Genomic DNA, 115343 nt, shown 5'->3' with positions numbered 1-115343 from the left:
GCGATGCAGCAGCTGGTCCATGTGGGACGGTTCGATCCGCTGGATAGCCTCCTCTTTGCTGATAATCCCTTCCTCCACCAGATCCACAGCTATTTTTACAGCCGCCTGCCCCGTTCTTTTGCCGCTGCGCGTCTGTAGCAGATACAAATTGCCTTTTTCAATCGTAAATTCGATATCCTGCATATCCCGGTAATGACACTCCAGCAATGAGGCCAGCTCTTCCAGATGATCATAGACTAGCGGCAGCTCTTCCAAAAGTTGTGGAATAGGGTTAGGCGTTCTTATTCCTGCCACGACGTCCTCTCCCTGAGCATTTACCATATACTCACCGTACAGTTCCTTCACACCTGTGGAGGGATTGCGGGTGAAGAGCACTCCGGTTCCGCTATCGTTGCCGAGATTGCCAAACACCATGGCCTGAATGCTCACTGCTGTTCCTTGTTCATCTGGAATGCCGAAAGCCTTCCGGTAAACCTTGGCACGCATATTGTTCCAACTGCGGAATACAGCCTCCACCGCCAGTTGCAGTTGCTGATACACATCCTGTGGAAACGGCTGTCCACTCCGCTCTGCGACAAGATCTTTATAATTTGCGATCAGTTCCTTCCATTCTCCTGCGCTAACCTCTTGGTCACTGACACGCCCGTTGGTTTGCTTGCTCTGCTCCTGAAGCTGATTAAAATGGATGGAGTCTATCCCTAGCACGACCTCGCCGAACATTTGAATAAATCTGCGGTAACAGTCATAGGCGAAGGTTTCATTTCTCGACTGTTCTGCCAATCCACGCACGGTTTCATCATTCAGACCCAGATTCAGAATCGTATCCATCATACCGGGCATTGAGGTTACCGAGCCTGAACGGACAGATACCAGCAAAGGCCGCTCCGTATCTCCGAATATAGCCGACTGCGCTTCCTCAATGTCGTGCAGGGCGATTACGATCTCCCCCAATAAGCCCTCCGGAAGCTTGCCGCCTGAAGCAAAGTAGGCTCGGCACGCCTCGGTGGTCACCGTGAAGCCGGGAGGGATCGGGAGACCCAGTGTCGTCATTTCCGCGAGATTAGCGCCTTTTCCTCCTAGTAGCGCTTTCATCCCCAACTTACCTTCGTTAAATGAGTACACTCTTTTCAGCATTAAATTCATTCCCTCCACTTATCGAGATACATGCCTGAATTAATCTATATGTCTATTTAAAGTTGTAACACAAATCAGGAGGAAATTTCAATATATATGACGTAATATATACCTATAACATTCATTTATGATGTTTTAATTAATGAATAAACTTATTTATAAAACACTTTAATTCGGAATTAGACGTATATCGGGATAGAATGACACGACTTAAAAAAACAAAAAGGACATCTGTTTAGACGTCCCTTTGCTCAGCTCAGATTTTATTTTTCTACATCTCTGTTAGCATCTTTTCAAAAATATTATAGCCGTTCGTTTCGCCTATATACGTATAACCGCATTGTCTGTAAAACTCGCTAAGCTTGTCATTGCCCGCAATACAGTCTAAACGGATTCGATCCTTGCCTGTGAAGTGGATGCCTTGTCCAATCCATTGCATCAGCTCACGGCCTAGCCCTTTCCCAGTGCTATCGCGATCCACAACCAAACGATGCAGATATACTGAGGTTCCTCCTTCAGAATCCGTTTCGTCTAGTCCCCACAACTTACGGTCCCATGCACTGGGCTGCTGCTGCAAGATCACTGCGCCTGCCAGGCTATGATCCTCTGATGCTCGGAAAATAACCACTTCTCCGCGTGCAATAGCGCCGCCCAAGTTGTGATCATCTTTTCCTTTTAGTAAGCGTCCCCATTGTGTGGAGCCTTTGCTGTGCAGCCATCTGGCCGTCTTTAAAATTAACTCCTGAACCTCAGCCTGATCTTCAGTGCTTGCCTGAAAAGCCATTAATTCTGGTGTGACGGATGATTTGACAATAGTCATTGATGTCATGCTGCACCTCAACTCTCAAATTTTCCTTATGTATAAAATATAGCATAAAAAATGAGCGTCTGACTTCACCTGTTCTTTTTTGCAACAGCGGTTCCTTCCGCTTGCCAGACATGATTCTTTTTGCTCCTGCTCGTCATCCATACCAGCATACACTTGGTCTTCTAGTAGCTTCCCATATCGCCCATACCCTTCACAGAATTTTAGAGGCTCTCTATAAGGAAATTTCAAATAGTTCCAAAATAATTCAAAATTTTATTATATTCGCCAAAAAAAGAAAATTGATTCTACAAATTGGTTGTTATATTGATTTTGAGAACTCCTACCTTATATGTACGTATTTGAACAAGGGGAGGAAATTTTGATGGGTGCTATCGAAGATTACCGACGCGAGCTTTATAGAATTGCTTGGAGAATGCAGTATCATACAAAACGCAATCGGAAACGTGAAATTTCTTTAGAATCCAAGCCTAATCTCTTTCAAACCTCGTTTTCGGAAGAGTCTGATAACAAAATAATGATGCAATCATATATTAATAGACTAAGGTCTGAGGTAGGCAAAAAGGTCATCTATGAAATTTACATAAACGATAAAACGGAAGGCCAAGTTGCCAAGGAACTACATATTACACAACAGGCGGTGAACAAATGGAAAAAGAAGGCACTTCACGATTTATGTCAGATGATGAGTTTATGAAATTAGTAGAACTTGCCCAAACCAAATCCGATGTAGAGGCTATGAATGCAATTTTTCAATATTTCGATCCAGATATTAAACGATTAAGTAAATTTATCCGTATGCCAAAAGAAGATGCCATCCAGAGTATGAAAACCGAACTTCTTGAGTTTATCATGAAAAAATAAGAGTCCTTGGCGATAAGCTGCTTCCGGTTACTCTACTGGAGGCAGCTTATTTAGCTTTTGCTGTGGTTGAGGTCTGTTGTAAAATAAATCCAACACACTCCTCAACTCTTATTTTTCCTTGCCCATATTTCGGATATTATATTGGATAAACCAGCGGGGTATTCCAATATATATTCTAAGGGGCTCAGAAGGGGAATTTCTTTATCCAGAAAAAAATGCATGTTCAGGTTGTGTAGTTACAGCCCCCAACTCCTACATATGTGTAGGGGATAATCGGAGCAAAGCACATGAATAAGAGAAGATTCATGTCTTCGTAATTTTCACGATTTGGTTGTAATTCACAGCCTTAAATCACCTACATAAGTGAATGAGAATTGAAGACTGATATCAAATAAATGTGGAGCCATTTAGATGTCAGCGACTCCATCAATTCCTCACAAAAAATCAGGAGGTTGATATATTATGGCAAGATCACGAGAGTATGCAGCAACAGTAACGGCAAGTCCGTATCAATTACTAAAAATGAGTGAAGCACAACGTGTCGCATTAGAGAGCGGTAATTTCAGAGGTGGTTCTGCCAACACAGCTGCAATCGTAGCAGGGCTGACAGGAATAACAGCTACGGTTCTGGGGCTGGTCTTCGTTGCAAGTACACCAGTAGGGGTAGCAATGGGAATTGCTTCCCTCGCCTCTACGCTATTTGCCTCAGGCACGGGTTCGACAGTCGAAAATGTCATTAGCGACGGTATTGCGGGCATTGATAAAATCAACACTCAAATTGCCCTTTACGGTGGAAGATACGATCTTTATCAGATTAAATTCCCGTTCCTTGAGTACACTCTACAAGACGGTACCGTTATCCGTTTTATTTCGGGTAATGGCGTTGTGCAAAAAGCACACTCCGGAAATGGATGGGAAGTTTTCTAAGACTGATTCCTAAATAACTGAGAAAAAGGTCGGTTGAGTTTGACAACCGACCTTTTTTCATACAAACTAACTACTCCTTCTGGAAAAGTTTATCGATTGAATTTTTGAACGAGTGGTAGTCGAATTCGTTTGTTATCATATATTCCTGCCTATAATTTTTTTCCTGATTAAAGATAGATACTAACTTATTATTCTTAAATGTAATTTCATACTTCAATGTTGAATCCTGATTGCTTTTCGGGCGGATGATAATAGTATAGTAAAAAGGAACTTTATCCCCGTTATTCATTCCGCTTGTTTTTTTAAGCTCAATGCCAGATAATTGATCCAAAATTGCTTTAACTCCACTCTTTTCCATCACATGCACGTTATAATCGACTGGTTCATTAGTAATTTTAGTGTGCGTTCTTATAATCTGAAGATAGACATTATCCATATCGACCTGATCCAACACAGCTTTTTGAATAGAGGTATTTAAATTCAAAAAATAATAAGTGCCATAAATGCCCCATGCTAGTACTAAAACAATAACAACTGCAATCTTAATAGTTCGATTCTTCATCAATTCACTTCCTTATTTTTTAGTATGATTTCTTTAAAAAGTATAAAATGAGAAAATAGGATTCTCCGATTAAAAAAAGCAACTTATGCATCCATGTTTCTTGTGACATAAATAAAAATAGAACAATTTCGACTGAAATCATAACCATAATCACTTCTACAATCGTATCGGTTACATTACTGGTCCTATGATTATTCTGGTATTTTTCGTACAACGTCCGGCCAATCAAACGGATAGCGTATATACCCATCAACCAGTCATAAATATAATGGGTGGATTATTATATACAATTCACACTGTTAATGTAGCCAAGAAAATTATTAAAATAAGGAAATTTGGATTCTTTAGCATGTTCTCTCCTCTCACTGTATTTACAATTATTATACAATAACTACATACATATTCCATACTCTGGTATTTAGATTGTCTAGGTTTTTTGGGGCTTGTTTTACTTGTTAATATCGGCATTGGTTTGCGGCATAAAGATTTTAAATATTTCCCTTACCTTGTATGACACTTACTCTATCGCCAAAAAGGAAAAAATTATAATGAATATACTAAGGACTTTCGTGATATATTCACAAGAACAAATGTTCTATATTGAGAGGGGGTACAGCATGATTGACTACTCAAAACTTCCCCATCACGAGGTCGCCTGTATTTATTGCCAGTCTTTTATGCTTCCATTGAAGCTGTAGACAGAGGGCTCGGCCCACTTACTACCCTCTTAGCAGTTGTAGGCGATAAAAATCGCCCCGGCTCCGTAATTCTTGTGGCTTCTCCAGCTTTAAAAAACAATTCGGTATCCGGACAGGAAACCGACTATATGAAATCCCTCCCGATCCGCGTATCCAGATGGTAAATGCTCAGATGGGACTGTACCTGGACACATCTATGACTGTTACTAAATTACTAAACCAGTACGTACCGACTGAAGCTATTTCTACATATTCCGTTGATGAGAGTTGGATTACCTTAGATGCCACAGCACACCTACACGGGACAACACTCGAAGCAGTTCAACGTATCCAGAAAGATATTCTTATGCAGCTTAGATTACCGTCCGCAGCTGGAATCGGTCCGAACAAGCTCCTTGCAAAATTGGAGTTGGACAATTACTCCAAGAAAACAGGGATCGCAGAATGCACGTACCAGGATATTCCCCACCTGCTGTGGCCGCCGCTGGTGAAAGACATATGGGGGATTGAAAGAAAGATGAAGAAAAGGATTAATTCAACAGGGATTTATCAGCAAGAATATACAATTCGCTTAGCCCTTCTACAGAGCTACTCAATTTGTCTAAATGTAAAAAGCGACCTTCTATGGTCGCTTTTATATATTCGGCGTTACTCCCTTGTTTTATGCAGTACAGACCTTTGTACTATTCTTTTTTTAAGTCACTCCGTATGTACGAAATAGGAATCTTTTTTATCAGTCTTCCACATGGGTGATGTGGTACATTTTAAGGTTAATATAGGAAGACCATCGTTGCTGGAGAAACCTAGTTTATAAGTTTGATGGTAGTGATTCCCTAAAATATCTCTAAACGAAACGACTAGATTGAAGTTTTTATACACTATGTTTCGAACCGGCAATATCAATAACACCTTCATAGCTTCAGCAGCGGTAAACTTTGGACTCGCTTATTTTCACTATTCGTCTTCCGATTTTCTCTAAGTGTTTCGTTAAAAATAAATATGGTCACCGATCCGCTGAGGAATGCCCCGAACATACTTCCATAAAATCCAATCCAGTTGCTTGGTGGCAGTGGCTTTATCCAATTCGGTAGATCTATTGATAAGATCCCGTAAACAGCCATAGCTAAAGAAACACTTAAAGCTAGTAACAAGATAACCATCCATCGAATTAAAGAAAAACACTCTCCCTTTCCAATGGATTGTCTCAATTTTTTTGAAAAATGATGTTTTAACATAATTACCTCTTTCTAACATAAATTTTTAAATATATCTTACTGGAATGTACAATTAGATGCTACTTTAATATCATACCATTCAGAGAGACAGCCCCTGCCTCTCTTTTTGATCTCAGCAAATCAAATTGTGTAAATTTAGCCTATTAGCAAAGGCAAAATTAAAGATATATTGGTATTATTGGATCAAATAACGGAGGTGGACAGGGTGAAAACCACGGGAATCATTAGACCCTTGGATAGTTTGGGTCGTATCGTAATCCTTTAAAAGTATCCTGACTCTTCACAAAATTTTTATGCCGATTGGCGTAAAAATATCTAATTCTAAATAATAACCAATGAAAGACGGTATTTATAATGGATGAAATCATATCAGTTAAAGATCTCACCTACCTGTTGTCCGATCATCATACAATGGACAAAAATGTGGAGCTGCTACATCTCAAATTTACACAGCATGTATGGGACGAAATACTTCTTCTGTCTGATTACCTAAACGACACGGCACAAGTTATATACCAACAGCTGCAAGATGCTCGCTTTTTTTTAATGAACCTTTTGAATTAAGCCTAGAAAAGAAAAAATATATATCATTTTATACATAAATATACCTACATAACCAGCACTGCTGGATTCAATGAAGAATCTTTTCTTTCACTCTTCACAACTAAACGTGAGATTGATACCTACTGTTGATCCGCATGGTTGACCCACTATAATCAACATCAACTATAGTAACTTCCTGAATGGTCAAGTCAATTTTTCGTTTTTACGCCCTCTGCTAACCATCCCATGATATATCCCCCTGCAACCACCAGTTTTTCTGAGCCAGATGGATGATACACCCCACTTTTCCAACAAAAAAAGAACCAACACAAGCCGATATAATCGCCCGGGTTCTTCACGGAATTTTAGGGGTTTCTGCACGGCAATTTCAGATAATTCCAAAATAATTCAAAATTTTATTATATTCGCTAAAAAAAGAAAATTGATTCTATAAATTGGTTGTTATATTGATTTTGAGAACTCCTACCTTATATGTACGTATATGAACATAAGGGAGGAAATTTCCGATGGGTGCTATCGAAGATTACCGACGCGAGCTTTATAGAATTGCTTGGAGAATGCAGTATCGTACAAAACGAAATCGGAAACGTGAAATTTCTTTAGAATCCAAGCCTAATCTCTTTCAAACCTCGTTTTCGGAAGAATATGATAACAAAATAATGATGAAATCATACATTAATAGACTAAGGTCTGAGGTAGGCAAAAAGGTCATCTATGAAATTTACATAAACGATAAAAAGGAAGGCCAAGTTGCCAAGGAACTACATATTACACAACAGGCGGTGAACAAATGGAAAAAGAAGGTGCTTCACGATTTATGTCAGATGATGAGTTTATGAAATTAGTAGAACTTGCCCAAACCAAATCCGATGTAGAGGCTATGAATGCAATTTTCCAATATTTCGATCCAGATATTAAACGATTAAGTAAATTTATCCTTATGCCAAAAGAGGATGCCATCCAGAGTATGAAAACCGAACTTCTTGAGTTTATCATGAAAAAATAAGAGTCCTTAGCGATAAGCTGCTTCCAGTTACTCTACCGGAGGCAGCTTATTTAGTTTTTGCTGTGGTCGAGTTGGAATATACTCCTCAACTCTTCTCACATCTTGAGCATAATTTTAAATTATACAGGATAATCCAAAGGTTTATCCCAGGATCTATTCTAGCTAGAGGGGCTATTCAAATTTAGAGAGGGATTTTCTCGATCTAGAAAAAGTTCATATTCAGGTTGTGTAGTTACAGTCCCCAACTCCTATATAAGTGTAGGGGATAATCGAGCAAAGTACATGAATTGAAAAAATTTTATGTATTCGCATTTTTCACGATTGGTTGTAATTCACAGCCTTAAATCACCTACATAAGTGAGAGGGAATTGAAGACTAACATCAAAGAATGTGGAGCCATTTAGATGTTAGCGACTCCATCAAATCCACTCTCAACTAAACTAATGGAGGCGTTTAACAATGGGTTATCACATTATTGCTAATTTTCCATCTAATCGAGATTACAAAGGAACACTGAAAGTTTATAATGATAGTGGCAGTTTGGTATTTGGACCTGTAGAAGCTTTAGGCCGTGGATCAAATGATGCAAAAAACGGTCAGGATCATACGAACTGGAGACTTAAATATGCAGACATTCCTACGGGTGTCGCGAAAACAATTGTTTATGCTAAAGGTGATTCTGACTACTCTTATGGTCCTTATAAGCGTGTGTGGCTGAATCAAGCGGTAAGTGGAAACTTCCTGACTGCTACAAATAATGGCCGCGACGAAATTATGATTCATGGCGGAGACCCTGCTAAGAGCACATCTTTAACATGGTATCCTTTGCGTCCAACATACGGTTGCATTAGACTTACTAACAGCGATCAAAGAGCACTAATTCAAGTTCTTGAGCAAAACGGTAGTTCTGGTAAGATCACAATAAGCGAAAGCTAAAAAATTAAGAGCGGAGGTAAAACTCCGCCCTTTTTTGTATTAATTTGATTTGTATTTATCAAGTTTGAACCATTGTTGAAATTCTCTCTGGCTAATTTTTTTAACAGGTTTCACTTTTTTGCTGTCCATTGAGTATCTGTATAATTTCTTTTGGTCAGATGGATACTCACTTATATAGTCTAAATTTTTCCCATTTTTATGCCATAAAATCAGACTTGTGCTGATGTAATCCGTTTCCCTAGGAAGATATATAAAGGCATCCTTATTTGTGTTATATATAGCTATGGAGCTGCTTGATGTATCACCGTACGAAAAGGCAATTTGATCTTCTTTAGGTGACCAGTTATAAGCAGTAATTGATTCTATATTTTTTTTGCCTTTAGCCTTTAAAAGATCATTTACAATGGTAGATTTTCCGGTTTTAAGATTGATCAGTAGTAACGTATCTCCTGCACTCCGCTGTGCCTGTATAGCCAACCATGTATTAGAAGGAGATAATACTGCGCTCGATATATCACGCAGTTTATCATTATATCCATCTGTTTTAATGGTATAACTCTTTTCTCCTTTTTTGATCGTTATTGATGTAATAACACTTTTCTCAGAACTTGGTGCATTTTCTAGCTCAATTTTTTTTGCCACTAACGAAATGTTGTTCTCCTTCCAAATCAACTGATTTGGGGTCTCGCTCTTTTTAAACTTAGTTATGGACTGATACACAGATGGATTTACAGCATTAACTGAACTTTGAACATACGTATTAGGGCGTAATGTACTATTAGCATTGGCAATAGAAAAACCACTTACACTTCCCACAAGCACTACACTCGACAGGAAAGCAGTAGCGTATTTTAATCTTAGATTTTTCATTTTAATTGCTCCTTTGTAAAAAAATTATTGTTCTACAGGTCTTGATCCAAGGTTTTCCTAAAACTATATCTATATACATAGACGTGAAAATCGTGAATTTGTTTCTTGTTTATTGAAAATAATTACATAACAATTGGAAAACGTTAAGGCAAGGGTGATACTTTCGCCCGCTCTAGCAGACCATCCCAAGTCAAACATTCCGCCATAAGGTTGGACGACATTGGGGCTGGCAAGCGCGCTTTCACGGGATTACAGACATACCGACTCCATGCGTAAAGAAAAAAGCTGAGCAACCGCCCAGCCTTACCGTTACTTATCTAGTTTAGTAAAATCCATATCCACAATCACAATCTGTTTAACACAATCAGGAAAAGCACATTGACTCCCTGACTTCAAATAAAGTTCTCTAAGTACACCAGTTATCGGCTGTAGCCTTTTCACCTTGGACATTTTCCACTTCTGTTGATTTTGCAGAACGAGCCCTACAAAGTCAACTTTTAATCTGTGCAGCAGGTACAATTCGGTATAATCCTGAAGTCTCGCCAGCCGCGGGACGTAATTCCTGGATGAACCAGCCTAACGACAGCACTCCCTCCAGCCGATCATACTCAGCCTTCGTCAGTTCGGATGTAACAGCTTCGCTTCCTTCCTCCAGTGACAGCTCAGGCTCCCGCCCGAACGCAACGGCAATCCACGAACGGATGCCCCGGATCGTATTGTACTTGATCTGATATCCGTCCGTTACCGCGCTGACAAACACTTCCGGCTCTTTGGACGCCAGCCCGGTGACAAGCTCTGTATAATCAAAATCGGATGGTCCGTCCGTTGGCAGCTCATTTTGCTGCACCCGACGGATTAATTCGTCTTGGGACCAGCCTAAAGAGCGTAATGATTCCAGCAAGAGTGCGTCCCATTGGGAAATACGTACTCTTTTCGTCAATTCAGTCATCGTTTTTTACCTCCTTTGGGTCATGCACATCGTACAACCGCTCTTAACCCTAACGGTTAACCGGGTATGCTACATAATGGCCGGGACTGATTTCTCTCAGCTCGGTTGCACTGTTGTTATCCTTGTCCCATACTAATGAGCCGTCTGGTTGGGCCAAGCCCCCCTCCAGTCCCTCCCGCTCTCCGACTGCTCTCGGATCAGGCACAGGGATGGAGGACAGCAGCGCCTGCGTATAAGGGTGAGCGGGCTGCTCATACAACTCATCTGCATCAGCTACTTCTACCAGTCGCCCATGGTACATCACACCGATTCGGTCTGAAATATGCCGCACCATCGACAAGTCATGGGCGATGAACAGGTACGTCAGCCCGAACTCCTGCTGGAGATCCTCCAGCGTGTTAATGACCTGCGCCTGGATGGACACATCGAGTGCCGAAATCGGCTCGTCACAGACGATGAACTCGGGGTTCACGGAGAGAGCACGAGCGATGGAAATCCGCTGGCGCTGCCCGCCGCTGAACTCGTGCGAGTAGCGATACAGATGTTCCCGCTTCAGCCCTACCTTTTCAAGCAAAGCCACTACAGCATCCTTACGCTCACTCCCCTGATGCAATCTGTGAATATCCATCGGCTCACCGATCAGGTCAAGCACGTTCATACCCGGATTAAGAGAGGAATATGGGTCCTGAAAAATGCTCTGAATGCGCCGACGCAGCGGCTTGAGCTGTTTGTCGTTCAGCTTGGAAATATCCTGACCGTCAAAGCGTACCATACCTTCTGTATAATCGTATAACCGTGTCAGACAGCGTCCAACCGTTGATTTCCCACTACCTGACTCACCGACCAGTCCGAACGTCTCACCACGCTTGATTTGAAAGCTCACGCCATCCACCGCCTTGAGCACCTCAGAGCTACGCCCTAACAAATCCTTTGCGGTCACAAAATGCTTCTTAAGCTGGTGTACCTCTACCAAGGGCTGATGCTCACCCAATACATCGTTTGCTTCACTCACCGTTATTCCCCCCTTCCGCTTGCCCCGCTTCGGGCGTCTCGTAGACTCCAGCAGGCACTGCGTCCGGCTCGTTCAACCAGCAGGCTGCTCGCTGATCCGGGCGCAGCTCCACCATCGGCGGCCGCTCCACACAGCGGGCAAACGCATGCGGGCACCGTTCCATGAACGGACAGCCCGATGGCGGGTTCAGCAGGTCTGGCGGCGTGCCCTCAATCGGCACCAGCCGCTCGCGGAAGCCGTTCGTGCGCTGGGGCACAGAACGCAGCAGGCCCTGCGTATACGGGTGGCCCGGACGATAAAAGATATCGTCCACGCGCCCCTCCTCCATCACCATACCGCCGTACATGACGATGACACGGCTACACACCTGGGCGACGACGCCCAGATCATGGGTGATCAGAGCAATCGACATGTCGGATTGCTGCTTCAGCGTCTTGAGCAGCTCCAAGATTTGCGCCTGAATCGTCACGTCCAGCGCTGTAGTCGGCTCATCTGCAATCAGCAGCTCCGGGCTGCACGAGAGCGCCATGGCAATCATCACCCGCTGGCGCATCCCGCCACTGAATTGATGCGGGTATTGGTTCATTCGGCGCTCCGGCTCGGTAATGCCTACTTGTCGCAGCAGTTCTACAGCTGCTTGCGTAGCCGCTTCCTTGCTCAGTCTTCGATGTCTGCGGATCACCTCAACCAGGTGATAGCCAACCTTTTTGACCGGATTCAGTGAGGTCATCGGGTCCTGAAAGACCATCGCAATCTGGTTTCCGCGTATTTTGCGCCATTGCTTTTCCGTCAGAGCGGTCAGACTTTGTCCCCGATAACGGATATCGCCGCTCAGCCGCTTGCCCGGCGGGGCGATCATCGACATGATCGCTTTCGCTGTAACACTTTTGCCGCTGCCGGATTCTCCTACGATTCCTACCGTTTCTCCAGCATCAATATGAAAACTAACCCCTCGAACTGCCTGATTTTCCCCTTCACGAGTGAAAAAGGAGACCTCCAGCTGTTCGACGGACAGTAGATGTTCCGTCATTGTGTTTCGCTCCTTCCTGTCGCTCCTGGAGCCATTTGTAATGGATCTGTGCTATGAATCATCGTTTTACTAATTTGGGTTCAAAGCCTACACGCAACACATCTCCCAAAACATTAAAGCTCAACACAGTCAGTAAAATAAGTAGACCTGGGAATAATGCCATATATGGGGCCTGTGCAATATATCCTTGGGCATTATTCAGCATACTGCCCCACGTAGCGTTCGGTAGCTGAACACCAAAGCCGAGGAAGCTCAGTGACGATTCCATCATAATCGCTGAAGCGATATTGTTCGTCGCCCCTACGATAATTACCGGAATCAGATTCGGTACGATGTGCTTCATAATAATACCAAACGTACTTTGTCCCGAAGCTTTGGCGTATAGTACATACTCCCGTTCGCGCAACGTCATTGTCTCTGCACGAACCACCCGGGCAATGTTCATCCACATGAGCAGGGCGATAATGACAATGATATTGCCGACGCCCGGCTTCAAAAACACACTCAGCAGCAAAATAACCAAGAAAGACGGAATCGACATGATCAGCTCCAAAACCCGCATAAGCAGATTGTCGATCCATCCTCCAAAATATCCGCTCACAATACCTACCACTGCACCGATACTGGTCGCAATAATCATGGACGCGAAGCCTACCAGCAATGATACACGTCCACCGTACAGTGCTCTTGTAAAATAGTCCCGCCCATAATCATCCGTCCCAAACCAGTGTGCCGCTCCCGGCGGTTGGAGACGCTCTAGCACGTTCAACTTATTTGGGTCCTGCGGCGATAAAAATGCGAAAATCGCCCCCAGCGAGAATACGATCAATAGTATGAGGGCGACGGCGCCCATTTTGCTCGTCATCAGCTCGATCCCGATGTTGCGCCATTTGCTCCGATTCATGAATTCACCTCGTTGATTTAATTCTCGGGTCCGCAATGCTGTATAAGATATCTGCAAGCAGATTACCCAGGATCAGCAGCAGAGCGGAAAATAAAGTAATCCCCATGATGACGGGATAATCCATCCCTTTCACCGCCGTCATACCCAGCGAGCCAATGCCCGGCCAGGAAAATACCGTCTCCGTCACAATGGCTCCAGCCACCAGGTCCGCAACCGACATTCCGAGCAGTGTAATGATGGGCAATAGCACATGCTTGAGCACATGTCGAAACAAAACCAGTCTTTTTCCAGACCCGAACGCGTATTGAATCTGCACATACTCTTCCTTGAGCTGCGTAATCGTGCTGGAACGGATGTACCTCACATACACAGACAGAAAGCCGAAAGCCAGTACAAAACATGGTAAAATTCCATGCTTAATCACATCCAGCACCGAGTCCGTACCGATGGTACGCATCCCTGTACTCGGAAGCCAGTGCAGATAAATCGCAAACAAATAAATAAGTAAAATACCGAGCCAAAACAGCGGAACAGATATCCCGATGTACGACATCAGATTAATGAGCTTGTCGATCCAGCGATTCCGATTAGCCGCAGCCGTCAAACCGAGTGGAATTGCAATCAGCACAGCCAGTATGATAGATGCGCCCATTAACCCGGCTGTAGCCGGTAGACGATCGAGAATCTGATCCAGCACAGGCTGGTGATTAATTAGCGAGTAGCCGAGATCACCCGTTAGGCTCTTTTTAAGCCATAATATGTACTGCACATAAGCGGGCTGGTCCAGCCCCAAGCTATGCCTCATTCGTTCAATGTCTTCCAGATGCATATTCGGTGTAACAAAAGAGAGAACCGGATCACCTGGAGCCAGCTTGATCAAGCCGAAGCAGACGATGGACACAAAAAATAGCATCGGTATAACTTGCAGCAACCTTCTGGCGATGAGTTGTCTCATACGTTTCCCTTCCCCTTGCTGTTTTCGAAAAAAATAAGCTGGTTAGCCCAGCTTATTTTTGAAAACCCTGTCTTATTTGTGATAAATTTTGGACAAATCCTCGAAAATCACGACCGGCTTCAACACAGCCTGATCAATACCGCCATACTGCTTGTCGAAGGCTACAATAGTCTTGGTGTAAGCAATCGGGTAGATGACAGCATCCTCAGCCAGCAGCTCCTGTACCTTTTTATAAATTTCTCCACGTTTAGTCGTATCCGACTCACCCGCGCCCTCTTCCAGCAGCTTATCCACTTCTTTATTTGAATAATGCGAATAATTGGAGGACGATCCGGTGCTATACAAAATACGATACGCGTCAGGGTCATACCCCATGATATAGCCGCTGATCGCCAGATCGAAGTCCTTGGCATTCGTATCGACGAACTTTTGTGACCATGCTGAGGAATCCATGCTGTTCACGTCCAGCTGAACGCCTATGTCCTTTAACTTCTGCTGGATATAGAGCGCTTGTGCTTCCTGTACCTTGTTGCCGCCCGGAATGATAATGCGCAGTTTCAGTCCTTCAGCTCCAGCCGATTTCAGCAGCTCCTTCGCCTTGTTCACATCATTATTGAAAAATGCAACGTCGTTCGTGTGATACAGTACATCCTGTGTCAGAGCAGATTTCGCAGTATCTGCATAATCCTTGGAACCATAGGAGACTTGAATCAATTCATCCTGATTCAATGCATAAGAAAGCGCCTGACGCACTTCTTTTTTGTTCAACTGCTTCGTATCACTGTTTTCATTAAACATCAGATAAGCCAAGCGACCTTCGCTGTAAGGGAAAATGTCAAACTTATCTGTTGCTTTAATGGTCTCTACATTTTGCGGATCGAGATAGTTTACATTGATCTCACCATTTTGAAGGGCCAAATTCGCAGCATTCGAATCTTTAACAATCCGGTATGTTACTGAATCCAGATGCGGCTTGCCGCCAACATAGTTATCGAACCGTTCGAGTGTAACGTACTCACCAGTTTTGTACTCTTTAAATTTGAAAGGACCTGATCCAATCGGAGAGTCGTTTTTCGTGCTTTTCTCAATATCCGCTTCATTCTCGAAAATGTGCTTCGGAATCGGGGATACCTGTACCAGTGCTGCCTCAAAAGCAGGAGCTGGCTGAGGAAGCTTGAAATCGACCGTTGTATCATCAACCTTGCTCGCCTGTACCGGTTTGCCATTAACCATAAAATTACTTCTCAAAAAGCTGTGCTGCTTCTCGTCCAAAATTTTGTTAATGGTGAAAACGACATCGTCAGCTGTCAGCTTCTCGCCATCATGCCAAGTCAGATCTTTTTTCAGTTTTAGTGTATAAGTCAGCTTGTCTGCTGAAGGAGTCAGACTGTCTGCCAAATAAAATGTCTTTTTGCCATTGTTCACTTGAAACAATGGTGCGAATATCGCCTGGTCTATCGTCAGACTTACCCGATCACCCGCATAGTTTGGATTCAGCACCACCGGATCAGCTTGTACGCCAATGATCAGGCTGCCGCCATCTTTAGGCTGTCCGTTATCAGCTGTTGTGGTAGCTGTACCAGGCGTATTCCCATTCGTCTCAGACGTAGATCCAGAATTCCCGCCGGAGCATGCACTTACAACCAACATTAATACAATTAATACCAATACACCAGTCAAATTACGACGCATCGCTCTAGCCCCCGTGTCCTCTTAGTATGTAATAAATTTATTATAAATCGGAATAGTCGGATTTACAATCGATCAAAAACTGTTTATTCCCCTTGTCATTAGCATTCCAGACATTATGTGATCGAATCTAGAAAAAAACACCCGGTAAGGGTGTCTTCAGAGTATCCACAAACTGATCAGTGCCAGGATGGCAGGCAGGCCTTGCTTTAATAAAATAGACTTATTAGCAGTTAATGCACCATACAACGCAGCCACTACCACACAAATGACAAAGAATAATTGGATTTGCCGCCCGATCACAGTATCTGGATAGAACAAGCCCCACACCAATCCGGCTGCCAAAAAGCCGTTGTACAGCCCCTGATTTGCAGCCAGGGATTTGCTTGCTTCTGCCAGCTCCTTCGAGGTGCCGAACGTACGCATCGCCCGCGGAGTCGTCCACAGAAACATTTCCAATATTAGAATGTACACATGCTCCAGAGCTACAATTCCGACCAATATTGAACTAAGTAAGCTCAAGTATATTCCTCTTTTCCACATAAAGTTACTATGAGGTGATTTTTAGATCTATCCTCGAAAAGTATAGTTCATCTTCCAAAAACAGTAAAGAGACCGAGCCTAAGGCCCGGCCTCATTTCTACATGAAGCCTTACATCGTTCTTGCAAAATCCAACAAAGATTTGGACATGCTGTTGATCTCGTCCGTAGACGCATTCACTTGCTGCGTTAGCGCGGCTTGTGTCTGTGTCAGCGTAGACATGTTACCGATATTGTGCAAAATCCGCTCGATGAGTGTCTTCATTTCGTCCAGACTGGTCTCGATATTTCCGGTTGCATCAGCACTGTGAATGGCGAGTTTTCTCACTTCATCTGCGACTACCGCAAAACCCCGCCCCTGCTCGCCCGCACGCGATGCTTCAATGGCAGCATTCAGACCCAGCAGATTTGTTTGATTCGCAATCTCTTTAATGAAGTTGGAAATATTTTGGGTTTCTTCTGCACTGACTTTGGCTTGATTCGCTGCCTCTGTCGATTGCTCCTGAGCTGTTGCCAGCTCCTGCGCCTGGTTACTAACCGAGTTAACGCCGTTCACCATTTCCGTAATGGAATCGGAGAGATGCTGGATTTTGAGCGTAAGCTCATCCGCGACAGCCTGCTTTTCCTTTTCCACTGTGATATCACGAATGGTCCCGGCAATACGAATAGGCACTCCCTTGCTATCGCGTATGCTTCTTCCACTGTTTTGATACCAGCGATATTCGCCATTTTTACTTTGCAAGCGACACACCATGTCATATGGCGTACGATCTGAATAGTCATTTAAATGATCAACTACAGCCTTAAACGCATGCTCGGCATCGTCAGGATGTATACGCGAACTCCAACTGCTTAGTACACTCGGGAAGTCCTGCTCATCCTTAAAGCCCAAGGTGTGGCGGAATTGCTGGGACCACCAAAATATATTATCCGGGTTCTCAATGTCTCCATCAGCCAGAATGACATCATATGGAGCCTCCACCAAAACACGATTGATGAGATCATATCTTGTAACTAGAGCCTGCAACTCCTCGGACTTAATCTTCTGGTCGTGCACATCCAATAGAGCACCCGCAATTCGAAGCGGCACTCCCTGCTGATCGCGGATCGTCGTTCCGGTAGCCCGGAACCAGCGGTATTCTCCATGCTTCAGCTTCAAACGATACTGTACGTCATAAGGCGTCTTTCCCGTAAAATCCAGCAAATGATCTGACAAAGCCGCCAATGACCTGTCATGATCTTCGGGGTGCAGCCGGGATGCCCAGCTGTTTAATACATTGGGGAAGTCCTTTTCGCTCTGATACCCCAGCATAGCACGAAATTCTTCTGACCATGTGAACGTATTACTTGGATTGACGGGATCACCCGCAACCACCTCCATGTCCCATAAGCCAATCTCTATAGCCTTGGTAACAAGCTTCAGACGGATGTCAACATGTTGAGCATCCTTTTTCATGGACTCAAGCGCTTGGTTGACATTGTTTGCGATTTCTTGAACCTCGGAAGATTTGGTTGAAACTTGTATTGCGGCGGAATAATCCTTCTGCTGTATTCTTTGTGAAAGTTTGCGGCTTTCTTCTACTAAAGGAGCAAGTGAGTCGGTCTCATTTTTTTTAAAAAACATATATGCTCTTCCCTTCTAAGCCAATATATAAAACGATATAGTTTAATATCGGAATTTTATTAAGAATCATTATAAATAAATCTAAAATTGCATAGGTAATAAGAATCATTTTTATGTCCATATACCTATATATTCATACAAAAAACATCGAAAAATGTCGAAAAAGGAAAGGTCTTAATAAGTCTGGAAACGAAAAGAGCACCTTCGCAATACTTCACAAAGGTGCTCTTTCTGTCAACTATTCAGTTCGTCGCATCTTATTTAATTGAAGCAACGTATTCTTCGCCCTTTTCTTTATCATATTGGCCTTCCCATTTGGACATGACCACAGCGGCAAGCGAGTTGCCTAATACATTGACTACCGTACGCGCCATATCCAGAATGCGATCAATACCAGCGATAAAAGCCAAACCTTCCAGCGGGAGATTCACTGCTCCAAGTGTAGCAAGCAAAACGACAAAGGAAGCACCCGGCACCCCTGCAATACCTTTGGATGAAATAATCAAAACTAGCACCAGCGTGATTTGTGTCGTGATTGGCAGGTCAATACCATACATTTGGGCAATAAAAATCGCAGCCAGTGCCTGATACAGGGTGGAACCGTCCAGATTAAAAGAATACCCTATCGGAATGACAAAGGAAGTAATTCCTTTAGGACATCCGAACTTCTCCATCTTCTCCATGATCTTAGGCAGAACACTTTCCGAACTGGCCGTCGAATATGCAAGCAACAGCTCACTTTTCAAAATTTTAATCATGGTCCAGAGTCGGGTACCGCAAAGCTTGGCAATTATTCCAAAAACAATCACAATGAACAGCGCCATGGAGCCGTACACCGACAAAACAAGCTTCAATAATGGCCATAACGAGGCCAATCCAAACTTGGCCACTGTCGTTCCAATAAGTGCGAATACTCCGAACGGAGCCAGGCGCATGACCTGATTGGTTACCCAGAACATGGCGTCGGCTACGCCTTCAAAGAAATTCAGCACGGGCTTGCCCTTGTCACCAATCGCCGCTACCCCTAGTCCAAACAGTACGGAGAAGAATATAATAGCCAGCATATCTCCCTCGCCCAGAGCTTGAATAATATTGGTAGGAACAATATGCACAATCGTATCTATAAAGCTATGGCCTGACTTCTCTGCAGTCTCCACATAGGAATGAATATCACTCTTGGCCAGGTGGGACATATCCACGCCGTCACCCGGTCGAACCAAGTTGGCAACAAGCAGTCCGAAAAGGATGGCGATTGTCGTTACAATCTCAAAGTACAGAATAGACTTGCCGCCAAGTTTACCTAGTTTTTTCATGTCTCCCACGCCGGCAACGCCGATAATGAGCGTCGAGATCACAATAGGCACGACAATCATCTTGATCAAGCGGATGAAAATATCGCCGATTGGCTTTAAGTAGACTTCCACCCCTGAATTGCCGTAAAATAAGGCACCAATAATAATACCTAAAGCCAGACCGATAAAGATTTGCATCGTCAAATTAATCTTTTTCACTTCGTGTCCCCCCTGGCTGATTTGTATATTTTTGCAGTATGCTGTTCTTAATATTCAAATGATGTTATTTATACTACAATCTGATCTATAAAAAACGACAATTATCTACAGCCACATTTATTTTTTTCTATAAATTCACAAACTTTAACGGCGAGCCTGTGAATTTAGCTCACATTGCCTTTCTGACTGAATACCCAGGAGGTGAATATGGATGAAGTTAAATACACTCCTTTTCCTACTCATGCTTGTATTTGTACCGCTCGCAGGTGAGCTGAATATTCACCCGTTCGCTAATACATTCCGTCTTAGCTTTGGTACGCCTGTATTTTTTTTCTTTCTGTTATCTATTCGTCATATTCCGCCTGCATTATCGGGAGTGCTTGCAGGGATAGCTGTAGTGGCCTTTCGCATCTTACTCAATCATTACACTCAGCCCGGTCTTCCCTTCGAAGAGTTGTTGACACTACATGGCCCTACCTTTTTTTATTACATGGTCTACGGTCTGCTCTTCCAGGTCCTTAACATTAATGCTGAGCCTTACCGCGCACTCCGCGTGGGCATCCTCTCTGTAGGGATTGAGGTTGCCGCAAGTGTGTCGGAACTTAGCGTCCGGTGGAGCATGGACGGCGATTTCTGGGACATCATTAAGATCAGCAAAGTAGCTTTCATGGCTATGATCCGCAGCTTCTTCGTGCTTGGGTTTTATAATATGATTCGGTTAAATCAATCGGTTCAGCATGAAGAGGCACAAAGGCAGCAGACAGAGCGAATTTTACTCCTTGTATCGGACTTGTATGAGGAGTCGGTCCAGTTAGGCAAAACACTATCACATGCAGAACAAATCACTCGTGAAAGCTACGAGCTGTACCGTGAGCTACAGCAGGATGAATCTCTGAAGGATAGAGAACATTACGCCAGACAGGCACTTCGTATTTCCGGACAGGTTCACGAGATCAAAAAAGATAGCCAGCGGATTTTTGCTGGTTTGTCCAAGCTGATTGATGCCGAAAGCGGAGTCCATTACATGGCTTCTCAAGAGCTTGGGGAGCTAATCATCCGAACGAACAGCAAATATGCGCAATCGCTGGACAAGTCTATTCGTTTTACCCTAGATGTCGATCCTTTGTTACCCAAGCTGCATGTTTATACCGTTTTGACACTTATTAATAACCTGACAGCCAATGCGGTTGAAGCAATGAAGGACAACGGAAGGATCGACGTTTCCATTCGTTGTCTCCCGGGAAAAGAGGATATAGCTTCCTTTAGTGTTACCGACAACGGTCCGGGTATTCCTCAGCGGAAACGGGAAACGGTCTTCACACCGGGGTATACGACCAAGTATGATGAGGAAGGACAGCCGTCGACCGGTATGGGATTGTTTTATGTGCGTGAGGTCGCGGAGAGCCTTGAAGGAACGATTGAACTGCAACAGGATGAAGAAGAGAATACAGATAGATTACAGACCACTTTTAGAATTACATTGCCTTTACGGAAACTGACGGAGAAAGGAAGATAGCCCGGATGCGTTTTTATATTGTGGATGACGATCAGGGAATTCGTTCTATGCTGGCAGATATTATTGAAGACGAAGGTCTAGGGGAAGTCATCGGGGAAGCAGAGGATGGTACCTACGTGAATAGCGGCCTCCTGGAGTTGAACCGGATTGATGTATTGCTGATTGACCTGCTGATGCCGCTTCGTGACGGCATTCAGACCGTGCGTGCACTCGGCGATCAATTCAGCGGCAAAATCATTATGATTTCTCGCATCGAATCCAAAAACATGATCGGCGAGGCGTACTCGCTCGGTATTGAATATTATGTGGCCAAGCCTTTGAATCGACTGGAGATTATTGCAGTTATTCATAAGGTGGCTGAGCGTCTGCGCATGCAGCAATCGATTACGGATATCCAGCGCACGCTTCAAGGGTTGTCGATGTTCACATCGAATAACCCAACGGCAACAATTGAACCGACCCGAAACATCGTAACTTCCGGGCAGTTTCTGCTCTCTGAAATGGGGATGATCGGGGAAGCCGGGAGTATGGATCTACTGGACATGCTGGAATTTCTGGACCAGTATGAGGAGGAAACAGGCAATCTATCTCCCTATCTGTTCCCGCCGTTGAAGGATATATTTGCCAATGTGGCGTCCAAACGGTTGGGGGCTTCAGCCTCAGCAGTAGAGCTGAGTAAGGAAATCAAAGCATCGGAGCAACGTGTCCGCCGCGCTATTTTCCAGACGCTAAGCCATATAGTATCGCTCGGATTGACCGACTATACGCATCCTAAATTTGAAAATTATGCATCCAAATTTTTTGATTTTACAGAAATCCGCAAAAAAATGCTGGAGCTGCAAAACAATGTGGAGCCTTCACTGTCCCAAGCCCGCATTAATACGAAAAAGTTCGTACAGGTGCTCTATATGGAAGCAAAACGGCTATTACACTAAGCATTTTGCATAAATCCCAAGAGTATTCACAAATCAGCAATATATAGATCGGAACGGGTTAGTCCGTCTAAATATTGTACCTTCGAGCGTTGGGAATCGAATTATGCAAACTGCTGACATTAAAAGAAAAGCACCTGCATCTCCCCATGTATCTATTACTTGGAGATTAACAGGTGCCCATCGTTGATGATTCGATATCCCTTTAGTCCAGACTCTTGTCCTGCCACTCCATAGCTTCCAAGAGATCTACACCATCGGACAGCAGACGTTTCAAGACATTCAGTTCTTCCGAGCTATAACGATTTAAAAATTGAAATAACTGCTGCTGTACCTTAACATGCAGTCGTTCATGCACAAGAAAGAGTCTTTTCCCCAACGGGGTTAACCGAAAATAAATTTCTTTCTTGTTGTCGTTAAGCTGGGTTCTGCGAATCCAGCCTTCCTTGAGCAGCTTGGTGCTGACTTTCGAAACTGTACCCTTGCTCAGCTCAATTCGATCCGCTAATGTCGTAACATTAATCGGCTCATGCCTCCCGATACAGTCAATGACGTGCACATCCGTCAGATTGAGCGAAGCAATTCCATCAAAATGCTCGTGGATTTCTTCGAGAATAGTCATGCTCTCTCTCTGCTGATGCTGCTCCAGCTGGTGATTCATCTTAATGAGCAAATCATAAACATGCTGAACTGATGTCGCTTTCTCCATACGAACAAATGGTCACTCCTTTGGCATACTCCTCCTTTCATTATAGCCCATTTTTGTTTCATAGAAAACAATATATGTATACGGAAAGCTCCCCTTTAACATTTCCGTATATATACAAAATATATCTAGTGTAGATACTTTGTTTCCCTTGAAACAATTTTATTTTAGTGAAATTGAGAATGATTATCAACCCTTTTTTAAAAGTTATTTCTGTTTCACTCCAAACTAAGTAGGTATTTTCATTTTGAAAAATATAATTGTATAATCGTAAAATGAGAATAAGCTAGAAACAAGTTCTCCATAGAAGGGATGATGATACATGTCGGATGCAAACCAATTATTCGGTCAAGCACTGGTTAAATCACTGGTCGGGGAACGTGGACATATTCGAGTAGCTCGGGCTTTACCAGACATCGACGTCGAGCTGGCAGGGAAGAAAAATGCAGAAATGCCTTACAGCATTTACCAACTGCTGAAGCATATGATTTACTGGCAGCAATTTATGTTGGAGCATTTGGAAGGACGGAAGCCCCAGCTTCCGGGGAATGTCATGGAAAGCTGGCCCGAAGAGACTGGACCGCAAAGCGAAGAGGCATGGCAGGCTGTTATTAATGAATTTTTACAGGGCGTGGATCAGGCTGTGCAGATTGCCGAAACCGCGCAACTGGATGATTCACTAGCTCATTTCCCAGGTGAAACGAAAGCAGGACTTCTGCGGAATATCGCTTCCCACAATTCATATCATTTGGGTGAAATCGTACTGCTACGCCGGATTTATGGAGCTTGGCCACCACCAGGAGGCGGCTTTCCCGCTTAAGGCAACACCACGCTCTAATCAAGATTTCCCCCATCCGCTGCTTCATACCTCCATCATTGCATTGGGATTTAGGCACCACGAGGAACTCGCTTGCGTACCCTATATGGGAACCCGCTAACTCGACCTGAAGCCGTTTATCCGTAATCAGGTGCAATCCGAATAACGGTTCCCATGATGCAAGATCAAAGAGAGGTTTCGAGGTTATGGTGAGACACTTATATTTAAATCGTAATATCGCCTGTATGATCGTGATCAGCCTTATTGCTAACATGAGTGGGAGTATGATCCTTCCACTCTTTGCTATTTATGTAGAGCAATTCGGGATATCTACACTCGGCATGAGTATTTTATTTTCTCTGTTTTATGTGGGAAGATTTCTTGGTGGAGGCATGGCAGGACGAATTTATGAAAAGATTGGCGCAAAACGCTTGGGGTTGAGCCTACTCATTGCCGAAATCGCTTGTATGCTCCTGTTTCCGATTGCAACAAGCTTCATCATTCTATCCATACTGAGACTCCTCCAAGGCTTGGTAGCTATAGGGCTAACCGTCTTTGTAAGAGTCACGATCAACCATATGAGCACCGCAGAGAATCGAGGCACGCTCAATGGATATATCAGCAGCAGTGAAGGTGCCGGTATGATTTTAGGGCCTCTTATGAGTGGAGCTATTGTTTCTTATTTTTCTTTATCCATTCCGTTTTATTTCGTTGCTATTTTCTCATGTATATCCTTCGTTGCCGTTTCAAGAATGACTTTCCTCAGTTCTCCCTTAAAGCCACAAGAACAGCATTCGCCCCCTCTGAAACCCAAAGGAAAAACCATGTTAACGAAACCGTTACTTGTCTATTCTACCGTTCATTTTCTTGAAATGAGTGCATTCGCTATATTTTTAACGTACTTCTCTGTATATGCAACCTACAAGCTCCATTGGAGTCCCGCAGAAATTAGCTTAGCTTTTACAATTATCGGCATATCAACCTTCATATCAGCACCCTTTATTGGCAAAATATCTGATCTACTTAAGGATCGCTTGATGCTTTGTATCATCGGTCTATTGTTGATCATGGTGGAAATCATCTTATTTCTTTGGTTCACAGAACCATGGATCGTATACTTAGCGATGTTCATCGGAGGTATAGGAGGAGCCAGCTATCTGGATTCCTTTTACTCGCAACTAGGGGATGTTATTCCTGAGGAAAATAGAAGCTCATTTATCGGCAACGTCGTATCTTTGTCCGAATTGGGGGCCATTGTGTCTCCGATCATCGCAGGTGCACTCATGGAACGGTTTAGCATCAACACTCCCTTTTACTACAATTTGATTTTGGTGTTGATCGCTATAGTTATCCAATATGTCATTCGATTTAAGTCGAAATCTATAAGAAAAAGGCCAATTGCATAAGCAACTGGCCTCCTTTCTTCTCATCACAGCTCCAACTCAACTGCAACTCCAAAATGATCCGATACAACTGGTCCTGTTTTTCCGTTCAGTACAACGGTTGAGGATTGTACCTGTGCAGCCTTATTGGAGAAGATAAAGTCAATGCGGAGCGGCTCCGCGTTACTTTCCCAGCCAGCAATAGCTTTAATCACCGTGTGGCCTTCGTCACGTACTGCTGCATTCGGATAGGTGTCCGACCAGCCGGATTGCAGTACATAGTCATATCCTTCTCCGCGTACTTCAGCCGCGTTGTTGAAATCACCCATCATGAACACAGGAGTCGGAGCAAAAGAATTTAGCACTTTTGTTGTACGATCCCATAGTCCACGGAAGGATTCTTCATCATTCCACCAGTTATAATGTCCACTTACAAACCAGGTCTGCACTCCGCCCACCACAGTTTGAATGCCGACAATTTTACGCGAGCGGTAGTTGTCATAATCCTGTAGCGAGGAAACATATTCGTTCACCGTAGCTGTAATTGGTGTTTTGGACAGAATCGCCAAACCCTCGTCGTATTTGGCAAAACCAACATGCGCGGGAGCCCACGTCCAATGATAGGCGTTGGACAATAGCCCGTTCAGCACATAAGCATAGTTATCACGCTTAATGACAACCTCAGGATCTGCGCTATAGTAAGCGCCCAAATCGTCCGGCGACAAAGGAGTCTCTTCCATGGACTGGTTCACTTCCTGCAAAGCAATGACATCAAACTGCTGTTCATTAATAAAAGCAGCCAGTTGCTTTAGCTTATCGTGCTGGTTTTCTTCCATCCAAGCATGTGCATTTAAGGTTAACAACTTCAAAGTAATCACCTGTTGAGTATGTCTTGTATATCTGATTTAAGCACATCGGCCTTCGGTCCGTAAACCGCCTGCACCCCATTATCTACTTTTATCAAGCCCAAGGCACCCAGCGCTTTCCACGTCTTTTCGTCCCCAACGGCATCTGTATCCTTCACCGTCACACGCAGACGGGTCATGCAAGCGTCCACCTCGACAATGTTCTGCTCACCCCCAAGCGTCTTGATGATATCCGTAGCCAGTTGATTTTGAGTGGAAACAGCTGCCACACCTTCTGTCTTCGTATTCCCCACCTCGGAAGTGCCCTGAGGCTCCTCATCCGTATAGTTCCCCAGTCTTCCCGGCGTAGCCATTTTGAATTTACCGATCATAAAATAAGCGATAAAGTAGGTTGCTACCGCAAACACCACACAAGTCAGCACGAAGTTAATAATATCCTGCACCAAACCCGCATTTATAGACAACGGCAATCGGGTCAGCAGTTCAATCATACCAAACGAATGTAAACGCAAATGTATGATGTCGGCCATTCCGAACGCAATACCGGTAAGAACAGCATAAACCACATACAGCACAGGTGCTACGAACATAAACATGAATTCCAGTGGCTCCGTTACCCCTGTTAAAAAGACAGCTGCGGCTGCCGAAAAGATCATCGACTTGTACTTGCTGCGTTTATCTTTGTCTACACGGCGATACATAGCCACCGCTAGTCCCATAAGGATTCCTGCTCCACCGATCATTTGTCCTACCTTGAAGCGGGCAGGCGTCACGCCTTCCAACAAGCTATTGTAGGCTGTCGGATCGGTACCACGAAGCGCACTCAGGTCACTTGCCCAAGCCAGCCACAGCGGGTCTTGCCCGGCAACGACGCTTCCTGCCCCGGAACCCGTAAGTGTCGTGTAAACGCCACCAAGTTGAGTATAGTTAATAGGAACAGTCAGCATATGGTGAAGTCCAAAAGGAATCAGTAGTCTTTCCAGTGTACCATAGACAAATGGCGCTACAAAAGGAGCCGACTCTCCCGAAGTCGCCAACCAAATACCGAACTGATTAATCCCCCCCTGAACAAATGGCCAGATGGCAGACATGATCAAACTTACGATGACAGACCATAAAATCACGACAAAAGGAACAAACCGTTTACCGTTAAAAAAGGCTAAAGCGTCTGGCAGCTTACGGTAATTGTAGTACTTGTTAAATACCACGGCCCCGACAAATCCGGAGATGATACCGACAAACACACCCATATTAAGTGCAGGCGCCCCTAAGACAGAGGTAAAATAGCCACTAACCGGAATGGATGCACCAAAAAGAGTGTGGGTGGTGGCACCTTCCTGGGTTAGCATTTTCGAGGACACACCCAAAATCGTTCCTGTTGAAATATTAATGAGAATAAAGGCAATTAAGGCAGCAAAAGCCCCGCCCGCTCGTTCCTTAGCCCAGGAACCACCAATCGCCACTGCAAATAGAATGTGTAAATTATTGATAATACCCCAACCCAAATTCTCCATGACCCCGCCGACAGTCAACCAGAAATGGATATCGCCAGCCAACATCGCCACTACTTTACCGAGCGAAATCATAATCCCTGCTGCCGGCATGACAGCAACAACCACTAGCAGTGCTTTCCCGAGCTTTTGCCAAAAATCAAATGATAGAAGTTTTTTCATGCTCCTTCAATCTCCATCCCTTATAGTATGTACAGCGTTGTTCGTACCCTATAAACATTATGCAATCGGTTGCACAATTATTATAATGATATCGCTTTCTATTGGCAATACCCTAATTGTAAATATCTTGGTTAATGATGATGTAAAAACTCGAAAAAGCCGCGAATTTGTTGATTTTCGAGCAATATCGTATGATAGAACATAATATTTCCTGCTTGAGATAGCAAAAGGAGACGAAGACGATGGCAGTAACCATCAAAGATGTCGCAAAACGTGCTAATGTTGCTACTTCCACCGTATCCCGTGTCATTCAAGACAGCCCCAAAATCAGCGAAGCCACCAAGGCACGTGTCCGTAAAGAAATGAAGGCGCTTGGCTATGAACCCAACTATTCAGCTCAGAGTCTAGCTAACCGTGTCACACAGTCGATTGGCATTATTATGCCTGAATCGGATGTGGCAATCTTTCAAAATCCCTTCTTTCCGGAAAGCCTTCGCGGGATCAGCGAATGGGTGAATGAGCACAACTATACACTGTCCATTGTCACAGGAAAAACGAGTGATGAATTGCTATCCCGCGTGAGGCTGATGAGCCGGACCGGACGTGTTGACGGCTATATTGTTCTGTACTCCAAGCAAAAAGATAGCATCGTGGAGTATCTTCATCAAGAAAAAATACCTTACACCGTAATCGGTAAGCCTCAGCAATTTGTCAGTGAAACTACCCATGTAGACAACGATAACTACCAGGCTGCTAAGGATGTGGTCACTTATTTGACTGGGCTGAATCATCAGCGCATTGCTTATGTTGGCGGTGATCATGAACAGATCGTGAATATTGAAAGACTCCGAGGCTACCAGGATGCGCTGCGAGAGGCGGGCTTGCCTCTACCCAAGGAATACGTGGTCAGGGAGCCATTTAATCTGGAGGACATGCGCACATTATTGCAGGCTACACCGCCGCCTACCGCGATGATCGTTAGCGACGACCTTGTAGCCATGGCAGTACAGAAAATGCTCTCTCAGCTCGGCGTGTCCATGCCAGAGCAGTTATCCATGGTGAGCTTCAATAATCTAATGCTGGCTGAGCTGATGAATCCCCCTCTCACTTCCGTGGATATTGATATCTTCACTCTAGGTTATCAGGCAGCCAAAAGCCTGATTGAAAAAATCGAAGACCCCAAAGAGTTGACCAAACACATCATTGTTCCCCACCGAATTGTGGAACGCGAGTCCAGCCAGGTACTATGATTCTCTGAGGAATGAACAAGAACTGATTTTGTGGAAACCCATAAAATCAGTTTTTTTGCGTTGACAGGGCAAACGGTTGCACTATATACTGAACTCGCTCATATACTGGTTTCGTTAAAACAACGATCTCATTTTCCGAGAGGGGTACACAATCATGGTTTACAACCGATTATTTGACGTAGATAGCTGGAAGCTGACAACACACACTCTACATAGCACACACATGCGATTACAGGAAAGCATAACGTCCATAGGCAACGGTTATATGGGCATGCGCGGCAATTTTGAAGAAGCTTATTCAGGTGATCATCATCAGGGAACGTATATCTCCGGTGTATGGTTCCCCGACAAAACAAAGGTCGGCTGGTGGAAAAACGGCTATCCTGAATATTTTGGCAAGGTCATCAATGCCATGAACTTCATCGGCATCCGTCTGATCGTAAACCAAGAGGAAGTAGACTTATTTACGGCACACGTCAGCGATTTTGTGCAGGAATTGGACATGAAGCAGGGTATCCTGCGACGCACCTGCACCGTGAACGACCAGGTTCGTATCACTACGGAGCGTTTTCTGAGCCTCACCACTCGTGAGCTATGCCTGATTGATTACCAAGCAACGAATATAAGCGAGCAGCCTCTAACCATAGAGCTTGTCCCCTATTTGGACGGCAATACGAAGAATGAAGACACGAACTATGATGAGGTTTTTTGGTTGGAGGAGGCCCGAGAGGTTCAAGAACAATTCATCAGCCTGTCCACAACAACTATAGATAATCCCTTCGGTATTCCGCGCTTTACCGTAAACGCTACCATGGGTATTGTGACCGAGGGGCAGGATCAGCAGACGACGGAAGAGAGCTTTTTGTATGCTGCACGCCACTATCAATACAGCGTCGCTCCGGGCGACAGTATCCAGCTGCAAAAAATTGTGGCGGTTACCACCTCACGGGATATGGAAAAGGATGCACTGATTCCACAAGCTGAACGCATCGCTGTGGAGGCTGTGAACAAAGGCTACACCTCCCTCAAGCAGGAGCATGTCGCAGCTTGGGCTCGACGTTGGGACAAAGCAGATGTAGAAATCGAGGGAGATACAGAGGCCCAGCAGGGAATACGCTTTAATATTTTTCAGCTGTTCTCTACGTACTACGGCGAAGATGCCCGTCTAAATATTGGTCCCAAGGGCTTTACAGGTGAAAAATATGGCGGTGCCACCTATTGGGACACAGAAGCATATGCCGTACCTATGTACCTGGCGCTTGCAGACCCGGATGTAACCCGAAATCTGCTGCTGTACCGCTACCAACAACTTGAGGGTGCCAAGCATAACGCAGCCCAGCAAGGGCTACGGGGTGCACTATACCCTATGGTCACTTTTACAGGTGTGGAGTGCCATAACGAATGGGAGATTACCTTTGAGGAGATTCACCGTAACGGAGCCATCGCGTATGCCATTTACAACTACACCAACTATACGGGCGACCTGAGCTATTTACGGGAATATGGAATAGATGTACTGGTCGAAATTAGCCGCTTCTGGGCCGACCGGGTTCATTTTTCCAAAAGCCAGCAGCAGTATATGATCCACGGGGTTACCGGGCCGAACGAATACGAAAATAACGTCAATAACAACTGGTATACCAACACGCTGGCTGCATGGGTTTTGAAATATACATTATCGGTCTTACCTCAAATTTCAGCAGAAAAATCGGAGCATCTAGCAGTTACGGCTGATGAGCTTGCACATTGGCAGGATATCATCACTCACATGTATTATCCCTATGATGAGGAGCGGGAAGTCTTCGTACAGCACGATACCTTTATGGATAAGGATTTGCAGCCTGTATCCTCCCTTGATCCCAGCAACCTTCCACTAAATCAGAAATGGTCATGGGATAAAATCCTTCGTTCCTGCTTCATTAAGCAGGCAGATGTGCTACAAGGGCTGTATTTCTTTGGAGACCAGTTCACGCTGGAAGAAAAAGCGCGCAATTTTGCATTTTACGAGCCAATGACTGTTCATGAATCCAGTCTGTCCCCGTCCATTCACGCTGTGCTGGCTGCCGAACTCAAAATGGAGGAAAAGGCAGTCGAGATGTATAAGCGGACGGCCCGTCTGGATCTGGATAACTACAATAACGATACCGAAGACGGACTTCATATCACTTCCATGACAGGAAGCTGGCTGGCGATTGTACAGGGATTTGCCGGGATGAGAACGTATCGTGAAACATTAAGCTTTTCCCCCTTCCTGCCTCAAGGCTGGAACAAATATACGTTTAAAATCAACTATCGCGGTCGCTTGTTAAGTATTCTCGTACAAGAAAATGAAGTGATCATTACCCTGTTGGACGGAGAACCGCTGACGCTGGAGCTGTATGGAGAGCCAACGCACATTACCAGTGGGCAGTCGTTAATGACGAACAGCGTTTCATAAATCGGGCAGACAGGGGGAAACCAAATGAAAGCAGTCATTTTTGATCTGGACGGAGTCATTACAGATACAGCTGAATATCATTTTCAGGCATGGGGCAGCTTGGCGGCAGCGCTGAGCATCCCTTTTGATCGGGAATTTAATGAACAGTTAAAAGGAATCAGCCGTACGGAATCGCTCGACAAAATACTGGCGCGCGGTAACCTGTCCGATACGTTTTCAGAAGAAGGCAAGCAAGAACTGGCCACACGGAAAAATACGGAGTATCAGCGGCTCATTTCAGCTGTAACGCCCTCGGACATTCTTCCAGGCATTAAAGCGCTACTGACAGAACTTCGTGAAGCCCGAATCGGCATCGCGCTGGCCTCTGCAAGCAAAAATGCAGCGTTTATCCTGGAGCGACTGGAGCTAGCTTACTATTTTGACAGTGTGGTGGATGTTACCGCCATTCGGCATGGCAAGCCTGACCCGGAAATTTTCCTCACCGGAGCCGCAAATCTAGGCGTTCAGCCTGCCGAATGTATCGGTATAGAGGACGCACAGGCTGGCATACAGGCGATCAAGGGTGCCGGGATGTTTGCGGTCGGTGTAGGAACACCTTCGCAAATGCAAGGTGCGGATATCGTGGTAGCCACTACTGCCGAGCTTTCTCTGAGCATGTTGGAGTCACATTTTATCAGAGGATGAAAAAGAAAAAAAAGATTATAAGGATCATAAAGACCGACTCTTAATGAATCGGTCTTTTTTGTCTGCTCCAAAAACCAGATGAGATCCGCCGCTAGGTCACCGTCTATTTTCTGTCTGTAAAGGTATACTCTTTTTAACAAACAATTAATGGTTGCTTGGTGAAGATGAATAGCAAATATCATTTTCTTCAGTAGCATCACTATCTTGGAGTTTAATTGACAAAAGTGTGTCAGTAGCTATTTGTATATTTCTTCAGAAATAATATCGCCTGTTAAAAATTGATTGGTAATGTTGTAATAGCCCGTCAGGCTAACTGCATCGGGATTAATTTGTAAATCAACTTGCCAGATTTCAACTCCATTTTTGATGGAATTTTGAACGGTTTGCATAACATAACCGCTGTGTTTCCCAGAATTCCCAACTTTGAATCCATTGTTTTCATAAACTAAACAAACAATCAAAATCGCACGTTCATTTATAGATAAACTTCCACTGAGTTCACCCATGTGCTTGATAAAACGTTCAAAAGAATTAAATTCAGCGTTTTTTTTGATTACAATATGATCGCCCATCTCGACATGTAAAGTGGTTAATGGCGTTTTGACCTCTACATAAGTTTGATCCACCAGAAAATCCAGTTTTGAATTACCAAGCTTCGTTTCCCGGATGACTGTCTGGAAATCGCCAATCATATCTTTAAATTGACCACTTGTGATGAAATGTTCGATATACCGATTGGCCGCATTTTGGTTAATCCCAATCCATGACTTCGATTCAACGGATGGTAGATCCAGTGAAATGGCTTCAATGGTGAACTGTGTTTTTCTTTTAGGGTCATTACTACGCGAAACAAGACATGGGATATCATGAAAGACAATGTTTCCTATACTGCCTGTAGCAGGACAATGGCAATCGTGTAGCTCCCCATCCAGTTCAACCATCATAACAAATCGATTTTTCTTTTTTCGAATTACACCCTCAAGAAGAGGAGAAGCAAAATGAAAATGACTGCCCATATTCTCCATTACAGTTAAGCTCCTTCATTTCAGCGATTTTGGATCGTCTACAGAAACCACATGGAACTGTGCACCCCTCATAAAACTATACTGCTCGTCTCCTGACAACAGTGTGTCAGGAGGGTGATGGTAGGACGTATTTTCCGGCGGTGAGGACTGCACTATTGTTACCTTTGATGTTCAATACCGTTTTAATTATCTTTCCGTTTAAAAAGCGCGGGGCAATAATAATCTAGGATGACAACCGGGAATCATTACTTTCTATAGACCAAATTCTGATGGAGAGAACACTACTGACATACAAGTGTCAGTAGTGTTTTTTTATAGTGATTAAAAATAATTAGGTTTATAAATACAACTGAAACACAGGAGGGATGGAAATTGAATAAAACCGAACGGCAATTAGCGATTTTATTGGAGCTACAGCGTAGGAAGGTTCTAAAGGGAGAAGAACTAGCGGAGAAGTTAGAAACCAGTGTACGTACGATTTATCGAGACATTCAGGCTCTTAGTGAATTTGGCGTTCCGATTATCGGTGCACCTGGACACGGCTACTCTTTAATTGAAGGGTATTTCCTACCCCCGATTAGCTTTACGGTGGAGGAAGCGGTCTCCCTTTTACTTGGAGCCGAATTCATTGAACAGCGATTTGATAATCAATATAGTCAAAGTGCTCAGTCCTCTCGGGGAAAAATTGAAGTGATCTTACCTGACCCCATTCGTCATGAAACTGATCGAATCCGCAGTGGTATCCGTTTTCGACTTCAATCTGAAGACCCTGAATTAGGTGAAAGGGAAAAATCCAATATAAAAACGATTCGTATTGCCATGATGGAGGGAAAGAAAATACATTTCAAATATACGAAGCGAATATCGGAATCGGAGAATAGTCGTGAAACGATAAGAACAGCCGCACCTTTAGGATTAGTTCTTGTGCAAGGAGGGTGGCTGCTTGTGGCTCAGTGTGATCTCAGAGGAGAGCATCGACATTTTAAAATATCTCGCATGAGTGATGTGAGTACAATGATCGAAAGTTTCGAATTACCTCGGGACTTCAATTTGCATACGTATCGTCCGGCAGATGATCGACATGTAACCATTCGAACCGTATTTAAGCCCGAGGTTGCAGATAAAGTCGATGAATCAAAAATATATTTTATGGAACATGCTGAGCTTCTTCCGAATGGCTATTATGTAGATTTCCGTGTTCGATATGCTGAGGAATTATTGCATTGGATTTTGAGCTGGGGATCTAATGTTAAAGTATTGGAACCTGAATCCTTTCGAAGTCGTGTCAAAAAAGAAGTGGAAAGTATGTTGAAGAACTACTGACAAACTGTTGTCAGTAGAAGGCTTGTATATTGTAATTATTCCAACTGAAAGCGAGGTATTCAACATGAATACAAATGAAAACAACAATGCACTGGTGATCGCAAAAGCTTATTTTGAAGCGATGGCAAATAAAGATATCGAAAAGCTGATGACGCTGGTTTCGGACAAAGTCACTACGACCTCTCCCTTAGGTAACCTTGAAGGTAGAGAATCATTCCAAAATTTTGCAGAAGGATTTGCCCGGATGATTAACAAGCTAACACTCATTACAGCATTTGGAGATAATAAGGAGGCTGTGATCGTATATCATTCCAACACTATTCCAGTTCCGGATGCAACGGTTGCCGAATACATCGTCGTAGAGGATAACAAGATTTCCTCCGTTCAAGTGATCTACGATGGAACACCTTTTGCTGCTTACGCTGCAACTCAATCCAAACACTAAACCATTGGATCTATATAAATAATAAGCTTTGATACTTGAAAGGAAGAACCTACTGTGAACCAAAATAATACATCTAATTTTGAGAACGCGGAAGAAGTTATTGAGAAAATATTGCGTGAACGACATGCTACTAAAGAGTATAAAACAAACGTAATCATCCCAGAAGAAACGTTGAATGAAATTTTTGAACTTGCCGCGACAGCTCCTTCAGCCTGGAATCTTCAACACTGGCGCTTTCTGGTTATCCAGAATCAAGAACAAAAAGATCGAATCAAACCGATCGCCTATGGACAGCAACAGATTTCAGATGCTTCTGCTGTTGTTGTCATTCTCGGTGATCTTGAGGCAAACCGAACTGGCAGAGAAATGTATAACCGTCTTTATGAGTCAGAATTCATCTCGAAAGCAGTGCGAGACATCTTGTTCTCCCAAATCGAAGGAGGCTATCAAAGCCCTCAATTCGCTAGGGATGAAGCAAACAAAAATGCAGCTCTCGCAGCTATGCAACTCATGTTAGCTGCCAAGTCGAAAGGCTACGATAGTGGTCCAATAGGTGGATTTAATCCTGCAGGACTGCTTGAAGCTCTGAATATTCCTGGGCGGTTTATCCCTGTCATGATTGTCACCCTTGGTGTAGCCGCAACCCCTGCACGTCCAACAACACGTTTCTCCCTTAATGAATTAGTTATTCATGAATCCTTTTAAGTATTCGCGACAAAGAACCATCTGTCTCAAGATGGTTCTTTTTAGTTCATTCTGCAAGAAGGCAACCAGCCTAATATCCTATTACAACAAAAAAACGAATACCAAGGCTGGTTACTACATCTTCGAGCTTATCCCCGCATCCTCACGCAGCCACTGAAGCACATCTCGCTGGTTATCTGGTGAGACACCGTGATCCGTCGGGTATGTTTTGAATGTGGAGTGAGAAGTCCTGGTCTGGAAATATGCCGCCGTCTCATGGCCGATGCTCACTGGAAATACAGAATCGTATTCGCCGTGGGAAATAAATACGGACACGTCCTCTGTGCTTTGCAGCGCGTATTCCGTTTTCACAAAGTCAGGCACATAGCCGTTCAACGCTACAATCCCCTTCAACTGATTGCCAAGGGTAAGCGCAAGTGACATCGACAAAATCGCTCCCTGACTGAAGCCGAGGAAATACCGTTTGCTAGGATCAACCGGATATTTATCTGTGGCATACTGTACGAACGCCTGAAGCTGTTCAATAGACCGATCAAACTGCTCACGCAGCGGATTACCCAGACTTTTCAGCTCATAATATTGGAATCCTCCACTCATGGGAAGGTCTCCACGAATGCCGATGATAATAAATTCCTCTGACAACGGCCCTACAACTCCGAACATATCCTGCTCATTGGACCCTTTCCCATGCAGTGTAAAAATGGTTGGATACGTACAGTCGGGATCAAGCTGGCTGGGCAGGTGATTATCATAGCTATATAAAGACGACATATTATTTCCCCCTCTTAACAATAAGTTTATTGCATACCTCCACGGATACAGTTCACTACAAACCATTCCTATACAAAATCATCAACACTAAAATATTAGTAATATTTATTTTATATTTATAATAGAAATGTACTCTTCAAAAGGAAACATGTCAACCCGTATGAAAACTTTCCAACTGCTCCCTCCACTCAATTTATATTCGTGAACTGATATAATGGAAGAGTTAAGCTACTACCCGATCAACTATTCTCTCTTAGGAGACTAATGCATATGAAACCAACCTATCTTATGGATGATATACAGTGGCAACAGCTTATTCAAAATGTGGCTGACCATTTTAATGACGTGACGATCAAACGAGGTTTCCAGTATTTTAAGCAAGGAAAGGTAAAAGAGTTCGCAATGCCTGATGCCGATCATATTGCAGCTGTCGTGGATGGAAGCGAGCTATACGAGGTGGATCTCCACTTAAGCGCTTTTGCTGCCAGCAGATGTACGTGCCCTGTCCACACCAACTGCAAGCATATGATCGCCGTACTACTGAATTACGCGAATGAACAAGAACGTTCTGTACATGCTTTAGTGAACGCTCATTCGGCGGGATTCACTCGATTGGCGGCAAAAGCTGACACGGGTACTGTACCTCCTTCCCGGTCGAACCTTTCACCGGATCACAAGGAAACAACAAGAAACGCTCTCAGTAAAACTGCAAGCCAAATACCGGACATGCCCATTTCAGAGTGGCATGATCTGTTCGATCAGTGTATCGCACTTAACCATGTGAACACACAAAATTCCCAATATGTCCAAAGCGCTCTAGCCTCGATCTATGCTGTGAAGCCGCCACTTTCACCCGGCATGCAACAGCTATACGGACTGCATGCTCATCTGCGTGTGCTGGAAAAGCTGGTACCTCAGTCTCCCATGCCGGGCTATCCCTCTCATACCTATATGGGGTATTACACGCAAATCGCTGCCGATGAGCTTAAAGAAGCTATCGAGCGTGATTTTGAGAGTCCACTGGAGCTGACCGATGAACCGATGCAAGAAGCCCGTATGGCAGAAACCTTAGCCTATTTGCGCCGAAAAATGCTGACAGAATCGCGTAACGGTACTTATTTTTCAGACGCGTATTATCAGTTTTGGCTTCACTGGGTGCACAGGGTGCATCACGAAAGGCAGGACTCCAGCATATATACGGAGGAATTACAGCATTTACAGGCGGCTGAGGAGGAGCTCGGCACAACTTTAGCACGGCTTCCGTGGATGTTGGCTCGCAGCTGGATGCATATTTTCCAATCGCACGATAACGAAGCCTGGGTACTGCTTCAGGAGGCGGAAGGAGCTTTTCCACTAAAAGTCTCTTCCAGTCAGTTGCTTTTGTTCTTACAGGCGTTGCGTAAAGCCGAGGATTGGGCACGTCTCAAGGACGGACTGCGACATATCGGCCCCCTGCTTCACAGTCATCGGGATGACCATTTACAAGATTATATACATGATTGGGATCTGGTTTTACAGCACCTTCCAGAAGCGGAGCAGGACATGTGGGACACGCTGGTGGGTATGCTTCCATTTGCCGGGGGAATGTATGAAGAGGCGCTGCTTGCTCACGAAAAATGGCGGTCATGGATCGACTATCAGCTAAGCATACGCAGTGAGCCTTTGAGTTTTCGAGTGAGCGTGTTACAGCCCATTGAAAAGAACGCGCCTGAGTTACTACTCCCCTTTTACCATCAAGCGGTAGAACGCTATGTGTTGGAAAAAAACAGAGCCAGCTATAAAGCAGCAGTCAAGCTGTTAAAGCGACTGTTCAAGCTGTACAAGAAAATGAAGCAGGAATCACGCTGGGAGCTGTTCTTTACGACCTTCACCAGCCGTCATAGCCGCCTGCGGGCGCTACAGGAGGAATTGCGGAAAGGGAAATTGTTATCATGAATCAATATACGGAAACGATTACCATCCATATCCAATTAACTACCTATGGAGACGCGCTGATCTATGGCGATTCCTCCATGAACTATAGCATTTCCGGCCAAATTCTGAAGCAGCGTTTGTTTGCTTGGCATGAGGCTTCGTTTTATGGCACCGAGCTGGAGATTCAACATGTTCAAGACACGGATATTATCCTGCTGCCCTCGGAGCAGGTGATTCCTTTTCTGGCAGAGCGCGAGCTTCTGAAGCATATCGAATGGATCTGGGACGAGGCCAATGCCCCGTGGCTCCGGCTGATCCCTTTACTTGCTCACTGTATTGAGGCAAAAGCATATGTGCCCAGCTTCACAGCGTTCCAGGCGGGGAAGCTGCAATGGAAGTGGGATGCGGAAGCACTGGAAAACATCCAACCGGCAGAGCTTGCTTTGCTCGACCGCTTGGAGAAGGACGAGCAGGAAGGGCTGATAGCGGCGTTCTCGGCTGCCGTATTTCAGCGCTGGTACGGCACTGAAGCGGAAGCCGCCGATTTGCGAAGAGAATATCCGATTCTCTTCGCCCCCAATCGCCCGGCGGCGGGTCTGGACGCGCGGGCCTGGCTCATCGCCATCGGCTGGAAAGCCGATACCGCGCCATTTCGGCCACTTCTGCAACTGCTAGAGCCAGAGCTGGAGGACGACGAGCCGTCCTGGCAGCTCAAGCTTGTGTTGCAGGACAAGCAAGACCCGGCGTTGCTGGTGTCTGTACAGCTCGCCGATGATGGGTACGCATCCGGCTCATGGCCCGATGCCTGGACAGCACATGTCCGTGAGCGCTCTGCCGGGTGGCTAGAACGTTTGACCTCGATTTTGCCCGCCGGGCAGCGTGCCGGAAGCCGCGATGACGTGCTGAATCGCCCGCTCTCCGACGAAGCGGCGTGGCAATTCCTGACGACCGACAGCCAGCGTCTGCTGGAAAGCGGTTGGCAGGTGCTGCTCCCGGCTTGGTGGGAGGCAGCTACCCGCAAGAAGCCAAAACTGCGGGCCAAGGTACGCCCGGGCGAAGGGGCGGGAGAGCGCACGAAGGGTAGCTCGCTGTTCGGACTGGACTCGATTGTCCAGTTCGATTGGCGTGTTGCCATCGGTGATGCCGATCTCAGCGAGTCGGAATTCGCCGAGCTGGTCGCTCGCAACGAGCGCTTGGTGCGCTTCCGCGGGCAATGGATCGCGCTCGACCCCGCGTTGCTGGCGCAGATCCGCCGGGCCATGGCCGGGATCGACAACGCTCAGGGATTGTCCTTTCAGGACATCCTGCAGCTACACCTGCTCGGCAACGCCGACGAGCCTGAAGGCGACGCCTCGGGCGAGCAGCCGGAGGATGCGGCACGCTTCCGACTGGAAGTCGAGCTGAATGCCCATCTGCTGAAGCTGATCAGCCAGCTCGGACGGCAGTCGGAATGGCCTGCATTGGACGTGCCGGACGGGCTGCAAGCCGAGCTGCGGACGTATCAGCGGGACGGGTATGCATGGCTTGCCTTTTTACGGCGTTTTGGACTGGGTGCCTGTCTCGCCGATGACATGGGACTCGGTAAAACAGTGCAGTTTATTACTTATTTACTGCACCTACAGGATATTGCCGCCGAGACGGGCGTCCGCTCCAGTTCGCTGCTGATTTGCCCGACTTCGGTGCTGGGCAACTGGCAGAAGGAACTCAGCCGCTTCGCCCCTTCATTGAAGGTGATGCTGCACTATGGAAGCAAGCGGGAGCAGGGAGACTTGTTCCGCGAAGAAGTCGAGCAGGCCGATGTCATCCTGACCTCCTTCGCTACGGCAACCCTGGATCAAGAGCTGCTACAAAGCATGACCTGGGATTCAGTCTGCCTGGATGAAGCGCAAAACATTAAAAATGCGCAAACCAAGCAATCCACAGCCGTGCGCAGCTTTCCTGCACGTCATCGGATTGCGTTGACCGGGACACCTATTGAAAATCGGTTATCCGAGCTATGGTCCATTTATGATTTTATCAATCCAGGTTACCTGGGCAGCTCACGCGCCTTTAGCAATCGCTTCATTAATGCTATTGAGAAGGAACATAACGAGCAGCGCACGTTAGATTTGCAAAAGCTGGTTCAGCCCTTCATGCTGCGGCGCAAGAAGAAGGACCCTGCTATACAGCTTGATTTGCCTGACAAGAATGAGATGAAAACCTACATTCATCTGACCTCTGAGCAGGGCGCGCTCTATGACCAGATTGTCAAAGAGTTGATGGAACGGATGCAGAAGCTGGAAGGGATTGAGCGGAAAGGAGCCATTTTATCCGCCCTTACCCAGTTGAAGCAGCTTTGTGACCATCCTGCCCTCTTAACCAAGGAGGCGCACCCAGATACCGCGGCTTCCGGTTATAGTCAGGCCGATCTTGAAGCGGTCATTAGCCGTTCATCCAAGCTGGAGCGCATTCTGGCTATGGTCAAGGAACTGCGGGAGGAGGGCGAGCGCTGCCTTATTTTTACACAGTATATTGGTATGGGGCAAATGCTCCAACGGGTACTCGCTCAGGAGCTGCAAGAGCCCGTGCTCTATCTGAACGGCAGCACATCCAAAACGGCCCGTGACCGAATGATTGATCAATTCCAATCTCACACGCTCCCCCCTGCCGAGCAGCCATCCGTGTTTATTTTGTCGCTCAAAGCCGGAGGGGTAGGTCTGAATCTGACGGCCGCCAACCACGTCTTTCACTTTGATCGCTGGTGGAATCCGGCTGTTGAAAATCAGGCCACAGACCGAGCCTATCGGATGGGACAAACGAAGGATGTACAGGTGCACAAATTTATCTCGCTAGGCACGCTGGAGGAACGCATTGATGAAATGCTGGAGAGCAAGCAGCAGCTTAGCGACCAAATCATAACCAGTACCGAGGGCTGGATTACTGAGCTGTCTACAGACGCGTTAAAAGACCTCTTTACGCTACGACGCGATTGGGCATAAGGAGGTCCCAAATCGAACTATAATGTACATGAGTGCCATTTCGAGTTCGATATATACCTATTTATAAGAAGTCGTAGTTTATAGCACAGTCCAAAACTCCTTTGTGTGCATTTACTATCTCATCACAACAAAGGAGTTGATTTGAAGTGGCCATTCGTCCTCCACAAACATTGAAATCTACGGGCAGGAAGGTTCCTGTTACGAGATATCGCAATGTGAGTCCAACACAAACCCTGCGCCGATTTACGGTCATCTGGGCTAACACAAACGGTGTTCCTTTTAACACAACTGGATTTTTTGCTATACTCCGGCGTCTAGATGGAAGCTTTGTGCAAGCTGCAGGCTTCGATGGTTTTGGTACTGCCCGATTCAGCAGAGTCCGTACACCTACGAACCAGGCTTTTATTCTGCGTACCTTTAGAGACGATGGAACGCTATTCCGGGTTAGAACCGTACCTGCTGGCGTGTCCTCGTTTGTCGTTATTGGTTAAGTTCGTACCGAACGCAGCCTTAACGTAGGTAACCAAAAAAGCAGCCAGAAACAGAGCATATCTGTCCTGGCTGCTTTTTTATATGGCCTACCTATTCGGAATCTTCTTCCACTATTGCATTTTTCGTAACGGACGTATTGTACACCGTTTTGAGCCAGCTTTCACTCGACCAGTTCAGCTTGCCTGCACCCGCTCCATCCTTGGCCTGCAATTGAGCAACCAGGTTAGCAGGGTCTTCGGCAGTATAGCTGTATGGCAACGTTGTGAACCCATTCCAAGAGAAGTTCTTGGTCTTCGCAGGATAAGGGGCTAATGGGCTATTCGCTTCTTCGCTGCCTCCTCTGAATACGGTACCGTTGTCGGAGAAGATGACGTCTTCAGCCTTGATTTTTCCTGTGTAGTCATCTTTTTTAGGATCTTTTTGATTATTACGCACTGGAGAAAACACATCAATTAAATAAGACTTTTCTAGCAATACCGCACCGTTTTCTGTTGAAATCGCACCGTTACCCACGACGTCAAAATGGTATCCTTTTGCGGCAATTGCTTTAGCCATGTCAGAAGTGATTCTTTTTTTGGCTCTGGCCAATCCAGCATCGTCCATAACGATGTTATATGCATGAGCATTACCAGCACGCAGACGAGGCATACGATCCTGAATATCCAGGTAGTAATTATGATGCAGCGTCACCTCAAGGTCTGCATTGTCGGAAGCCATTTCCGTAGCACCGATCAGATGAGCCTTCTTTTGTCCTGCTGCAATATCAATGATATCTTCTTTACTCATGCCTACTGCACTGCTTCTCAGATAAGCGTACATAGGATAGGAAGACTTGTCTGCTTCCATCGCGTTGACTTGTTGAGTTACCCAGCTGTTGGAGCTGCGGTCATCTCCTTTGAACAAAGACCAAGAAATCGTAACTCCGTTACTACCTTTTTTCACATCTACCAGACCATCATAGGCTTTGTTAAATGTGCAATGATCAATCCATACCTTGGAACTTGTACCTTCGATGGTAACATAATCCCAGTCATTCTTATCATAGTTCCCTTTGGTTGCTTCATCCCACTCCCAAAGTTCATCAAATTCGAGGTTACGGAAAATCAAATTGGAGCTTCTTTTGATAACAAAGCCGGCATGTTTGATTTTCGCACCATTGGCAGAGAAAATCGTAACGCCATTCATATTTTCGATATAGACTTTGCTCACACCTGTCTTTTTCAGAACAGGATGCGTCTGTACAGGGTTGTTGGCACTAAAAGGCATTACTTTGGCAGCACTAGGAATTTCATTCCAACCGAGATCAAGATCATTCATAATCTCAATCACTTTGACTTTGCTGCCTTTCTTCAGTGCTTCGTTGAGATCTACAGCGTTGTAAACCTTTTTGTAGTTGGCATCTGTATCCGCAATGTTGCCACCACCTGTATTACCATACGAAAAGCCAGTCAAATTATAGTTATTTTTGGAGGTTGCGTTATGATCCACTCCAGGAGTCGGTTTCTCTGTACCTGGTGTCGGATTCACAGGCGGTGTTCCTGGTTCTCCCTCAGAAGAAGCACCGGATACAATCACATTATCGAATTGGGCAGCTGTTTTAGAAGTTACCAAACCAATGGCTCCAGCAGTGAGGCTGGTGTCTGTTGCGGACAGCTCCAGTTGATCATTGACATACATTTTGATTTCCGAACCGGATAGTTCCAGCTTGACTCTGTACCATGTATTCGTGTCCAGTTTGTATTTTTTATTGGTAGCCAGTGTCTTCATAGAGCCTTTGACTTTTTTTCGAATCTCAAGAGCTCCGTCTTTCTTGTTGTACAACGATGCTGCATAGAAGTTGTTGGAATCTGTGTATCTACCTGCAACGTAGACTCGATTAGAGCCATTAAAATCATTTACATATACATCTGCTTGCACGCTATAGTTCGTCCATGAGGCATTACCTTTGACGGAATGGCTTTCGCTTCGACTAGATTGTTGGTATGTAGAACCATTCCCATCCTTGACCACAGACCAGTTCCCCGAACCTGCGGTCCAGCCTTGAGCTTCTCCTTGCTCAAAATCGTCACTTATCTGTAAATTTCCATCTGCATGTGCATGACCTAGCAACGGTAATGATAAAGACAGTACCAACGTACTGCTTAACATTACACTTGCACATTTTTTTAACAAACTCGACTTCATATAACAATCCCCTTCTTGATTAGATTCATGAATACTAAAGCAAAGGTTGCACCGTTCATCAGACATGACATGTCCAAACGGTATATAACGTACTGTTGAAGGGAATAATATCCCAACACCAATGAGGGGCCCCAAGCGCTATACTCCAATAATTATAGGCTTTTAAATAAATATTAAAATATGTCTAATTACTTATCTTTTGTCTTAATTTTTCTATTAATTTTGCATCCTGTTTCGTGAACACGCCAAATGCTGTTTCATAAAATCACAAAAAACGATATTTTTTTATTTTTGTATAAGACATACAGCTGTCATATTGAGAATGGTACATATAAAGGAGTGAGTATCATCCATATCATTTAAAGGAGCGATTAGATGTCCAGCTACGACTACGCTTCCAAATTGGAGTTAAAAGAAGCCATTCATGCCTCCTACTTACGATTTGACGGTGAGTTCCAGGAGATCGACGAGAGCCAAAAGGATATTCGTATCCCCGAAGTAGATAAAACACCTGCAGAAATGATCGCCTACCAGCTCGGATGGCTTCATCTTGTCATGACATGGGACAGGGACGAACGGGAAGGAAAAACTGTCATCATGCCCGCTCCCAATTATAAATGGAATAGACTAGGCGAACTATATCAATCATTTTACAAGACCTATTCCCACCAATCTTTACGTGAATTACGTGATATGTTCAAGTTGACTGAGCAAAAGTGGCTGGATTGGATCGACACACTTAGCCATGAAGAGCTCTTCACTCAAGGCGTTCACAACTGGACGGGTACTAACCCGAACTGGCCCATGGCAAGATGGATTCACATCAACTCGGTGGCACCGTTTAAAACATTCAGAGCCAAGATACGGAAATGGAAGAAATACAAAGTCCAACAGTGATGAAAAAAAGTGTGCATTGTGCTACAATACTTGAGTTGTATCGGGATACATTTAGGGAAGGGTAAGTGAAACGCCATGCTTATTATTGGTATTGCCGGCGGTACAGGTTCCGGTAAATCGACGGTAGCACGCGCCGTCGTTGAGCGTCTGGGATCTAATAAAGTGACTTTCATATCTCAGGATAACTATTATAAAGACCATTCACATCTGAGTTATGATGAACGTGCTTTGGTCAATTATGATCATCCGTTTGCCTTTGACAACGAATTGCTTATTGAGCATCTCCAATGTCTGAAAAAAGGACAAGCGACACAAGCGCCAGTGTATGACTTTACGGTTCATGCACGCTCCACGGACGAGACGGTAGAGCTTCTGCCAAATCACATCGTTATGTTGGAGGGTCTGCATGTGCTGTCAGACGAAAAGCTCCGCAGCCTGCTTGACATCAAAGTATTTGTGGATACTGACCCTGATGTGCGCATTCTCCGTCGGGTTCTTCGCGATATTGAGGAACGCGGCCGCACCATCCATTCGATTCACGATCACTATTTGACTACGGTTAAGCCGATGCATGAGGCATTTATTGAGCCTTCCAAGAAATACGCTGACCTGATCCTTCCTGAGGGAGGACACAATGAGGTTGGTATTCAACTGCTGTCTATTTTGACTGAAAAATATTTGGCAGGAGATCGGACATGGGGTACTGTATAAGGTAATCCTGGTCGTTTAGGCTGTCGAGATTTTCTCGGCTGCCTTTTTTGTTGTTTTATATGCCATTTGGACTAAATTATTTTGGAATCCCCGTGTGGTTTATGTTAGCATGTAAAGATTAAATGCTTTAGATTTAAGCCAAGTTGGAAGCGTTGTCAAATATGTGCCTCAGATGATATGACGTCCACGTGATGGGGGTCTTTTTTGAATCAGGATTTTTGCAAAATCCTCGAATAGGTATAATTACGGAGAGTGCTGCCATGAATGAGCTATGCAACATTTTGATTGTCGATGATGAGATATTGGTACGGCAAGGGATTAAACACCATTTATCGTGGGAACAGTATGGATTTCGAATTGTAGGTGAGGCTTCTAACGGGAAAGAAGCATTGGAGCTGATTGAAACCTTGCGCCCTCATATTGTCATTACAGATATCGTAATGCCGATCATGGATGGCGAGGAGCTGACGCGCATAGTCAGACAGAACTATCCAGATATCGAAGTCATCGTGCTTAGCAGTTACGGTGAATTTAATTACGTGCGATCCACCTTTCAGCAAGGGGTTGCTGACTATATTTTAAAGCCCAAGCTGGACACGGATGAGTTGCTCCAAGTACTCCAGAGAACCGCTCGCAAAATTCCATCCATTCAATATCAGGCAGATGCTAATAATAGTCAAATTACAATAGATCATGTGATCGAAAAGCTGATCTCCGGGTATAGCATGGACTATGACGCTGAGTTGCTGAAGCAAGCATTTCCTTATAGCCGTTTTGCGCTCATAGGCGTGGAACAGTCAGCACCGCAGAATAAAGGACGCTCTATCTCTGCCTCGGACCTATTTTCCAAGCTATCAGATCAAGTGTCCTCTGCCTGTGAGCACATCGTACTGCGACAACTGCCGTCCGATGTCTATGCGGCTGTGTTTTTAGCCAATCTTGATCCTCGTGAAGTAGACGCCTGGATGGCTGCGATTAGGGAAGTTGCTCAGGAGACAAAGCGGGTCGATCCACAGACAGGCTGGGCAGTTAGCCATTTATTTGATGACTTCAATCAGATTAGTGACGTCTATCAGGATGAACTGCCAAAACTGCTGAGTTACCGCTTTTATTTCCCAGGAACAGCGCTGCTAATAGAAGACGAACTCCCTCCGCCTGTACAGGTGAACAGCTCGTTCAACTTAAAACAGTTTACAGAAGAGATGAAGCGTGAGCATTTTGATACAGCTTTTCAGGATTTGAGATCCTATGTAGCCGCCATGTCCGGCAACTATACCTCTACCGCTTTTGAATTCAAATCGCTTCTCGGAAATATCGTGTTCAACATTACGATTTTGCTTGGGAATCAGGGGTATGATATGAAGGAGCTGGATGCGGCGAAATATTCCTATTTCAAAACAATTAATGATGCCCCTCATGTACATGAAGCCGTGCGCCTTCTGGAGACTTTTTTGGAGGAAGCGAACAGACAGATCATGGCTAAAACGCAGCAAGGAAGTAGCGCAAGCATGAAAAAACTGCTGGAGTATATTGAGGAGCATCATGCTGAAACACTCAATTTGACGACACTTGGGCAATATTTTCATTTTAACCCTTCCTACTTGTCCAGTTATTTTACAGCACACCATACAGAGGGTTTTAGCGAGTATCTAAACAAAATTCGGGTCGAAAAAGCCGCGGAGTTACTACGGTCGGGGACGATGTCCATTTCGGATATTAGCAGCACGGTAGGCTATTCGGACCCCAGCTATTTTACCAAAGTGTTCAAAAAAGTGAAGGGCTACTCGCCCAGTCAGTACCGCCGGGAGCATCTCTATTAGGGAGTAAGCCACATCTGCCAGCAGAAAAGAGATTGATTATGAAAAGGTATATCCATAAGATCAAATATCAAGGTCTGTTCTTCAAAATCTTTATTGTTATGGTGGTCAGCATCACTGCGGTGTCCTTGCTGACCTCTTTGGTGACGATTCGGATGTCTGAACGACTTTTTGCTGAGACATTCAGTATTACAAATGCCAAGGTACTCAGCCAGATTCAATCCAGCTTTGAATCCTTCAATGATTCTATCGTGAATGCCGTAACCCATGCTTCGGAAAATGGAACGGTCAAAAACTATCTGACTGGCGGTCAATCTGACTCGATTAACTCGGCAAGAATTTACTTCGGAATGGCACAGCAAATGAAGCAAATTAAATCGAACGTCGATGCCTATGATGTCGGTGTCGCTGTAACAGGTCTGAACGGCCGGAGCTTTTACTCCGACTCGTCCTATTGGCCTGTAACTGCGGAAGAACTTAAAAGCAATGCTATTACAGCCCGAAGTGTAGCACGACCGGCACAGCTTATGTATCAATTGGATACTGAATTATTTCAGCAACAAATGAATAATACCGCGCAAAAGCCAACACCCTATATTATCGCCTCCAAACCATTTATGGAGCGGACCAGCGGCACCCTGTACGGCATGATCTACATCGCTATCCGGGAACCTGAATTTCGCCGTTTCTACAACAATTTCACAAGCAACGGTAATGATGTGCTTATTTTGGACAAGTCGGGACTGATTGTATCGAGCAACCGCCAGGACCTGATCGGACAACGCTCCAGTGAGCTGCTAGGCTATGCCACAAAAATCAATGAACAGGGGCTTAACTACATTAATGCGGATGTGATGAATAAGGAAAGTATCCTCCTTTCCAACTACATCCCTTCATTTGATTTTTATCTGGTGAACATGATCGACAGACAAGCGGCGATTGGGCAAATTATTGACGTTAAATCCGTTGTATGGATCTGCATTGCCATCGTACTGATTGCTTTGGTGATCGTTTTTCTCATATCCCGTCGACTGATTCGTTCCCTGACTCGACTGGTCAAGCAAATGTCGACCATACGCGAGAAAAATTTTGATAATTATATCCCGGTAACGGGCAGCTATGAGGTTAGACAATTAAGTCATGCTTACAACTACATGCTGGATGAACTAAATGACTATATCCGTAAGCTTTTAGAGACGCAAAAGGGTCAACGAAACGCAGAGCTTGCTGCACTACAACGGCAGATCAATCCGCATTTTCTGTACAATACACTGGCTTCGATCAAAATGCTGGTGCTCAAAGGAAATAAGGAAACAGCCGCCGAGACGATCAATGCACTCATTTCCTTACTGCAAAATACAATCAGCAATGTGAGTGAAACGATCACCATTGAGCAGGAAATGGCCAACATGCAAAATTATGTGTTCATTAACCATGTGCGCTACGGGCAGCGGGTACAAGTGAATTATTTTGTATCACCCGATTGTCTGGAGTACCATGTGCCCAAGCTCATCATTCAGCCTTTTATCGAAAACTCTTTTTTCCATGCGTTTAATGAAAAAAACGTAGGGCACATCTATATATTGGTGTCCAAAACGGAGGATACATTGATCTGTGAGGTGGTCGATGATGGAGACGGTATGGATTTGGACGGGCATACGGCGCAAGACGGACTTCCGAATCCCAAGAGCAAGCGCCAACTGTTCACAGGCATCGGCATCCAGAATGTGCACAACCGCATTACCCTTTTATATGGAGAAGAATACGGCGTGACCATCTCCAGTAAAAAGGGCGAGGGCACCAAAGTAAGAATGACCCTCCCCCTGATTTTGAAATCAAACGACTCCAGCAAATAATATATACACTGAGCTTCAACCTAAAAAAAGTACCTAAATCAAAATAAAACACAAATGTAAGCGGTACCTTTTTTGATAAATCATAATAATAAGACCAATCCGTATAAAGATATTCCTAACACCGACAAAGTATGGATGGTACACTAGATTTATAAATAAGGTAACCGCTTTCATTTAAGAGGTTTAGAACTAGCAAGCAACATATAAAAAAAGAGTAGGGGTTGAACAAAATGAAAAAAATGACTTTCCTTCTGCTGATTGCAAGCTTGATCTTGCTATCCGCATGCTCCAGCAATTCCGAGAAAGCAGCGACTACCACAGATTCAGGCAAAAAAGAAATCACCGTCTGGGCTTGGGACCCGAACTTTAATATCGCAGCCCTGAAGCTGGCAAAAGATCGCTACGTTGCCAAACATCCAGATGTAACCGTAAACATTGTTGAATATGCTCAAAACGATATCGTACAAAAAATGAATGCCGGTCTTAACTCCGGTTCTACCAAAGGACTGCCGAACGTGGTTCTGATCGAGGATTATCGGGCACAGAACTTCCTGCAAGCCTATCCCGATTCTTTCCATGATATGAGCAGCACGATCAAAGCAACCGACTTCGCTGATTATAAAATCGGACCGACTAGCTACAACGGCAAACAGTATGGTGTTCCATTCGACTCCGGTGTTATGGGACTGTATGTAAGAACGGATTATCTGGAACAAGCCGGCTACAAAGTATCGGACCTGACTAATATTGATTGGGACAAATTTATTGAAATTGGTAAAGCCGTAAAACAAAAAACAGGCAAAGAAATGCTGACTCAAGATCCAAATGACCTCGGTCTGATCCGTGGTATGATCCAAACTGCAGGTTCATGGTACCTGAAAGAAGACGGTAAAACACCAAACCTGGCTGGTAATCCAGCTCTGAAAGAAGCGCTCTTGACGTACAAATCCTTGTTCGACGCTAACATTGTCAAAATGAATGCCGACTGGAGTCAGTTCCTGGCCGCATTCAACAGCGGTGCAGTTGCTTCCGTACCTACAGGTAACTGGATTACACCTTCGATTAAAGCAGAAGCTTCGCAATCGGGTAAATGGGCCGTTGTTCCTTTCCCTAAGCTGAAAAATATACCTGAATCCGTGAATGCTTCCAGCCTCGGCGGCAGCTCCTGGTATGTCCTTAACTCGGACGGTCAAGATACCGCTGCTGATTTCCTGAAAGAGACATTCGGAACAGATCAAGAGCTGTATCAAGATATGCTGAGCAAAATTGGAATTGTCGGTTCATTGAACGCAGCTTCCAGCGGTAAAGCTTATGACGTGGAAGATCCGTACTTCGGAGGCGACAAAGTATATAAGAAATTTGCAGAATGGACTAAGCAAGTTCCAAAAGTCAATTATGGCCTGCACACGTATGCCATTGAGGATATCATGACCGTTGAAATTCAAAACTATCTGAACGGAAAAGATGTAGACGCAGTTCTGAAAGATGCTCAAGGACAGGCGGAAGCACAGCTTAAATAAGACAGTCCATCTAGCCAAGGCTAAACAATAAAACGATAAGCACTTAAAACCTTGGGCTTGCGAGTTCAAGGTTTTATTGCTGCACAGGGAGTTGACATGGTATGAAGACAGCCGCGCCCAAAATAACTACAACACGTCTCAAAGCAGGTATGACAGGATGGTTGTTCATATCCATCGCAGTGATCATGATCGCCGCTTTTTATTTCTATCCGATGATTCAGGCGCTTATCTTGTCCTTTAAGACAGGTACAGGGTCTAATCTGAGCTTTAACGGCATTGATAACTACAAGCGACTCTTCACCGATAAAATGTTTATAACCGCCGTGAAGAATACGTTTATCTATTTAATTTTCCAGGTACCTTTGATGGTCATTCTGGCTCTGTTCATTTCGGTATTGTTGAATGATAAAAACCTGAAATTCAAGGGCTTTTTCCGCACAGCTATCTTCTTGCCGTGTATCACATCCCTTGTAGCATATTCGGTTGTCTTCAAGTACTTGTTCTCGTCTGACGGTCTGGTAAACTCCTTATTGCTGAATCTGCACGTGATTGGCACGCCCATCCAATGGATTACAGATCCTTTCTGGGCCAAGGTTACAATTATTATCGCGATCACATGGCGCTGGACTGGTTATAATATGATCTTTTACCTATCCGGTCTTCAGAACATTGACAGTTCCATCTACGAAGCGGCCCGTATTGACGGAGCTTCCCCTATCCGACAGTTTTTCAGCATTACGGTTCCACTGCTTAAGCCGATTATCCTGTTCACTTCGATTACATCAACGATTGGTACACTCCAACTCTTCGATGAAATTATGAATATTACCAAGGGTGGGCCAGGGAACGCGACATCTTCAATTTCGCAATATATTTACAATCTGTCCTTCAAATATTCATCCGACTTTGGTTATGCGGCGACCGTATCTTATTCCATCGTCATTATGATCATTATCTTGTCGATTATCCAGTTCAAAGTGGCAGGTGAGAAAAAATGATGAAAACAAAAAGAGCATTTACGTACGCCTTTCTGATCCTTGTGTCGTTCGTTTCGATTTTCCCGTTCCTCTGGATGCTATCCAGCTCCACGAACCTGTCGGTCGATGTGACCAAAGGCAAGCTTCTGCCTGGCTCCCATTTGATGGATAACATGCACAATTTGCTTGAAAAAGTAGACATCGTTACCGCACTAAGTAACTCTGCAAAAGTCTCCATCTCAACTACGCTGCTGGCTATGCTAATCGCATCACTGGCCGGTTATGGCTTTGAAATTTACAGAAGTAAAGCGAAAGACGTTGTCTTCAATATCCTGCTGATGTCTATGATGATTCCGTTTGCGGCGATCATGATCCCGCTCTACCGGATGTTCGGCAGTATTTCTAATGTCATACCGTGGATCGGTATTGATACACTCTCTTCTGTCGTCATTCCGACCGTAACTACGGCGTTCCTGATCTTCTTTTTCCGTCAAAGCACCAAGATGTTTCCAAAGGATCTACTGGAAGCAGGTCGTATGGATGGATTATCCGAGCTGGGTCTGTTCTTCCGGGTGTATATGCCTACGATGAAAACAACCTATGCCGCTGCCGCGATCATCACATTCATGTCCAGCTGGAACAACTACCTCTGGCCTCTGATTGTGCTGCAAACGCCGGAGAATCAAACGATTCCGCTGTTGATCTCGAACCTTGGCTCCAGCTATGCACCGGATTACGGTGTCATCATGATCGCCATTGTCCTGTCCACACTGCCGACTGCACTGGTATTCTTCCTGATGCAGAAACACTTTGTAGCGGGCATGGTGGGTTCGGTTAAATAACAGACTTCTGTGTACGATCTTCATTTCATTTTAAAAATAAGGAGTGTTCGCCTTGACCATCCATACCCCTAGTCTGGACTGGCTGACCGACGTAACCAAATTTGCTGTACATCGGCTGCCCGCCTATTCCGATCACAAATATTACGCTACGCTTCAGGAAGCGGAGCAGCATGCTGATATGGCTTGGCGTCATAGCCTGAATGGGAGCTGGAAGTTTAACTATGCAACGAATCCAGCCAGCCGTCCGGTAGAGTTCTATGCGCCCGGCTTTGAGTATGGCGGCTGGAGCGATATTCAGGTACCGGGTCACATTCAGACGCAAGGCTTTGGCCAAATGCAGTACGTGAATACGATGTATCCATGGGACGGACATTCGGACGTTCGTCCACCCCATATTCCGGAGGACCACAACCCGGTCGGGAGCTATATCAAAAGCTTTGTTTTGCCGGAAAATATGGCTTCGGGCGCGCAGCCTGTGTTCATTTCCTTCCAAGGCGTCGAGTCGGCTTTCTATGTATGGCTGAACGGACAATTTGTCGGTTACAGCGAGGACAGCTTTACACCGTCTGATTTTGAACTGACACCGTTCCTGCAAGCAGGCGAAAACAAGCTGGCAGTAGAGGTATATCAAAGAAGTACGGGAGCGTGGCTGGAGGATCAGGACTTTTGGCGTTTTTCCGGTATTTTCAGAGACGTATATCTCTATACCATCCCTACTCTTCACGTACGTGACCTACATGCCAAAGCGGATCTGGATGCTTCCTACACGCAGGGCCTTCTGGAGCTGAAATTGACCTTGGAAAAGCCGGCAACGGCCTATGCAACTGTCGATGTGAAAGATGCTGCCGGCCATGTTGTAGCTTCTTTGAAAGCTAACTTTACTGATGGCACAGCTTCGCTGTCAGCAGCCTTGGAGCAAGTGCAGCGCTGGAGCGCGGAGAAACCTTATTTGTACACGTTGTTCATTCAAATTTATGATGCCAGTGGATCGCTCGTGGAAGTCATTCCACAAAAAATTGGCTTCCGTAAATTTGAGCTGATAAACAAGGTCATGCATTTGAACGGCAAACGCATCGTCTTTAAAGGTGTGAACCGCCATGAATTTAACGCTCGCACCGGACGTGCGATTTCCCGTGAAGATATGCTGTGGGATATCCGGACGCTCAAGCAGAACAATATGAACGCTGTTCGCACCTCTCATTATCCAAATCAGACTCTGTGGTATGAGCTATGCGATGAGTACGGGGTCTATGTAATTGATGAAATGAACTTGGAAACACACGGTTCCTGGCAAAAACTCGGCGCCGTCGAGCCATCGTGGAATATTCCCGCCAATCTGCCTGAGTGGCAGGATATCGTCATGGATCGCGCCATTTCCATGCTGGAACGGGACAAAAACCATGCGTCCATTCTGATTTGGTCCTGCGGCAATGAGTCGTATGCAGGTGAAGTGCTGCGCAATGTAGCCAACTATTTCCGAACCACCGACCCGAGCCGTTTGGTACACTACGAAGGCGTGTTTCACAACCGTACGTACGATGATACCAGCGATATGGAGAGCCGGATGTACGCCAAACCCGCAGATATCGAGCAATATCTGAACGACAATCCGCAAAAGCCGTATATCAGTTGCGAATACATGCATGCGATGGGTAATTCCGTAGGCGGCATGCACAAGTATACCGAGCTGGAGAACAAATACGAGCTGTACCAGGGCGGTTTTATATGGGATTATATTGATCAGGCTGTTATGAAAAAAGATCGCTACGGACGCGAGTACCTCGCGATCGGCGGCGACTTTGACGACCGTGCCACAGACTATGGCTTCTGTACGGACGGAATTGTCTATGCGGACCGGAAGGTTTCGCCGAAGATGCAGGAGGTCAAATTCCTGTATCAAAATCTGAAGCTCATCCCGGATACCAAAGGTGTAACCATTCGCAACGAAAACCTGTTCGAGGGAACGGACGACTATGAGCTAGTATACAGTCTATTGCATGAAGGCAAAGAAATTTCACGTAATGCCATTCATGTAGATGTGGCGGCTCAGACCGAAGCCTATATTCCACTGACGTTCCCCATTACGGACGGAAAGCCCGGTGAGTACGTCATTCACACCGCTCTAGTTCTGAAAGAATCCACGCTCTGGGCTGAGGCTGGACACGAAGTGGCCTTCGGACAGCATATTTTCATCGTGGAAGATCCAAATCCGCTGAAGATCCCTACGGGCGGTGCCTTACGAGTGGTGCATGGTGATGTTAACATTGGCGTTCACGGTGCAGATTTCAGTATGATGTTCTCCAAAGGAGCAGGCAGCCTGACTTCACTTCGCTACGCCGGACGTGAGATGATTGCCATGCCTCCTGCCCCATTGTTCTGGCGGGCGACCACAGACAATGATCGGGGAACTGCTCTGGGCTTCGAAGCCGGTGGCTGGTTCGCTGCAAGTCTGACACGTAAATGCGTGGACATTCAGGTCACGGAAGAGCAGACAGACCGTGTAACCGTTACATTCCGCTACACGCTTAGCATCCATGCAGACGTACAGGTAACGGTAGCCTACACCGTCTTAGCGGATGGCAGTCTGAACGTAAAATCGACTTATGAAGGCGTCTCAGGACTGCCTAATCTGCCGATCTTTGCCCTTTCGTTCAAGGTTCCGGCAGACTACCGCCATCTGGACTGGTACGCGATGGGACCGGAAGAGAATTACATCGACCGTGCCTTTGGCGCGAGACTAGGCGTATTCCGTAACGAAGCTGCGGATAACGTATCCGGGTATGTCGTACCGCAGGAATCCGGCAACCGTACAGGCGTGCGCCGTGTCGATATTACCGACGATTCTCAGCGTGGTATTCGCATTACTGCTCCTGCCACCGCACCTGTGGAATGCAATATTTCGCCGTTTACAGCGTTTGAGCTGGAAAGTGCCTACCATCTGTATGAGCTACCAAACGTGTATTACACCGTTGTCACCATAGCCGGTAAACAAATGGGCGTAGGCGGCGACGATAGCTGGGGAGCTCCGGTACATGAAGAATACCAAATTACAGCCGATCAAAAGCTGGAATTCGAATTTACCGTGCAACGAGTATAAATAAGCACGCTCACTGTATAGACAAGTAGATATAACAAAAGCCCTTCCGCTGCTTCCCTCATGAGAAGCTAAAGCTGGAAGGGCTTTTGTATTTTATCATTCCAATCATACTGTCAGCAGAAAATAAAGTCCTAGGTTGTCGTTGTTTCATTGAATCAACGTCTCCCGTTAGTTCCATGGATTAATATAAAACTAAAATCCAAACTCTGTTACTCTTTCAAGCCACTCACGCATAAGTGACTCAAATAATAGAGCCTGTTCAATCTGAAGATTATGCCCTGCTCGATCTAAAACGGCGAAGGTTGCTCTAGGATAATTTTCTAAAATTCTAAAAGCATCTATGTAACCAACGACTGCATCTTGTCGCCCAAGGGTAAATACTGTTGGTTTATCAAAAACTAATTTATCTATATTGGTAGAAAATCCATAGTTTCTTTGAATCTTGCTAAGAAAATCGTAGTCAGCGATCTTACAACCTGCCACTATCTCTTCAGAATACCTTTTCCAATTATATTCATTGAGAACGACTTGATTTGCGTTAAAATCACTTATTTGCTCTTCACTTAAGGTGCCCATAAACTCGCGATCACAATGAACAACAAAATGCTCGGGCAGTATTCTTCTTTTGTGTTCAGGAATAATTAATGGACAAATCAGAGCAGCTCCACCAATACGATCTTTATGTCTATTAATTATTCCCCTTGTAATATATCCACCGTACGATTCGCCTGCTATGAGATAATCTTGGTTTGGGACAAGAGTTTCAATAAAATTTATAACTGCTTCTAGCATATCATCTGAATTACATATTTGATCGTAGTCCTTTGTTTGTCCCATTCCAGGCAGGTCAAGATAGATACGACGCCAATCGGGATTATCTTCAAATATCGGTTCCATGCACCCACTCATTAACCGATGGTCTGGTGTAAAACCATGGATCATTACAATTGGTTTGCCTTTACCAATTTCCTCGTAATATATATTGGCATTCTTGACTTTACAATATGGCATACAGACCCTCCAAAATTGATTTATTTATAATATTCTTACACTAAAGAAGAATCTACATTGTTTTATCAAGCAAACCAGATCTCCGGTTCGTTTTGATTATATACTCATATATAATACATGTAAAGAACACTTGTTCCCTATTCTTGTTTCTGGAGTTAAACTAACCTGCCCGTTAGCTTAATAAAACAACGTCGCTTTAATACTTTATTTTCCCAGTCTAGAACTTTAGCTAGCTCGTTGCCAAATTAACATACGTTCGCGTGAAATCAAGGTTCTTCAAGTCTCTTTGATCGATCAAAAATTCCAAATACCCTGCGTCCCACCAGCACATACCAACCTCGTCCAAAGAAGAGACCGAGAGCAGAACATGCCAATTTTCCGAAGCCTGATCGTGCTTTTCCCGATTCGTCTGATATTCTTGCAGCTGAGGCAACACCTCGGATCGTAAATGCTCCGCATAATCCGTACTTCCCCTATGCATAGCTTGCTCGATTTCCTTATGGATCTGACTCTCACTCTTATGCCAGTTAAACAGAAGACCCTCCAGCCCGTTTCGGCGTAGATAAGCATCCCGCCGGGTGTTCCCTGCAAAAGATTGATGCTGACCCCACACCGTGTCACTTTGTTCACAAACAAGCTCATACAGCTCTTCATACTGATCTACAAGAACATCTCCTAGCTCACCCTCCGACCGCAGGGTAACAATCGGCTGAAAAGAAATTGCATAAGATGTGAAACCCCTGTTCTCAGCACATACTTCAACCTTCCCGGTCGGTGGCAAGGTTTTCTTCAAAGCGCTGCTGTCACCGTTATAGTAAAAGATTTTATGGTCAATATCATAGGCGGGCTCATCCAGCCCAAGAAAAAAGTAAAGTATACCCTGATGAGGCAACCCCTCGTATGGGGAAAAAGGCATTTCACCCAAATTGATTTGAGCAATAAACGTATAATATTCTCCGTCTGAATCACACGGCCACTCGATCGAGGGCGGCAAATCCGGGTAGCCGGCGATCCGACTATTTCCAATGTGTTCGTAATTTTCCTCATGCTCCACATGGAATTGTATAGCAGCTTGAGCTTCCTGATGAATCTCTTCTTTTAATTCTTCATCCAGTGAATGCCCTTCCAGTATTCGAGTCAGTTCATCCTTTAATGGTGGTTGTAGCATCTCGCTCGCCCCTTTTTCATGAAGTAATAAAATAGCCTGCAACCATTTAAACCCTTACCTCAGATTACCAAATAAAAGCCTGACTATCTATTTTTCTAGCAGATATAAGTTGAATTAAAAAGTATATGTTTATATACCCTGAAACCATGTATAATTGTTATAACAGTTGAATAGTATAATAAGGAGGATAAAGAGATGGGTAAGGTGATTGGAATGGAACGTAAAATTACTAAATTCGGAAATAGCTTAGGGATTACTATGACAGAAGCCATTAAGCAGCTCGGACTGGGCCAAGGAGATACAGTTCAGGTTGAAGTAGATCACAAGAGCGGACAAATCATTATACAAAAATCGAACAAAATAACTCTGCCCTCAGGGTTAAGTGATGATTTTCTTGAAAATCTTTCTCAAGTAATGGATTCATATGACGAAACCCTTAAAGGACTTAAGGATAGATGAGCAGCATTCGTTTCTTAACCATTCAAGAAGTTATAGCTATTAATGTCGCTATGATTGAAAGATACAGCAAAGGCGAACAAATCGGCGTCAAAGATACCAGTCTACTTGAGTCTGCTGTTCTACGTCCTCAATCATCAGCTTTTAGTGAAGATGCGTACCCCACAATATTCAGCAAAGCCGCTGCATTATTCGAATCCCTAGGGCAAAACCATCCTTTTCACAATGCAAACAAGCGAACAGCTTTTACTGCATTACTCATTTTTTTGCGCTACAATGGCTTTCAATTTAAAATGGATCAGAAAGCAGCCGAAGACTTTACTGTAGATATGGTTAATCATAAATTTTCGTTGAATCAGCTGGCTTTATTAATCGAGCTCCACTCTTCCAAACTACATGTGTGAACCTAAAAAAGAGATCACGAATGATCTCTTTTTTAGGTTCAATGGTAATCATTGCTCTTGACTGCAAGCACCTGACGGGCGATTAGCATAAAGGCATCAAAGGAGTGGCAATGCTTTAATCGTTCCAGCGTCTCTTCCTGGCGGATCAGTTCTACAAACAAATCATAAATCCCCATGGCCTGTTCGTAGTCCTCTTTGCAGATTGAAAGCAGGAATACCACATGAACCTCATGGTTGGCATCCCAAGGAATTGGATTTTCCAGCAAGCACACGCTTACGACCGTTCGGTTAGAGCTTAGCTCCAGGGGATGGGGGATGGCCATCCCTCGATCCAATGCAGTAGAGCCCAGCTTCTCTCTTTCTTTGACTGCTGGCAAAAACTTGTCAGTCACCACTCCTTTTTGCTTTAAAATACCACTCATTTCTTCAATCAGGGCATCTTTGCTCGGCTGATCGGATCGGGTCATAAACCATTGCTTGTCAAAATACCGTAGCAGTGAAGTTTCCTGTTCCTCATCGCTGGCCCGTACCATCCGCGTCATTGTCTCCATATCCCGTTCCGAAGGAATCGGGCTAATCACCGCGGACGGCTTATCCTTACGCTGCTGTAAGTGAATGGTCGAAACGACGAGGTCCTCCTCGACGGTGGACATCTCCTCGTATTCCCGAAGTGAAACCACTCGGGATACATCCAGCTCAGCGAACAGCGAACGCAGCCTGGATTCTAGAATCCGGGCGGTTCCGTAGCCGGAGCCGCACACCAGCAACACGGTTTTGCGACGCCGATGAGGGATATTGTATTTGCGTTCCAATGCAGCCCCGATATGAAGTGCCAAATAACCGATTTCGTTATCGTTGATGTCGTACGGAAACGATTTTTGTAGTTCTTTTACCGCACCCACTGTGATTTCATAGGCAAGCGGATAATACTTGCGAATATGTCCAAGCAGTGGATTACGCATGTTCATACCATGCTCCAGCCGGGTCAGCATTGGCTTCAAATGTACAAATAAATCCTTGGACAGCCGTTCATCGTCACGCAAGTCATAGGTAAAGCGTTCGTAGACGAATGTCAGCATCCCGCGCACTGCCAAGAAGAGACGGTCAGACTGGAGGCGTTCCCACTCGGTTTCGGCCATCTTTTTGCTGACGACATGCAGCAGAACATAATCGAACTCTCCTTCAGGACAGGTGATGCCAAAGGCCTCTTCCATCTCCCTCAGCATGGCGCTAGCCAATTCAATATCCCGCGGACTGCCCACCACCGCCTCAAAGCGTTCTAAACCATGACCTTCCTTCACTCGCAGCACCATGACCGCCAAATGAGTGATGAGATCTTTGAGCGCCAAATCAGCCATTTTGGTCCCAACGCTCCGCAAATGCTTTAGAATAATTGTCCGGATTTGCGGTAGATCCAATCCTTGAAACAGCTGTTGTTGTTCCAAGGGCATGTCGCTGCGTTGTCCCTCTTCATCGCGGACGTCAGCATATTCAGCCAGGCAGTAACGAATACTCTTTTCTTCCCCAATCACCTTTACACCATGTCCCGGCTTGGTGCGCAGAGTGAGGCTATAATCCTCCAGAATCCGACGGATGATTTTAGAATCATTATTCATCGTGGCCCGGCTAATATACAGCTCATCGGCGAGATCCTCCATCTTCACGTATTCCCTCGCATTCAGCAGCTTGAACAGCTCATACCGTATGCGCTCTTCTGGAGCCCCCGGTAGCTGCTGACTTACTTCTGTTTCTTCCTGACTTTCATCCGCAAAAAAATGGTATTTCTCACGGTCATCAACCCTAATCGTATAGCCGCTACCCCTCTTGGATTCCAGATATGCTCCATATTCATTCAGCATACTGTCCAGCTTCTTAAGATCATCGCGGATGGTCCGCTCTGTTACCTCCAGCCGCTCAGCGAGCGCTTTGGTGGTCCAAGACCAGCCTTGATCATTTCCACTGACGAGCTGGTACAGCTTTTTCAAGCGTTTGTAGGGAAAAATCATGTAGATATAAGACCTCCTTTCCGATAAACCGTATTTTACTTCCACGTTAGTTCAATTCCGGGGTTACCAGTACCGTTAACAGCTTGCAATGCTGCAATTCCGGCAATTGTGCACCTTCCGTATCGGACGAAACCAATGTTTCTCCCTTGGAACGCTCATCCAGCGAAACCAACTCGTAATGGGCCGATTCACTGTATGTGATATGTGCAGTCGCATTTTTCTCTAAATAAGGATTAAATACACGGACGATATAACCATCACTATGCTCTGCTTTCTTGAATGCACTCAAGATTACATTGGAATCCTTGCTAAAAGATAACAGGCTATAGTTTTGCTCAAATATTCTTTCTTCGTCTCGGAAGGCAAAAATTAAACGGCCGTTCAGAAAATCAGACAACTGGTAGCTGGATAATGGTGTTAAATATTCCTTGGCCGCTTGAGCGATGCCCGCCTCGTCAAACCCGGACTCGTGGACATGTAGAGCAAACGTAAATGAAAGCTCACCGAGCAGCTGTGCATCTGGCGTTTCTACGATCTTTTCTCCTGAGGCACGACCCGGGCGGTATAGCAGATTCTCCTTGCCCATATAACCAAAAGTGCGGAATAACGTCAGCGCTATTGTATCATGTTCCTGTCCAATGATTTCATATTCCCTTACTCCTTCAGTCATCACGGCTACTCCATGGGAACCATTGTTTAATGCAACATAGCTTTGCATAGCTTCAATGGTGATCGGCTTTTCCGTCCACTGCTCCCGTTCCCATACCTTTACTTCCTCCAGCGTAGTTGGACGGGCAATGACTCCGAACGGCTGATCTGCAATAGATAGCTTAGAGGCAATCCCAGTATCAAATAGCACCCGCAGACGGTGACTCAGCACTCGGTTGTCCACATCCACCGAGAAGCGTATCAGGCGTTCACCTTTCCGCAAGGACACCGATGCCTGGAGTGGCAACTCAGCTGAAGTCCCAGCAGCGGAACGCTCATTTAAATCATACGGAACCTTCAGTTTCATCCGAAGGGACAATTCTTCGGATACCGTACTTTTGGATGTTATCGTCTCCACATCAGCACCAAGCGAAGAAACTGTAAGATCACGTTCCGGTGGAGAATAGTTGTAGGAATCTCCGTCATCTCCGTTTTCCTCGAACACCATCTGATCTGAGTACACACGTCCCGAAATTTTATCCGTGATGCTTAATGCCCCGTTCTCCTGTACGGCTATGCTATAGAATTCATTTTCAATATGTTTTCCGTTGCTACGTTCTGCTGTTGCATCCCCTGTTGCACTAAAATCAAATATAATTTGTGTGTACCCCATAGCAGGTACTTCCTGAAGCTCCACCAACAGCTTGGCACGGAATACACGCTCAGGCAGGTACACCTTTTTGCTCGGATTCAGATCAATATGCTGACCGAGCACGTAGTCTGTTTGTTCCACTTTCTCGGTAATCGTATACAAAAGCTGCTGACCGTTCGTATCCCGAATGACAAAGCTTCCTTCCGGCAAGTAAGCATCAATTTCTGTCACTCCCTTGCGCGGGTAAGGCAACGTATTAAAGATGGTGAAGGCAAAAGTCTCCTCCTGCTTAATCTTCGACGCGATCAGTCGCTTGTGCAGCTCCAATACATTCTCCGCGATATCCCGCGCCTGTTTATAACGAAAAGCCACATCCCGATTCGTCGTATCACTATTGCATCCACCAATGCTGTCGTGGGCTGCATTTTCAAACAAGAGCTTCCATATATCCTTCACGATATAATGTGGATATTCATGCCCAAGTGCATGGCTGATCGACAGTACAGGCTCCAGCGTGTTCACGATTAAATGTTCAATCTCGTTATTTTGCTGCTTAAGGTCAGCTCGTGTGGAAAAAATCGACTTATGAATACGCATATGCTTGGCTTCCATAAGCTCTCCTTCCAGTACAGGAAGGTCGTTGCTGTCCTTTTCAATCTCTTCAAGGAAACGTTCCGGCTCATTCATCACATATTCCCGTTCCGGGTCCAGCTCGTTGAATGTGCGAATCAATTCTGGCAAGTTCAGGCGGATAGGTGCTTGGTCGAAGCCGTTGGGAAAATAAACATGGCGGGTAGACGCTTTTTCTTCCAGCGCACCGATCTGGCTGTCGAGATACGCCTCAAGTTCTCCCGCTTCCTCTGGAATATTCCCACCATAGTAGTAGCCAAACGGCATCTGTACCGCAAACACCTGACTGCCATCCGACCCCTTCCACAAAAACTCGGTTTTAGGATTCGTATTATCGGCTACCCCGCGCCAGAATAGAAAATGCCGAATACCGAACTCCTGATAAATCTGCGGCATCTGCGCCGACTGGCCGAAGGCATCCGGCACATAACCGACCTTCATGGCATGACCATATTTCTGCGCCGTTTCCATACCGTAATACAGATTACGGACCATCGATTCACCGGAAATCACCAATTGATCCGTCTGCGTATACCACGGCCCGATCATCAGGCGTTTATCGCTTACCAGACGGCGAATGCGCTCTTCATCCTCCGGGCACCAGCGGGTATAATCGTCAAGCAAGGACCCTTGGGCATCCAAAAGATAGTATTTAAAACCGTCCCCATTCTCCAACGCATCCAATACTTCTTTCACATGCTTCACCAAGTAGACTTTGGATCTGGAAGTGGTAAAATACCATTCCCGATCCCAGTGAGTATGTGGTATGACATGCACTTTCGTACGGCTCATATCTCGTTCTCCCTCCATGCTGTCTATTCTTTATCTAGTGATATTTAGTCAAATACAAGCTCAATGTCTTCTCCATTTTTCTTAACAGAGGCCTCTTTCGTTTCAGCCTGCTGCTGTTCTTCCTCACGGAAATTGACGAGCAAGGTTCCTGCCACAATGATTAATGCGCCTGTAACCCCTCCAGCCAGATATGCAAACGGAGTACCTACGGAGATGGCGCCATACAAACCGCCAATTGGAGGCATGATGACATGTGCGCCCAGCAAAGCCGTCAATGCTGCACCTGCTGCGCAGGCAATCATATTCAATGGAATCAGCTTGGCAGGGTTACGCAGTGTAAACGGGATAGCCCCTTCCGTAATTCCGATAATGCCCATGATCACGGAGCCTTTTCCAGCTTCCCGATATGTTTTGGAAAAGCGATGTTTCAGAATTAGGGTTGCAATTCCATAGCCTAGCGGTGGAATACAGATGGCAATGTTTACGAAAATATTGGGTAAATACACACCCGACAGGAATAACGCATTTCCCGCCATCCAGGCTGCTTTATTGACGGGACCCCCAAGATCGAACCCAATCATGGCTCCCAAAATTAAGGCTAGCGCCAAGGTGCTGGTTCCGCTCTCACTCATATGCTTAATCCAGTTGACCAGTCCTTCATTAATCGCGCTCAACGGCCCACCCAGGATGACGGACATGAGAATCCCGGTTAAGCCTACCGTAATGAGCGGCAAAATAATTAGCGGAACAGAACCTGCGGCCGGACCTGTGATTTTCACTTTGTTTTTCACCCAGAGGGTGACATACCCCGCGAAAAAACCTGCAACAAGAGCGCCCAAAAATCCCGCATTCGTCTCCTGTGCCAGCACGCCGCCAATCAGCCCTGCAGCAAGTGCAGGCTTGTCGGCAATTGAATAGGCGATATACCCAGCCAGAACCATGTTTAGCAGTCCAATTCCGCGCCAGCCTACATTTTCGACTAAGTATAAAATATGAAGAAATCCACTTTTGTCAGCATATGGACCAAAGTCAGTGACACCCATTGTCAGACCGATAATTTTACACACGGCAACAATCAAGGAGCCTGCAATAATAACCGGAAGCAGGTAAGAAATGCCTGTCATCAGATGCTTTTTAGCTTCACTCAGCCATTTTTTCATCATGTTCTCCCCCATCATGAATACTACTGTTATTCAAAGGCTCATCGGATATCATTCAGATCATCTACGCTGCTGATTGTCCGTGTTGCCTTCCTAATCTTATTTTTGAGCAGAGATGGCCTCCACCGCTTTGGTAAGAACCGCTTCCGCATTGTTGACCGCATGACCGATTTTAACGCGAACGATTCTTTTATCTTCAAAACGCTCTGCATCCTTCACTGTCTGATCCGAGGCAATCAGTACAAAATCCGCCGCTGCAATGTCTTCCTCCGTAAGTTTGTTCACTTGGCCTAGTGCGCCTTGCTGCTCCACTTTAATATGGTGACCGAGCTGTGCCGCCGCTTTTTCCAGTGCTTTTGCCGCCATTGGAGTATGAGCCAACCCTGCGATACAGGATGTAACGCTTACAATTTTCATTATGACACCAACCCTTCTGTATACTGTTCCAGCAAATGATACACATCGCTGCTGCTATTGGCACCCGCTACCGCCTCTTTAAAGGAATCCTCTAAGAGCAGGGTTGCGAGCGAGGAAATAATTTGTAAATGGGATACATCCACGGACCCTTTAGGCACCAAAATACTAAAAATATACTGGACAGGCTTGCCATCATGAGAGGCCCAGTCAATGCTATGTTCCAATCGGATCACGAGGACTGCTGGTCTGGTGACCACTTCGCTCTGCGTATGAGGTATGGCAAACTGATCCTGGAGCCCTGTCGAATATACTTTTTCCCTCTCCCACAAATCCTGCACCAGTTGCTCCCTATGGACGGTGACACCCAGCTTTTCAGCCTCTTGAGCAATAAACTCAAACACAGCCGATTTGGTCTCCAGCTTCTCATCCAAATAAATCTGTTCTCTAGTAATCATGGTGGATGTCTCTCCTCCCTTCTATCTATAGGTGAAACGCTTACAAGTTTATTTTAGCCGACTCTTCCTCCATGTTTTATCTATAAAATTTCCCTATCCAAGCGGAAATGCACTAGACATTGTTCATAAAAGTTTTGTGATAGGCATTCCGGTATTGGGAAGGAGTCATGTGGGCTCTTTTTTTGAACAAACGCATAAAATACTTCTCATCGGTATATCCTGCCTCTTCGGCAACCTGCTTAATGCTCATATCTGTACGGGAAATCAACTCTTTGGCTTTGTTAATGCGAATACTATGAATGAACTCCAGGGGACGCATGCCTGTATTTTGCTTGAACAAACGAGAGATATAATCCTTGTTGTAATTGAATTTTCGGGCTAAATCCGTCACAGTCAACGGCTCTTCAGCATGAATTCGAGTCCACTCGATAATTTTGTTAAAACTCACATTCCCCTGTGAACTGACAGGATTGGAAAGCAAGCGGCTAAGCGCCAGTTCAGATATCTCGATCAGTAACGAGGTGAACAAATAATTTGCACTGTGATACGTAAGGTAATGTGAGTTGGCTACATGCAAAATCTGATTGACGATAATATGAATCCGATCTCCGTTGTCTGCCTGTACACATTGCGGTAAATAGATATCACGCATCACACCGTGACGCTGCAAAAGCCCATCCATAGCACTTGTTTCCTGCTTCATTTCTTCATTAGATAATACATTCGGGGTCGTGGGAACATCGAAATGAAACCAATAAAATTTCACGCCTGGCAATGACTCCTGGTATCCTTTATGCGTACGACCGGGGTAAAGCAATAGAATATCTCCCTCGCCTACTTCAAAATCTTCCCGTTCCTCCCGTATATATACCGTCTCTTGGACACCTAGGATCAGCTCAAAATTCTCAATGGAACGACTCATATGCTTCCAAGGTACCTCGTTAACAAACTCGCCTGCCGAGATCAGTTGAATCGGAGCATCTACATTTACTTTTAGATAGGTCATGTTATCGCCTCTTTAGGTTCATGTTCGGATTTGTCCACCCATTGTATGGTTAAGCTACTGACATACCGCGATTGCAATGCTAATGTAGTGGAGAAATATACACTTTCATCTTAGCTAAGGAGCGATGATTTTGAAAGCTAAAGCTTTTGACTTGCATAAAGTAAGAATTGATTCCGGCCCACTTTTACATGCGATGGAACTGAATACGGCCTACCTGCTGAGTTTGGAACCCGACCGTTTACTATCGCGCTTTCGTGAATATGCGGGACTGGAGCCCAAAGCGGCTCACTATGAAGGCTGGGAAGCGCGTGGCATCAGCGGACATACACTCGGTCACTACCTGTCCGGCTGTGCACTGATGTTTGCCTCCACAGGCGACGAAAGACTGTTGGAACGCGTGAACTATGTGGTCGACGAACTGGAAATATGCCAAAACAGTCATGGAAACGGATACATTTCCGGCATTCCACGTGGGAAAGAGATTTTTGAGGAAGTAAAAGCCGGAGATATCCGCTCCCAGGGCTTTGATCTGAACGGCGGCTGGGTGCCGCTATATACCATGCACAAACTTTTTGCTGGCTTGCGTGATGCACATCTGCTGGCGCATCATCCCAAGGCCCTGTCTATAGAAATCAAACTCGGCAACTGGCTGGAGGATGTACTTCAAGGGCTGGACGATGATCAGGTGCAGCAGGTGCTGCATTGCGAGTTTGGCGGTATGAACGAGGTGCTGACGGATCTGGCGGAACATTCGGGAGAAGAACGCTTTTTGAGCCTTGCGGAACGCTTTTATCACGGAGAGGTGCTCAATGATCTCGCAGATAGCCAAGATACGCTGGCAGGGCGACATGCCAATACGCAAATTCCCAAAATTATTGGCGCTGCACGGCAATTTGAAATGACGGGAAAACCGCAATATGCGGACCTGTCTCGCTTTTTCTGGGATCGGGTTGTTCACAAGCATTCCTACGTGATCGGCGGCAATAGCTATAATGAACATTTTGGTGAACCCGGGAAGCTGAATGACCGCTTGGGCGAAGGTACCTGTGAAACTTGTAACACCTACAATATGCTGAAATTAACAAGACATATGTTCGAGTGGGACACCTATGCAGCCTATGCCGACTACTATGAACGAGCGATGTTCAATCATATTCTGGCTTCACAGCAGCCTATAGATGGACGTGTGTGCTATTTTGTATCGCTGGAAATGGGAGGACACAAGTCCTTTAATTCTCAATATGAGGATTTTACATGCTGTGTCGGTTCCGGTATGGAAAGCCACTCCATGTACGGCACTGCGATTTATTTTCACACGCCAGAAACGATCTATGTCAATCAATATGTCCCTTCTACCGTGTCATGGGACGAGATGGGCGTACAGCTCAAACAAGACACTCTCTTTCCGCAAAATGGACGGGGAACGCTACGCGTCATCAGCAAGGAGCCCAAATCCTTCGCGATCAAGCTAAGATGCCCGCATTGGGCAGAGCAAGGGATGATGATTAAAATCAACGGGGAAGAGTACGTCACAGAGGCTTGTCCTACCAGCTACGTTGTAATTGAACGGGAATGGAACAATGGGGATACGATCGAGTATGACATTCCTATGACCGTGAGAGTCGAGGAAATGCCGGATAATCCACGCCGAATTGCTTTTATGCATGGGCCGCTAGTGCTGGCTGGGGACCTTGGTCCTGTTGAGCAGGAATCCAACGAAGAACGTCTGCTTGCGTCTGTTCTGATCGGAGCGACCGACTCATTGACAACGAAGCTGATTGCTGACGGGAACGAGCCTAATACATTCCATACGACCAACTTAGGCTATATCGGAGACTTGAAGCTTCGTCCGTTTTATCAAATGTATGATCGTTCATATACCGTCTATTGGGATCTCTTTTCCAAGGACGAATGGACAGCAACCGAGGCAGAATATCGTACCGCGTTAGCGTATCAGCTAGAGCTGGAACGACTTACAGTGGACGTTGTGCAGCCTGCCGAAATGCAGCCTGAACGGGATCATGCCTTTACTGGCGAGCATGTAGGTCTGGGGTCCATCTATAACCGCAAATATCGCGATACCTGGCCTGGGGGCTGGTTCTCTTTTGTCATGAAGGTGCTTTCGGATGAGCCTGTCCAATTGGCCGTCACTTATTTGAAGGACTTGAGCCGTCCTCATAGTGACTTTGACATCACTGCGGATGGTCAGATTTTAGGGGAAGGCAAGCTGGAGTCTGAGGAAATGAATAAATTCGAAACGTTCGCCTATGAGCTTCCTCTATCTGTGACGAACCACAAGAATGAAGTGACGATTCAATTCAAAGCCCACCCACAAGGTAAAGTGGCGAAAGTCGCCGGATTGCGAGTGATCAGACATTCTATTGTATGATCAAATTATCTATATAAATCTACTATTCCGCCTACTCCGTTTTGATGTTCGTTTTTTAAAGGAAGCTTATAAAACAACAAGCAGACGCTTCTATAAGCTGTCTGCTTGTTCCGCTTACTGCCTTATAACTTCGATTCATCGTTATTGCTCCATGTTCACTTCACAGCATGTTCATTTCACGGAAGCTGTCTCTAATCTTGCGTAGCTCTTGCTGTGCCCTGCTGTATCGGGAAGCGTAGGTCCAGGCAAGCACCTGATGATAATGTGAAGGCGTTTCAATCGTAGTCACGTTATACATGATCGGAGTCCCGTCTACTTCTCCTTTTAGGGTAAACTCAATGGCTGGGTATCCATTCACCACCAAGTCGGAGGCAATCCCCAATTCAGAGTCCGTAATTCCTGACACCAAATGTTCCTCAATGATTCCTTTATATTCTTGAAGAGTCATACTGCTGTCAAAATCGCTTTTCGGTTCAGATAATACAATCAAATATCTTTCGGTCAATTCATTTTTAATGGAAATATCCGCTTCCTCATTAATCATATTATCTCGTGACCAATTCCACGGAGCCGTAACCGCAAACTGGCTATCCTTACTGGTAAATACCTCAGGCTTCACGATTTGAGTAATGAGCGTAGAAATTAAAAATACAGCAAAGACAATCGAAATGATCGTCATCAGGATGATTGCTCCTGCAAAAATCCCGGTTTTCTTTCTGCCCGCCTTTCCCAAATCCCTTACCTTAACCACATATGTACTCGCAGCCATATCCCCAATCCGTTGTTTCCGAGGTGTCACCAGCACACATAACCCCGCGGGCAGTCCCAGAAAAAATAGAGGATTCGTATCTACCAGCTGTATAAGGGTGCGGATCAACGATTTCACAATGCCCGGCGGCCTTCCTTCTCCATTCACGACCTGAATTCGAAGTACAAATTTGCCCAGCGTATAGCCCGTAAGTCCTTCCAGTAACAGATAATAGCAGAAGGAGCCAATCAGGAAAAGCATCACTACCAGGCCCATATTTGGGGTTTCCGCTTCAGATACTTTTTTCGCTGTAAAATAAACCAGCCCTCCATACCCAAAGACGATAAGAATGAAGTCAACCATCCAAGCCGCCCATCTTCTGAAAAAAATAGAGGCTCCGTATGTTTCTGATAATACTGCCATCCTATCCGGTTCTCGTCGATGATAGCCGCCATTCGTCGCATATGGTCCCGGAGCGACTGTAGATGGATTGTTCGTTACACCATGTTCCTCCAAATGATACACCTCTGTTGTCAATTTAATCCCGGTTAAGTATAGCATCCTTTTTCATCCAGTGAAGCAAGCCTGACAGTGCACTGGAGTAAACCGAATCCCGCCGATGAACAAACCACACCTCTAATTTGCGATATTTTTTGGGCAAACGATGAGAAACAATACTTCCCGCCCCCTCTGCCTTTGCAATCGACGATTGTGGTAACATGGACACCCCTAGACCAGAGGCTACACCACCCAAAATGACTTCCAATGTCCCAAACTCCATAACCTGATACGCAGCGACACCTGCTTCGCTCAGAAAGCTTTCCGCTCTTGTACGATGCGTGCACCCTACGTCGAAAAACAGCATAGGCTTGGCAAGCAGCTCGTCCATGTCCTTTTTCCCTGGTTCCGAGATGAGCACCAACTCCTCCTCAAAAGCTGCAACATACTCTATATGCGGATCATCGACGGGGCCATAGACGAACGCTCCATCTAATTCGTAATTTAATACCTTTTGTACGAGATCATGGGTGCTGCCTGTCATAAGCGATAGATGGACATCAGGATATTGAGCGTGATATTCCGTCAATAAAGAAGTCAGATGTGTAACCGCCGTCGTCTCAATCGACCCCATTCGCAAAGGTCCCGCAGGCTGGTCTGAATATTGAGTGGACTTTACTGCCTCGTCCAGCAAGGTCAGTATGGTATCCGCATATTCCAGCAGATTCTCTCCTGCTGGCGTTAGCGTCATTCCCCGGTTAGATCGGCGAAATAGCGGTACGTTCAATTGTGCCTCAAGCTGCTGAATCCGCGAGGTCACATTGGACTGTACATAGTTCAAGGCTTGCGCAGCCTTTGTGATACTGCCCTCGCGAGCGACGGCCCGAAAAATTTTCAAATCACTGCTTTCCATGTATACGTCACCTGCTTGGTATGATCATTTGTGATACTCACGTTCGATTTTGTTCATTTTACCGGATGCTTGCCGCTCTGTACAATTCAATATACATGCAATTGCATCTAAATTCGCACCACGGGAGGTTTTAAAATGAAAGCCGTGATACATGCCAGCAAAAATGGCCCTGAGGGTCTGATGTATACAGACGTTACGGACAGACAGCCAGGGCACGATGAGGTGAGAGTAAAACTCAAAGCCGCAGGCTTGAACCATCGGGACCTATTCCTCATGGCAGATCGAGCTGCCAACGATGCTCCACTCATTCTCGGATCGGATGGAGCAGGTGTGATTGAGGCTGTGGGTGCTAGTGTCCCAACCTCGCTGGTAGGCACCGATGTAATTATCAATCCCTGTATCGGATGGGAGAATACGCATCATGTTCCCTTGGTTCCAGCCATTCTGGGCGGACCTTCGGACGGGACATTCGCTGAATCGGTTATCATCCCCGTCCAAAATGCCGTCAGCAAGCCAGCATACCTTTCATGGGAAGAAGCAGGGGTACTGCCTTTGTCTGCTTTGACCGCTTATCGCGCGCTCTTCACAAGAGGCCAGTTACAGCAGGGTGAGCACGTCCTCATTCCCGGTATTGGCGGTGGTGTAGCCACGTATGCCATGCTTATGGCTTTAGCGGCAGGTGCACGGGTCACCGTCACATCACGCAGCGAAGCAAAGAGTCAGGCTGCCCTCGCCCATGGCGCTAATCATGCATTCGACAGCCATAGCGAATGGAAAGAAAGTATGAACGGAGACACTGTGGATCTGGTTCTTGACAGTATCGGTCCTGCTACATTCGATAAATATTTTGATATCCTCAAGCCGAACGGTCGGATCGTTACATTTGGCGCAAGCTCAGGAGATCGAGTAGAGATTCCGCTGCGGTCTATATTTTTCCCTCAAATCAGCATCATCGGCACCTCTATGGGCAGTGGCGAGGAATTCGCAGCTATGCTTCAGTTTATGGAGCGCCATGCACTCCATCCGATTATAGATAGCGTATTTCCTCTACAAGACACACCGCAAGCCTTCCACCGTATGCAGCAGGGAGCGCAGTTAGGCAATATAGGAATCAGGATGGAGTAAGGGGTCTGAACGAAGTATAGGAATAGAAAAAAATCCACTACCGTAAAATGCCTTCATCCAGAAGTCAATTTTATGGTAGTGGACCTATTCAGTCGATCAAACGATGCTGGACCCATTTGTTGCCGCGGAAGCGCCAAAGGAAAACGATCCCTCGCACGCCCCATTCAATATCCATAGCCAACCAGACACCAACAATCCCCAGATTGAAGACTATGCCCAAAATATATCCAAGCACCACCCGACATAACCACATGGACAGCATCGAGGTGAGGGACGTAAATTTCGAATCACCTGCTGCTCTAAGCGCAGAGGGTGTAATAAAGGCTATGGACCAGAGCGGAATCTGGGCCAACGTATTAATCAGAATGACAACAAAAATGTCATCTACGATTTCGGCAGGCGGATGAAATAGCCCCACCATCGGCTCAAACAAAGGCATCAGTATGAGTCCCATTACAATAAACGAACAAGACGACAGCCAAATAAACGATTTGGTAAACTTCCGGGCATCCTCGACATTTCGACGCCCCATACATTGACCGACCACGGTTACAATCGTAAGAGCCAAAGCATTCGCAGGGATTTGAAACACGTTAGCTAGGGATGAGCAAATGGCATTCGTCGCCAACGCATTCGTCCCCAGGCTCACAATGAAAATTTGGGTTAAAATTTTGCCCCCATTAAAAAACATCTGTTCCGCTGCAAAGGGAAGCCCGATAAACAGAATCTTTTTAAGCATAGCCAGATTAAAATAAAGCATATCTCTAAGCTGAACACGCAAGTCATCATCTACCCTGACCAAATAGATCAGCGCGCATACTGCTCCTGCATATCTGGACACATTGACGGCAATCGTCATGCCCAGCACACCCATATCCAATACATTAATGAATACCACATTAAGAAGCACATACGAGAGGTTCATGATGAGCGAAAGAGCCAGCGATGCCCTCGTCTTCCCAATGCCCCTCAGCGCCCCACACACTGCCTCAACGATTGCAATCCCCACAAAAGACATACAGCTTCCCAGCAGATATACCTTACCGTTAGCTAATACATCAGGCGAGGCCGAACCAAACAGAACACTTAAAATCGGATTGTACAAAACCATCATAAACAAACTGATACATAAGGCCAGCAAGGAAACGGAGGAAATGGTGCCGGATGCAGCTTTAGAGACCATGAGGTCGTTACCGCTCCCCTTATACTGTGCCACGACAACCGTTCCCCCGGTAGACACTGCAACAAACACATTAATCAGAAAAATATTCAAAGAATCGATCATATTTACAGCACTGACTGCCGCCATCCCCGACGAGCTAATCATTGCCGTGTTCACCAAATTAAGACCCACAATAAAAGCCTGATCAATCAGAAGCGGGATAAACAGCGCAATAATCTGTCGATAATCGATAGACTCTCCTGAAAAATGCTTATTCAGAAAGCCATGTGTTCTCATCCTTACACTCAGTTGACTCATATCATCACATTCTTTTTCTCAAATTGAAAAAAACCCTTCAACAGAAGAGCCTTCATGGCGAAAAAATGTATAAAGTTGCAAGGCTAGATGTGTCTAGTTCTTGATTCTGTACACTTTTCTCTACATAGAAGTATTACTCCAAAAGAAAATCCTGTCAATGGCTTTACTCACATTTGAATAGAAAAAAACAAAAAAACCTGCTCAGCTCAGCGAACAGGTTTTGGAGCAGCATTATAATGCTTTAATATATCATTAAACCCTTGTTAAAAGAATGTCTATGATCTTCTCGCAATTAAATCTTGTTGAATAGAAGCTTCATTCTTTTCGAATTTTTTATAAAAAAACATAGGAATGATTCCGATCAAGAAGACGATAAATGGCAGCCAGATAAAGCTAAACTGAATGCCGGACAACGCCGTAGGGGTTTGAACTTTCCCAGCGATATAACCGGTGCTGCCCATGATCCATGCTGGCAATAATCCGCCGATTCCGCTACCTGCTTTAATACAGAATGCGCTTCCAATGGAGGTCAGGAAACCACTTGCCCGAATACCATTTTTCCATTCCCCATAATCGACTGTATCTGACAACATCGCGAACGGCATAGAACATGCAAAGCCTGATCCTAACGCACCAATAATCCAGCCGATAATAATGAGGGTTAAGTCTGTACTGCCCATTAAAATCACGACTTGACCCAGCGCAGCTAATATCAATCCGATAATCATAATCGCATTTTTACTTAATTTTCTGGCGAAAAACGGAATCAGAACCATCGAGATCAACTGCAAGGAGGTCAGTCCATTGATTAAAGGCACTAAGTCCTTACTGTCCAGATTGTATTGCAGATAAAAGATTAGCGTTGCTGAACGAATATTCAAACCAATCCAGTAACACAAGTTGGCAGCTACAACGAGCATCCAGGGCCAGTTTCGTTTGATGGCTGTAAAGCTTTTAGCAATGGGAACGGATTTCGTTTTCACTGCTGCATTTTCTCGCAAATCGGCAAACGCTATGAAAAACATAATAATCGCCATGATTCCAAATAAAACGAGCGTTAAGGAAAATCCTTTTTGATCATTCCCCTGTCCAAAGAAAGCGACCAAAGGTAACGTAAACGTCGTGGCGATGAAGAAACCCACATTCCCCCCGACCATGCGGAAGGAGTTCAAGACTACGCGTTCATTAGAATTGGTGCTCAGATTAGGCAGAATAGACGTAATCGGCGTACTGATTCCGGTATAAAGGATACCTGCTATGATATACGTAATGGCGGCATATGCAATTTTGCCCGACTCACTCCAATTGGGTGTCGTAAACGTAAGGACCATGAACACAGCGAACGGAATAGCTAACCATAGAAAATAGGGTCTGCTCTGGCCGTATTTCGACTTGGTTCGGTCAATCAGGATGCCCCAAATCGGGGCATCAATGGCATCGATAAAACGGGTGATAAATAGTAATGTCCCGGCAATCCCGATAGAAAGTCCGAATACATCTGTATAAAAATATAATAGATAACTGGAAATAACACAGTATAGTAAATTGCCTGCCGTATCCGTTAATGAATAGCTGATTTTACGATGAAAAGGAACGGTACTTGCTGCCTTTTCCGGTGGTTCCGTACTCACAATTCTCGTACTCATGATCTTTCCTCTCCCCATGCGAATGAATTATGATTCATAAACCCATACACGCATTTCCCCTTTTGCCCGATTGCACCAGGCATAGTAAGGAATGGCGGTAATTTGTTGAGGAACAAATTCAGGAGGCTCCGAGCTATATAATGCGTTCGAATTTTTTACCCGGTATCCCTCTATAGTCAACTTTACAATGCCACCCAGCAGGTTTTCGCTAAACTCTTCCGTAATGAGGCTATCCTTCGTCAATCTTAATCCTGCCAAATTCGCTCCATTATCCACTTCTTCCAGACAGAACACGACTGGGCCGCGTTGGAGAGCAATTTGCTGCTGGTTCATGGAGACAAGTGGATTGCTCCGAATGCGCTCAACTGGCATAGCCAAATGCAGAGTTACCACATCTCCGTCCTTCCAAGTACGCTGAATCTCGATATAGCCATTTTCCAGATGGTCTAATGATATAACTTCCCCATTCACCTTCACCTCTGCCTGCTTGCACCAACCCGGAATCCGTAGTGCCCATTTGAAGGAAGTCGGCTCTGTTACGTGGATCGAAAAGGTTAGATCCGCATCCCATGGATAATGATGAGTTTGTGTAATTTCAACCTCTTGACCAGATAAAGTCATGTTCACCTTGCTGGCAATATACAGATGCGTATACAACGTATCATCCGTTTGGGTGTACATATTGTCCTCAACCGATGCAATCATTCGTGCCAAATTGGGCGGACAGCAGGCGCAGAAAAACCATTTTTGCCGTTCTGTTTTTACATGCTCCTGATCTTTTCTGGATTTTTGAAAAGGATTAACCTCCAGCGGATTCACGTAGAAAAACCGTTTCCCGTCCAGGTCCATCCCACTAATCGTTCCGTTGTATAGCGCACGCTCCAAAACATCGGCATATTTCCGGTCTGGCGCTAAGCGCAGCATACGATTGGCCCAAAAGGCCAGCCCTACAGAGGCGCAGGTCTCACAGTACATGCTGTCATTGGGAAGATCGTGATGGCAAGTGAACGCTTCCGCGTTTACAGTAGAACCGATCCCTGCGGTGATGTACATTTTATGATTCGTTACATCATCCCACAGCGTTTCACAGGCTTGTAACAGGGAAGCATCCCCTGTTTTCGCGGCCAAGTCCGCCATCGCAATATACAGATACACCGCTCTCACCGCATGGCCGACTGCCTCTTTTTGTTCCCGCACAGGTTGGTGTGCTTGCTGGTATTCGAAGCCTAAGCCAAAATTAATGTTGTTATCATCATTCCAGGTAGGCTCTGTTTGAATATGTTTTCTCTTTTCTTGTTCCTCTGCAAAGTAAATAGGATGCTGTCCCCGCTGTTCAATAAAATATTGCGCTAATTTGAGATATTGATCCTTTGCAGTTACGTCGTATAATTTGATCAAGGCCAACTCAATTTCTTCATGTCCCGGGTAGCCTTTCCGTTTCCCTTCTTCCGTACCAAAAATCTGCTGAATCAGGTCTACGTATTTCTCCATAATGTGAAGAAACTTCGTTTTTCCCGTCGTTTCATAATAAGCAACAGCCGCTTCTATAAAATGCCCTGCACAATACAGCTCATGATTATCTCTTAGGTTCGTCCAGCGATTATTGGGTTCCTTCAGCAGATAGTACGTATTCAGATACCCATCCTCAGCTTGAGCTCTTCCCAACAATTCAATTACTTCATCAGCCCGCTCTTCAAGCGCAGGATTCGGATGATCCCTTAAGCTAAAGGCAACTGTCTCCAGCCATTTGGCAATGTCACTGTCCTGGAAAACGGTTCCATAATACTCCCCACTGGATTCCCCGGCTGCAATCCTAAAGTTTTCAATCGCATGACTAGGTTCTGTATCTGGTAATTCATCATTTAATGCTTTCCACTGATAAGGAATAACCTCTTCCGCCACAACCTGCTTATACTTTTTCCAAAATAAATCATCAACGATGACATGCTTAACTGGCTTTGCCGTTTTCATTGGATAAACATCCCTTCCTGGAAATAGAACGCTTTCATTTTTGAAAAAATAAGGATAAAGTAATGATAATATCGTACAAGCTAACCTGAGCTCCCCTTGCTACGTCCTTATTTTATCAACCTGAATTTATAAAAAAAATCGCGATCTTTAACTAAAACTTATACGATTTCACACACAAAGGAGCTGGCTTCCATGAGCAAAACAGACTTTCTATCATTCCTTGTCCCTCCGCTGCCTTATTTCATTGAGGGGAATTTTACTACATATCAAAAAGGGGATTGGCACCCGAATAGGTATAATCTGGGTTATTTTGACGTAATAATCATTAAAGAAGGATTGCTGCACATTGGCGAAGAGGACGAAGTGTGGAAGGTAACTGAAAATTACGCTCTCATTCTTGAACCGGATAAACATCATTTTCCCATTGAGGCATGTACAGAACAAACCTCCTTTTACTGGTTCCATTTTCAAACCAATAGCATGTGGTGCGCACAATCCTCGCCCAATCCTATTATACCCAGCACCCCCATTCCCGAGCTGCATTTTCATTCAGAACATACGACCATTCATTTGCCCAAAATTCAAAAAGTGGTGAATCCGCATGAGCTATTTTCGAAATTAGACTATTTACTAGCCTCTACTTTAAAACCTAGAAAGCTGGCACTATGGGAGGCCCAACAGACGTTTGTGAATGTTTTTCAGAGTTTGGAGTATGATCAGAATAATAAAGACAGCTCCTCTAAGTTGGCGGAACAGATCGAAATATACCTAAAACAGAATTACAAAAATACAATCACCAATAAGGATTTGGAGACCCATTTTCACGTACATCAGAACTATCTCGCCAGATGCATGAAGGTCGCCTTCCAGCGCACACCACTTGAGTATTTAATGGATTATCGCCTGGATCAAGGACGCAGTCTTTTGCTGCAAACTGACTGGTCTGTCCAACAAATTACCGAGGAAACAGGATTCTCCCAAGCAAGCTATTTCTCCAAATGCTTTAAAGAAAAGTTCGGAATGTCTCCAAAGAATTACAGACAACAATACTGGAAGCCAGTCCATTGAATGCTTACATCTCCTTTACATTCCTTTTACATTTTCATTGTATCCTTTTGATATTCTCGCTTTATACTGAGTCGGTTATATCATTTTCACTTCAGAAAAGGGGCATACATATGAAGTCAACTAAACTCGCATTATTAGCCATTTTAACGGGGGTTCTGGTATCACCAGAACTGACCCATGCGGCAGACATTCAGCCATCCGGGTATGCACCAATACGGACACAGGCAGATAAAATGGGGGCGACAATTACATGGGACAGTGATGACCACTCTGTTTTGGTCAAACTGAAAAATGGCATTGTCGGGACCTTTACAGTGGGTGAAAAGCAATATCGTCTAGCTGGACTAAGCGGAAAAGCGGACCGGGAAATTAAAATAGTGAATGGAAATGTATATCTTCCTACAAAACTTCTTACAGCGCTTGAAGCAGAGAACAACAAATATGCAGATCCAAAGGATGCAGTCCCCACCTATAAAGTAATCCCCTCTGCCGAAACAGAAGCTGTGGAGGATGGAGAAGACGCAGCCGACGACCCTGCAATCTGGCTCAACCCGGTCGATCCGGAGAAAAGTAGAATTTTAGCAACCAATAAAGGCGGCGGGATTTTAGTCTATGATCTGGAAGGCAAGCAACTGCAAAACATGAAGGTCGGAAAAATGAATAACGTGGATCTTCGTTACGGTTTCACGTTGGGCGGCAAAAAAATTGATATCGCAGGGGCAACCAATCGAACCAACAACACGATCGATATCTTTGCCATTGACGGTGCATCAGGAAAGCTGACCAACGTGGTTGGCAAACCCATTAAAGCATCTATGAAAGAAGTGTACGGATTCAGCTTATACCATAGCCTCAAGACAGATAAATTTTACGCGCTCGTGTTGGGCAAAGAGGGTGAATTTGAACAATATGAGCTGACTGATGACGGAAGTGGCAAAATTGCAGGTAAGCTTGTCCGCCAGTTCAAGCTGAATACGCAATCCGAAGGCATGGTTGCTGATGATGAATATGGTACGATCTACATCGCTGAAGAGGATTACGCCATTTGGAAGTATAGTGCCGAGCCAGACGGTTCATCCGAGCCGCTGCGACGTGTTGATATTGCAGATGGGCGTAGACTCCACGATGACATAGAAGGACTTACATTGTATTACGGTAAAGATGGCAAGGGGTATCTCATGGCCTCCAGTCAAGGAAACAGTAGCTATGCGATCTATGAACGACAAGGCGACAATGCATATATAAGCAACTTTACAATCAGCGCGAGCCCTACCGTTGACGGTACGTCTGTCACAGACGGTATTGATGTTCTTGGCTACGGATTAGGCAAGAATTTCCCTCATGGTATCTTCGTTGCACAAGATGACGAAAATCTTCAAAACGGCAAAAAGTTAAATCAGAACTTTAAAATGGTGCCTTGGGAGCGAATCGCTACGGGAGCCCCTACCCCGCTAACGATAGACGATGGCATCAACCCGCGTGAATTGGTAAACAGAAGCACGCAGTAATGCCCGTCGGGGAAATCAACTCAACATTCCGACTCTATTCATAGAAAAAAAGGGGTGTTCCAAAAGCCATAAAACGGCTGCTTGGGACACCCCTTTTTGTTTTTAAGCGGGAAAAGGTTTAATATCCAGCACCAGTACATTTACCGAGTTGGCCGGTAAGTCTAAGAGGACAGAATCTGTATCAAGCGTGATCTGCTGTTCGGTAGGCACTACCTTCTCGTCATTCTTCTTGTTCACGTTAGGTACATGAATAAGCGAGGAATCGCCGGTTAGTGTAACCAGCTTAGCGATGGACTCAACACTCAAATCTTGTAGATTCAGCTGTATTACCTTATCTACGTTTTCAGCATTCACCAGCTTCACGTATACATGCTCAGCATCTTGGGTTACCGAGTTGAACACGTCTCTGTTGTAAGCCTCCAGCTTGTAGTCCAGCACTTTGCTGGTTGTTTCGCCGTCGGTGTATGAGCAAATCAGATTACTGCCCGTTTCACCGCCGTAGTTCACTGTTATGGTGTAGTCCGTGTTGTCAGCCAACTCTTCATAGCTAGCTGCTCTCAAGTTACCTGCCGCTGTACTGGAAGAGTAGTCACCCAATGTGTAGCCTTCTATGCCTTGCTTGTAAACCTTCACGCCGGTAGCCTTGCCGCCATAACCGATCGCGTATTCGACAACGTCCTTTTTCTCCGCAGAAATATCCGTGAGACCCGCACCCACATAAAAACCGTCCGTGCCGGAAATACGGGAAGCGACCACCTCTACCTTGTAATTGCTCCAGCTGTCGTTCAAGATGTACAGACCATTCAAACCGCTATCCTGAGCTTTGAGGACAAGCCCCTTGCCTTCCTCCACTGTAGAGCCCACGGAACCGGGAATGACCTGCCAGGCCGAATTCAATTCCTGGGTAAAGTCTTGATCCAGCAAAACACTGCCGTCCTGGTTGGAAGTAACAGTCACACGCTTAATCATAACTTCGGCGTTGCCTGTCGCGATTTCAATTCCACCCTGAGGAATGAGATCCGTTGGCTTGCCGTTTTTGTAAGTAGAGAAAGAAGTGCTCAATACTTTATTCCCCAAATATTTAGCATACATTTGCTGTACATAGTAGTTCGGCGTAAACCACACCGTTTCGTCATCGAACCAGATGCAGTCTGGCGTCCATCTGTAGGTTCCATCTGTCAGCACCTTGTTAAACAGCGGTGCATAGGCAGCTAGCCGAACGACATCGGCATTATTTTCGAAGCCCGTCATCACCGCTGCCTCTGCTACAGCGCCTGCCAATGTATTTTTATCCGTTGAGGCGTACTCTCCGACAAAAACCTTTGATGTTGCTTTCCAATTTATACTGCCGTCCACGTTATAAGCTCTGTAGTAGTAGTTATAGCGGTCCACGTTATTCAGCAGGTACTCGTTAGAACGATAGTAGTGCTCGTCTGCAATGGTATCCATATAGTCCTTTTGCTTCTCATACCAGGTTACCGTTTCTTCCGTCACCTGGTCACCATCTGCAAAAGCAACCTTAGCCGAACCGGTCATATTACCGCTTAAGAACTTCCAGCCCTGTTGATATGCATCGTCGTCTGCTTGAGCGCCAACCGTGGAGATGATATGCAGCTCATAACCCGGATAGTTTTTCTCCATATACTCATCAATCGACGTTTTGAACACTTCAAAGTTGGCAAAGAATTCTGTGCCCCAGTTCTCGTTACCCACACCCAAATAACGCAGATCGAACGGAGCTTCATGGCCCATTTTTTTACGCATAGCAGCCCATTCATTATGTTCAAAATCCACACTGATCGCAAAGTCGATCAGATCTGTAAAGTTCTTAATATAGTATTCTCTTAATGCGCCTCCAGCCGGATGAGCGTAATCGGAACGGGCTTGGCAGAGAACGCCACAGGCCATAACCGGAAGCGGAGCTGCATTCAGGTCTTCTGCCAACTGGAAATACTCCATATAACCAAGGCCCATGGTCATCATATAGCCCCATACATTAAAGTTTTCCTTGCGCAGCTCGATATCCCCAATCGATTCCTTCCAATCGTATACGTTTTCCCATATAAACGAACCCTCGGAAATACAACCACCTGGAAACCGCAAAAACTTCGGATGCATGCCAACCAGTGCGTTCACCAAATCTTTTCTCAGTCGGTAGTTAGGATTTCCCTGGAAGTTAGCATGTGCCGATGGGGATTGCGCTTCCTCTCCTGCGCCCCATACATCTTGTGGGAATAAAGAAACCATATCAACCGAAATGTCCCCTTCAAATGTAAGCGCCAGCTGCCCGAGAACCGTAGCTGAGCCTGTCAGCACAAGTTTGGAATCGATGCCGTACTTCTTCCACGTGTTGCCACCTTCCACCTGTATCGTAACCGAATCACTAATAGCCTTTTCATTCGAGTCTTGCAGTTGCAGTGTGATTGCGCCAGCTGAATCGGCCTTCGCCCAGATGGTAAACTCATACTTGGCACCCTCTTGGATGGACATGGCACAATTCTGGTTAGAATCGGAAAAGCCCTTGTTCCGAATCGTTGCACCATCCGCTACCGTCACATAATAAGAGTTCACTTCTTTGTCTTTTGCGCCTAAAAACTCATTTAATCCACCGCTATGTTGTGGAGTCATCTTGTCCGTATCACCAGACCAGGCAAACAACGGGTTGCGGTTCCGTCCTGTAGAGCAGCCGCATTCACCGGAAGCATGGGAATACGTATCAAACTCGAAAGATTCAAAGGAGCGATTCTGAACGAGTTCTGCATAAATCCCGCCATCTGCCGCGTTATTGATATCTTCATAGAACAAGCCGTACATCACTTCGCTGACATCCAGTACTTCCTTATTTCCATGAATGGTCAGCGTGTACGGAGGCAGCTGTTCAGGAAGAACGGATACTTCAAAGCTTTCTTCAATCTGGCTTAAGCCCTTCGTTAATAAAGCTGTGACGGTAACCCCTTGTGCGGAGGTAATCGCCTGCACCTGCCCATTGTCAGAGAGTATACTAGGTTGGCTGGATTTCCAGGTCACTTCTACTCTACCGCCCATCAGAACGGTTGGCAGAGATAAGTCCTTGGTCACAATCGTCGTTGGAAAGGACAAATATTTATCTCTAGCAAGCTTCACGATCTCTTCATCTGTCAACGAATCGCACATGACCTCAATGACTTCATCTGCCGACAAGCCTGCTTTATAAATTCTAAAGTCTGAAACGGAGCCGGCAAAGTCTACATCCGCCGCATGCTGGGAGCGACCGATAAAATTGTTGCTGTAGTTGGACGAGTCTGTAAACGTTTCGAACCATTTACGCAGCTTGGCATAGTTACCGCTGGAAGTTTGGCTGATGGAACCATCCGCTACCACTTCACCATTGACATATATCACCGGACCGGCACTACTTAATGTGCCGCCTTCCGTGCCGATCACAGACAGGGCTATGTGCATCCACTCATCCCTGACAAAGCCTCTTCCCGGGTCTACGGACAAATCCGCCTCGGTGAAAAGGGTTCCGCGCAGATTCCGTGTCATGAACATATAGGGTCCTGTATGGGCTTTACCAAAGTCAAAGACACGTTCCCACATATCTGTGAATCTGCCGAAGTTGACCCACGCAGTAACCGTCACACCGGTGTTATCGCTTACATCTTTGAATAGATCGGAAGGAAGCTGGATATACGATGTACCGTTGGGGCCACCCTCAAGCGTCAAAGCTGCTCTACCGGTAGCATGGGAAATCGTAGGTGTTACTGTGCCTGAAGCAACCCCATCGTTACCTTGCCCTGAGCTATCTTTGCCGACGTTCTTTGCATCATCAAACTTGTAACGCGCAATGATTTGATCTTGGAATTTGGTCATCTTCGTTGCTCCTATACCCATAGTTTATTAATGTAATAACTAATTAGTTAATATAAATACATACTATATAGCTATAGTACCTTATCCTGAGTACCTTTTTCAATCCAATAAATCAGATTTATGAAGAAAATACTTGAACGAACTACATAAAAAAGCAGCCATCACAGAAGATACTCTGCGATAACTGCCTTTTGGCTTACAGGATTACTTGACCCAGTCGGAGCTTTTCTGAAATAAAGAAGTTTGACCGTAGCTATGTTATCCGTTCAATTTTTGTCCACAATTCGGACAGAAGTTAGCTCCTTCGTTTTTTGTACCGCAATTCGGACAAAAATTGGGCTTATTACCGTCTCCAGATGGAGCGGGGGCAGCAGGTGTAGGCTGAGTCTCAGCCGAAGGCTTTGGGTTCGGGTTAAAATTTTTCATCATTTCATTTGCTATATTCATCCCCATCATCATACTCGCCATATCCGAAGCAGCACCGCCGCCTTTTACATTACCCGATGCAATCCCGTCCGTCATCGTCACTTGTTGGTACTTTTGCAGATTACCGATCATTTCATGAGAGGCTGTCTTCGTGATCATATCTTGGATTTCTTGAGGATAATTGAAGCTCATCACATGAAAGCCAGTAATCGTCATACCGTTGTCCATCACTTGCATATCCAGATCTTCTTGAATACCTTTTGAAATGTCAGAGGCATTCGCCTGCAGATTGAACATGTCCTTTCCTTCTCTGCTGATCCACTTCATCAATAACTGATCCAACACCGAAGTAATCCGTATTTTCACATCCTCAACTAGATAACTGTCCTTCACTCCGGCAATCTTATCGATGAGCGTAACATAATCGTTCACTTTAAAATTAAATGTGCCATTGGCACGAATCGGCATACCGCCTGGCAGCTGGGGGGTCGGGATCAGCACTGGATTCTGCGTCCCCCATTTGACCGTAAACTCCTTCGTATTAACGAATAAGACCTCTACCCTCATGCCACTGTTAAAACCAAATTTAAACCCTTTTAGTGTGGATAGAAATGGAATAATGTCAGAGTCCATGTTATACGACCCTTCATTCTCGAAAATACCCTCTATTTTTCCGTTATTTACAAAAATCGCATCTTGACCGGAGCGGATGATTAATTTACTGCCTTTTTTAATTTCACGGTTGCTCCACTTCCAGAAAATCATATCATCTCTAAATTCTTCCCACTCTACAACATTTGCAAATTGATTTCTGAAGAACCCCATACTGTATCCATCCTTTCAGTTTAGGATTTTGCAAAATTCGATTCCAGTCGCTCCAAAGTGCAATATATAGACGAACTAGACCATTTCGATCTATATATTGTTCATTGAAAGTCGCTTATTGGATTTTTACAAAATCCTCAGTTAAAATGATCCTCTGCTGCCGCTATGCGAATGACCGCCGCTGGTCGTTCCGCCACCACCGCCTGAGCTGCTGCTACTGCTGCTCTTTTCAATCTTCCGTTTCGTTGTCGTTGTGTGAAGATACTGATCTCGATGCTCCAGAACTCCTGAAGCGTTCGCATCCTCGTAGGTCTGCCGATTTACCGTAACCCGACCGCCAGAATTGGAAACCATCTTGCCCACGATCATCGCCGCCAATCCCAGGGCAACCGCCAAATGAAGCCATCCTTTAAAAAATATACTGTCTGGATTCACCCCTGGACGGATGGCCAAATATTTGTGCGCACTCAGAATATACTTTTGAAATGCAAGCCCATAGTTGCCGTTCGTCAGGTCCGGGCTAATCTCATGGCGTATTTTAGTAAGCCTGTCATCATCCAGATACCGTTCTGCCTTATAAAATCCGGCCAAGTACACCTCTCTATTTCTCATATCCATCGTTAAAATGACCGCGTTCCCATGAGATCTGTCATACCCAGGGCCATGGTCATCATAAAAGTCCTGCGTCATTTTCATAACATCCATATTGTCGGGATTGAGAGTAGTATAAATAATAATGTCCGTTTCTCTTTCCGCTCCGTATTGATTAGCCATAGCGTTCAACACATCATACTCTTCCTGATTGAGCAGACCCGCTTCATCATAAATCAATGGCTTCATTTCTGTCGTTGCTGGTTCGCCCTTCATTTCCATAGGAACTGCCAGAAAAGCAGCAAAGAACAACAAGACGGCTATAATCGCTCTATGCTTTTTCAATAAAATCCCCCTCCCATCATCAACCAAGTGATTAACCTCAATGAAAAGAGAGTAATGCCGAAAATGCCTGCAAACCAAGCCGTCACTTTGAACTTGCTAATCGGAGGCTTACCGACTACCTTGCCCGTCTGTCCGTTCATAGCAAACGTATGCTCCAATTGATTATAGTCATAGTGTATGACCCACACCGGGAGCAGGACATAATCCGCTTGTTTTAATGTAGTATCAATTTGCTTTTCCGTATAACTCACGGCCGTATACTCTGACACCGTAGAATGAATATAAGCATCAATATATTCCTTCACTTTTTCTTTAACTCGCGGGAAAAGCTCTTCTTCGTTATAACTGTACTTCTCCGCAATATAACCTGCTAGATATGGCGTTTTAAAGGGTTTTAGCTGATCGTATGGAAAAGGCTCCAATTTATCCATCAGCTCATCGTTCATTTTCTCCGCAGCATCAATTGGAACCTTTACATAATTCAAACGAATTTTCCGATATACATCGAAATGCTTCGTTTCCGTATATTCGTAGTCTCCGCTCGTATAGGTTCTCACTTGGGTACCTTCACCTTGAACCTCAATTTTATTATGTAATTCATATAACCAGAAGGGCACATACATCCCGGTTATTCCCTTGATTCGGTCTGCTATCATGAACCGGTTCGGCGTCAGACGGCCATTCTTGCACCATTTTTTGAAAGCAGCTATGGCTTCTTCCTTACTGATTGAAAAAGGAATAACCTGCGCTGGAGCCAGCTTCCCAGTCAGTCGATCCCCGAGAACCACGGCAGAACCACAAAAGCTGCACACCGTTGCACTCGTCTCCACTTCGGTCATAATCACTGCTCCGCAGTTATTACAATGATACTCATGGGCCTCATCTTCTGAAAAAATACGATTTATCAGAGGATCAGGAATAGATTCGATATTGTCCTCTCTTCCGCAACTATGACAGGATAACATCCCTGTCTCACCGTCAAAGACCATGCCGCTGCCGCAGTTTGGGCATTTGTATTCGATAACCGGCATCTGCTCACCTCTTCATGTAGATACTGTTATGATTCCTTATGGTTGATTTTTTCTTTGATCGCAGCCAGTTCATCCTCTGCATTCGTACTCTTCTCGTATTGTGCAAATAAAGCATCCAGGTCGTCCTTCGTTCCTGCCCGAAGCTCGGCTATAGCCATCGCTTCATCATACGCTCTGTTCACCTGTTCTTCCATAACTTCGAAAGCAGAATTCTTGCTGCCCATAGAGTTCAAGGTTTGCTGTGCTTTGGCAACCGCCATCTTCCCTTTAAGTTCAGCGCGCCGCGCTTCTAGTTGCCCCATATCGGACACCAACTTCTCCTGCATTTGTTTCATATTTACGGCGTTTGTCGAAGCTAAATCATAGGACGTTTGTAATTGTTCCAATTTATCCGCCTGCAAACCTTTTCTCTCCAGAAACTTTCGAGCTTCCTCTTCATTACCAGCTTCCACAGACTTACTGGCATAATGCTGGAGCTTTTTGATTTCGGCTTTGCATTCATCCAGTGCTCTTTTTGCCCTTCTCTCATCAGCCAACACTGAGGCCGTCTCCGCTTTCACCTTGCCTAGATCACTGTTTAAATTCCGCATATAATCGTCAATGGTTCTCTCCGGGTCTCCCACCTTATCCACTAAGGCGTTAACATTCATTTTCATAATATCCCTAAACCTCGACAAAATTCCCATGATGACCTCCTTCGAAAGGACTACATTCCACCATATCATACATCAAATCCGGTAAAAAATGTTCATCATAGCTCTATATACTGGCCCACTGATCACTTTCGGATGTGTGTTCGTTTTATTATAAAAGCAAAGGGTCCAAAAACCCGCGACAGATTTTTGAACCCTTCTATTTATTGTTCCTGATTATAGTTCTTCATAGGACTTGGGGTCCTGACCCCATATCCGCCCATCCTCACTGCTAAATGCCGAAATCACGTTCATTTCCTCTGGAGACAACTCAAAATCAAAAATATCCAGATTCTCCGTTTGGTGTTTTAAAGAAGAGGCCTTAGGGATCGGGATCGCTCCAAGTTGGATATGCCAACGTAAAATCGCTTGTGTAGTCGTTTTACCATGAGCAGCAGCAATTTCCCCAATCTTTTCATTCTCCAGTATGCTGTGACCACGCCCCAAGGGGCTCCACGATTCGGTCACGATGCCCTGTTCAGCATCTTTTGCACGCTGGTGCTCCTGATTAAACAATGGATGCAATTCAACTTGATTGATGCTCGGGGCGACACCTGTTTCCCGAATTAAACGTTCATTATGCTCGGGCAGAAAATTGCAGACCCCGATGGAACGAATATAGCCCCTTTTCTTCGCCTCAATCAACGCCTGCCAGGCTTCAACATATCGATCAATTTGGGGATTCGGCCAATGGATCAGATAAAGATCATAATAGTCCAGACCTCCTCTATATAATGACTCTTCGATCGTTACAATGGCTTCTTGGTAAGCATGTCGGCGACCCGGTAGTTTGGAGCAAATCAACAATTCTTCTCTGGGCACAGAGCTCTGTCGGACCGCTTTCCCGACAGCCCCCTCATTTTCATAGTTGAACGCTGTGTCGATCAGACGGTAACCTGCATCAACTGCGCCGGTAATCGCCTGTACTCCATCTGCACCCTTAAATCCAACAGTCCCAAATCCAATGACGGGCACTTTAGTGCCATCATTCAATACCTTCTCCGGAATTTGATGGTTCATATTAACAGCCTCCTTTACTATTCTCATATACCATAACACCTCTTTAATCCTCAGGCAAAATATAGAAATTCATTTCGTTCCCTATATATGTATATACCCACTAGCTTGTAAATTCTCTACCAAGTTCTCTGTGTGCTAAATCAAAAAGCGCCTGATCCCCATTGAAATCATACTTGAAGTCAAGGGGTCAGGCACTTGTACCACTACCAAATCATATATTCCACTTCATGCTTGATGGCTTGGTTGTCCAACACAAAGTTGAAGTGTCTGTGTTTTTATTTCAAGCCTTTCCATACCCAGTTCTCTACCTCTGGCAAATCAATACCCTCTTCGCGAATGAATTGATGATGTTTCTTAACCGTAGCATCCATTTCATCCACAATGTTGGTGTACTTCTCAGCGTCAGGTAAGTTGAGGACAGCTTCCTTCACTAGATCGAAGCGATCCATCTGATTCAATACGCGCATATCAAATGGTGTCGTAATATCGCCATTCTCACGGTAACCATGTACATGCAAGTTATGGTTGTGACGATCAAAGAACAGATCTTTGATCAGACCTTCGTAACCATGGAAAGCGAAAACAACTGGCTTGTCTTTTGTGAAAAAATGATCAAACTCGGCGTCGGATAATCCACGCGGGTCTAGTTTTTGACTTCTCAGTTTCAGCAAATCTACCACGTTGATGTACCGAATCTTCAAGTCAGGCAGTTTTTCATGCAAAATGGAAATCGCAGCTAAACTTTCAATAGTTGGCTCTGTACCAGCAGAAGCAATGACAAGGTCAGGTTCTCCACCTTGATCTGTACTTGCCCAATCAATAATCTTCAACCCTTTGTCCACCAATTCTTTCGCTTCATCAGCACTAAACCATTGTGGACGTGGGTGTTTAGACGAAACAATCAAATTGATCTTTTGACGGTCATTTAAAATGGTGTCGAAAACAGCCAACAATGAATTGGCATCCGCTGGCAGATACTCCCGAATAAATTCTGGTTTTTTATCAGCCAAATGACCTAACAAACCTGGATCTTGGTGTGTATACCCATTATGATCCTGTTGGAACACTGTTGAGGTTGCTACGACATTCAATGATGGGATATCTGCACGCCATCCTTGATCCGTTGCTTTACGCAGCCACTTAAAGTGTTGGGTGATCATCGAGTCAACCACACGCAGGAAGGCTTCGTAACTTGCAAAGAAACCATGACGACCTGTTAATACATAACCTTCCAGCAGTCCTTCAGCTTGGTGTTCGGATAATTGAGAATCAATTACGCGGCCATAGGATGATAAGAATTCATCATTAGGTTCAATAATTTGGTCCATCCATTGGCGTTTGGTTACTTCAAAAACAGGAGCCAAGCGGTTAGACATCGTTTCATCCGGTCCGAAGATTCTGAAATTACGATTTTCTTCATTTAAAAGAACCACATCTTTAACGTATTTCCCTAAAACCGACATATCTTGCGCAATCACTTTACCAGGTACGGAATTATCCAGCGCATAGTTACGGAAATCCGGTAATTTCAAGTCTTTAATGAGGTTACCCGCATTCGCAACAGGGTTCATTCCCATACGTTTATCGCCTGTAGGCAGAATTTCAGCAAGCTCAGAGTTTAAACGACCGTTTTCGTCGAACAATTCCTCTGGTCTATAGCTATTCAGCCATTCTAACAAAGCAGGTGCGTGTTGCATATTCTTTTGATCAACCGGAATTGGAACCTGATGGGCACGGAATGAATTTTCATTCGGCACGTTGTCCCATTCCTTCGGACCTGTCCAGCCTTTAGGTGAACGGAATACAATCATCGGCCACGCCGGACGAGTAAGGTCATTATTTTCACGTGCATTCTTTTGAATAGCTTCAATCTTCTCGATGGCCGTATCCAATACTTTCGCCATTTCTGGATGCATGTGATCCGGATTTTCACCTTCAACAAAGAACGGCTCCCAACCCAAACCTTTAAAGTAGGAGGTCAATTCTTCTTTCGATTGACGAGACATAATCGTTGGGTTACTAATCTTAAAGCCATTCAAGTGCAAGATTGGCAGCACTGCACCATCCGTGATGGGGTTGATAAATCTGTTAGAGAACCACGAAGCGGCTAATGGGCCCGTTTCAGCTTCGCCATCACCAATAACAACAGCCGAAATCAGATCAGGATTATCCAGAATGGCACCTACACCATGAGAAAGGGAGTAACCTAATTCTCCACCTTCATGGATAGATCCAGGTGTTTCAGGAGCAGCATGTGAAGCAATACCGCCAGGGAAAGAGAATTGTTTGAACAATTTCTTCATACCTGGGATATCTTGCGTAATTTGTGGATAGATTTCAGTGTAACTACCATCCAGATAAGAATTTGAAACCATAACCTGGCCGCCGTGACCAGGACCTTCAATGTAAAGCATGCTCAAATCATATTTATTAATAACACGATTTAGATGTGCATAAATAAAGTTTTGACCCGGAATTGTGCCCCAGTGTCCAATAGGCTTAACTTTCACATCTGAATCTTTTAAAGGCTCTCTCAACAAAGGATTATCTTTTAAATAAAGCTGACCTACCGAAATGTAGTTCGTTGCACGCCAATATGCATCAAGTTTTTCCAAATATGTTTTAGATGAATAATCTGCTAACACGGGTGATAATGACATTGTGTCCACTCCCTAAGTAGTTTTGTTTGTAATTTATTTCCGGAAATTTCATCTACATGTCCATCATAACGCTACGCCAATTTAATTCAACCTTTTTCACAAGTGATACGGTCCAATTTTGTGAAATTTTGAACATACTATGAAATATAAATTAAAAAGACAGTAAAAAAGCTCTTACATTAAAATATATAGAAGTATAAACCAATAAAATTTGTAATAAACGAGGTAATTGCAGGCTTCAATCCTTTTTTCAAAACCATAAAAAAAAGACCGGAGAATTCTCCAGTCTTATCATTAGTGAACCGATACAAAGGTATTAAATTTCAAATATTTGTAATGAAATCGCATATGAGAAAACTCAAATGGCGTACCGTTATCTAAAAAGAACACACCTTCCATAATACCTACAGGCTCATTTTCATTTAAATGTAGCAGCTTTTGATCAGTCTCTTGAGACGGTTCTGCAAAAATGGATAAAAAAGATTTGGTGACGGCCAAGTTCCGCGAGTCTTCCAAATAATTAAAAATGGACCCCTCGATAATTGTCTGATTTAAATTCTGGACAATTTTAATGGGGATATAGCCCGTTTCAATCATAAAAGGATCATCATCAAACAGACGTAAGCGAACAATTTTGTAAACAAAATCATGAGTCTCCAAGAACAAATCGCGCTGTAACTCTTCTGTTGGCGGAATGACCTCAAAACTCAATACTTTGATCTTAGGCTTTTTACCATGCATTTGAAAATTATCAGTGACCCCTAGATTAGAGCCTTCGTAGTTAAAGATAGATTCATTTCTTATGTATAATGGATTAATAAATGTCCCGGAACCTTGTTTTTTGAAAATAATTCCGACATTCTCCATTTTAGTCAGAGCACGTTTAATTGAACTACGACTAACCTGGTACGTCTCACTAAGACTACGTTCATCTGGCAATCTCATATCCGCAAACTTTCCCGCAAAAATTTTCATCTTGAGATCGTCAATAATTTGCTTATAGACAAATTGTGTCATAAAGTACTCCTCTTTCAGGTCTTCTATAACTCTATATAGTTTACCATAACTTGCCCATTTCATCTCATGTTTGTTTCTGTTTGCTGAGCGGGCTTTCAGCGGATAGGAAGCGCCGTCGCTTTTACTTTACATCTCTATGCATAATACCATGATTACACATATATAACACCACTGAACGTACCTGCAAAACAGCAGAAAATACAGAACCCCCACCTTAGCATCAGTAATAAGACCAAGCCTGTTTCGAACCTTGAGGGATGTTTGACTAGACCAGGCTAAAATCCTTGAATACATTGTTATTATTCATCTTGTTCAAACGTTTTCTAATAAGAATGGTGGGGGGAGATCATATTGGCTATCCGCTACAGCGTCATCATTCCAACCTATAATCGAGCCCAGCAATTGTTGCTCACACTCGCTTCATTTGAGACACAAACCTATCCAAAGCAACTATTCGAAGTCATTGTAGCTGATGACGGTTCTACAGACGGAACGAAAGAAATGGTCGAAGGCTTCAAAGCATCCTATCCTCTTATCTATGTGTCACATCAGGAACAACGCGGTCGATCTGCCGTTCGAAATTTGGGACTGCGCCGTGCAAAAGGGCTATACATCATCTTCTGCGACGCTGACTTTGTAGTATTACCGGAATTCATTAGGATCGTGAGCCGTTATCACCGTAAATATCCCAAGTCTGTGCTCTCAGGCATTCCTCACTCATGGGACGATGCTTTTACCCATTATTACCCTGACTTTTCTCCTGAAGAAAAAGAACAATGTCGCAACATACTTACGCAGTCCAACTTATGGAATGCTGACTATGAAGCAGCGAACGAAATTACTCCAATCATAACCCCTGAAGATATCCTTCACCAAACGGGTGCACTGTCTAAAGTAGTTAGTCCCACAAGAGTCCCCCCCAATACGCAGAAACAATTTGCCACAACGGATGTCGCCCCCTGGATGCTGCTGGTTACTCGTTGTGTAGCCATCAGACGCAGTCACTTGATTCGTATTGGAGGTTTTAATGAACGGTTTGTGCTGTATGGACTCGAAGACTGGGACCTTGGCTATAGACTGCATCGCTTGAAGATCCCTTTTTATTGCATCAAAGAGGTGGTCGGATATCATCAGGAACATCCAACCTATCTCAGAGGTAACGTTTTAAATACAGAAAATCTGAGAATCATGTATGAAACCTACGGATTCAATGACTCCTCGTTAAATTTATTTGCCCTTATCCCTCCATCCGAGGATTTTGAGACCTACAAAAATACGTTGCGGGTATTGCGCAGGGGATTCCGCTCTAGGTTAACACGCTCATCAGCACTGTTATTAAGAAGAACATTACGCATTGCAGCCAAACAGTTCTACGATCAAAGCCATACTCATGCATACAAAAAATCATTACACTTGATAAAAAAGAAAGCAGAGAACCGGAAAAGTCGAGTCGCTCACGTGTTACGAGAAATGCTGGTGAAGTCTGAAAAGCTGGTGGAATAATAGTTACTCATTTACAGCGTACAAAATCGTGTGTATTGCATCCTCCTTACGGGATAAAAAAACTCCTCCATAAAGGTGCGAGCCCAACTTGGCAAGCAGCTTTATGAAGGAGGAGTCGCCATGTCCGGAGATAACGACAAGAATTGTCGTTACTAGTTTACTATTCCTCTGATAGTCCAGCATGCTTTCTGATTATTCATTACATATGAATTTTACCAACTGCTAAGAACTCAATATTTTAATGCTATCATCGCACCAGCTAATTAAACTGCTAAACTGACTTTTACCATAGCTCATTGTGATCATCCAATATTTGTGATTATGGTCTTTATGCTCTACGTTGATAAGCCAACGTTCAAGTTCTTCAAAAATATGCAAGCTTTCCACTAGCTTTTCTTTATACTCCTGTATGTGCTTTATAATCGTTTCAGGCGAAGAATTCCCGCCAAAAAACACCCTCAACAGCAGCTCATTTTTTTTAAGCATCACCACATGCTCCATGGGCTGAGAAAGCCAGTCTGACAACGTCTGCCTTCCCTGATCGGTAATGCTGTAGAGTTTCTTGTCAGGCTTTCCTTTCTGTCGAATAACCTCGACTGCAATATCTTTTCGATCCAGTAGCTCTGCCAGGCTGGGATAGATCTGACCATAGTTCTCATTCCAAAAGTAACTAGTGCTTTGCTCCATATGTTGCTTTATATCATAACCGGTATGAGGACCCAGACTCAGAATGCCTAATACCGCAAACATTGTATTGGTTTTTCCTGACTGTCTCGCCATTATATATTGTGCCTCCTGTTACCTCTAGCAAATCTCCGTAGTATGTCATGCTTTCATTAGACTAGACATAATTATAGCCCATTTAAACTAGCTTCACATCTCTCTATATATTATTTAAATATATATTATTATAATAATTAGTGTTGACAGGGGTTTATCATCGTTTTATATTAACGATATCAACAAAATACCAATGAGCTTGCCAAGCTGAAGCCTTGGATACAGATATCATAAAGAATTCCAAGACATCGCTTGGTTAAATCTTAATAAGGAGATATCAGACCATGACCATGATCAGTGTAAATTATCCCGCAGGCCGCATAACGCTTGAACAGCGCCGTCTTTTGGCAGAAGGTTTGACGGATGCAGTTCTCGTTCCAGAGGTAGGTCAATATTGTCCGCCAGCAAGAGAAGGGTTTCAGGTCCATTTCAACGAACGTCCAATAGATTACATGGCAATTGGTGGGCAATTGCTGTCGGATCAGCCAGAACGTGATGTAATTACTGTCAATGTTCTGGTGATGGATGGTGACTGGCCTAACGACGTTCGCAAAAAAGTGCTTGAGAATATTCTTGGCAGTTTGACTAAAGTACTTGGTGTACCGGAACCATCCCCAACTTGGTGGGTATCCTTCCAGGTCATTGAAGAAGGCAGCTGGGGTTCTCGCGGCAGCGTGCTCTCCATTCTAGACCTGCTGGATTCAGGAGTCTTTACTGAGGAGAAAATTAAGGCTATCAAGCAAAATATTACACGGTAATGCGTGGAATTTGGCATTTCTAAAGATTGGAGGAACATTCATATCTTGTCGGCTAGAGGATACGGGAAACACCGGGAAATCTCCTGACGTGGTGGCTAAGGCAATTTACAAACCGGCAACTGACGTCTTAAACCTTCTGCGGTATCCAGTAGGAGAACCATCCAAAAGGTTATATCTTTAGCAGTAACAAGCTTATAACTTAGCACAGTGTAATATGTCCATATGTCCAAACGAAAGAACACCCATAAGGGTGTTCTTTATTTTTCCAAAGAAACATCCTGCAGTTTACGTAATCTTAATGGCTAGCCAAATCATGCTCCAAAGCTTGAAGAGAAAGGCTATCCCTCGTACTGCCTCCCTCTCCCGGTCTCATATCAAAAATACGATCGACAAATCGATTGACATCCAGCAGCATTGCTTTTCGTTCCTCCAAGGTTACACGCGGCACCGAGTAAAGAAGCTTAATCTCGGCATCCGAAAACTTGGCGAACCCAAACAAATTATCGTTAGCCGCGTAGAGCATATCTTTCTGACGTGATATGCGAATATAATCTTCTGAAGATCCTGTTGTAAAAATCGAGTAGGCTCTCTTGCCCTCAAGCCCATATACACCATCAGAAGAGCGTATGAGTCCTGTTGTGAACACTCTATCTATATATCCTTTAATAACAGCGGGAAATCCGCCCCACCATACCGGTGAAATAATAATCAAGGCATCTGCCCACAATAAATCCTCCTGTTCTTTTACTATCTCCTCTGGCAATGCGTTAGTGACCTTAGCCTCTAAATCCTTTAAGCCTGCCATCGGATTAAATGACATTTGAATTAAATCTTTTACCTTAACATTCGCCCCTCGTACGTTTAAATGAGCGATCACCTGCTCCAAAATCGCTTTGTTAAAGCTCTTAGCATAAGGGTGACCGTATAAAATATTAATGTTCATCTTCTTCGCCCCCAGAATATTTTCAGATGGCTTGTCAAAGCTTTAATGCTAATGTAATGTTAAGCCAATGGTATCGAAACAACAAGTAGGCATATTTATAGTATATACTATCAAAAATCATACTAATTGATTTCATAGGACTTTCTGGAATACAAACGATAAGGAGATGGCACAAATGAGTGAAAATCTGAATTATTTTACAGATTGCCCCTTAACAAAGGTTCAGAAAATCATTGGCGGCAAATGGAAAATAGTGATTTTATGGTTTCTGTCCCGTGGTACCCGAAGATTCGGTGAAATTAAACGCGCCTTTCCTGATATCACACAAGCGATGTTAACCAAGCAGCTAAGAGAATTAGAAGAAGACGGGTTTGTGCATCGCGAAATATTCAGAGAAATCCCTCCCCGGGTTGAATACTCGCTAACAGCTCACGGAGCAAATTTCGTCCCCATATTGCGCAGTATGTATGATTGGGGGGAGGTTCATCTGGAGCACTCGAAAATTAGATGCGTTGAAAAATAGCGATTAAATATACATCCCTTCCTGCCTAGCGTGATCAGACTTTCATCCCTATGTTATAAGTCCATACCAAGTGCATAATGAAAACCCACTATGACCAATTTTGTCAAAGTGGGTTTAATCCTGTTGATATTCATCTTGTCATGTTTATATTCAGTCATGTACCGTTTTTCTAAACCTGGCAGTTCCCATCAACGTGGCTTCACCTTTTCCTCTGGAGGCAAAACAGCTGCCGTTTCGTTTACTGTTGTTTTCCAGTTAATGTTCTCACTTCAATAGGATGCAGATTCGCCTCAATTTGAGCCCGCTGCGGTTCATACCACTCTGGCAGCATTAATTTCTGCCCCAAAGATTCAGCAGGTTCATTATTAGCAAATCCCGGTGGATCTGTAGCAATTTCAAATAGTATGCCGCCCGCTTCTCTGAAATATATCGCATTAAAATATTGGCGGTCTATGATTGGAGTCGGCTGATAGCCATAATGCTGGACTGCGCTTCTCCATTCTTCATGTTGTTCGAAATCTTTTGCACGCCACGCAATGTGATGTACCGTGCCTGCTCCACCAAAGCCTAGACCCATTTTGGCGAGCGGAACATCTACGATGTTGCCGATTTCTCCTACGGACTGATAACGGGCATATTCGGCGTCTTCAGCGATTTTTGTAAATCCGAGTATGGTCTCCAATGCATCCATCGTTTTCTGTGGGTTAACGCTAAATAGCACAGCACCTCCAAACCCCTTAATTGCTTTATCAGCCGAAATGCCACCGTAAGACCAAGTACTATTCGCTCCCGCTTCACGTTCAACAAGCTCAAGTCGTAAGCCCTCATTATCCTCGAATTGAAGATATTGTTCAGAAAAACGGCTCGTTTTCGTAACTTGAATATCAAAGCTTTCTAAACGATGCCGCCAAAAATCAAGTGAACCTGGTGGGACCACATACGAGGTTATGCCCACCTGGCCACCTCCGATTCGCCCTTTGGGAGTTCCTGGTGCAGGAAAAAAAGTAATGATCGTTCCAGGACTTCCTGCCTCGTTACCAAAGTACAAGTGGTAAACCTCAGGAGCATCGAAGTTGATTGTTTTCTTCACTAACCGAAGTCCCAGGACGCCGGCATAGAAGTCGACATTTTCCTGTGGATTACCGGCAAAAGCTGTAATATGATGGATACCTGTAGTTTGCAGTGACATATGAAACCCTCCTTTAATCGTAAGAACCTTTATTTTTTGTTGTTGATGACTTTAATGACCTAAACATCATGTTTTATCTAAGTAATGCGTCGATAGAATATGAACCTGCTCCTGTCAACGCAATACCAATTGCGACTGCAATAAGAACTAGTGGATATTCATAGCCGTTAGCTGTTGCCCAGATCCCGTTTGGGCCATGTACTTTGAAAATTGCTCCGAGCATAGTCACCGTAATCAACAATGCAGCCAGTGGAGTGAATAGTCCTAAAGCAAATAGAGCTCCTCCCAACAATTCCATCAACCCAGCAGACACTGCCATGAACACTCCGGGCTTAATGCCAATCGATTCCATCCAACCGGCCGTACCCTTTGGACCATAGCCGCCAAACCAACCAAAAAGCTTCTGTGCTCCGTGCCCCACCAATAACAATCCAACCACCAAACGTATCATTAACAATCCACTTGCCAACATAAAAATCACCCTCCATATTATATTTACTTAAAGATTATTAAATTAGAGATATTAGATAAAATTAAATTCATCGTTTAGCGATTTGAGCCTGTTCTTTTTTTAGTTTCTCAGGCGTAACATCGTCTCCATTCGGATCATAAATCGTAGCATTCAAGAGAAGGCTTTGTACAGAACCCCGAAAGATTTGAAGGTATTCTTTGCGAAGATCCGTTTGTTCCGTTTTTTCGATTTCAGTCAACCCAACTTCTTTTGTTTTTTTTGCAAGCTGATTAATTCTTTCTAAAATGGTGATCACGTGTATACCTCCCTATTCAAAATTTTCTGGTTGTTTTATCTTTAATTTATTTATCTTGATATAAAGATATAATATTTTTTTATCCATGTCAATACTTTTTCGAAAAGAAAATCAATGCTTGGGTTGCTTACGGAGAAAAAGCAGCAGGAACACTTAGAGATACCTTTAAGCTACAAGTTGTGTAAAACCTCTTCAAGTCAATTACTAGAGCCATAATAAAAAGCCACCAACCAGAATCACTGGCTGATGGCTTTCTTGTCTTACTTAAATGGAGGCGAGGGGAGTCGAACCCCTGTCCCAGACTTTCTACCATACATTAAATAATATCATGCAGTCTTATAAAGCCTTATATAGCAAGGCTTTATAAGACTGAATTTATTATGTTTTATTATAGAGAACCAACGTAAATTACGATGTTTTATACCTCTTGTCTACAACTGGTCTACAGAATCGGACAGGATAATTGATCAAAGCATTGTACGTTTTAGTCCGTCTCAAGTACTCCTTCCTGTTGCCCTGAAGCCACAGTCTTTACTTAATAGGATTATAATACGCTGTTTCATACCTTAATAACGCATCAGTAAAATCCCTGTCGTTATTGCTAACCAAGGTCGCTTTCAGATGGATTGCTGTTGCCGCAATAAGCGCATCAGGGAGCTTAATCTTTTTTCCTAAATTTTGATGGAAGTATGCTCTAATCTCTCCAGCGGTGTAAGCAATTTCTCGTGTAATTTCCTTTACTTCATCTGCACTATTGATAAATGAGGATATTTCAGCTTTCAAAGAAGGATTATTATATATCTTTATGGATGAAAATAACTCTGCTTCGGTAATCACTGACAAAATCAGTTCATTATGAGGATTTCGGATGATATCACCCAAGTAGTTAATGATTTTTGGATTTCCGTCCAAACAATAAATACATACATTTGTATCAAGCAAAAACCTACTCAAAGTGACTACCGTCCCGATCATCCTCTTCTTCACGTCTCGCAATCGCATGAAGTTCCTCAGAAACACCCGGATAACGCTTTAACACCCCACCAGGTTGCTCAAGTGCCTTTAACAGACGTTCTCTCTTTTGCATTCTTTCTGACCCATCTTGTTTTCTCAAACGAATCACCGTCTCATTTTTATCTTCATTTATATCCATAAAATCGAATTTTTGCGATCTAATTAATTTTTGAAATTCAGGTAAAAACATCGATTGATCTCCAACTTGTTTCATTAGTATCGCCTCACGGTTCATACTGGTATGCTCCTCCTAATTATAACAAATATGATATCCAAAATACATAAAAACTCTTGCTTTGAGCTTGTTGTTTAACTCCCTCATGTAAATTTCCCATTTAGAGCCTCACTCATGGCATTTATAGTATTTTTATGTGTCTTATCGAAACGGTGCGTATAAATCTTATTTGTTGTTCCAATATCGGAATGCCCTAATGCTTCAGATATTGCTTTCAAATCCATACCTTGGTTGTATAATACGCTTGCAAACGAATGCCTTAGGTCGTGTAACCTTATCTTGGGTAGCTGTTGCTTTTCAAGGAACGTTTTGAACTGTTCTGTAACAGAGTTAACTCTATATGGTTTCCCATTATCATGAGAATAGACATATCCAGCATTATCATAGGTAGAACCTAACATATTTTTGAGTTCCTCCTGTTTTTCCTTATGCATCTTAAGCAGGCTATATAGATCATCATTGATGTGAAGGGATCGTCTACTTTTTTCTGTTTTAGGCGCTTTGGTTATAATCGCTTTCCCTGCACTCGTTCTGACTTCATAAATGTGAAGAGTCCGGCTTTCAAAATCCACGTATTTCCATTTTAATCCAATGATCTCTTCACGTCTCAGTCCCAAATAAACAGCGAGATAAATGGGGACCTCTAATTTAGTATCTTTAACTTTTCCCAAAAGTTCAATTAGCTGTTCTTTCGTGTACGATTTACCTTCATATCTTTTTCTTTTAGGAAGGACTACCGCATCCGCTACATTTCTGTGCACAAGCTGTTGTTTCAAACCGTAGTCCAACGCTTTACGTATAAGTGCATGGTGTTTATGAACAGTATTGGGCGATAGATTTTTCTCATCCATAAGATGCTTATAATATTGCTGGATATGCCCCGGCTGAAGTTTTTGAAGCTCTATCCCACCGAAAAAATTAGAAATGTGCTTGTTAAGAATATTTTTGTACCCGTATGTTGTAGTCTCTTCGCAATTGTACTTCACATAGTTATCCATCCAAAGATTCAGAAATTCTATCAAGCTCATTGCATTTGACTGCACTAATAAATTCCTACTTTGATTATAGTCAAATTCGGCAAGCAACTTTTTAGCCTCTGCTTCGGAATGCACGGTAGCATAATCACGCAGTCGTTTCCCGTTTAAATCCTTGCCTAGTTCAAAAGTTACTCTGTACTTAGTGCCTACCTTCTTAATACTCCCCGCCATAATCTCTACACCTCGTTGTTAAATGATATTATATACTATAAACCATGCGAAAATAAGTTTCGATTCCATACGGGAGACGGGGGGGGGGATATACTATCTAATTAGCATTCAAAGTCCGTAATCATTCACGACTTTGCGAATATTCATACCCGAACCCCCATATAAAATCACTCTAATAAGTAAGTAAATACCGCTTCTTTTCTATTGCAGTAGATCCCCCTGTTATTGAACTTGTTTTTCCAGCCACAGTTTAAGCCCTTTGGCAGGTACGATGATTTTCTTGCCTACCTTAATTTTGGGGAAGTCCTCCCTGTTCACCAACTTGTAAAGAGAATTCATCCCTAAAGGTAGAATGTCGTGCAATTCCGCAACTGTATAGCAAAGCTTTTCAGTGTTAGACATTGTGTCCCTCCATCATGTGTATAATATATAAATGAAACTTTTTAAAAAACTTGGGTGTAGTTTTCTTGTAGCTATTCTGTAGCAGGAAAGTTCTCCGATAATGAGTCTCCATAATTCCCATTACAACAAGGTTTATTGGTAGATCATTTCAGAATGTAGCCAATGTAGCCTGTTTTTATGACTGTTTATTCATGTATGCGTGTATTCATCTGGCGAAAGTAGACGTATGCCTCTATACCCCATTAATGGAGTAGATCCTTCTACTCTGATCTTTCCACTTCGCACTCTAAATTTCTCGATTTCACGCCAGAACTCCGTCTTCTTCACTGAAGTCAACCCATTTGCTTTGCAATAGATGATATAAGCGTCATACAACCTTGTTCTATGAACCCTTGATTTATCATTTTCTGGTTCCACAACACACATATCATTCACAAACTCTGTTACATTGTTTATCTCAACCATGTACTTCTTCTTGAACTGAATTGCTTCATCACATTCCGTAAATATAAAATTATTATCAATCAGTTGATACAAGCCCTCTAATGCCCACTTGATGATAATATGTCGCTCTTCTAAAAGTTTTTGCAGCAAAAAACGGTCACGTTGTTCCTCTGGTATCGAATTATTGAAGGTAATAAACAACAGTCTATCAATAAAGGCTGTGGTTCCATCGTGTTTGGCAAGCTTAGGCATATGGTTCCCTGCTGCCACCAGTTTTGTTCTGCCGTAAAAGTCGATTGCTGTTTCACCTTTACGGTCGCCTGTAATTAAATCTCCACCAGTAACAGCCTTAATGAACTCTACTCCCTTTAAATCACCATCATCACTCATCTCGGGTGATATATTAAGTTTAGAGTGAGCTAAACGCGTCTGCATAAACCTGTTAACCCCTAGTTGCTTGAGCGTCATAGAAGTTGTATGCTCCTTACCAATCAATATCTGTAACAAACTCAACCACACACTTTTGCCTGTATGCGGTTCACCAATGAGTACAAACATCTTTTTGGCATTAAAATGATTCGATATGATGTAACCTACCATTTGCTGGAGAGAAGCCTGTTTAGCTTCATCCCCTTCAGTACAATCTGTTAGAAAACGTTCAAAAACACTTGAGTATGAATAATTTCGATTGTTCGCCTTTTGTTTGGGTATAACTTTGCAATCTGCATCAATGAAACCGGTAAAGCAGTACTTTGGATCATGTGGAAGCACCCTCCGTTCTCTTAGGTCTAACACTCCATCACGGAAATTGATAAGATTTACATCAGCATTTAAATCGTTGAAATAAGTTTGTATTAACGGTTGTGTTTTTAATCGGTATATAACCTCATCAATCTTGCGCCTGCTCAATTTCCAATCCTGCTCAATGGTTATATTCCTTCTAATAGCAACTGCTAATTCATTGTCTGTAAATAACTTGTAATAACCACGTTCCCTGTTATACAGCATGATTCTGTCACCTGAACTAAGCATTTCAAATTGTTCAAGCATTGATTGTTCAAGTTTGGCTTCAAAACTCTTTTCCCTTAACTCATTCTTTTTTAAGGGATTACTATCGTCGTATATATATATTTCTTCCAGTTCCTCGGTATTGTCATTTTCTAGTAATTTACTCACCTGCTGAATTGCGGAAAATTTAGTCGACCTCTTAGGTAACTGATTATCATCCAAATTCTCCCCTAAAAACATCTGATTATCTGTAATTTCATCAGCAATTAGTGAACTGAAATCTGGAGACCTATCAAACTCAAATGATTTTCTTCCCTGAATATTGTAAGAACTATTTTCATTTCCAGAAAAATCATAAACTTTATCCACTCGACTATCGTCCATTAAGGTTTGGCTATGACCCGAACTATCATCCAGTCGTATTATAATTTTTTCATCCTCAGACATTACACTTCCCTCCCGTAAAAAACATCAGTACTGATCTCAGGATACAAGCGTTTCAAAAAAGAGAATGCTATTGCACGTATAATAGGCTTTCTTTCCTCTTCATTCATGTAAATGACCAAAATTTTCTTTTCTGAAATCCCTTCGTACAAGCAGAGCTGGGCATAGTGTTTTGTTTCAACGTATGAGAAAACAAAGTTTTCGTTAAAATTGTCCTTATTGGAATACTCAGTAGTTTCCCCTTTGAAGTGCAGATAGAATTTCTCTTTTCCTTCTTTTGAATCAAGGATGACCCTTATATAATCCTCCTCCGATAGTTTCTCGCCGATTGTTATTGAACCTGTACCCAGGTTCGCAAAACAATACTTACTTTCTTCGTGCATCCAACCAACAATTGATATATATGGTTTAGAATTAAATCCTCCCACTGAAGAATGTTGAAATTGGAGACTAAAAATATTCATACTTAAATCTGATCTATGGTTCAACATTCCTCGTATCTTCTGCATTTCATCATCCGATAATCCTTTAAGATAGTCCTTGAACATTCTTTCACCAATTTGTTTCTTCATGTTCACCAGTTCCCTTCGCTTATAGTGGTCTTTCGTGAAACCATCATAAGCGAAGATTAATAATGCCGCATTACACGGTAAACTGCGAGCTGAATTGATTTTTTGCTAAAAATATGCTATGTAGCCATTAAAAAAAGACCGCCATAAAAGGCAGCCTACAATTCACTAATTTCTCTTAAATAAATCATGATGGGCTTTTCCAACAAACTCAAAGATGTTTCTAGGCAATTCAAGAATTTTATCATTCAAAAGCTCAAGTTCGCTTGAATTGCTGAGAACACCAATGTCTCCAATTTCTGCTTCTTTATAATCTTCTATAAACTTCTCTAAAGAATACTCCTTTGATTCAATGATGGTTTTATAGCGTTCTACAGCTTGAGCAGTTTCAGAAAATGTTTCCTTGTCTACGTCCATATCTTTTGCTATAAGCACACTTTCATTTAAAGTCTTACCTTCAAGTGGAATAATACTACATTGATGTAAGAGCTCATAATAACAAACTTCCATTACCGGGAGAGATATCAAGGCGAACTCCAACATAACTTCTCTAGCTTCTTCATACCAATCTTCTGTTTTTTTAGAATTTATATATCTAGCATTTTCAACAGATGAATTTTTGATCAAATATTCACCAATCATACTAATATATTTATACCTACTATGAACATTTGGTAACAATCCAAAAAAACCAAAAAATTCTCTTAATTTGTTATTTTCTAAATTAGGTACAGCATTCGATAAAGCGACTATAGCCGTTGTCAAAAATAAGTTGTATTCCCTTTCGAAAAGAAATTTCCCAACTGCTTGTTGTTCTTCAGAATAATTTTTCAGAACCTGTTCAAATATAAGATATAGATTTTCTAATGTATCCTTATCATACTTATATTCATCATTTTTCTTATGACACTCGTTAACTAACCCCAAAAAATATACAAATGGTTGGATTAGATGTGGGACTACTATATCATCTCTCTGCTCTCCAGAACGTTTAATGGGCCTTTTAGATAGAGTAAGGTGAAATTCTTCCTTTAGAAACCCCACGAAATAATCATCTAACACTCTGGTTGTAATAATGGTTTTATTAAAAAGAGAAGTGTCAAATTCGATTTCTTCTTCATCTTCTACTCCTAAAAAACTAATTTCCTCCCACATCTTTTTTAATCCTGTAGTATTTGAGTATCCTTTTGTTTTCGCTTCTTCATTTGTCTCCAAGTTTGAAAGTATATATCCATATATTTTTAAGTGTTCTTTGATATCTTTTATGAAATCATCTTTTTTACCAATTTTCTCAAAAAACTTGATTAACCTGTCTGGTATAAGTTGTTCACAATTCTCATATATACAGGTAGCGAGTTCCTCTTCAGTCACTTTCTTAGCTTCAATAGGCTCATTTACAAATAAATTGAATTTTTTCAAAATCTTTATTCTATTCCCTTCATATAAACGAGTATACTTCATTTCCATTTCCCCTCTCCTAGTAATTTCCTTTATATTTATCGACAGAAAGGGAAAAACTATTAAATACAAGTTTCTTTTAATATCTGACCTTATATTCTATAACCTGATAAGTATCCTTTCTTCCTACTTTAGCCTTTTTCACGATAGCATCAGCAACTCCACGGGTGTCAAAGCCTACATCATTACCCTACGCCTGATCTTTGGGTTTATACAGAATGCTGTCTCCTTGATTTTCAAAGTCCGATGTTTAAATTTGGATTTTAGCTGTATATGTCCCATTCCCGTTATCGTAGAAATTCTCGACTTGGGAAAAGTCCATATACTGCTCTCCATCCGCTGTATCCCACTGATAACTGCTACGGATATGTTGATGTACTTTCCGGCTTTACATTAATATCAAAAAACCTTTTGATCGTTTGTACTACATACTTACTATTCAATTTATCTGTAAACTGCTGATTGTTTTCAACCGTGGTAATTCTATTGCTGTATTTAATTTGATTGTGTTTAACAGCAAAATCAATTAAAACCTCTTTATCGTAATCGTTAATATTAAAATTCCCCATATACGCTTCGCTAGTTGCTGAAGCGCGGTTTGGAAGTCCAGATCGCAAACCTCATCGGCAAAAAGAAAAAAGAGTCCACCCAGTGTCCGGTCATCACTGGTTTCGCGCCGTTCATATTCCATCGCTAAATAACGGCTGAATACAACCGTCGTGTGGCTAATCAGTTGGTCAAAGGAGCGCCCTTGAAATTCGGTTCCCAGTTTCAAATAGCTCTTGGTCACTTTAAAAAGGTCTGTCGGGTAAAAGACTGGCGCGGTGTGGTAAAGCTCTGATCTTGGTAACAAGAAAGGCAAAACTTCGATGGCTGACAATTCAAATGGCTCTAAAAACACGCCACGACTTCAAATCTGAAAGCGTTTTCGATATGTAGTCGACAGCTGGAGTGATTGGATTAACTACTCCGACAACCTTGTAGGTTCATCGAGCATAAAGCGCCTGTTTACCAGGGAGAGCTTCAAACGATCAGGGACCGACCTTGACACCGTCGGTCCCTTAATATATTTATTGCTTTAATCATTTGATTCTTTCTGCTAATGCTTACCCCAGGCGAGGAACTGATGCCAACCCTCTACAAAGCAGGCACTTTCTCGGGCACTTTACCATACTTGACCAAGCTTTCCTGAAGCAAGTTCACCACCTGCACCAGCCTATAGCCCTTTCCATCTCCTAGAGACTGAAGCAGTGCCGCATCCAAGTATTCAAACTTCTCATTCGTCCCTAGCTGATGGTTAAAGTGATGGTGGTGAGCTATAAACAGCTGATTCATGCCCTTGCTTGGCACCAGCTCTAATAATCTATCCAGTTCTGGCTGGATCAGACGCTCTTCAATGCGAACCTGTTCCGGCTCCTTCCCAAAAGCAGCCTCCGCCGTTTCTCGCGCCCGCCTGATCGGACTGCACAAGACCGGCATCTGCACAGGAATTTTCTTGCTTAGCAGCAATTTCCCCAAGCTTATAGCTTGCTCCCTTCCCAAAACGCTTATACCTATGTCATTATCATGCGTATTTTCCGGCTGCGCATGGCGAAAATACAGGTTATTTCCTCCTTGGCGCAGCAGTACAAACGGATCGTTGGCAGTATGCCCGGTATGCGCCAGCAAGCCAAGCGCCCAGGCCGTCTTGGACATCACTGGCTGGAATGGAAACAGGCTTCGCTGCTGCAAGCTTCGTTGCAACAGATCACGTTGACTTTTCGCCGCCGCTCCAGTTGCTTCTGTCGTGATCTCCACGATGGACCGCTCAGCTACCTTCCAAACCTCAACGTTGACCTTCAGTCCGCTCCATCCGCCTTTGTACTTGCGAGCAGCGATCGGACCATACAAAATCGTTTTCGAAATCAGCGCTGGCAAGTCACGTCCGTTCCACTGTCCCCGACGCAGCGGCTCTGGAGCATATTTCAGGAAGGTTGCCTGCCAGTCGGTAGGATTCTGTAGCTCGGATATATCAACCTTTACCTCATAAGAGAAGTTTAACGTTTGTCTTTCTCCACTCCAATCCACTTCCATGCGGAGCGAAGGATCATTCGGATCGAAACCGAGTCTCTTCATTTTTTCGATGGCTTCTTCCACAGTTTCGCCCGGAGATAGTTTCGCTCTATTCTTATACGTAATCTCCCATCGGTCCTTATTGGGTTTAAACCGTCCGCGCAAAATCCATCCACATTGATGAAAATCAAGTGCAGCCGTATCCAGAAATCGAATATCGAGCTGTTGGTGCTCTGGCTGATCCAGTTGCACCAAGTCAGCGAGCCATTCATGCTCGTCAGACAATACCTGGTTTGCATCAAGGTAGAATTTAATCTCATACGGCATTCCGTTAACACTCACAGCAGCCTCTGCTCCTTTCTACGATTAATTCTCATGACAAGAAAGATTCTTTGGGACAGAAAAGCTTATCATTGTAAAGTTATCTGCTTCCCGCAGGAACAGCTTCTTTAATCTTAGGAAAGAATGTTCTAGCATGCTTCTCCCGATCTTGCGTCCGGAACACCGTAATATCCAGCTTCTCTCCATTCAGCTCCGTAGGAATGTCCTGTCTTCCATCTAGGAAAGCCACCGTGCCGAGAGCCATCAAGCCTTCCGCGCTCGTGCCTACGAAGAAGCCCCCGACTTTTTTGTTCAGCTTCGTTTTCCTTCCGGATTGATCCTCTTCCTCCAACGAGTATTGAATCGTGATGACTTCTGCCAATTGACTCGCTTCCATTTTATTGACCTCTACATGTCTGATGAACACGATAGAGTCTTCCTTTTTCAATTGCACGTATGGACCGTCATTAATCAGATAGTGATACCAGAAATGGTGTCCACCCAATTTTCTTCGTTGACCTCCCTGCTCGCCTAGGAACACATGTTCAAAATACGAAGTGCTTTTGCCTAAAATTAATTTGAACCAGAGTGCTTTGAGCATATCCATCCACTCTTCATCGGAGCTGCCTGCGGCCAGATGTCCGTTAGACTCCGCATACTCACGAGCTAGCTGCATCGGCTTCGTTCCAATCGCAAACCGCAAGAACGTGTTAACCTCTTCCTGTTCCTCCGGCGTATTATCCTCTTTGCCATTTCTTCTCCAATCATAGTTATCGTGCAGCTTGATGAATAAATCGTAGGATTGTTGCTTGGACTGCGGAATAAGAGATTCTTTAAACACGGAAATCTCATCCTTCTCGCTTCCTGGCGTCGTAGCCTCATTCAGCATTGGATCCATATCCACAATCACATAGCCTTGCGCAGCATCCTTCTTGTTGTCACTCAGCCCATCAATCAACGGAAGTATGCCATTCCCCTTCATGTCTGCGTCCCAAATTTGCTGAAATATCATCATTATCCGTCCTTTCCAAATTCGTTTTTTGAATCTGTATCATCTTTTACAAGTTAAATTGTATTTATGTAGAAACTTAGTGGGTATACGATAAATTTTTGTTTATAGAATTATTATTCACTCAACTTTCGCAGCTCAAATCTCCAAACAAACCCTTGATACAGCTGGGTAAACCAGAGATCCATTCTTGTAGTTGACAAAAAACAGACATTTTGTTCTTCTTCGTTTTGGCTTGAGACATGTCGAGAAATAAACTCATCAGTTGCTGAAGCGCGGTCTGGAAGTCCAGATCACGAACCTCATCAGCAAAAAGATAGAGGAGTCCACCGAGTGTCCGGTCATCACTGGATTCACGTCGTTCGTATTCCATCGCCAAATAACGGCTGAATACAACCGTCGTATGGCTAATCAATTGGTCGAAAGAACGCCCCTGGAACTCCGTTCCTAATTTCAAGTAGCTTTTGGTGACTTTAAAAAAGGTTTCAATACTCCAACGCATGCCGTAGATTCGTACGATTTCGGCAGCATCCAGCGTCACGTCTGTGCTTAAAATGGCAAGCCATTCCCGCTTTTTATTCCGGTTGCGCACAAAGACAAGCTTCACCGGCAGACCGCACGAAGTATGAACAACCACGGAGCCTTTGATGTCTTTGGCACTCGATTTTGGCAGGGTTTGAAACACTTCACTCAGTGTCATTCGTTGTCCCGAAATGAGATATCGCTGCTTCATTTCCTTAATCATCCCAATCACAGACAGACCTCTGTCCATTAGCACGTAATCAGCAGTGAAGCCAGCTTTTAAAGCCCGATCTAGCAAGCCCACAACCGCATCCGGTTTCCGGGAAAAAGACTCCATTCGGCGTTTGTACCCGTGGCTACGTCTCGAAAGATGGAAACCATTTCGCATAAGCGATTGGCGAATTTCGCGGAGGAGAGCATCACAAAATCCAGCGGAGCGAAGCTAAACCCATCGGACCAGCCGAGCGTAAGCATCGTGTACCCCCTCGTGAATATGCCTGTGGAATGGTCAAATACACGAGCCAGTAACTCCGCTTTTCTACTTCGGTTTCGGCTGAGTACCGAATCGTCAACAGAAATAGCTACGTTGAATTCTTCTTACACCCACAAGGGGTTAGGTCGATATTCTAGGTGCGAAAGTTGAGTTACTAAAGAATAGATTGAGTTTCTTTTTTTGATCATAGTCAAATGTAGAGAATATGTCTTTACGAGCGCTTCAAATTCGTCTTCTTTCCCGACAATAAATTGTAAGCGTGCTTTAACCTTCGTATCTCTGTACATCATATATCCAGTAAACTCGACTATGTCTTCTCCGGATTGCGCCTTGAAATACTTCCATGTATTATCACTGAAGAACTTTGAGAATGTTTCCCCAATAGGTTGATTCACGTAGGCTTTAAAATGGCCGTTCTTCACAGCCAATACATGCTCATTATCCTTATCACTCACGTTGCTGACCTGATCTTCTACTTCACCGTCTGCTCCGATTCAGTGCTGCAAGCAGAAAGCAACAATAAAAGAATAAGTGTCACTGTATATTTAATTTTCATTATGTTACCACCTAAAAATGATTTATTTAACAAAAAAACAAGCCCAACGGGCTTGTAGAAAGCTTATAAAACGGCTACATGGGGTTCAACAATGCAAGGGAAAAACCTCACCGTTTCACCTTTAAAGTAACCAATGCGTAGCTGATATTGTTCTGCACTTTCACTTTTTTGACCACAGCTTCAACTTCGCTTACCATCTCCGTCGAAGGACTGTCTGCATCATACAAAACTCCTCTCACTCTCAATTTATTTTGTCCTAAATCAAATACATCCTGAGCGCGAACATAGTATACCGGCATTCCATCCGCACCATCAAATATATATCCTTTACCATTAAATCCAAAGCCATTAACAGAACGGTGATTACGGAACTGGGTATTGAAATATTTCTGTATGGAAGTTTCCACGTGCGTCTTCGAAATAAATAGTTTACCGTTCGAAGTACTAATTCTGGAATTAAAATTATTGATGTAATTATGCCATACACCAAAACGAATCAACTCTGCATTATTAACTCGCTTAGCATCAAATTCATCAAGATTCAATTCAGTGAAGTTGCTAAGGAATGTTCCCAGCTTTTTCATTTCTGCGGCTCCGACATTTATTTTTTTGTACAGCTTAAAAGTACCTTGAGGAAACGAAAATTCAGAAACTTCTTTTCCTGTCCAAGTGATTTTCACACCGTCATTTTGCATTTGAATACTCATTTGACCGTTATTATACTCATTTTTATATTTGAAAGAAGCTTGTCCCTTGGAATTGAAAACTACGGTTCCATTGACCACACTGCTACGTATTCTTCCGACAGAACTTTTAAAGCTCTCTCTGCTGTCTTCGAATGGAATAAAATAATCATTAGAAACCTCAACAGTCACTTGGTTACCTTTGCTTTTCATGTCGAGCATCATCTGATCCATGCCGTATTGCCCAACATTGTTATGATCTTCCCAATGTCCGTTGTAGCTGCTTACCGCTATCACAACAGGAGTAACATTAAATGACACTGCGAGCACTATCAAACTGCACAACAAAAGTAGTGTCTTTTGCATTTCCATACGTCCCTTCAAATGAATTTATTACCCCACAGCAGAGTCAGCTTTAAACGTATTGTTCAACAGGTTCCCCCACTCTTTGGTAGCTTTATAATCTTCTGATGTCATATTTCGATTTAGTCTAATGCAAAAGACACCTACTTCGTCTTCTTTAAATATGACCAAATAGATATAAGAGTTCTCGCCGTCATTGATAAAGATATCATAGGCCTTATCAACAAAAGTACGCTTCTCTTTGATTTCTCCATCCAGAAAACCATGTCTGTCCAAATACTGCTCATAAGTTTCTTCCAACTTCAAACCTTCGTTTTCAGAATAAGAAGATAACATATGATCGGAGTAGGAGGATATTTTTACAAATGGGCTTTCATAGAAAATCGTCTCAACAGTTTCATCATTTTTTTGAATGACTAACGGATCACCCCATGACAATGGATAATTTACTTTATAACCTATGGACTGATCCGTATACCTGCCATATTTATTCGAAACTTTGCTTGTATAATTGTCTTCGTACCAACGCTCTCCCATGCTCCCATGATACAATATCGCTCTTTGCTGGACTTTATCCCACTTCATTTTCACATCAAGATGGTCTGTTAACACACGCAAAGGAACAAGCAATGTACCTTGAATATTAACGGGAGCAATGCTTAGCATTCTAACCTGTCCATCAACAATCGCTTGCTTGCTGTCTACACGCAATTGAACTGTTTTTCCGTCAAGTTGAATTTGGTATCTCTTAGCCAGTTTGCTGTATTCTAAAGAGCCTCCCAACAACTCAACCAAATTTTTAACTGGCAGAAATGTTGTACCCTTGTAGGAGATCGGCGCTGCACCTGTGGAAGGATCAAGCAGTTTTTCTTCTCCATTGACAAGAATGTTGGGATTAGCAACCTCCAAAATAATCTGCGTTCCAATTGCATCTATTTTCTCTTCGGCAAAAATAGTATCCGTATTCCAATTCATCAAACCTACAACCAATAAAGCCGTAATAAGTAACCTTTTCAATTGTATGATTCCTTCCCTTTTGTTACACTCATACTAATCTCAATAGAGCCTCCACTAACCTGTGTTAGCAGAGACTCTTTATCATTCTTTTATCGGTGTATATTATATTTTTTTGAAGTTTGGCTCCTTAATTATTTAACGTTCCACAGTAAGTTCGCTCGCATTACTTTAACTGCTTGATTTATATTTATTACCTATCGGAAGCAGTACACGACTATTTACCATTACTGGGGTAGCGTATACTTCTGGCGTAAAGTCGGATACTCCGCATCATCAACAAAAATACCTGTCTCATCTACTTTCAGTATGATCCTCTTCTGGATGCTTTCAGCCAATACTGTACTTGACGATGTAACTGCAATATAACCAACGCAATCAGACTGATCTACATGTATCTTTTCACTTTATTCTTTCCCTTCTCACTATGCTTAAACAAATTCATATTCCCATTTACGTATCCTTTTTGCCTGAACCTTTATCTGTATATTTATCGTTTAGTTCTTTAGCGGTTTGAATGACATTGAACTTATTATCCAAAGTCATGGTAACCGCGTCCTTAGCCGCATTTTTCATTTGTTCCCATTTATTATCCATCTGTTGTGCAGCCTCCTTTTATCAACGATTTTTTTACCTAAGCCATTTCCAATTAAAATTCCTGAACCAATACCGATTAAGTACCCGAATGCCGTTCCTACTCCAGGAAAAACCACTGTACCAATAGCCGCCCCTGCTCCCCCACTGCCAAGCGCAGTTCCTGCTGATAATGCAATTTTTCCAATTCGCTCTAAATATTCATCCGGCAATTTATCTCACCTCCTTCCTAAGCGGATGAGAATCGGACTACATTTTATCCAACAGTGCTTTCTTGGAGGTTTCAAATTCTTGAGGGCTTATCAGTTCTTCATCAACCAGCTTTTTCAACGTCTTTAATTTCTCGCTTATAGACTCATGACTTTCCTTGGTTATTGCTCCATTCATATGCCGGAATACATGAGCTTCATAGCTTTTATCAGGTAACAATCTGTAGAATGTATCGTAGTCCTCATATCCAAATTTCAAACTCCGGGTTTCCCCAGCATCATTGTAAAATAACGTAGTTACCCTGGTATCATGTAGCACCGTTTCAGATTTCACAACATTGACCTTCTTCCTGCTCCCGATGACCGCTCCCGCTGCTCCCACGGTTTTACCGCCCATAGTGCTTCCAAGCACGCCCCCTACAAGTGCTCCTGTAACTGATACTCCTCCCCCATCACCGCCGGATACTGTTGTTTCCGTATAGAAGTCTCCATAAGTAGTGTAATATTCAATATCAACCAGCGGAAACCGCACCAGTTCTATTTTACTTACATCACTCTTGGAGTAGCTTTTAGGGTATTCTTCTGGAAATATAAATAGAAATGCGTTATCACACCAGACATAGTGCTTCATGGAGCTGACCAGGGAACTGTGACCATCAACAAACGTAACCAGCTGCGCTTTTTGGGGGATTCGGGTTTGTACTACCATGTTGTGGTGTAAGACTCTGGCCTTTTCTTCTTTAGCAAATTTAAGAGTAGACCAAATTATAATAGGTATTAAAAAAGCTGTTATTAAAGGATGAATAAAGCCTGTTAGTAAAGCTAGCGTTATAAAGATAATGAAGACTACAAAGACACCAGCCCGATTATATTTTTCTTCATACATATTATGAAAAATCATTCCTCTCTTGAATTTATTGGACTCGTATAGCCTACTTATAAATTCTTCTTACCGTTTACTCCATTCAGGTTGTTTCATATCCTCTCCTTTAGAAGCATGTCTTTTGTCCTAATGATATCCAGTATAGTCGAATTGAAACATTCAGTAAATATTTTAATGCTTATAGTTAGTTAAATAATCCTCTTGAATTAACTACTGTTGAATATGGAGGGGATTCAGGAATGAACTACGCCGATTTAGGTACACGTATTCGTCAAGAACGCCAGCGATTAAATCTGACACAGGAAAGGCTTGCGGAGCGAGTTGATTTATCTCATGCCTATATTGGGCAAATAGAGCGAGGAGAACGTAGTCTTTCATTAGAGACACTTGTGAAGCTTGCAAATGAATTAGGGGCTACCGTGGATTACCTACTTTCAGAAGCAGTTGAGGTGAAAGATGAGGCTTTAATTAATAAAATCAAACAAACAATTATAAGCCGAACTTTGGAAGAACAGCAAATGGCTTTGGAGATGATAGAATTGATGTTTTCGCATATTGATAAGCTGGGGTCTTTCAAAGATAAGGTTTAAGTATACTCATTCGCCGTTTAAAAATGTCCGTGTTCTTTTATACTATAAAATGTACTCTCACCAATAATAACATGATCCAAAACATCTATTCCTACAATTTCTCCTGCCTTGGCCAATCGTTTGGTTGCCATAATATCTTGTTCAGAAGGCTTTGGGTCCCCACTAGGATGATTATGAACACATACAATGGACGCGCTACAATGTCGTATTGCCGCGCCGAAAACTTCTCTAGGATGAATCACTGTGCTGTTTAATGAACCGATTGAAACGGTCTCTTTATGGATTACTCGATTTTTGGTATTTAACAGAAGGCATACGAAATGCTCCTTGGTTGAAAATCTAAATTCCGACTCCAACAGATTATATACATCCCTAGGATGACTGATAAAATAGGGGTTAGTTTCTGGTAGAGTGAGGGTATTGGCTAGTTGGAGTAGGGCCATAATTTGTCTTGCTTTACTATGCTTGATGCCTTTTATGGATATTAGTTGCTGTTCCGTAGCATTCATTAGCTGTGTTAACGTCGGGAACTGAAATAATAACTCT

Annotated in this window: 98 protein-coding genes and 3 pseudogenes (2 of these 101 cut by a window edge); 38 read left to right on the top strand and 63 right to left on the bottom strand. The window is 44.0% G+C overall.

The window, feature by feature from the left end:
• Together ppdK and NSQ58_RS06465 are read right to left on the bottom strand one after the other, a co-directional pair.
• Window positions 1-1134, bottom strand: the 5' end (the start) of a protein-coding gene (gene ppdK, locus NSQ58_RS06470; protein ID WP_338533116.1) for a pyruvate, phosphate dikinase. Its footprint begins 1539 nt before the window's first position; only the first 1134 of its 2673 coding nucleotides appear in the window; its start codon is at window positions 1132-1134; the stop codon falls past the left edge of the window.
• A gap of 271 nt (window positions 1135-1405) precedes the next feature.
• Window positions 1406-1963 (bottom strand): GNAT family N-acetyltransferase, encoded by a 558-nt coding sequence (locus NSQ58_RS06465; protein ID WP_028541930.1) that lies wholly within the window; start codon window positions 1961-1963, stop codon window positions 1406-1408.
• A gap of 361 nt (window positions 1964-2324) precedes the next feature.
• Between NSQ58_RS06465 and NSQ58_RS06460 the strand changes: the two genes are divergently transcribed.
• The 3 genes from NSQ58_RS06460 (at window position 2325) to NSQ58_RS06450 (ending at window position 3751) form a co-directional block, all read left to right on the top strand.
• Complete coding sequence (locus NSQ58_RS06460) at window positions 2325-2657, top strand: hypothetical protein (RefSeq protein ID WP_039275274.1); 333 nt, start codon at window positions 2325-2327, stop codon at window positions 2655-2657.
• Window positions 2609-2824 (top strand): helix-turn-helix domain-containing protein, encoded by a 216-nt coding sequence (locus NSQ58_RS06455; protein WP_235322353.1) that lies wholly within the window; start codon window positions 2609-2611, stop codon window positions 2822-2824. Before NSQ58_RS06460 ends, NSQ58_RS06455 begins: the two co-directional genes overlap by 49 nt.
• Before the next feature lie 462 nt (window positions 2825-3286).
• Entirely contained in the window at window positions 3287-3751 is a 465-nt protein-coding gene (locus NSQ58_RS06450) for a hypothetical protein (RefSeq protein WP_023986578.1), read from the top strand.
• Between the two features lie 70 nt (window positions 3752-3821).
• On the opposite strand, the gene NSQ58_RS06445 is transcribed toward NSQ58_RS06450, so the two are convergent.
• A complete protein-coding gene (locus NSQ58_RS06445) occupies window positions 3822-4313 on the bottom strand; it encodes a hypothetical protein (protein WP_023986577.1) in 492 nt (163 codons plus the stop codon).
• Between the two features lie 804 nt (window positions 4314-5117).
• Here NSQ58_RS06445 and NSQ58_RS06440 point away from each other — a divergent pair.
• Window positions 5118-5732, top strand: a complete 615-nt coding sequence (locus NSQ58_RS06440) for a Y-family DNA polymerase (RefSeq protein WP_338533680.1) — start codon at window positions 5118-5120, stop codon at window positions 5730-5732.
• 190 nt (window positions 5733-5922) lie between these two features.
• Here the strand turns inward: NSQ58_RS06440 and NSQ58_RS06435 are convergent, their stop codons facing one another.
• Window positions 5923-6246, bottom strand: a complete 324-nt coding sequence (locus tag NSQ58_RS06435; RefSeq protein WP_023986575.1) for a hypothetical protein — start codon at window positions 6244-6246, stop codon at window positions 5923-5925.
• 1354 nt (window positions 6247-7600) lie between these two features.
• Between NSQ58_RS06435 and NSQ58_RS06430 the strand changes: the two genes are divergently transcribed.
• Both NSQ58_RS06430 and NSQ58_RS06425 read left to right on the top strand, forming a co-directional pair.
• Window positions 7601-7816, top strand: coding sequence for a helix-turn-helix domain-containing protein (locus NSQ58_RS06430; RefSeq protein ID WP_235322351.1), 216 nt, complete (start codon window positions 7601-7603; stop codon window positions 7814-7816).
• Between the two features lie 459 nt (window positions 7817-8275).
• Window positions 8276-8752, top strand: coding sequence for a L,D-transpeptidase (locus NSQ58_RS06425; RefSeq protein WP_023986571.1), 477 nt, complete (start codon window positions 8276-8278; stop codon window positions 8750-8752).
• Between the two features lie 39 nt (window positions 8753-8791).
• On the opposite strand, the gene NSQ58_RS06420 is transcribed toward NSQ58_RS06425, so the two are convergent.
• The 10 genes from NSQ58_RS06420 to NSQ58_RS06375 all read right to left on the bottom strand — a co-directional run bounded on the left by NSQ58_RS06420 (window position 8792) and on the right by NSQ58_RS06375 (window position 19836).
• A complete protein-coding gene (locus tag NSQ58_RS06420; protein WP_023986570.1) occupies window positions 8792-9622 on the bottom strand; it encodes a hypothetical protein in 831 nt (276 codons plus the stop codon).
• A 490-nt stretch (window positions 9623-10112) separates the two neighbouring features.
• Window positions 10113-10571 (bottom strand): hypothetical protein, encoded by a 459-nt coding sequence (locus NSQ58_RS06415; protein WP_279835013.1) that lies wholly within the window; start codon window positions 10569-10571, stop codon window positions 10113-10115.
• Between the two features lie 49 nt (window positions 10572-10620).
• A complete protein-coding gene (locus tag NSQ58_RS06410; protein ID WP_053324420.1) occupies window positions 10621-11583 on the bottom strand; it encodes an ABC transporter ATP-binding protein in 963 nt (320 codons plus the stop codon).
• On the bottom strand, window positions 11576-12613 hold the full coding sequence (locus NSQ58_RS06405) for an ABC transporter ATP-binding protein (protein ID WP_076265109.1): 1038 nt from the start codon (window positions 12611-12613) through the stop codon (window positions 11576-11578). Before NSQ58_RS06405 ends, NSQ58_RS06410 begins: the two co-directional genes overlap by 8 nt.
• A gap of 58 nt (window positions 12614-12671) precedes the next feature.
• Window positions 12672-13517: an ABC transporter permease gene (locus NSQ58_RS06400; protein WP_013308329.1), complete on the bottom strand. Its 846-nt coding sequence runs from the start codon at window positions 13515-13517 to the stop codon at window positions 12672-12674.
• Window positions 13518-13521: 4 nt separating this feature from the next.
• Window positions 13522-14472, bottom strand: coding sequence for an ABC transporter permease (locus NSQ58_RS06395; RefSeq protein ID WP_023986565.1), 951 nt, complete (start codon window positions 14470-14472; stop codon window positions 13522-13524).
• Window positions 14473-14544: 72 nt separating this feature from the next.
• Window positions 14545-16164 (bottom strand): ABC transporter substrate-binding protein, encoded by a 1620-nt coding sequence (locus NSQ58_RS06390; protein ID WP_310169020.1) that lies wholly within the window; start codon window positions 16162-16164, stop codon window positions 14545-14547.
• Between the two features lie 156 nt (window positions 16165-16320).
• On the bottom strand, window positions 16321-16683 hold the full coding sequence (locus NSQ58_RS06385) for a DUF1304 domain-containing protein (protein WP_023986563.1): 363 nt from the start codon (window positions 16681-16683) through the stop codon (window positions 16321-16323).
• A 130-nt stretch (window positions 16684-16813) separates the two neighbouring features.
• The gene (locus NSQ58_RS06380; protein WP_023986562.1) at window positions 16814-18325 is read right to left on the bottom strand and encodes a methyl-accepting chemotaxis protein; all 1512 of its coding nucleotides are present in this window, start codon (window positions 18323-18325) and stop codon (window positions 16814-16816) included.
• Window positions 18326-18582: 257 nt separating this feature from the next.
• Window positions 18583-19836 carry a cation:dicarboxylate symporter family transporter gene (locus NSQ58_RS06375; protein ID WP_023986561.1) on the bottom strand — a complete coding sequence of 418 codons (1254 nt, stop codon included), beginning with the start codon at window positions 19834-19836 and terminating at the stop codon, window positions 18583-18585.
• Between the two features lie 211 nt (window positions 19837-20047).
• On the opposite strand from NSQ58_RS06375, the gene NSQ58_RS06370 reads away from it, so the two are divergent.
• The gene (locus NSQ58_RS06370; RefSeq protein ID WP_076159906.1) at window positions 20048-21352 is read left to right on the top strand and encodes a sensor histidine kinase; all 1305 of its coding nucleotides are present in this window, start codon (window positions 20048-20050) and stop codon (window positions 21350-21352) included.
• 5 nt (window positions 21353-21357) lie between these two features.
• Complete coding sequence (locus NSQ58_RS06365) at window positions 21358-22287, top strand: response regulator (RefSeq protein WP_023986559.1); 930 nt, start codon at window positions 21358-21360, stop codon at window positions 22285-22287.
• Window positions 22288-22489: 202 nt separating this feature from the next.
• Here NSQ58_RS06365 and NSQ58_RS06360 read toward each other — a convergent pair whose 3' ends face one another.
• Window positions 22490-22993: a MarR family transcriptional regulator gene (locus NSQ58_RS06360; RefSeq protein ID WP_023986558.1), complete on the bottom strand. Its 504-nt coding sequence runs from the start codon at window positions 22991-22993 to the stop codon at window positions 22490-22492.
• Between the two features lie 319 nt (window positions 22994-23312).
• Here NSQ58_RS06360 and NSQ58_RS06355 point away from each other — a divergent pair, with 319 nt between their 5' ends.
• Window positions 23313-23810 (top strand): DinB family protein, encoded by a 498-nt coding sequence (locus NSQ58_RS06355; protein ID WP_023986557.1) that lies wholly within the window; start codon window positions 23313-23315, stop codon window positions 23808-23810.
• A gap of 203 nt (window positions 23811-24013) precedes the next feature.
• Entirely contained in the window at window positions 24014-25213 is a 1200-nt protein-coding gene (locus tag NSQ58_RS06350) for an MFS transporter (RefSeq protein ID WP_068938350.1), read from the top strand.
• A gap of 23 nt (window positions 25214-25236) precedes the next feature.
• On the opposite strand, the gene NSQ58_RS06345 is transcribed toward NSQ58_RS06350, so the two are convergent.
• Entirely contained in the window at window positions 25237-26058 is an 822-nt protein-coding gene (locus NSQ58_RS06345) for an endonuclease/exonuclease/phosphatase family protein (protein ID WP_341057057.1), read from the bottom strand.
• A 5-nt stretch (window positions 26059-26063) separates the two neighbouring features.
• Window positions 26064-27728 carry a PTS transporter subunit IIBC gene (locus NSQ58_RS06340; protein WP_023986554.1) on the bottom strand — a complete coding sequence of 555 codons (1665 nt, stop codon included), beginning with the start codon at window positions 27726-27728 and terminating at the stop codon, window positions 26064-26066.
• A gap of 242 nt (window positions 27729-27970) precedes the next feature.
• Between NSQ58_RS06340 and NSQ58_RS06335 the strand changes: the two genes are divergently transcribed.
• The 3 genes from NSQ58_RS06335 (at window position 27971) to pgmB (ending at window position 32099) form a co-directional block, all read left to right on the top strand.
• A complete protein-coding gene (locus NSQ58_RS06335; RefSeq protein WP_028541915.1) occupies window positions 27971-28978 on the top strand; it encodes a LacI family DNA-binding transcriptional regulator in 1008 nt (335 codons plus the stop codon).
• Between the two features lie 154 nt (window positions 28979-29132).
• On the top strand, window positions 29133-31415 hold the full coding sequence (locus NSQ58_RS06330; protein WP_341057056.1) for a glycoside hydrolase family 65 protein: 2283 nt from the start codon (window positions 29133-29135) through the stop codon (window positions 31413-31415).
• 24 nt (window positions 31416-31439) lie between these two features.
• Window positions 31440-32099 (top strand): beta-phosphoglucomutase, encoded by a 660-nt coding sequence (gene pgmB / locus NSQ58_RS06325; RefSeq protein WP_341057055.1) that lies wholly within the window; start codon window positions 31440-31442, stop codon window positions 32097-32099.
• 236 nt (window positions 32100-32335) lie between these two features.
• On the opposite strand, the gene NSQ58_RS06320 is transcribed toward pgmB, so the two are convergent.
• On the bottom strand, window positions 32336-33124 hold the full coding sequence (locus NSQ58_RS06320) for a DNA/RNA nuclease SfsA (protein WP_076159884.1): 789 nt from the start codon (window positions 33122-33124) through the stop codon (window positions 32336-32338).
• A gap of 137 nt (window positions 33125-33261) precedes the next feature.
• On the opposite strand from NSQ58_RS06320, the pseudogene NSQ58_RS06315 reads away from it, so the two are divergent.
• The 4 genes and pseudogenes from NSQ58_RS06315 to NSQ58_RS06300 all read left to right on the top strand — a co-directional run.
• A pseudogene (locus tag NSQ58_RS06315) lies at window positions 33262-33339 on the top strand (hypothetical protein); the annotation flags it as partial.
• Between the two features lie 157 nt (window positions 33340-33496).
• The gene (locus NSQ58_RS06310; RefSeq protein WP_341057053.1) at window positions 33497-34447 is read left to right on the top strand and encodes a helix-turn-helix transcriptional regulator; all 951 of its coding nucleotides are present in this window, start codon (window positions 33497-33499) and stop codon (window positions 34445-34447) included.
• Between the two features lie 64 nt (window positions 34448-34511).
• Window positions 34512-34892: a nuclear transport factor 2 family protein gene (locus NSQ58_RS06305; RefSeq protein ID WP_028541911.1), complete on the top strand. Its 381-nt coding sequence runs from the start codon at window positions 34512-34514 to the stop codon at window positions 34890-34892.
• A gap of 54 nt (window positions 34893-34946) precedes the next feature.
• On the top strand, window positions 34947-35597 hold the full coding sequence (locus NSQ58_RS06300; RefSeq protein WP_023986548.1) for a nitroreductase family protein: 651 nt from the start codon (window positions 34947-34949) through the stop codon (window positions 35595-35597).
• Between the two features lie 114 nt (window positions 35598-35711).
• On the opposite strand, the gene NSQ58_RS06295 is transcribed toward NSQ58_RS06300, so the two are convergent.
• Window positions 35712-36368 carry an alpha/beta hydrolase gene (locus NSQ58_RS06295; protein ID WP_341057051.1) on the bottom strand — a complete coding sequence of 219 codons (657 nt, stop codon included), beginning with the start codon at window positions 36366-36368 and terminating at the stop codon, window positions 35712-35714.
• Window positions 36369-36638: 270 nt separating this feature from the next.
• Between NSQ58_RS06295 and NSQ58_RS06290 the strand changes: the two genes are divergently transcribed.
• From NSQ58_RS06290 to NSQ58_RS06280, 3 genes are all read left to right on the top strand, one after another.
• Window positions 36639-38303, top strand: a complete 1665-nt coding sequence (locus NSQ58_RS06290) for an SWIM zinc finger family protein (protein WP_341057049.1) — start codon at window positions 36639-36641, stop codon at window positions 38301-38303.
• Window positions 38300-41260: a DEAD/DEAH box helicase gene (locus NSQ58_RS06285; protein WP_341057048.1), complete on the top strand. Its 2961-nt coding sequence runs from the start codon at window positions 38300-38302 to the stop codon at window positions 41258-41260. The genes NSQ58_RS06290 and NSQ58_RS06285 overlap by 4 nt, the downstream gene beginning before the upstream one ends.
• A gap of 146 nt (window positions 41261-41406) precedes the next feature.
• Entirely contained in the window at window positions 41407-41751 is a 345-nt protein-coding gene (locus NSQ58_RS06280) for a hypothetical protein (protein WP_023986544.1), read from the top strand.
• Between the two features lie 91 nt (window positions 41752-41842).
• Here the strand turns inward: NSQ58_RS06280 and NSQ58_RS06275 are convergent, their stop codons facing one another.
• Window positions 41843-43936, bottom strand: coding sequence for a pectate lyase family protein (locus NSQ58_RS06275; RefSeq protein WP_341057046.1), 2094 nt, complete (start codon window positions 43934-43936; stop codon window positions 41843-41845).
• A gap of 375 nt (window positions 43937-44311) precedes the next feature.
• Here NSQ58_RS06275 and NSQ58_RS06270 point away from each other — a divergent pair, with 375 nt between their 5' ends.
• The 8 genes from NSQ58_RS06270 to NSQ58_RS06235 all read left to right on the top strand — a co-directional run bounded on the left by NSQ58_RS06270 (window position 44312) and on the right by NSQ58_RS06235 (window position 55653).
• Window positions 44312-44833: a ClbS/DfsB family four-helix bundle protein gene (locus tag NSQ58_RS06270; protein WP_103744750.1), complete on the top strand. Its 522-nt coding sequence runs from the start codon at window positions 44312-44314 to the stop codon at window positions 44831-44833.
• A gap of 75 nt (window positions 44834-44908) precedes the next feature.
• Window positions 44909-45544: a uridine kinase gene (gene udk, locus NSQ58_RS06265; RefSeq protein ID WP_013308305.1), complete on the top strand. Its 636-nt coding sequence runs from the start codon at window positions 44909-44911 to the stop codon at window positions 45542-45544.
• Window positions 45545-45804: 260 nt separating this feature from the next.
• Window positions 45805-47364, top strand: coding sequence for a response regulator transcription factor (locus NSQ58_RS06260; RefSeq protein WP_069081020.1), 1560 nt, complete (start codon window positions 45805-45807; stop codon window positions 47362-47364).
• Between the two features lie 38 nt (window positions 47365-47402).
• On the top strand, window positions 47403-49217 hold the full coding sequence (locus tag NSQ58_RS06255; RefSeq protein ID WP_023986540.1) for a cache domain-containing sensor histidine kinase: 1815 nt from the start codon (window positions 47403-47405) through the stop codon (window positions 49215-49217).
• 230 nt (window positions 49218-49447) lie between these two features.
• Window positions 49448-50737: an ABC transporter substrate-binding protein gene (locus NSQ58_RS06250; protein WP_071559485.1), complete on the top strand. Its 1290-nt coding sequence runs from the start codon at window positions 49448-49450 to the stop codon at window positions 50735-50737.
• Between the two features lie 101 nt (window positions 50738-50838).
• Entirely contained in the window at window positions 50839-51735 is an 897-nt protein-coding gene (locus tag NSQ58_RS06245) for a carbohydrate ABC transporter permease (protein ID WP_013308301.1), read from the top strand.
• A complete protein-coding gene (locus tag NSQ58_RS06240) occupies window positions 51732-52556 on the top strand; it encodes a carbohydrate ABC transporter permease (RefSeq protein WP_023986538.1) in 825 nt (274 codons plus the stop codon). Before NSQ58_RS06245 ends, NSQ58_RS06240 begins: the two co-directional genes overlap by 4 nt.
• Before the next feature lie 52 nt (window positions 52557-52608).
• On the top strand, window positions 52609-55653 hold the full coding sequence (locus tag NSQ58_RS06235) for a glycoside hydrolase family 2 TIM barrel-domain containing protein (RefSeq protein WP_341057041.1): 3045 nt from the start codon (window positions 52609-52611) through the stop codon (window positions 55651-55653).
• Between the two features lie 192 nt (window positions 55654-55845).
• Here NSQ58_RS06235 and NSQ58_RS06230 read toward each other — a convergent pair whose 3' ends face one another.
• Both NSQ58_RS06230 and NSQ58_RS06225 read right to left on the bottom strand, forming a co-directional pair.
• Entirely contained in the window at window positions 55846-56664 is an 819-nt protein-coding gene (locus tag NSQ58_RS06230; protein ID WP_341057040.1) for an alpha/beta fold hydrolase, read from the bottom strand.
• A gap of 229 nt (window positions 56665-56893) precedes the next feature.
• Window positions 56894-57832, bottom strand: coding sequence for a YwqG family protein (locus NSQ58_RS06225; RefSeq protein ID WP_339201259.1), 939 nt, complete (start codon window positions 57830-57832; stop codon window positions 56894-56896).
• A gap of 195 nt (window positions 57833-58027) precedes the next feature.
• Between NSQ58_RS06225 and NSQ58_RS06220 the strand changes: the two genes are divergently transcribed.
• Window positions 58028-58291, top strand: a complete 264-nt coding sequence (locus NSQ58_RS06220) for an AbrB/MazE/SpoVT family DNA-binding domain-containing protein (RefSeq protein ID WP_013308294.1) — start codon at window positions 58028-58030, stop codon at window positions 58289-58291.
• Window positions 58288-58692 carry a type II toxin-antitoxin system death-on-curing family toxin gene (locus NSQ58_RS06215; protein WP_023986534.1) on the top strand — a complete coding sequence of 135 codons (405 nt, stop codon included), beginning with the start codon at window positions 58288-58290 and terminating at the stop codon, window positions 58690-58692. Before NSQ58_RS06220 ends, NSQ58_RS06215 begins: the two co-directional genes overlap by 4 nt.
• A 38-nt stretch (window positions 58693-58730) precedes the next feature.
• Here NSQ58_RS06215 and NSQ58_RS06210 read toward each other — a convergent pair whose 3' ends face one another.
• The 6 genes from NSQ58_RS06210 to NSQ58_RS06185 form a co-directional block, all read right to left on the bottom strand.
• Entirely contained in the window at window positions 58731-60698 is a 1968-nt protein-coding gene (locus NSQ58_RS06210) for a BglG family transcription antiterminator (RefSeq protein WP_341057039.1), read from the bottom strand.
• A 46-nt stretch (window positions 60699-60744) separates the two neighbouring features.
• Entirely contained in the window at window positions 60745-63420 is a 2676-nt protein-coding gene (gene mngB / locus NSQ58_RS06205) for a mannosylglycerate hydrolase (RefSeq protein WP_341057037.1), read from the bottom strand.
• A 44-nt stretch (window positions 63421-63464) separates the two neighbouring features.
• Window positions 63465-64580: a PTS fructose transporter subunit IIC gene (locus NSQ58_RS06200; RefSeq protein ID WP_023986531.1), complete on the bottom strand. Its 1116-nt coding sequence runs from the start codon at window positions 64578-64580 to the stop codon at window positions 63465-63467.
• 99 nt (window positions 64581-64679) lie between these two features.
• A complete protein-coding gene (locus NSQ58_RS06195) occupies window positions 64680-64997 on the bottom strand; it encodes a PTS fructose transporter subunit IIB (RefSeq protein ID WP_023986530.1) in 318 nt (105 codons plus the stop codon).
• Window positions 64997-65452 (bottom strand): PTS sugar transporter subunit IIA, encoded by a 456-nt coding sequence (locus NSQ58_RS06190; RefSeq protein WP_023986529.1) that lies wholly within the window; start codon window positions 65450-65452, stop codon window positions 64997-64999. Before NSQ58_RS06190 ends, NSQ58_RS06195 begins: the two co-directional genes overlap by 1 nt.
• A gap of 112 nt (window positions 65453-65564) precedes the next feature.
• A complete protein-coding gene (locus NSQ58_RS06185; RefSeq protein ID WP_028541895.1) occupies window positions 65565-66458 on the bottom strand; it encodes an AraC family transcriptional regulator in 894 nt (297 codons plus the stop codon).
• Window positions 66459-66588: 130 nt separating this feature from the next.
• Here NSQ58_RS06185 and NSQ58_RS06180 point away from each other — a divergent pair, with 130 nt between their 5' ends.
• Complete coding sequence (locus tag NSQ58_RS06180; protein ID WP_341057035.1) at window positions 66589-68847, top strand: beta-L-arabinofuranosidase domain-containing protein; 2259 nt, start codon at window positions 66589-66591, stop codon at window positions 68845-68847.
• A gap of 160 nt (window positions 68848-69007) precedes the next feature.
• Here NSQ58_RS06180 and NSQ58_RS06175 read toward each other — a convergent pair whose 3' ends face one another.
• Both NSQ58_RS06175 and NSQ58_RS06170 read right to left on the bottom strand, forming a co-directional pair.
• Window positions 69008-70156, bottom strand: coding sequence for an RDD family protein (locus tag NSQ58_RS06175; protein WP_068938368.1), 1149 nt, complete (start codon window positions 70154-70156; stop codon window positions 69008-69010).
• Window positions 70134-71006: a LysR family transcriptional regulator gene (locus tag NSQ58_RS06170; protein WP_341057034.1), complete on the bottom strand. Its 873-nt coding sequence runs from the start codon at window positions 71004-71006 to the stop codon at window positions 70134-70136. The genes NSQ58_RS06175 and NSQ58_RS06170 overlap by 23 nt, the downstream gene beginning before the upstream one ends.
• Window positions 71007-71141: 135 nt before the next feature.
• Here NSQ58_RS06170 and NSQ58_RS06165 point away from each other — a divergent pair, with 135 nt between their 5' ends.
• On the top strand, window positions 71142-72131 hold the full coding sequence (locus NSQ58_RS06165; protein ID WP_254349142.1) for a zinc-binding dehydrogenase: 990 nt from the start codon (window positions 71142-71144) through the stop codon (window positions 72129-72131).
• An 88-nt stretch (window positions 72132-72219) separates the two neighbouring features.
• Here the strand turns inward: NSQ58_RS06165 and NSQ58_RS06160 are convergent, their stop codons facing one another.
• From NSQ58_RS06160 to NSQ58_RS06150, 3 genes are all read right to left on the bottom strand, one after another.
• Complete coding sequence (locus NSQ58_RS06160) at window positions 72220-73611, bottom strand: MATE family efflux transporter (protein ID WP_190298405.1); 1392 nt, start codon at window positions 73609-73611, stop codon at window positions 72220-72222.
• A 275-nt stretch (window positions 73612-73886) separates the two neighbouring features.
• Window positions 73887-75257 (bottom strand): MFS transporter, encoded by a 1371-nt coding sequence (locus NSQ58_RS06155; protein ID WP_076295711.1) that lies wholly within the window; start codon window positions 75255-75257, stop codon window positions 73887-73889.
• A 27-nt stretch (window positions 75258-75284) separates the two neighbouring features.
• The gene (locus NSQ58_RS06150) at window positions 75285-77228 is read right to left on the bottom strand and encodes a glycoside hydrolase family 127 protein (RefSeq protein ID WP_341057031.1); all 1944 of its coding nucleotides are present in this window, start codon (window positions 77226-77228) and stop codon (window positions 75285-75287) included.
• Between the two features lie 192 nt (window positions 77229-77420).
• On the opposite strand from NSQ58_RS06150, the gene NSQ58_RS06145 reads away from it, so the two are divergent.
• Together NSQ58_RS06145 and NSQ58_RS06140 are read left to right on the top strand one after the other, a co-directional pair.
• A complete protein-coding gene (locus tag NSQ58_RS06145; RefSeq protein WP_023986520.1) occupies window positions 77421-78296 on the top strand; it encodes a helix-turn-helix transcriptional regulator in 876 nt (291 codons plus the stop codon).
• 110 nt (window positions 78297-78406) lie between these two features.
• A complete protein-coding gene (locus tag NSQ58_RS06140; protein ID WP_341057030.1) occupies window positions 78407-79804 on the top strand; it encodes a phytase in 1398 nt (465 codons plus the stop codon).
• A 102-nt stretch (window positions 79805-79906) separates the two neighbouring features.
• Here the strand turns inward: NSQ58_RS06140 and NSQ58_RS06135 are convergent, their stop codons facing one another.
• The 8 genes from NSQ58_RS06135 to NSQ58_RS06100 form a co-directional block, all read right to left on the bottom strand.
• Window positions 79907-83656 carry an alpha-L-arabinofuranosidase C-terminal domain-containing protein gene (locus tag NSQ58_RS06135; RefSeq protein WP_341057028.1) on the bottom strand — a complete coding sequence of 1250 codons (3750 nt, stop codon included), beginning with the start codon at window positions 83654-83656 and terminating at the stop codon, window positions 79907-79909.
• A 258-nt stretch (window positions 83657-83914) separates the two neighbouring features.
• Complete coding sequence (locus tag NSQ58_RS06130) at window positions 83915-84907, bottom strand: SPFH domain-containing protein (RefSeq protein WP_341057027.1); 993 nt, start codon at window positions 84905-84907, stop codon at window positions 83915-83917.
• 141 nt (window positions 84908-85048) lie between these two features.
• Window positions 85049-85843 (bottom strand): TPM domain-containing protein, encoded by a 795-nt coding sequence (locus NSQ58_RS06125; RefSeq protein WP_068938375.1) that lies wholly within the window; start codon window positions 85841-85843, stop codon window positions 85049-85051.
• Complete coding sequence (locus NSQ58_RS06120; protein ID WP_023986506.1) at window positions 85840-86874, bottom strand: hypothetical protein; 1035 nt, start codon at window positions 86872-86874, stop codon at window positions 85840-85842. Before NSQ58_RS06120 ends, NSQ58_RS06125 begins: the two co-directional genes overlap by 4 nt.
• Before the next feature lie 26 nt (window positions 86875-86900).
• The gene (locus NSQ58_RS06115) at window positions 86901-87560 is read right to left on the bottom strand and encodes a PspA/IM30 family protein (protein WP_341057025.1); all 660 of its coding nucleotides are present in this window, start codon (window positions 87558-87560) and stop codon (window positions 86901-86903) included.
• Window positions 87561-87743: 183 nt separating this feature from the next.
• Window positions 87744-88586 carry an aldo/keto reductase gene (locus NSQ58_RS06110; protein ID WP_023986504.1) on the bottom strand — a complete coding sequence of 281 codons (843 nt, stop codon included), beginning with the start codon at window positions 88584-88586 and terminating at the stop codon, window positions 87744-87746.
• Between the two features lie 275 nt (window positions 88587-88861).
• Window positions 88862-91246 (bottom strand): phosphoketolase family protein, encoded by a 2385-nt coding sequence (locus NSQ58_RS06105; RefSeq protein WP_068938378.1) that lies wholly within the window; start codon window positions 91244-91246, stop codon window positions 88862-88864.
• A 294-nt stretch (window positions 91247-91540) separates the two neighbouring features.
• Window positions 91541-92263, bottom strand: coding sequence for a GntR family transcriptional regulator (locus NSQ58_RS06100; RefSeq protein WP_068938379.1), 723 nt, complete (start codon window positions 92261-92263; stop codon window positions 91541-91543).
• A 351-nt stretch (window positions 92264-92614) separates the two neighbouring features.
• On the opposite strand from NSQ58_RS06100, the gene NSQ58_RS06095 reads away from it, so the two are divergent.
• Entirely contained in the window at window positions 92615-93766 is a 1152-nt protein-coding gene (locus tag NSQ58_RS06095; RefSeq protein ID WP_023986501.1) for a glycosyltransferase family 2 protein, read from the top strand.
• Window positions 93767-93988: 222 nt separating this feature from the next.
• Here the strand turns inward: NSQ58_RS06095 and NSQ58_RS06090 are convergent, their stop codons facing one another.
• On the bottom strand, window positions 93989-94546 hold the full coding sequence (locus tag NSQ58_RS06090; RefSeq protein WP_023986500.1) for a PadR family transcriptional regulator: 558 nt from the start codon (window positions 94544-94546) through the stop codon (window positions 93989-93991).
• Between the two features lie 284 nt (window positions 94547-94830).
• Between NSQ58_RS06090 and NSQ58_RS06085 the strand changes: the two genes are divergently transcribed.
• Window positions 94831-95304, top strand: coding sequence for a tautomerase family protein (locus NSQ58_RS06085; RefSeq protein ID WP_023986499.1), 474 nt, complete (start codon window positions 94831-94833; stop codon window positions 95302-95304).
• Between the two features lie 295 nt (window positions 95305-95599).
• Here NSQ58_RS06085 and NSQ58_RS06080 read toward each other — a convergent pair whose 3' ends face one another.
• On the bottom strand, window positions 95600-96247 hold the full coding sequence (locus NSQ58_RS06080; protein ID WP_341057024.1) for an NAD(P)H-dependent oxidoreductase: 648 nt from the start codon (window positions 96245-96247) through the stop codon (window positions 95600-95602).
• A gap of 175 nt (window positions 96248-96422) precedes the next feature.
• Here NSQ58_RS06080 and NSQ58_RS06075 point away from each other — a divergent pair, with 175 nt between their 5' ends.
• Complete coding sequence (locus NSQ58_RS06075; RefSeq protein WP_034094951.1) at window positions 96423-96770, top strand: winged helix-turn-helix transcriptional regulator; 348 nt, start codon at window positions 96423-96425, stop codon at window positions 96768-96770.
• A gap of 238 nt (window positions 96771-97008) precedes the next feature.
• Here the strand turns inward: NSQ58_RS06075 and NSQ58_RS06070 are convergent, their stop codons facing one another.
• The 19 genes and pseudogenes from NSQ58_RS06070 to NSQ58_RS05980 all read right to left on the bottom strand — a co-directional run bounded on the left by NSQ58_RS06070 (window position 97009) and on the right by NSQ58_RS05980 (window position 114210).
• Window positions 97009-97959: a ring-cleaving dioxygenase gene (locus tag NSQ58_RS06070; RefSeq protein WP_341057022.1), complete on the bottom strand. Its 951-nt coding sequence runs from the start codon at window positions 97957-97959 to the stop codon at window positions 97009-97011.
• Window positions 97960-98032: 73 nt separating this feature from the next.
• Entirely contained in the window at window positions 98033-98431 is a 399-nt protein-coding gene (locus tag NSQ58_RS06065; protein ID WP_258297438.1) for a DoxX family protein, read from the bottom strand.
• Window positions 98432-98498: 67 nt separating this feature from the next.
• On the bottom strand, window positions 98499-98726 hold the full coding sequence (locus NSQ58_RS06060) for a DUF896 domain-containing protein (protein ID WP_023986494.1): 228 nt from the start codon (window positions 98724-98726) through the stop codon (window positions 98499-98501).
• Between the two features lie 531 nt (window positions 98727-99257).
• Window positions 99258-99680 (bottom strand): type II toxin-antitoxin system VapC family toxin, encoded by a 423-nt coding sequence (locus tag NSQ58_RS06055; protein WP_338533094.1) that lies wholly within the window; start codon window positions 99678-99680, stop codon window positions 99258-99260.
• Complete coding sequence (locus NSQ58_RS06050) at window positions 99673-99975, bottom strand: hypothetical protein (RefSeq protein WP_338533093.1); 303 nt, start codon at window positions 99973-99975, stop codon at window positions 99673-99675. Before NSQ58_RS06050 ends, NSQ58_RS06055 begins: the two co-directional genes overlap by 8 nt.
• Window positions 99976-100058: 83 nt before the next feature.
• Window positions 100059-101183: a site-specific integrase gene (locus NSQ58_RS06045; protein ID WP_338533092.1), complete on the bottom strand. Its 1125-nt coding sequence runs from the start codon at window positions 101181-101183 to the stop codon at window positions 100059-100061.
• 222 nt (window positions 101184-101405) lie between these two features.
• Complete coding sequence (locus NSQ58_RS06040; protein WP_338533091.1) at window positions 101406-101585, bottom strand: helix-turn-helix domain-containing protein; 180 nt, start codon at window positions 101583-101585, stop codon at window positions 101406-101408.
• A gap of 189 nt (window positions 101586-101774) precedes the next feature.
• A complete protein-coding gene (locus NSQ58_RS06035) occupies window positions 101775-103484 on the bottom strand; it encodes a DNA primase family protein (RefSeq protein ID WP_338533090.1) in 1710 nt (569 codons plus the stop codon).
• Entirely contained in the window at window positions 103484-104053 is a 570-nt protein-coding gene (locus tag NSQ58_RS06030; RefSeq protein WP_338533089.1) for a hypothetical protein, read from the bottom strand. The genes NSQ58_RS06035 and NSQ58_RS06030 overlap by 1 nt, the downstream gene beginning before the upstream one ends.
• A gap of 165 nt (window positions 104054-104218) precedes the next feature.
• The gene (locus tag NSQ58_RS06025; RefSeq protein WP_338533088.1) at window positions 104219-105517 is read right to left on the bottom strand and encodes a hypothetical protein; all 1299 of its coding nucleotides are present in this window, start codon (window positions 105515-105517) and stop codon (window positions 104219-104221) included.
• Between the two features lie 547 nt (window positions 105518-106064).
• Window positions 106065-106304: pseudogene (locus NSQ58_RS06020) on the bottom strand (IS4 family transposase); the annotation flags it as partial.
• A gap of 341 nt (window positions 106305-106645) precedes the next feature.
• On the bottom strand, window positions 106646-107902 hold the full coding sequence (locus NSQ58_RS06015) for a histidine phosphatase family protein (RefSeq protein ID WP_338533087.1): 1257 nt from the start codon (window positions 107900-107902) through the stop codon (window positions 106646-106648).
• Window positions 107903-107981: 79 nt separating this feature from the next.
• Window positions 107982-108896, bottom strand: a complete 915-nt coding sequence (locus NSQ58_RS06010) for a hypothetical protein (RefSeq protein ID WP_338533086.1) — start codon at window positions 108894-108896, stop codon at window positions 107982-107984.
• 118 nt (window positions 108897-109014) lie between these two features.
• Window positions 109015-109985, bottom strand: a pseudogene (locus NSQ58_RS06005) (IS4 family transposase); the annotation flags it as partial.
• A gap of 583 nt (window positions 109986-110568) precedes the next feature.
• Window positions 110569-111516 carry a hypothetical protein gene (locus tag NSQ58_RS06000; RefSeq protein WP_338533085.1) on the bottom strand — a complete coding sequence of 316 codons (948 nt, stop codon included), beginning with the start codon at window positions 111514-111516 and terminating at the stop codon, window positions 110569-110571.
• A 21-nt stretch (window positions 111517-111537) separates the two neighbouring features.
• Window positions 111538-112524 (bottom strand): stalk domain-containing protein, encoded by a 987-nt coding sequence (locus NSQ58_RS05995; RefSeq protein ID WP_338533084.1) that lies wholly within the window; start codon window positions 112522-112524, stop codon window positions 111538-111540.
• Window positions 112525-112974: 450 nt separating this feature from the next.
• Window positions 112975-113118: a hypothetical protein gene (locus NSQ58_RS05990; RefSeq protein ID WP_338533083.1), complete on the bottom strand. Its 144-nt coding sequence runs from the start codon at window positions 113116-113118 to the stop codon at window positions 112975-112977.
• Window positions 113094-113327, bottom strand: coding sequence for a hypothetical protein (locus NSQ58_RS05985; RefSeq protein ID WP_338533082.1), 234 nt, complete (start codon window positions 113325-113327; stop codon window positions 113094-113096). The genes NSQ58_RS05990 and NSQ58_RS05985 overlap by 25 nt, the downstream gene beginning before the upstream one ends.
• Window positions 113328-113364: 37 nt before the next feature.
• Window positions 113365-114210 (bottom strand): hypothetical protein, encoded by an 846-nt coding sequence (locus NSQ58_RS05980; RefSeq protein WP_338533081.1) that lies wholly within the window; start codon window positions 114208-114210, stop codon window positions 113365-113367.
• Window positions 114211-114446: 236 nt separating this feature from the next.
• Between NSQ58_RS05980 and NSQ58_RS05975 the strand changes: the two genes are divergently transcribed.
• A complete protein-coding gene (locus NSQ58_RS05975; RefSeq protein ID WP_338533080.1) occupies window positions 114447-114797 on the top strand; it encodes a helix-turn-helix domain-containing protein in 351 nt (116 codons plus the stop codon).
• A gap of 17 nt (window positions 114798-114814) precedes the next feature.
• On the opposite strand, the gene radC is transcribed toward NSQ58_RS05975, so the two are convergent.
• Window positions 114815-115343 carry the 3' portion of a RadC family protein gene (radC, locus tag NSQ58_RS05970; RefSeq protein ID WP_137077589.1) on the bottom strand. The gene runs 71 nt beyond the window's last position, so 529 of the gene's 600 nt are visible here — the last part of the coding sequence; the start codon falls outside the window, past its right edge; the stop codon is at window positions 114815-114817.

Origin of the sequence: Paenibacillus sp. FSL M7-0134, from assembly GCF_038007865.1 — a bacterium.
Taxonomy (GTDB): Bacteria; Bacillota; Bacilli; order Paenibacillales; family Paenibacillaceae; genus Paenibacillus; species Paenibacillus polymyxa_B.
This window is presented reverse-complemented; position numbering and strand designations above follow the sequence as displayed.

Excerpts from the sequence above, each read along its gene's own strand:
- NSQ58_RS06465 (WP_028541930.1), bottom strand. The coding sequence starts at position 1,963 with ATGACATCAATGACTATTGTCAAATCATCCGTCACACCAGAATTAATG.
- NSQ58_RS06460 (WP_039275274.1), top strand. The coding sequence starts at position 2,325 with ATGGGTGCTATCGAAGATTACCGACGCGAGCTTTATAGAATTGCTTGG.
- NSQ58_RS06455 (WP_235322353.1), top strand. The coding sequence starts at position 2,609 with ATGGAAAAAGAAGGCACTTCACGATTTATGTCAGATGATGAGTTTATG.
- NSQ58_RS06450 (WP_023986578.1), top strand. The coding sequence starts at position 3,287 with ATGGCAAGATCACGAGAGTATGCAGCAACAGTAACGGCAAGTCCGTAT.
- NSQ58_RS06445 (WP_023986577.1), bottom strand. The coding sequence starts at position 4,313 with ATGAAGAATCGAACTATTAAGATTGCAGTTGTTATTGTTTTAGTACTA.
- NSQ58_RS06435 (WP_023986575.1), bottom strand. The coding sequence starts at position 6,246 with ATGTTAAAACATCATTTTTCAAAAAAATTGAGACAATCCATTGGAAAG.
- NSQ58_RS06430 (WP_235322351.1), top strand. The coding sequence starts at position 7,601 with ATGGAAAAAGAAGGTGCTTCACGATTTATGTCAGATGATGAGTTTATG.
- NSQ58_RS06425 (WP_023986571.1), top strand. The coding sequence starts at position 8,276 with ATGGGTTATCACATTATTGCTAATTTTCCATCTAATCGAGATTACAAA.
- NSQ58_RS06420 (WP_023986570.1), bottom strand. The coding sequence starts at position 9,622 with ATGAAAAATCTAAGATTAAAATACGCTACTGCTTTCCTGTCGAGTGTA.
- NSQ58_RS06415 (WP_279835013.1), bottom strand. The coding sequence starts at position 10,571 with ATGACTGAATTGACGAAAAGAGTACGTATTTCCCAATGGGACGCACTC.
- NSQ58_RS06405 (WP_076265109.1), bottom strand. The coding sequence starts at position 12,613 with ATGACGGAACATCTACTGTCCGTCGAACAGCTGGAGGTCTCCTTTTTC.
- NSQ58_RS06400 (WP_013308329.1), bottom strand. The coding sequence starts at position 13,517 with ATGAATCGGAGCAAATGGCGCAACATCGGGATCGAGCTGATGACGAGC.
- NSQ58_RS06395 (WP_023986565.1), bottom strand. The coding sequence starts at position 14,472 with ATGAGACAACTCATCGCCAGAAGGTTGCTGCAAGTTATACCGATGCTA.
- NSQ58_RS06390 (WP_310169020.1), bottom strand. The coding sequence starts at position 16,164 with ATGCGTCGTAATTTGACTGGTGTATTGGTATTAATTGTATTAATGTTG.
- NSQ58_RS06380 (WP_023986562.1), bottom strand. The coding sequence starts at position 18,325 with ATGTTTTTTAAAAAAAATGAGACCGACTCACTTGCTCCTTTAGTAGAA.
- NSQ58_RS06370 (WP_076159906.1), top strand. The coding sequence starts at position 20,048 with ATGAAGTTAAATACACTCCTTTTCCTACTCATGCTTGTATTTGTACCG.
- NSQ58_RS06365 (WP_023986559.1), top strand. The coding sequence starts at position 21,358 with ATGCGTTTTTATATTGTGGATGACGATCAGGGAATTCGTTCTATGCTG.
- NSQ58_RS06360 (WP_023986558.1), bottom strand. The coding sequence starts at position 22,993 with ATGGAGAAAGCGACATCAGTTCAGCATGTTTATGATTTGCTCATTAAG.
- NSQ58_RS06355 (WP_023986557.1), top strand. The coding sequence starts at position 23,313 with ATGTCGGATGCAAACCAATTATTCGGTCAAGCACTGGTTAAATCACTG.
- NSQ58_RS06350 (WP_068938350.1), top strand. The coding sequence starts at position 24,014 with ATGGTGAGACACTTATATTTAAATCGTAATATCGCCTGTATGATCGTG.
- NSQ58_RS06340 (WP_023986554.1), bottom strand. The coding sequence starts at position 27,728 with ATGAAAAAACTTCTATCATTTGATTTTTGGCAAAAGCTCGGGAAAGCA.
- NSQ58_RS06335 (WP_028541915.1), top strand. The coding sequence starts at position 27,971 with ATGGCAGTAACCATCAAAGATGTCGCAAAACGTGCTAATGTTGCTACT.
- NSQ58_RS06330 (WP_341057056.1), top strand. The coding sequence starts at position 29,133 with ATGGTTTACAACCGATTATTTGACGTAGATAGCTGGAAGCTGACAACA.
- pgmB (WP_341057055.1), top strand. The coding sequence starts at position 31,440 with ATGAAAGCAGTCATTTTTGATCTGGACGGAGTCATTACAGATACAGCT.
- NSQ58_RS06320 (WP_076159884.1), bottom strand. The coding sequence starts at position 33,124 with ATGGAGAATATGGGCAGTCATTTTCATTTTGCTTCTCCTCTTCTTGAG.
- NSQ58_RS06305 (WP_028541911.1), top strand. The coding sequence starts at position 34,512 with ATGAATACAAATGAAAACAACAATGCACTGGTGATCGCAAAAGCTTAT.
- NSQ58_RS06295 (WP_341057051.1), bottom strand. The coding sequence starts at position 36,368 with ATGTCGTCTTTATATAGCTATGATAATCACCTGCCCAGCCAGCTTGAT.
- NSQ58_RS06290 (WP_341057049.1), top strand. The coding sequence starts at position 36,639 with ATGAAACCAACCTATCTTATGGATGATATACAGTGGCAACAGCTTATT.
- NSQ58_RS06285 (WP_341057048.1), top strand. The coding sequence starts at position 38,300 with ATGAATCAATATACGGAAACGATTACCATCCATATCCAATTAACTACC.
- NSQ58_RS06275 (WP_341057046.1), bottom strand. The coding sequence starts at position 43,936 with ATGAAGTCGAGTTTGTTAAAAAAATGTGCAAGTGTAATGTTAAGCAGT.
- NSQ58_RS06270 (WP_103744750.1), top strand. The coding sequence starts at position 44,312 with ATGTCCAGCTACGACTACGCTTCCAAATTGGAGTTAAAAGAAGCCATT.
- udk (WP_013308305.1), top strand. The coding sequence starts at position 44,909 with ATGCTTATTATTGGTATTGCCGGCGGTACAGGTTCCGGTAAATCGACG.
- NSQ58_RS06260 (WP_069081020.1), top strand. The coding sequence starts at position 45,805 with ATGAATGAGCTATGCAACATTTTGATTGTCGATGATGAGATATTGGTA.
- NSQ58_RS06255 (WP_023986540.1), top strand. The coding sequence starts at position 47,403 with ATGAAAAGGTATATCCATAAGATCAAATATCAAGGTCTGTTCTTCAAA.
- NSQ58_RS06250 (WP_071559485.1), top strand. The coding sequence starts at position 49,448 with ATGAAAAAAATGACTTTCCTTCTGCTGATTGCAAGCTTGATCTTGCTA.
- NSQ58_RS06245 (WP_013308301.1), top strand. The coding sequence starts at position 50,839 with ATGAAGACAGCCGCGCCCAAAATAACTACAACACGTCTCAAAGCAGGT.
- NSQ58_RS06240 (WP_023986538.1), top strand. The coding sequence starts at position 51,732 with ATGATGAAAACAAAAAGAGCATTTACGTACGCCTTTCTGATCCTTGTG.
- NSQ58_RS06230 (WP_341057040.1), bottom strand. The coding sequence starts at position 56,664 with ATGCCATATTGTAAAGTCAAGAATGCCAATATATATTACGAGGAAATT.
- NSQ58_RS06225 (WP_339201259.1), bottom strand. The coding sequence starts at position 57,832 with ATGCTACAACCACCATTAAAGGATGAACTGACTCGAATACTGGAAGGG.
- NSQ58_RS06220 (WP_013308294.1), top strand. The coding sequence starts at position 58,028 with ATGGGTAAGGTGATTGGAATGGAACGTAAAATTACTAAATTCGGAAAT.
- NSQ58_RS06215 (WP_023986534.1), top strand. The coding sequence starts at position 58,288 with ATGAGCAGCATTCGTTTCTTAACCATTCAAGAAGTTATAGCTATTAAT.
- NSQ58_RS06210 (WP_341057039.1), bottom strand. The coding sequence starts at position 60,698 with ATGATTTTTCCCTACAAACGCTTGAAAAAGCTGTACCAGCTCGTCAGT.
- mngB (WP_341057037.1), bottom strand. The coding sequence starts at position 63,420 with ATGAGCCGTACGAAAGTGCATGTCATACCACATACTCACTGGGATCGG.
- NSQ58_RS06200 (WP_023986531.1), bottom strand. The coding sequence starts at position 64,580 with ATGAAAAAATGGCTGAGTGAAGCTAAAAAGCATCTGATGACAGGCATT.
- NSQ58_RS06195 (WP_023986530.1), bottom strand. The coding sequence starts at position 64,997 with ATGAAAATTGTAAGCGTTACATCCTGTATCGCAGGGTTGGCTCATACT.
- NSQ58_RS06190 (WP_023986529.1), bottom strand. The coding sequence starts at position 65,452 with ATGATTACTAGAGAACAGATTTATTTGGATGAGAAGCTGGAGACCAAA.
- NSQ58_RS06185 (WP_028541895.1), bottom strand. The coding sequence starts at position 66,458 with ATGACCTATCTAAAAGTAAATGTAGATGCTCCGATTCAACTGATCTCG.
- NSQ58_RS06175 (WP_068938368.1), bottom strand. The coding sequence starts at position 70,156 with ATGCTATACTTAACCGGGATTAAATTGACAACAGAGGTGTATCATTTG.
- NSQ58_RS06170 (WP_341057034.1), bottom strand. The coding sequence starts at position 71,006 with ATGGAAAGCAGTGATTTGAAAATTTTTCGGGCCGTCGCTCGCGAGGGC.
- NSQ58_RS06165 (WP_254349142.1), top strand. The coding sequence starts at position 71,142 with ATGAAAGCCGTGATACATGCCAGCAAAAATGGCCCTGAGGGTCTGATG.
- NSQ58_RS06160 (WP_190298405.1), bottom strand. The coding sequence starts at position 73,611 with ATGAGTCAACTGAGTGTAAGGATGAGAACACATGGCTTTCTGAATAAG.
- NSQ58_RS06155 (WP_076295711.1), bottom strand. The coding sequence starts at position 75,257 with ATGAGTACGAGAATTGTGAGTACGGAACCACCGGAAAAGGCAGCAAGT.
- NSQ58_RS06150 (WP_341057031.1), bottom strand. The coding sequence starts at position 77,228 with ATGAAAACGGCAAAGCCAGTTAAGCATGTCATCGTTGATGATTTATTT.
- NSQ58_RS06145 (WP_023986520.1), top strand. The coding sequence starts at position 77,421 with ATGAGCAAAACAGACTTTCTATCATTCCTTGTCCCTCCGCTGCCTTAT.
- NSQ58_RS06140 (WP_341057030.1), top strand. The coding sequence starts at position 78,407 with ATGAAGTCAACTAAACTCGCATTATTAGCCATTTTAACGGGGGTTCTG.
- NSQ58_RS06135 (WP_341057028.1), bottom strand. The coding sequence starts at position 83,656 with ATGACCAAATTCCAAGATCAAATCATTGCGCGTTACAAGTTTGATGAT.
- NSQ58_RS06130 (WP_341057027.1), bottom strand. The coding sequence starts at position 84,907 with ATGGGGTTCTTCAGAAATCAATTTGCAAATGTTGTAGAGTGGGAAGAA.
- NSQ58_RS06120 (WP_023986506.1), bottom strand. The coding sequence starts at position 86,874 with ATGCCGGTTATCGAATACAAATGCCCAAACTGCGGCAGCGGCATGGTC.
- NSQ58_RS06115 (WP_341057025.1), bottom strand. The coding sequence starts at position 87,560 with ATGGGAATTTTGTCGAGGTTTAGGGATATTATGAAAATGAATGTTAAC.
- NSQ58_RS06110 (WP_023986504.1), bottom strand. The coding sequence starts at position 88,586 with ATGAACCATCAAATTCCGGAGAAGGTATTGAATGATGGCACTAAAGTG.
- NSQ58_RS06105 (WP_068938378.1), bottom strand. The coding sequence starts at position 91,246 with ATGTCATTATCACCCGTGTTAGCAGATTATTCATCTAAAACATATTTG.
- NSQ58_RS06100 (WP_068938379.1), bottom strand. The coding sequence starts at position 92,263 with ATGACACAATTTGTCTATAAGCAAATTATTGACGATCTCAAGATGAAA.
- NSQ58_RS06090 (WP_023986500.1), bottom strand. The coding sequence starts at position 94,546 with ATGGCGAGACAGTCAGGAAAAACCAATACAATGTTTGCGGTATTAGGC.
- NSQ58_RS06085 (WP_023986499.1), top strand. The coding sequence starts at position 94,831 with ATGACCATGATCAGTGTAAATTATCCCGCAGGCCGCATAACGCTTGAA.
- NSQ58_RS06080 (WP_341057024.1), bottom strand. The coding sequence starts at position 96,247 with ATGAACATTAATATTTTATACGGTCACCCTTATGCTAAGAGCTTTAAC.
- NSQ58_RS06075 (WP_034094951.1), top strand. The coding sequence starts at position 96,423 with ATGAGTGAAAATCTGAATTATTTTACAGATTGCCCCTTAACAAAGGTT.
- NSQ58_RS06070 (WP_341057022.1), bottom strand. The coding sequence starts at position 97,959 with ATGTCACTGCAAACTACAGGTATCCATCATATTACAGCTTTTGCCGGT.
- NSQ58_RS06065 (WP_258297438.1), bottom strand. The coding sequence starts at position 98,431 with ATGTTGGCAAGTGGATTGTTAATGATACGTTTGGTGGTTGGATTGTTA.
- NSQ58_RS06050 (WP_338533093.1), bottom strand. The coding sequence starts at position 99,975 with ATGAACCGTGAGGCGATACTAATGAAACAAGTTGGAGATCAATCGATG.
- NSQ58_RS06045 (WP_338533092.1), bottom strand. The coding sequence starts at position 101,183 with ATGGCGGGGAGTATTAAGAAGGTAGGCACTAAGTACAGAGTAACTTTT.
- NSQ58_RS06040 (WP_338533091.1), bottom strand. The coding sequence starts at position 101,585 with ATGTCTAACACTGAAAAGCTTTGCTATACAGTTGCGGAATTGCACGAC.
- NSQ58_RS06035 (WP_338533090.1), bottom strand. The coding sequence starts at position 103,484 with ATGTCTGAGGATGAAAAAATTATAATACGACTGGATGATAGTTCGGGT.
- NSQ58_RS06030 (WP_338533089.1), bottom strand. The coding sequence starts at position 104,053 with ATGAAGAAACAAATTGGTGAAAGAATGTTCAAGGACTATCTTAAAGGA.
- NSQ58_RS06025 (WP_338533088.1), bottom strand. The coding sequence starts at position 105,517 with ATGGAAATGAAGTATACTCGTTTATATGAAGGGAATAGAATAAAGATT.
- NSQ58_RS06010 (WP_338533086.1), bottom strand. The coding sequence starts at position 108,896 with ATGATGATATTTCAGCAAATTTGGGACGCAGACATGAAGGGGAATGGC.
- NSQ58_RS06000 (WP_338533085.1), bottom strand. The coding sequence starts at position 111,516 with ATGGAAATGCAAAAGACACTACTTTTGTTGTGCAGTTTGATAGTGCTC.
- NSQ58_RS05990 (WP_338533083.1), bottom strand. The coding sequence starts at position 113,118 with ATGGATAATAAATGGGAACAAATGAAAAATGCGGCTAAGGACGCGGTT.
- NSQ58_RS05980 (WP_338533081.1), bottom strand. The coding sequence starts at position 114,210 with ATGTATGAAGAAAAATATAATCGGGCTGGTGTCTTTGTAGTCTTCATT.
- NSQ58_RS05975 (WP_338533080.1), top strand. The coding sequence starts at position 114,447 with ATGAACTACGCCGATTTAGGTACACGTATTCGTCAAGAACGCCAGCGA.